This window comes from Pseudomonas sp. p50(2008) (assembly GCF_015351605.1).
In the GTDB taxonomy this organism is placed as follows: domain Bacteria; phylum Pseudomonadota; class Gammaproteobacteria; order Pseudomonadales; family Pseudomonadaceae; genus Aquipseudomonas.
The window spans coordinates 171,463-286,805 of the sequence record NZ_JACMYF010000007.1 but is presented as its reverse complement, the minus strand read 5'-3'; the positions used below and the strand labels follow the sequence as shown (position 1 = coordinate 286,805).

General features: G+C 59.3%; 94 protein-coding genes (2 of these 94 only partly in view). 52 read left to right on the top strand and 42 right to left on the bottom strand.

Annotated elements, in window-relative coordinates; genetic code table 11:
* The 13 genes from H7698_RS20975 to lpxC all read left to right on the top strand — a co-directional run.
* A protein-coding gene (locus H7698_RS20975) for a peptidoglycan D,D-transpeptidase FtsI family protein (protein WP_178114290.1) crosses the window boundary here: on the top strand, window positions 1-345 show its final stretch. It extends 1,395 nt beyond the left edge of the window; the window shows 345 of its 1,740 coding nt (coding positions 1,396-1,740); its start codon lies beyond the left edge, outside the window; the stop codon is at window positions 343-345.
* The gene (locus tag H7698_RS20970; protein ID WP_194692699.1) at window positions 345-1,808 is read left to right on the top strand and encodes a UDP-N-acetylmuramoyl-L-alanyl-D-glutamate--2,6-diaminopimelate ligase; all 1,464 of its coding nucleotides are present in this window, start codon (window positions 345-347) and stop codon (window positions 1,806-1,808) included. The genes H7698_RS20975 and H7698_RS20970 overlap by 1 nt, the downstream gene beginning before the upstream one ends.
* Window positions 1,801-3,168 (top strand): UDP-N-acetylmuramoyl-tripeptide--D-alanyl-D-alanine ligase, encoded by a 1,368-nt coding sequence (locus H7698_RS20965; RefSeq protein WP_162437233.1) that lies wholly within the window; start codon window positions 1,801-1,803, stop codon window positions 3,166-3,168. Before H7698_RS20970 ends, H7698_RS20965 begins: the two co-directional genes overlap by 8 nt.
* On the top strand, window positions 3,168-4,250 hold the full coding sequence (mraY, locus tag H7698_RS20960; RefSeq protein WP_162437234.1) for a phospho-N-acetylmuramoyl-pentapeptide-transferase: 1,083 nt from the start codon (window positions 3,168-3,170) through the stop codon (window positions 4,248-4,250). Before H7698_RS20965 ends, mraY begins: the two co-directional genes overlap by 1 nt.
* A gap of 5 nt (window positions 4,251-4,255) precedes the next feature.
* The gene (gene murD / locus H7698_RS20955) at window positions 4,256-5,602 is read left to right on the top strand and encodes a UDP-N-acetylmuramoyl-L-alanine--D-glutamate ligase (protein WP_162437235.1); all 1,347 of its coding nucleotides are present in this window, start codon (window positions 4,256-4,258) and stop codon (window positions 5,600-5,602) included.
* Entirely contained in the window at window positions 5,599-6,816 is a 1,218-nt protein-coding gene (gene ftsW, locus H7698_RS20950) for a putative lipid II flippase FtsW (protein WP_162437236.1), read from the top strand. The genes murD and ftsW overlap by 4 nt, the downstream gene beginning before the upstream one ends.
* Window positions 6,806-7,876 carry an undecaprenyldiphospho-muramoylpentapeptide beta-N-acetylglucosaminyltransferase gene (gene murG / locus H7698_RS20945; RefSeq protein WP_162437237.1) on the top strand — a complete coding sequence of 357 codons (1,071 nt, stop codon included), beginning with the start codon at window positions 6,806-6,808 and terminating at the stop codon, window positions 7,874-7,876. The genes ftsW and murG overlap by 11 nt, the downstream gene beginning before the upstream one ends.
* Window positions 7,869-9,329 (top strand): UDP-N-acetylmuramate--L-alanine ligase, encoded by a 1,461-nt coding sequence (gene murC / locus H7698_RS20940; RefSeq protein WP_162437238.1) that lies wholly within the window; start codon window positions 7,869-7,871, stop codon window positions 9,327-9,329. The genes murG and murC overlap by 8 nt, the downstream gene beginning before the upstream one ends.
* The gene (locus tag H7698_RS20935) at window positions 9,326-10,282 is read left to right on the top strand and encodes a D-alanine--D-alanine ligase (protein WP_194692698.1); all 957 of its coding nucleotides are present in this window, start codon (window positions 9,326-9,328) and stop codon (window positions 10,280-10,282) included. The genes murC and H7698_RS20935 overlap by 4 nt, the downstream gene beginning before the upstream one ends.
* A 4-nt stretch (window positions 10,283-10,286) precedes the next feature.
* The gene (locus tag H7698_RS20930) at window positions 10,287-11,156 is read left to right on the top strand and encodes a cell division protein FtsQ/DivIB (protein ID WP_162437240.1); all 870 of its coding nucleotides are present in this window, start codon (window positions 10,287-10,289) and stop codon (window positions 11,154-11,156) included.
* Between the two features lie 15 nt (window positions 11,157-11,171).
* Window positions 11,172-12,431, top strand: coding sequence for a cell division protein FtsA (gene ftsA, locus H7698_RS20925; RefSeq protein WP_059406214.1), 1,260 nt, complete (start codon window positions 11,172-11,174; stop codon window positions 12,429-12,431).
* A gap of 78 nt (window positions 12,432-12,509) precedes the next feature.
* The gene (ftsZ, locus tag H7698_RS20920) at window positions 12,510-13,703 is read left to right on the top strand and encodes a cell division protein FtsZ (RefSeq protein WP_162437241.1); all 1,194 of its coding nucleotides are present in this window, start codon (window positions 12,510-12,512) and stop codon (window positions 13,701-13,703) included.
* 112 nt (window positions 13,704-13,815) lie between these two features.
* Window positions 13,816-14,727, top strand: a complete 912-nt coding sequence (gene lpxC, locus H7698_RS20915) for a UDP-3-O-acyl-N-acetylglucosamine deacetylase (RefSeq protein ID WP_008060300.1) — start codon at window positions 13,816-13,818, stop codon at window positions 14,725-14,727.
* A 178-nt stretch (window positions 14,728-14,905) separates the two neighbouring features.
* Here the strand turns inward: lpxC and H7698_RS20910 are convergent, their stop codons facing one another.
* From H7698_RS20910 to H7698_RS20885, 6 genes are all read right to left on the bottom strand, one after another.
* Window positions 14,906-16,408, bottom strand: a complete 1,503-nt coding sequence (locus H7698_RS20910) for a sensor domain-containing diguanylate cyclase (RefSeq protein ID WP_194692697.1) — start codon at window positions 16,406-16,408, stop codon at window positions 14,906-14,908.
* Between the two features lie 257 nt (window positions 16,409-16,665).
* Window positions 16,666-16,890, bottom strand: coding sequence for a hypothetical protein (locus H7698_RS20905; protein WP_162437270.1), 225 nt, complete (start codon window positions 16,888-16,890; stop codon window positions 16,666-16,668).
* A 300-nt stretch (window positions 16,891-17,190) separates the two neighbouring features.
* Window positions 17,191-18,555, bottom strand: a complete 1,365-nt coding sequence (locus H7698_RS20900) for a heavy metal sensor histidine kinase (protein WP_194692696.1) — start codon at window positions 18,553-18,555, stop codon at window positions 17,191-17,193.
* Window positions 18,545-19,222 carry a heavy metal response regulator transcription factor gene (locus tag H7698_RS20895; protein WP_077044915.1) on the bottom strand — a complete coding sequence of 226 codons (678 nt, stop codon included), beginning with the start codon at window positions 19,220-19,222 and terminating at the stop codon, window positions 18,545-18,547. Before H7698_RS20895 ends, H7698_RS20900 begins: the two co-directional genes overlap by 11 nt.
* Window positions 19,223-19,231: 9 nt before the next feature.
* Window positions 19,232-22,345 (bottom strand): multidrug efflux RND transporter permease subunit, encoded by a 3,114-nt coding sequence (locus H7698_RS20890; RefSeq protein ID WP_194692695.1) that lies wholly within the window; start codon window positions 22,343-22,345, stop codon window positions 19,232-19,234.
* Window positions 22,342-23,502, bottom strand: a complete 1,161-nt coding sequence (locus H7698_RS20885; protein WP_194692694.1) for an efflux RND transporter periplasmic adaptor subunit — start codon at window positions 23,500-23,502, stop codon at window positions 22,342-22,344. Before H7698_RS20885 ends, H7698_RS20890 begins: the two co-directional genes overlap by 4 nt.
* Window positions 23,503-23,761: 259 nt before the next feature.
* On the opposite strand from H7698_RS20885, the gene H7698_RS20880 reads away from it, so the two are divergent.
* Both H7698_RS20880 and H7698_RS20875 read left to right on the top strand, forming a co-directional pair.
* Window positions 23,762-24,088: a type 1 fimbrial protein gene (locus H7698_RS20880; protein ID WP_194692693.1), complete on the top strand. Its 327-nt coding sequence runs from the start codon at window positions 23,762-23,764 to the stop codon at window positions 24,086-24,088.
* Between the two features lie 140 nt (window positions 24,089-24,228).
* Complete coding sequence (locus H7698_RS20875; protein ID WP_162437246.1) at window positions 24,229-24,486, top strand: hypothetical protein; 258 nt, start codon at window positions 24,229-24,231, stop codon at window positions 24,484-24,486.
* Between the two features lie 153 nt (window positions 24,487-24,639).
* On the opposite strand, the gene H7698_RS20870 is transcribed toward H7698_RS20875, so the two are convergent.
* From H7698_RS20870 to norR, 5 genes are all read right to left on the bottom strand, one after another.
* The gene (locus tag H7698_RS20870) at window positions 24,640-25,389 is read right to left on the bottom strand and encodes a YkgJ family cysteine cluster protein (RefSeq protein ID WP_162437247.1); all 750 of its coding nucleotides are present in this window, start codon (window positions 25,387-25,389) and stop codon (window positions 24,640-24,642) included.
* 145 nt (window positions 25,390-25,534) lie between these two features.
* A complete protein-coding gene (locus H7698_RS20865; protein WP_162437248.1) occupies window positions 25,535-25,861 on the bottom strand; it encodes a hypothetical protein in 327 nt (108 codons plus the stop codon).
* A gap of 57 nt (window positions 25,862-25,918) precedes the next feature.
* On the bottom strand, window positions 25,919-26,377 hold the full coding sequence (locus H7698_RS20860) for a GNAT family N-acetyltransferase (protein ID WP_194692763.1): 459 nt from the start codon (window positions 26,375-26,377) through the stop codon (window positions 25,919-25,921).
* 27 nt (window positions 26,378-26,404) lie between these two features.
* The gene (locus H7698_RS20855; protein WP_162437249.1) at window positions 26,405-27,307 is read right to left on the bottom strand and encodes a chemotaxis protein CheV; all 903 of its coding nucleotides are present in this window, start codon (window positions 27,305-27,307) and stop codon (window positions 26,405-26,407) included.
* A 285-nt stretch (window positions 27,308-27,592) separates the two neighbouring features.
* Window positions 27,593-29,143: a nitric oxide reductase transcriptional regulator NorR gene (gene norR, locus H7698_RS20850; RefSeq protein ID WP_194692692.1), complete on the bottom strand. Its 1,551-nt coding sequence runs from the start codon at window positions 29,141-29,143 to the stop codon at window positions 27,593-27,595.
* A 156-nt stretch (window positions 29,144-29,299) separates the two neighbouring features.
* Here norR and hmpA point away from each other — a divergent pair, with 156 nt between their 5' ends.
* Window positions 29,300-30,481, top strand: coding sequence for an NO-inducible flavohemoprotein (gene hmpA / locus H7698_RS20845; RefSeq protein WP_194692691.1), 1,182 nt, complete (start codon window positions 29,300-29,302; stop codon window positions 30,479-30,481).
* Between the two features lie 185 nt (window positions 30,482-30,666).
* On the opposite strand, the gene H7698_RS20840 is transcribed toward hmpA, so the two are convergent.
* The 5 genes from H7698_RS20840 to H7698_RS20820 form a co-directional block, all read right to left on the bottom strand.
* Window positions 30,667-31,293: a helix-turn-helix transcriptional regulator gene (locus tag H7698_RS20840; RefSeq protein ID WP_162437252.1), complete on the bottom strand. Its 627-nt coding sequence runs from the start codon at window positions 31,291-31,293 to the stop codon at window positions 30,667-30,669.
* Between the two features lie 89 nt (window positions 31,294-31,382).
* A complete protein-coding gene (locus H7698_RS20835) occupies window positions 31,383-32,510 on the bottom strand; it encodes an NAD(P)/FAD-dependent oxidoreductase (RefSeq protein WP_162437253.1) in 1,128 nt (375 codons plus the stop codon).
* Window positions 32,511-32,659: 149 nt separating this feature from the next.
* Window positions 32,660-33,607 (bottom strand): ornithine cyclodeaminase family protein, encoded by a 948-nt coding sequence (locus H7698_RS20830; protein ID WP_194692690.1) that lies wholly within the window; start codon window positions 33,605-33,607, stop codon window positions 32,660-32,662.
* Between the two features lie 138 nt (window positions 33,608-33,745).
* The gene (gene rhlB / locus H7698_RS20825; RefSeq protein WP_162437255.1) at window positions 33,746-35,233 is read right to left on the bottom strand and encodes an ATP-dependent RNA helicase RhlB; all 1,488 of its coding nucleotides are present in this window, start codon (window positions 35,231-35,233) and stop codon (window positions 33,746-33,748) included.
* Between the two features lie 97 nt (window positions 35,234-35,330).
* The gene (locus tag H7698_RS20820) at window positions 35,331-35,987 is read right to left on the bottom strand and encodes an alpha/beta hydrolase (RefSeq protein WP_194692689.1); all 657 of its coding nucleotides are present in this window, start codon (window positions 35,985-35,987) and stop codon (window positions 35,331-35,333) included.
* 469 nt (window positions 35,988-36,456) lie between these two features.
* Between H7698_RS20820 and H7698_RS20815 the strand changes: the two genes are divergently transcribed.
* The 9 genes from H7698_RS20815 to H7698_RS20775 all read left to right on the top strand — a co-directional run bounded on the left by H7698_RS20815 (window position 36,457) and on the right by H7698_RS20775 (window position 44,819).
* The gene (locus H7698_RS20815; protein ID WP_162437257.1) at window positions 36,457-37,488 is read left to right on the top strand and encodes an amino acid ABC transporter substrate-binding protein; all 1,032 of its coding nucleotides are present in this window, start codon (window positions 36,457-36,459) and stop codon (window positions 37,486-37,488) included.
* Between the two features lie 65 nt (window positions 37,489-37,553).
* Window positions 37,554-38,735: an amino acid ABC transporter permease gene (locus H7698_RS20810; RefSeq protein WP_194692688.1), complete on the top strand. Its 1,182-nt coding sequence runs from the start codon at window positions 37,554-37,556 to the stop codon at window positions 38,733-38,735.
* Window positions 38,736-38,745: 10 nt separating this feature from the next.
* Entirely contained in the window at window positions 38,746-39,843 is a 1,098-nt protein-coding gene (locus H7698_RS20805; protein WP_162437259.1) for an amino acid ABC transporter permease, read from the top strand.
* Window positions 39,844-39,853: 10 nt separating this feature from the next.
* Window positions 39,854-40,618 carry an amino acid ABC transporter ATP-binding protein gene (locus tag H7698_RS20800; protein ID WP_032859991.1) on the top strand — a complete coding sequence of 255 codons (765 nt, stop codon included), beginning with the start codon at window positions 39,854-39,856 and terminating at the stop codon, window positions 40,616-40,618.
* Between the two features lie 292 nt (window positions 40,619-40,910).
* A complete protein-coding gene (locus H7698_RS20795; protein ID WP_162437260.1) occupies window positions 40,911-41,570 on the top strand; it encodes a FadR/GntR family transcriptional regulator in 660 nt (219 codons plus the stop codon).
* On the top strand, window positions 41,560-42,870 hold the full coding sequence (locus H7698_RS20790; protein WP_194692687.1) for a CynX/NimT family MFS transporter: 1,311 nt from the start codon (window positions 41,560-41,562) through the stop codon (window positions 42,868-42,870). The genes H7698_RS20795 and H7698_RS20790 overlap by 11 nt, the downstream gene beginning before the upstream one ends.
* Window positions 42,871-42,971: 101 nt before the next feature.
* Entirely contained in the window at window positions 42,972-43,442 is a 471-nt protein-coding gene (locus H7698_RS20785) for a nuclear transport factor 2 family protein (RefSeq protein WP_194692686.1), read from the top strand.
* Window positions 43,443-43,482: 40 nt separating this feature from the next.
* Window positions 43,483-43,794, top strand: a complete 312-nt coding sequence (locus H7698_RS20780) for a GIY-YIG nuclease family protein (RefSeq protein WP_194692685.1) — start codon at window positions 43,483-43,485, stop codon at window positions 43,792-43,794.
* A gap of 89 nt (window positions 43,795-43,883) precedes the next feature.
* Window positions 43,884-44,819: a glutathione S-transferase family protein gene (locus H7698_RS20775; RefSeq protein WP_194692684.1), complete on the top strand. Its 936-nt coding sequence runs from the start codon at window positions 43,884-43,886 to the stop codon at window positions 44,817-44,819.
* Window positions 44,820-44,942: 123 nt separating this feature from the next.
* Here H7698_RS20775 and H7698_RS20770 read toward each other — a convergent pair whose 3' ends face one another.
* Together H7698_RS20770 and yejK are read right to left on the bottom strand one after the other, a co-directional pair.
* A complete protein-coding gene (locus tag H7698_RS20770; RefSeq protein ID WP_194692683.1) occupies window positions 44,943-45,293 on the bottom strand; it encodes a glutaredoxin family protein in 351 nt (116 codons plus the stop codon).
* Window positions 45,293-46,297, bottom strand: a complete 1,005-nt coding sequence (yejK, locus tag H7698_RS20765; protein ID WP_008147593.1) for a nucleoid-associated protein YejK — start codon at window positions 46,295-46,297, stop codon at window positions 45,293-45,295. The genes H7698_RS20770 and yejK overlap by 1 nt, the downstream gene beginning before the upstream one ends.
* Window positions 46,298-46,771: 474 nt before the next feature.
* On the opposite strand from yejK, the gene H7698_RS20760 reads away from it, so the two are divergent.
* Window positions 46,772-47,053, top strand: coding sequence for an HU family DNA-binding protein (locus H7698_RS20760; RefSeq protein ID WP_007905514.1), 282 nt, complete (start codon window positions 46,772-46,774; stop codon window positions 47,051-47,053).
* Window positions 47,054-47,258: 205 nt separating this feature from the next.
* Here H7698_RS20760 and rlmF read toward each other — a convergent pair whose 3' ends face one another.
* The 5 genes from rlmF to H7698_RS20735 all read right to left on the bottom strand — a co-directional run bounded on the left by rlmF (window position 47,259) and on the right by H7698_RS20735 (window position 53,881).
* The gene (gene rlmF, locus H7698_RS20755) at window positions 47,259-48,281 is read right to left on the bottom strand and encodes a 23S rRNA (adenine(1618)-N(6))-methyltransferase RlmF (protein WP_194692682.1); all 1,023 of its coding nucleotides are present in this window, start codon (window positions 48,279-48,281) and stop codon (window positions 47,259-47,261) included.
* A gap of 265 nt (window positions 48,282-48,546) precedes the next feature.
* Window positions 48,547-51,393 carry a valine--tRNA ligase gene (locus H7698_RS20750; RefSeq protein WP_194692681.1) on the bottom strand — a complete coding sequence of 949 codons (2,847 nt, stop codon included), beginning with the start codon at window positions 51,391-51,393 and terminating at the stop codon, window positions 48,547-48,549.
* A 128-nt stretch (window positions 51,394-51,521) separates the two neighbouring features.
* Window positions 51,522-51,896 carry a DNA polymerase III subunit chi gene (locus H7698_RS20745; protein WP_194692680.1) on the bottom strand — a complete coding sequence of 125 codons (375 nt, stop codon included), beginning with the start codon at window positions 51,894-51,896 and terminating at the stop codon, window positions 51,522-51,524.
* Window positions 51,897-51,904: 8 nt separating this feature from the next.
* Window positions 51,905-52,333 (bottom strand): DNA polymerase III subunit chi, encoded by a 429-nt coding sequence (locus H7698_RS20740; RefSeq protein WP_194692679.1) that lies wholly within the window; start codon window positions 52,331-52,333, stop codon window positions 51,905-51,907.
* 57 nt (window positions 52,334-52,390) lie between these two features.
* On the bottom strand, window positions 52,391-53,881 hold the full coding sequence (locus H7698_RS20735) for a leucyl aminopeptidase (protein ID WP_194692678.1): 1,491 nt from the start codon (window positions 53,879-53,881) through the stop codon (window positions 52,391-52,393).
* Between the two features lie 393 nt (window positions 53,882-54,274).
* Here H7698_RS20735 and lptF point away from each other — a divergent pair, with 393 nt between their 5' ends.
* The 8 genes from lptF (at window position 54,275) to pdxJ (ending at window position 62,717) form a co-directional block, all read left to right on the top strand.
* Window positions 54,275-55,393: an LPS export ABC transporter permease LptF gene (gene lptF / locus H7698_RS20730; RefSeq protein ID WP_194692677.1), complete on the top strand. Its 1,119-nt coding sequence runs from the start codon at window positions 54,275-54,277 to the stop codon at window positions 55,391-55,393.
* Window positions 55,386-56,447 (top strand): LPS export ABC transporter permease LptG, encoded by a 1,062-nt coding sequence (gene lptG, locus H7698_RS20725; protein ID WP_194692676.1) that lies wholly within the window; start codon window positions 55,386-55,388, stop codon window positions 56,445-56,447. The genes lptF and lptG overlap by 8 nt, the downstream gene beginning before the upstream one ends.
* A 171-nt stretch (window positions 56,448-56,618) precedes the next feature.
* Entirely contained in the window at window positions 56,619-58,418 is a 1,800-nt protein-coding gene (gene lepA, locus H7698_RS20720) for a translation elongation factor 4 (protein ID WP_162441056.1), read from the top strand.
* 5 nt (window positions 58,419-58,423) lie between these two features.
* Complete coding sequence (gene lepB, locus H7698_RS20715; protein ID WP_162441055.1) at window positions 58,424-59,278, top strand: signal peptidase I; 855 nt, start codon at window positions 58,424-58,426, stop codon at window positions 59,276-59,278.
* 184 nt (window positions 59,279-59,462) lie between these two features.
* Complete coding sequence (gene rnc / locus H7698_RS20710; protein ID WP_027924885.1) at window positions 59,463-60,152, top strand: ribonuclease III; 690 nt, start codon at window positions 59,463-59,465, stop codon at window positions 60,150-60,152.
* Entirely contained in the window at window positions 60,145-61,047 is a 903-nt protein-coding gene (era, locus tag H7698_RS20705; protein WP_194692675.1) for a GTPase Era, read from the top strand. The genes rnc and era overlap by 8 nt, the downstream gene beginning before the upstream one ends.
* Before the next feature lie 167 nt (window positions 61,048-61,214).
* Window positions 61,215-61,904, top strand: a complete 690-nt coding sequence (gene recO / locus H7698_RS20700; RefSeq protein WP_194692674.1) for a DNA repair protein RecO — start codon at window positions 61,215-61,217, stop codon at window positions 61,902-61,904.
* Window positions 61,905-61,970: 66 nt separating this feature from the next.
* Window positions 61,971-62,717 (top strand): pyridoxine 5'-phosphate synthase, encoded by a 747-nt coding sequence (pdxJ, locus tag H7698_RS20695; RefSeq protein WP_008151581.1) that lies wholly within the window; start codon window positions 61,971-61,973, stop codon window positions 62,715-62,717.
* 104 nt (window positions 62,718-62,821) lie between these two features.
* On the opposite strand, the gene mltF is transcribed toward pdxJ, so the two are convergent.
* A complete protein-coding gene (mltF, locus tag H7698_RS20690; RefSeq protein ID WP_162438717.1) occupies window positions 62,822-64,282 on the bottom strand; it encodes a membrane-bound lytic murein transglycosylase MltF in 1,461 nt (486 codons plus the stop codon).
* Window positions 64,283-64,556: 274 nt separating this feature from the next.
* On the opposite strand from mltF, the gene purL reads away from it, so the two are divergent.
* Together purL and H7698_RS20680 are read left to right on the top strand one after the other, a co-directional pair.
* A complete protein-coding gene (gene purL / locus H7698_RS20685) occupies window positions 64,557-68,453 on the top strand; it encodes a phosphoribosylformylglycinamidine synthase (RefSeq protein ID WP_194692673.1) in 3,897 nt (1,298 codons plus the stop codon).
* 5 nt (window positions 68,454-68,458) lie between these two features.
* Window positions 68,459-68,770, top strand: coding sequence for a Nif3-like dinuclear metal center hexameric protein (locus H7698_RS20680; protein ID WP_162438719.1), 312 nt, complete (start codon window positions 68,459-68,461; stop codon window positions 68,768-68,770).
* Window positions 68,771-68,965: 195 nt separating this feature from the next.
* On the opposite strand, the gene H7698_RS20675 is transcribed toward H7698_RS20680, so the two are convergent.
* The 3 genes from H7698_RS20675 to H7698_RS20665 are packed head-to-tail and all read right to left on the bottom strand — an operon-like array spanning window position 68,966 to window position 72,122.
* Window positions 68,966-69,787: a peptidoglycan DD-metalloendopeptidase family protein gene (locus H7698_RS20675; RefSeq protein WP_162438720.1), complete on the bottom strand. Its 822-nt coding sequence runs from the start codon at window positions 69,785-69,787 to the stop codon at window positions 68,966-68,968.
* A 3-nt stretch (window positions 69,788-69,790) separates the two neighbouring features.
* The gene (gene xseA, locus H7698_RS20670; protein ID WP_194692762.1) at window positions 69,791-71,170 is read right to left on the bottom strand and encodes an exodeoxyribonuclease VII large subunit; all 1,380 of its coding nucleotides are present in this window, start codon (window positions 71,168-71,170) and stop codon (window positions 69,791-69,793) included.
* A gap of 55 nt (window positions 71,171-71,225) precedes the next feature.
* Window positions 71,226-72,122, bottom strand: coding sequence for a LysR family transcriptional regulator (locus H7698_RS20665; protein WP_194692672.1), 897 nt, complete (start codon window positions 72,120-72,122; stop codon window positions 71,226-71,228).
* A 100-nt stretch (window positions 72,123-72,222) separates the two neighbouring features.
* On the opposite strand from H7698_RS20665, the gene H7698_RS20660 reads away from it, so the two are divergent.
* The 4 genes from H7698_RS20660 (at window position 72,223) to guaA (ending at window position 77,095) form a co-directional block, all read left to right on the top strand.
* A complete protein-coding gene (locus H7698_RS20660) occupies window positions 72,223-72,990 on the top strand; it encodes a sulfite exporter TauE/SafE family protein (RefSeq protein WP_194692671.1) in 768 nt (255 codons plus the stop codon).
* Window positions 72,991-73,180: 190 nt separating this feature from the next.
* Complete coding sequence (locus H7698_RS20655; RefSeq protein WP_162438723.1) at window positions 73,181-73,729, top strand: sugar ABC transporter ATPase; 549 nt, start codon at window positions 73,181-73,183, stop codon at window positions 73,727-73,729.
* Window positions 73,730-73,948: 219 nt separating this feature from the next.
* Window positions 73,949-75,418, top strand: coding sequence for an IMP dehydrogenase (gene guaB, locus H7698_RS20650; protein WP_162438724.1), 1,470 nt, complete (start codon window positions 73,949-73,951; stop codon window positions 75,416-75,418).
* Window positions 75,419-75,517: 99 nt separating this feature from the next.
* The gene (gene guaA, locus H7698_RS20645) at window positions 75,518-77,095 is read left to right on the top strand and encodes a glutamine-hydrolyzing GMP synthase (protein WP_162438725.1); all 1,578 of its coding nucleotides are present in this window, start codon (window positions 75,518-75,520) and stop codon (window positions 77,093-77,095) included.
* Between the two features lie 159 nt (window positions 77,096-77,254).
* Here the strand turns inward: guaA and H7698_RS20640 are convergent, their stop codons facing one another.
* Complete coding sequence (locus H7698_RS20640) at window positions 77,255-79,327, bottom strand: TerD family protein (protein WP_194692670.1); 2,073 nt, start codon at window positions 79,325-79,327, stop codon at window positions 77,255-77,257.
* Between the two features lie 510 nt (window positions 79,328-79,837).
* Here H7698_RS20640 and H7698_RS20635 point away from each other — a divergent pair.
* Both H7698_RS20635 and tadA read left to right on the top strand, forming a co-directional pair.
* Window positions 79,838-81,214, top strand: a complete 1,377-nt coding sequence (locus H7698_RS20635) for a multicopper oxidase family protein (protein ID WP_194692669.1) — start codon at window positions 79,838-79,840, stop codon at window positions 81,212-81,214.
* Complete coding sequence (gene tadA, locus H7698_RS20630; RefSeq protein ID WP_194692668.1) at window positions 81,214-81,711, top strand: tRNA adenosine(34) deaminase TadA; 498 nt, start codon at window positions 81,214-81,216, stop codon at window positions 81,709-81,711. Before H7698_RS20635 ends, tadA begins: the two co-directional genes overlap by 1 nt.
* Before the next feature lie 168 nt (window positions 81,712-81,879).
* Here tadA and cmoB read toward each other — a convergent pair whose 3' ends face one another.
* The 9 genes from cmoB to H7698_RS20585 form a co-directional block, all read right to left on the bottom strand.
* Window positions 81,880-82,836, bottom strand: a complete 957-nt coding sequence (gene cmoB / locus H7698_RS20625; RefSeq protein ID WP_194692667.1) for a tRNA 5-methoxyuridine(34)/uridine 5-oxyacetic acid(34) synthase CmoB — start codon at window positions 82,834-82,836, stop codon at window positions 81,880-81,882.
* The gene (gene cmoA, locus H7698_RS20620) at window positions 82,833-83,612 is read right to left on the bottom strand and encodes a carboxy-S-adenosyl-L-methionine synthase CmoA (RefSeq protein ID WP_178114314.1); all 780 of its coding nucleotides are present in this window, start codon (window positions 83,610-83,612) and stop codon (window positions 82,833-82,835) included. Before cmoA ends, cmoB begins: the two co-directional genes overlap by 4 nt.
* A 122-nt stretch (window positions 83,613-83,734) precedes the next feature.
* Complete coding sequence (locus H7698_RS20615) at window positions 83,735-84,370, bottom strand: lysoplasmalogenase (RefSeq protein ID WP_194692666.1); 636 nt, start codon at window positions 84,368-84,370, stop codon at window positions 83,735-83,737.
* 1 nt (window position 84,371) lies between these two features.
* The gene (locus tag H7698_RS20610) at window positions 84,372-84,764 is read right to left on the bottom strand and encodes a protease inhibitor I42 family protein (protein WP_194692665.1); all 393 of its coding nucleotides are present in this window, start codon (window positions 84,762-84,764) and stop codon (window positions 84,372-84,374) included.
* A gap of 130 nt (window positions 84,765-84,894) precedes the next feature.
* Window positions 84,895-85,347: a hypothetical protein gene (locus tag H7698_RS20605; RefSeq protein ID WP_194692664.1), complete on the bottom strand. Its 453-nt coding sequence runs from the start codon at window positions 85,345-85,347 to the stop codon at window positions 84,895-84,897.
* Window positions 85,348-85,521: 174 nt separating this feature from the next.
* Window positions 85,522-87,939, bottom strand: a complete 2,418-nt coding sequence (gene lon / locus H7698_RS20600; protein WP_194692663.1) for an endopeptidase La — start codon at window positions 87,937-87,939, stop codon at window positions 85,522-85,524.
* A gap of 202 nt (window positions 87,940-88,141) precedes the next feature.
* The gene (locus tag H7698_RS20595; protein ID WP_194692662.1) at window positions 88,142-88,441 is read right to left on the bottom strand and encodes a DUF6124 family protein; all 300 of its coding nucleotides are present in this window, start codon (window positions 88,439-88,441) and stop codon (window positions 88,142-88,144) included.
* Window positions 88,442-89,047: 606 nt separating this feature from the next.
* Complete coding sequence (locus H7698_RS20590) at window positions 89,048-91,459, bottom strand: glucose/quinate/shikimate family membrane-bound PQQ-dependent dehydrogenase (RefSeq protein ID WP_194692661.1); 2,412 nt, start codon at window positions 91,457-91,459, stop codon at window positions 89,048-89,050.
* Between the two features lie 214 nt (window positions 91,460-91,673).
* Window positions 91,674-93,056: a carbohydrate porin gene (locus H7698_RS20585; RefSeq protein ID WP_194692660.1), complete on the bottom strand. Its 1,383-nt coding sequence runs from the start codon at window positions 93,054-93,056 to the stop codon at window positions 91,674-91,676.
* Between the two features lie 372 nt (window positions 93,057-93,428).
* Here H7698_RS20585 and H7698_RS20580 point away from each other — a divergent pair, with 372 nt between their 5' ends.
* Complete coding sequence (locus H7698_RS20580) at window positions 93,429-93,659, top strand: VF530 family DNA-binding protein (protein ID WP_162438744.1); 231 nt, start codon at window positions 93,429-93,431, stop codon at window positions 93,657-93,659.
* A gap of 2 nt (window positions 93,660-93,661) precedes the next feature.
* The gene (locus tag H7698_RS20575) at window positions 93,662-94,306 is read left to right on the top strand and encodes a Pr6Pr family membrane protein (RefSeq protein WP_194692659.1); all 645 of its coding nucleotides are present in this window, start codon (window positions 93,662-93,664) and stop codon (window positions 94,304-94,306) included.
* A 365-nt stretch (window positions 94,307-94,671) separates the two neighbouring features.
* Here the strand turns inward: H7698_RS20575 and H7698_RS20570 are convergent, their stop codons facing one another.
* The gene (locus tag H7698_RS20570; protein WP_194692658.1) at window positions 94,672-95,457 is read right to left on the bottom strand and encodes a siderophore-interacting protein; all 786 of its coding nucleotides are present in this window, start codon (window positions 95,455-95,457) and stop codon (window positions 94,672-94,674) included.
* Window positions 95,454-96,029, bottom strand: coding sequence for a PadR family transcriptional regulator (locus H7698_RS20565; protein ID WP_194692657.1), 576 nt, complete (start codon window positions 96,027-96,029; stop codon window positions 95,454-95,456). Before H7698_RS20565 ends, H7698_RS20570 begins: the two co-directional genes overlap by 4 nt.
* A gap of 503 nt (window positions 96,030-96,532) precedes the next feature.
* On the opposite strand from H7698_RS20565, the gene H7698_RS20560 reads away from it, so the two are divergent.
* The 6 genes from H7698_RS20560 to H7698_RS20535 all read left to right on the top strand — a co-directional run bounded on the left by H7698_RS20560 (window position 96,533) and on the right by H7698_RS20535 (window position 103,513).
* Window positions 96,533-97,027: a CS1 type fimbrial major subunit gene (locus H7698_RS20560; RefSeq protein WP_162438748.1), complete on the top strand. Its 495-nt coding sequence runs from the start codon at window positions 96,533-96,535 to the stop codon at window positions 97,025-97,027.
* Between the two features lie 112 nt (window positions 97,028-97,139).
* On the top strand, window positions 97,140-99,665 hold the full coding sequence (locus H7698_RS20555) for a CS1-pili formation C-terminal domain-containing protein (RefSeq protein ID WP_194692656.1): 2,526 nt from the start codon (window positions 97,140-97,142) through the stop codon (window positions 99,663-99,665).
* Between the two features lie 4 nt (window positions 99,666-99,669).
* Entirely contained in the window at window positions 99,670-100,884 is a 1,215-nt protein-coding gene (locus tag H7698_RS20550; RefSeq protein WP_194692655.1) for a hypothetical protein, read from the top strand.
* A gap of 44 nt (window positions 100,885-100,928) precedes the next feature.
* Window positions 100,929-101,672 carry a molecular chaperone gene (locus tag H7698_RS20545; protein ID WP_194692654.1) on the top strand — a complete coding sequence of 248 codons (744 nt, stop codon included), beginning with the start codon at window positions 100,929-100,931 and terminating at the stop codon, window positions 101,670-101,672.
* Window positions 101,673-101,705: 33 nt separating this feature from the next.
* The gene (locus tag H7698_RS20540) at window positions 101,706-102,206 is read left to right on the top strand and encodes a CS1 type fimbrial major subunit (RefSeq protein ID WP_194692653.1); all 501 of its coding nucleotides are present in this window, start codon (window positions 101,706-101,708) and stop codon (window positions 102,204-102,206) included.
* A gap of 47 nt (window positions 102,207-102,253) precedes the next feature.
* Window positions 102,254-103,513, top strand: coding sequence for a hypothetical protein (locus H7698_RS20535; protein WP_194692652.1), 1,260 nt, complete (start codon window positions 102,254-102,256; stop codon window positions 103,511-103,513).
* 87 nt (window positions 103,514-103,600) lie between these two features.
* On the opposite strand, the gene H7698_RS20530 is transcribed toward H7698_RS20535, so the two are convergent.
* The 3 genes from H7698_RS20530 to H7698_RS20520 all read right to left on the bottom strand — a co-directional run bounded on the left by H7698_RS20530 (window position 103,601) and on the right by H7698_RS20520 (window position 112,851).
* Entirely contained in the window at window positions 103,601-108,400 is a 4,800-nt protein-coding gene (locus H7698_RS20530) for an NEL-type E3 ubiquitin ligase domain-containing protein (protein ID WP_194692651.1), read from the bottom strand.
* Window positions 108,401-108,561: 161 nt separating this feature from the next.
* The gene (locus H7698_RS20525) at window positions 108,562-111,693 is read right to left on the bottom strand and encodes a transglycosylase domain-containing protein (protein WP_194692761.1); all 3,132 of its coding nucleotides are present in this window, start codon (window positions 111,691-111,693) and stop codon (window positions 108,562-108,564) included.
* A 699-nt stretch (window positions 111,694-112,392) separates the two neighbouring features.
* Window positions 112,393-112,851 carry an REP-associated tyrosine transposase gene (locus H7698_RS20520; RefSeq protein WP_194692650.1) on the bottom strand — a complete coding sequence of 153 codons (459 nt, stop codon included), beginning with the start codon at window positions 112,849-112,851 and terminating at the stop codon, window positions 112,393-112,395.
* Between the two features lie 874 nt (window positions 112,852-113,725).
* On the opposite strand from H7698_RS20520, the gene H7698_RS20515 reads away from it, so the two are divergent.
* Window positions 113,726-115,144, top strand: coding sequence for an amino acid permease (locus tag H7698_RS20515; protein ID WP_194692649.1), 1,419 nt, complete (start codon window positions 113,726-113,728; stop codon window positions 115,142-115,144).
* Between the two features lie 176 nt (window positions 115,145-115,320).
* Window positions 115,321-115,343, top strand: partial view of a GtrA family protein gene (locus tag H7698_RS20510; RefSeq protein ID WP_194692648.1) — the start only. 352 nt of this gene lie beyond the right edge of the window; the window shows 23 of its 375 coding nt (coding positions 1-23); it begins with the start codon at window positions 115,321-115,323; its stop codon lies beyond the right edge, outside the window.

Below are 115,343 nucleotides of genomic sequence, written 5' to 3'. Positions count from 1 at the left end.
CCGCGCGGCGTGTTCCGTGCGCAGGTGCCGGCTTATCACGTGGCTGGCAAATCGGGTACCGCACGCAAAACGTCGGTCGGTACCAAAGGCTACGCCGAGAATTCCTACCGTTCGCTGTTCGCCGGCTTCGGCCCGATGAGCGATCCGCGTTACGCCATCGTGGTGGTGATCGATGAACCGACCAAAGCCGGTTATTTCGGTGGTCTGGTTTCGGCACCGGTCTTCAGCAAAGTGATGTCCGGGACCTTGCGCCTGATGAACATCACGCCTGACAACCTGCCACCGACTCAACAGGCCAATGCCACACCGGTCGTTCCGCTGAAAGCCAATGGAGGGCGCGGCTGATGTCTCTTAGTCTGAACAAGATTTTTGCCCACGCCGGTCGCGATCTGCTGATCCGGGAACTGACCCTCGACAGCCGCAACGTGCGGGCTGGCGATCTGTTCCTCGCCGTTCCTGGCGGCAAGTTCGACGGTCGCGCGCACATCGCCGACGCATTGCAGCGCGGTGCGGCGGCCGTGGCCTATGAAGTCGAAGGCGCCACAGTGCTGCCGATCACCGATGTGCCGCTGATTCCGGTCAAGGGCCTGGCGGCGCAGCTGTCGGACATCGCTGGACGTTTTTACGGTGACCCGAGTCGCCACCTGAACCTGGTTGGCGTGACCGGTACAAATGGCAAAACCAGCGTGACGCAATTGGTTGCGCAAGCGTTGGACCTGCTCGGTCAGCACTGCGGGATTGTCGGCACACTGGGTACCGGTTTCTACGGTGCGCTCGAAAGCGGCCTGCACACCACGCCGAATCCGATTGCCGTCCAGGCGACCCTTGCCGATCTGAAAAAGGCCGGTGCCAAAGCCGTCGCCATGGAAGTCTCGTCCCACGGTCTCGATCAGGGGCGAGTCACTGCGCTGGCGTTTGATGTGGCGGTGATGACCAATCTTTCCCGGGACCATCTTGATTACCACGGCACCATGCAGGCCTACGGCGAAGCCAAGGCCAAGCTGTTTGCCTGGAACGATCTTAAATGCCGGGTGGTTAACCTCGACGACGAATTCGGCCGCCAGCTGGCTGCGGAAAAACGCGAGTCGCGGCTGATTACCTACAGTCTTGAAGATGCCAGCGCTTACCTGTATTGCCGCGAAGCGCAATTCGACGACGAAGGCGTACGTGCCACGTTGGTCACGCCCCAGGGCGAACACCATTTGCGCAGCACCTTGCTCGGCCGTTTCAACCTGAGCAACGTGCTGGCAGCGGTCGGCGCATTGCTTGGTCTGGATTACGCGCTGGACGAAATCCTCAAGGTCCTGCCAAAACTTGAAGGCCCGGCCGGTCGTATGCAACGCCTCGGCGGCGGCTCTCAGCCATTGGTAGTCGTGGATTACGCCCACACGCCCGACGCGCTGGAGAAAGTACTGACGGCCCTGCGTCCACACGCCAAAGGTCGGCTGCTGTGCCTGTTCGGTTGCGGCGGTGATCGTGATCGCGGCAAGCGTCCGCTGATGGCCGAAGTGGTCGAGCGTCTGGCCGATGGCGTGCTCGTCACCGATGACAATCCGCGTACCGAAGACCCGTCGGTGATTTTCGACGACATCCGCGCCGGTTTCAGCGCTGTGGATAACGTCACATTCGTTGCCGGCCGTGGCCAGGCGATTGCTCAGCTTATCGCCGGGGCGTCAGCGGATGACGTGATTGTCCTGGCCGGAAAAGGTCACGAGGACTATCAGGAAATCAACGGCGAGCGCCACGCTTTCTCCGATCTGGTCGAGGCTGATCATGCCCTGACCGCGTGGGAGGTGGCCCATGCTTAAAGCCCTGACACTGAGCGAACTGACCGGCGCGCTGAACGCCCGCCTGGTGAATACTGATGCCACTTTCGACGGTGTCAGCATCGACAGTCGTGCGATCCAGCCAGGCCAACTGTTTATCGCCCTGACCGGCCCGCGTTTTGATGGTCATGACTACTTGAACGACGTCGCCGCAAAAGGCGCCGTTGCAGCCCTGGTCGAGCGCGAAGTTACTGACAGCACGCTTGCGCAATTGCTGGTGAAAGATACACGCCAGGCGCTTGGCCAACTGGGCGCGATGAACCGTGCCGGTTTCACGCATCAGGTTGCAGCAATCACCGGTTCCAGCGGTAAGACCACGGTCAAGGAAATGCTTGCGAGCATCCTGCGCACGCGGGGTCCGGTACTGGCGACCCGTGGGAACCTGAACAACGACCTCGGCGTTCCGTTGACCCTGCTCGAACTCGCGCCGGAACACACCGCAGCGGTCATTGAGCTGGGTGCCTCGCGACTCGGCGAAATCGCTTACACAGTGGCCATGACCAAACCTCATGTGGCCATTCTCAACAACGCCGGGACCGCCCACGTTGGCGAGTTCGGCGGGCCGGAAAAAATCGTTGAAGCCAAGGGCGAGATCATTGAAGGGCTGGATGCCGATGGCGTCGCCGTTCTTAATCTCGATGACAAGGCGTTCGGTATCTGGAAGACCCGTGCAGCCGGTCGCAAAGTGCTGACGTTCGCCTTGAGTAACCTCAGCGCTGACTTCTACGCCAGCGATCTGGACCGTGATGCTCGCGGTTGCCCGGCGTTCAATCTGCACAGTCCTGAAGGTGTGGAGCGCGTTCAATTGAACCTGCTCGGCACTCATAACGTTGCCAATGCGATGGCCGCCGCAGCTGCCGCCCATGCGCTGGGTGTCTCGCTGTTCGGCATTGCCACCGGGCTTGGCGCAGTGCAGCCGGTCAAGGGGCGCACCGTTGCGCAACTGGCCAGCAACGGCATGCGCGTCATCGATGACACCTACAACGCGAACCCCACCTCAATGTGCGCCGCCGTTGATATACTCGCCGGCTTTTCCGGCCGCACCGTCCTGGTGCTCGGGGATATCGGCGAGTTGGGCGATTGGGCAGAGCAGGGACACCGCGACGTGGGCGAGTACGCCCGTGGCAAGGTTTCCGCGCTTTACGCCGTCGGACCCATGATGGTTCACGCCGTAAACGCTTTCGGTGAACAGGCTTGTCACTTCGCCACTCAGGCTGAACTGATCAAGGCCCTGGACGCCGAGCAAGACACAAACACCACCATTTTGATCAAGGGCTCGCGTAGCGCTGCGATGGAAAACGTCGTCGCCGCTTTGTGCGGGTCCAGTCTGGAGAAACATTAATGCTGCTGCTGCTAGCGGAGTACATGCAACAGTTCTACAAAGGCTTCGCGGTCTTCCAGTACCTGACCCTGCGCGGGATTCTCGGTGTGCTGACCGCGCTGGTTTTGTCGCTGTGCTATGGCCCGTGGATGATCCGTACTTTGCAGAAGCGTCAGATCGGTCAATCCGTTCGCAACGACGGTCCGCAATCGCATCTGTCCAAATCAGGCACCCCGACCATGGGCGGCGCGCTGATCCTGTCGTCCATCGGCGTCAGCACCTTGCTCTGGGCCGACCTCAGCAACCGCTATGTCTGGACCGTGCTGCTGGTCACCTTGCTGTTTGGTGCGATTGGCTGGGTCGATGACTACCGCAAGGTGATCGAAAAGAACTCACGTGGCCTGCCAAGTCGCTGGAAATACTTCTGGCAATCGGTGTTCGGCCTGGGCGCGGCGATCTTCCTTTATATGACCGCCAGCACTCCTGTGGAAACCACGCTGATCCTGCCGATGCTCAAGGACTACAGCATTCCCCTGGGCGCGGGCTTTATCGTCCTGACCTATTTCGTGATCGTTGGCTCGAGCAACGCGGTCAACCTGACCGATGGCCTCGACGGTCTGGCGATCATGCCGACCGTGATGGTTGGCGGTGGTTTGGGGATCTTCTGCTACCTGTCCGGTAACGTGAAGTTCGCGGAATACCTGCTGATTCCTTACGTTCCGGGCGCGGGTGAGTTGATCGTGTTCTGCGGCGCATTGATCGGTGCGGGTCTCGGGTTTCTCTGGTTCAACACCTACCCGGCGCAAGTCTTCATGGGCGACGTTGGCGCACTGGCGCTGGGCGCGGCCCTGGGCACCATCGCAGTGATTGTCCGTCAGGAAATCGTCCTGTTCATCATGGGCGGCGTGTTCGTGATGGAGACCCTGTCGGTCGTCATTCAGGTTGCCTCTTTCAAGCTGACCGGGCGCCGCGTATTCCGCATGGCACCGATTCACCACCATTTTGAACTCAAGGGCTGGCCCGAGCCACGCGTGATCGTCCGTTTCTGGATCATCACCGTGATTCTGGTACTGGTCGGCCTTGCCACCCTGAAGCTGAGGTAGAACGAGTGTCTCTGATCGCTTCTGACCACTTCCGCATCGTTGTCGGCCTCGGCAAGAGCGGCATGTCCCTGGTTCGCTTCCTGGCGAACCGGGGCACGTCGTTTGCTGTCGCCGACACGCGGGAAAATCCACCGGAACTGGCCACGCTCAAGCGTGACTATCCGCACGTGGAAGTGCGTTGTGGCGAGCTGGACGTCGAATTCCTGTGCCGTGCCGACGAGCTCTACGTGAGCCCCGGCCTGGCGCTGGCGACCCCGGCCCTGCAGGCTGCCGCCGCCCGTGGCGTGAAATTGTCCGGCGACATCGAGCTGTTCGCGCGTCACGCGAAGGCGCCGATCGTTGCCATCAGTGGTTCCAACGCAAAAAGCACCGTCACCACGCTGGTCGGCGAGATGGCGGCTGCGGCCGGTAAGCGTGTTGCTGTTGGCGGTAACCTCGGCACACCAGCGCTGGATTTGCTCAGCGACGACGTCGAGCTGTACGTGATGGAACTGTCGAGCTTCCAGCTTGAGACCACTGATAACCTCGGCGCCGAAGTGGCGACCGTGCTCAACGTCAGTGAAGACCACATGGACCGCTACAGCGGCCTGCCGGCTTATCACCTGGCCAAGCACCGGATTTTCCGGGGTGCCAAACAGTTCGTGGTCAACCGCCAGGATGCCCTGAGCCGCCCACTGATGGGCGAAGGCCAGCCTTGCTGGACCTTCGGTTTGACCAAGCCTGATTTCAAGGCCTTCGGTATCCGCGAAGAAGAAGGCGAGAAGTACCTGGCCTTCGAATTCCAGAACCTGATGCCCGTGCGCGAATTGAAAATTCGTGGCGCCCATAACCAGTCCAACGCCCTCGCGGCCTTGGCGCTGGGTCATGCGGTCGGCCTGCCTTTCGACGCCATGCTCGCGAGCCTGCGCACCTTCGCTGGCCTTGAGCACCGCTGCCAGTGGGTTCGCGACTTGAATGGCGTGAGCTACTACAACGATTCCAAAGCCACCAACGTCGGGGCCGCATTGGCCGCCATCGAAGGGCTGGGCGCGGACATCGACGGCAAACTCGTGTTGATCGCCGGTGGCGACGGCAAGGGTGCCGACTTCAAGGACCTGCGTGATCCGGTGGCAGTCAATTGCCGCGCCGTGGTGTTGATGGGTCGCGACTCGGACCTGATCGGCCAGGCCATCGGCGATGCCGTGCCATTGATTCGCGTCAGCTCGCTGAACGAAGCGGTGGAGCAATGCCGCGCCATCGCCGAGCCAGGTGATGCGGTGCTGCTGTCGCCCGCCTGCGCCAGTTTCGACATGTTCAAGAACTACGAAGAGCGTGGAACGTTGTTCGCCCGCGCCGTGGAGGACTTGGCATGAGTCTGAGAAATATCATCAAGCCTTACCCGTCGCCGATCATCACCGGGCGCGGTATCGACCTGGATTTTCCGATGCTCGCCGGTTGCCTGGCATTGCTCGGCCTGGGTCTGGTCATGATTGCATCGGCGTCCACCGAAGTGGCGGCGGTGCAGTCCGGCAGCGCGCTGTATTACATGATTCGCCACCTTATTTACGTGGTGTTGGGCCTGGGTGCCTGCATCGTCACCATGATGATCCCGATCGCTACCTGGCAGCGCCTGGGCTGGCTGATGCTGATTGGTGCGTTCGGCTTGTTGGTGATGGTGATCATCCCGGGCATCGGCCGTGAAGTGAACGGTTCGATGCGCTGGATCGGGTTCAGCTTCTTCAACGTCCAGCCTTCCGAGATCGCCAAGGTGTTCGTGGTGATCTACCTCGCCGGTTACCTGGTGCGTCGCCAGAAAGAAGTGCGTGAAAGCTGGATGGGCTTCTTCAAGCCGTTCATCGTGCTGCTGCCAATGGCCGGTCTGCTCCTGATGGAGCCGGACTTCGGGGCCACCGTCGTGATGATGGGCGCTGCCGCAGCGATGCTGTTTCTCGGCGGGGTCGGGTTGTTCCGGTTCTCCCTGATGGTGGTTCTCGCCGTTGCGGCGGTGGTGTTGCTGATTCAGGTTCAGCCCTATCGTATGGCGCGTCTGACCAACTTTGCGGATCCGTGGGCTGACCAGTTCGGTGCGGGTTATCAGCTGTCCCAGGCATTGATCGCTTTCGGTCGTGGCGAGTGGTTGGGTGTCGGCCTGGGCAATAGCGTGCAGAAGCAGTTTTACCTGCCGGAAGCCCACACCGACTTCGTGTTCTCTGTTTTGGCAGAAGAGCTGGGCGCCGTGGGTTCCTTGTTCACTGTTGCGCTGTTCACCTTCGTCTGTATTCGTGGCATGTACATCGGCTACTGGGCCGAGAAAGCCAAGCAATTCTTCGCGGCTTACATCGCCTATGGCTTGTCGTTCCTGTGGATTGGTCAGTTCCTGATCAATATCGGGGTGAACGTCGGTCTGTTGCCAACCAAAGGCCTGACACTGCCGTTCCTCAGCTATGGCGGTAGTTCGTTGGTGATTTGCTGTGCCTGTCTTGGCTTGTTGCTGCGTATCGAGTGGGAGAGTCGAACCCACCTGGGCAGCGAAGAGATGGAGTTCCAGGAAAGTGACTTTGCCGAGGAGCCGACCCATGGGCGCTAACGTGCTGATCATGGCAGGCGGCACCGGCGGCCACGTGTTCCCGGCACTGGCGTGTGCGCGCGAATTCCAGGCCCGCGGTTATACCGTGCATTGGCTCGGTACTCCGCGCGGCATCGAAAACGAGCTGGTGCCGTTGGCCGGTATCGAGCTGCACCGGATCAATGCCAGCGGACTGCGTGGCAAGGGCAAATTGTCCCTGCTCAAGGCACCGTTCATGTTGCTTAAATCGGTGTGGCAGGCGCGGGCGATCATTCGTCAGCTGCAGCCCGTCTGCGTTGTTGGCTTTGGTGGCTATGTGACCGGCCCGGGTGGCGTTGCCGCCAAACTGGCTGGCGTTCCGGTGATCGTTCACGAACAGAACGCCGTGGCCGGTACCGCCAATCGGTTGCTGGTGCCGTTGGCCGCCCGAGTCTGTGAGGCATTCCCCGACACCTTTACCCTGTCGGACAGCCGCCGCACCACCGGTAACCCGGTGCGTACCGAGCTGTTCCTCGAAACACCGCGGCAGGCCCTGGCCGGTCGCAAGGCGCGTTTGCTGATCCTGGGTGGAAGCCTGGGCGCAGAACCGTTGAACAAATTGTTGCCTGAAGCCCTGTCGCAAGTTGCCGCTGACCTGCGTCCGGAAGTGTTTCATCAGGCTGGTAAAAACCACGATGAAGTGACTGCAGAGCGCTATCGCGCGGCTGGCGTCGAGGCGCAAGTGCAGCCTTTCATCAAAGACATGGCCCAAGCCTATGGCTGGGCCGACCTGGTGGTGTGCCGCGCAGGCGCGCTGACCATCAGTGAACTGGCCGCCGCCGGTCTGCCCTCGATGCTGGTGCCTCTGCCCCACGCAATCGACGATCACCAGACCCGCAACGCCGACTATTTGGCCCGTGAAGGCGCTGCCTTCCTGATGCCACAAAGAACGACCGGCGCAGCGGATCTTGCCGCGCGCCTGACAGAGGTCCTGATGCAACCACAACGACTCACCGACATGGCTCTTGCCGCACGCCGCCTGGCCAAACCCGACGCTACCCGTAACGTTGTCGATACCTGCCTGGAGGTGGCCCATGGTTGAGAATCAGAAAGCCATGCCTCAACCGGAAATGCGCCGTATCCGTCGTATCCACTTCGTCGGTATCGGCGGCGTGGGCATGTGCGGTATCGCTGAAGTGTTGTTGAACCTGGGCTACGAAGTGTCCGGTTCCGACCTGAAAGCCTCGCCGGTCACCGAACGTCTCGAATCCTTCGGTGCGCACATCTATATCGGCCACCGTGCCGAGAATGCGGCGACTGCCGATGTACTGGTCACCTCGAGTGCCGTGAACACCTCCAACCCGGAAGTCGCCACCGCGCTGGAACGTCGTATTCCCGTGGTACCGCGCGCCGAAATGCTGGCGGAGCTGATGCGCTATCGCCACGGCATTGCCGTCGCCGGTACCCATGGTAAAACCACGACCACCAGCCTGATCGCTTCGGTGTTCGCAGCCGGCGGCCTGGACCCGACATTCGTGATCGGTGGCCGACTGAATGCAGCGGGCACCAATGCACAGCTTGGCACCAGCCGTTACCTGATCGCCGAAGCCGACGAAAGCGACGCCAGTTTCCTGCACTTGCAGCCGCTGGTTGCCGTGGTCACCAACATCGACGCCGATCACATGGCGACCTACGACGGTGACTTCAACAAACTGAAGAAAACCTTCGTCGAGTTTCTCCACAACCTGCCGTTCTACGGTCTGGCGGTGGTGTGCCTGGACGATCCGGTGGTGCGTGAAATCCTGCCTCTGGTCAAGCGTCCGACCGTGACCTATGGCTTCGGCGACGATTGCGACGTGCGCGCGATCAACGTGCGTCAGCAGGGCATGCAAACCTTCTTCACCGTACTGCGCCCGGATCGTGATCCGCTGGACGTTTCGGTGAACATGCCGGGCAACCACAACGTATTGAACTCACTGGCGACCATCTGCATCGCCACTGACGAGGGTGTCAGCGATGAAGCCATCGTCCAGGGCCTGTCCGGGTTCCAGGGCGTTGGCCGTCGCTTCCAGGTCTACGGCGAACTGCCGGTCGAAGGCGGCAACGTGATGCTGGTCGATGACTACGGTCACCACCCGACCGAAGTCGCCGCGGTGATCAAGGCCGTGCGCGGTGGATGGCCGGAGCGCCGTCTGGTGATGGTCTACCAGCCGCACCGCTACAGCCGCACCCGCGACCTGTACGACGATTTCGTCAATGTACTGGCCGATGCCAACGTCCTGCTGCTGATGGAAGTCTACCCGGCCGGTGAAGAACCGATCCCGGGCGCAGACAGCCGCAAGTTGTGCAACAGCATCCGTCAACGCGGCCAGCTCGACCCGATCTACATCGAGCGTGGCGTTGATCTAGCGCCAGTGGTCAAGCCGCTGCTGCGTGCCGGCGACATCCTGCTGTGCCAAGGCGCCGGTGATATCGGTGGTCTCGCACCGAAACTGTTGAAGAGTCCGTTGTTCGCAGGTGCCGTTGCCGCACCGAGCGTGGGGAAGTTGAAATGACCGCTGCATACGCCAATCTCGTCTCCACTGTCGCGCCGAAAGACTTCGGCCGCGTTGCCGTGCTTTTTGGCGGCAAGAGTGCCGAGCGTGAGGTCTCCTTGAAGTCGGGCAACGCGGTTCTCGAAGCGCTGCAAAGCGCGGGTGTGGACGCGTTCGGTCTCGACGTAGGCGATGATCTGTTGCAGCGTCTGCTGAACGAAAAAATCGATCGCGCCTTCATCATCCTTCACGGTCGTGGCGGTGAAGACGGCAGCATGCAGGGCCTGCTGGAATGCCTGGGTATTCCCTACACCGGCAGCGGCATCCTTGCGTCGGCGCTGGCCATGGACAAGTTGCGGACCAAACAGGTCTGGCACAGTCTGGGTATTCCTACGCCGCGTCATGCGGTACTGGGTTGCGAGGCCGATTGTATTTCTGCAGCGACGGAACTGGGCTTCCCTTTGATCGTCAAACCGGCCCATGAAGGTTCAAGTATCGGCATGGCCAAAGTGACTTCCGCGTCTGAGTTGATCGACGCCTGGAAAGCGGCCAGTACCTACGATTCGCAAGTGTTGGTCGAGCAATGGATTCAAGGTCCGGAGTTCACCATCGCCACCCTGCGTGACCAGGTGTTACCTGCGATTGCCCTGGGCACGACGCACAGTTTCTACGACTACGACGCCAAGTACGTGGCTTGCGATACGCAGTACCGGATTCCGTGCGGTCTCGACGTCGACAAGGAAAAAGAATTGATGGACCTCACGGCGAAAGCCTGTGAGGCGCTGGGTATCGCCGGTTGGGGCAGGGCAGACGTGATGCAGGACGTCGACGGGCAGTTCTGGTTCCTGGAAGTCAACACCGCTCCCGGTATGACCGATCACAGCCTGGTGCCGATGGCGGCCCGTGCTGCCGGTCTGGATTTCCAGCAGTTGGTTCTGGCCATTCTGGCCGCAAGCATTGAGCCGCGAGGGTAAGACCATGCAAGGCGCACAGCTTAGACATCAGCCTCCCGCACCGCCCGGCCGCAAGCCGGTGCCGCGGGGTGCCAGCCGAATGGTGGCTAAAGAGCCGATGTCTGCGCGCCTGCCGAAAGCCAACTTTGGCTTTCTCAAAGCGTTGTTCTGGCCGGTGCTGCTGGTCGCGCTGGGCTTTGGTACCTACGAAGGCGCGCAGCGGTTGCTGCCGTACGCGGATCGACCGATCACCAAGATCGCCGTACAGGGCGACTTGAGTTACATCAGCCAGCAAGCGGTGCAGCAACGGATCGCCCCTTACGTGGCGGCGAGTTTCTTCACCATTGACCTGGCCAGCATGCGGACCGAGCTGGAACAGATGCCATGGATTGCCCACGCCGAAGTGCGCAGGGTGTGGCCGGATCAGGTCGTGATCCGCCTGGAAGAACAACTGCCGGTGGCGCGTTGGGGCGATGAGTCGCTGTTGAACAACCAGGGGCAGGCGTTTACCCCGCGTGAGCTGGCCAATTACGAACATTTGCCACAGCTGTTCGGCCCACAACGGGCGCAACAGCAAGTGATGCAGCAATACCAGGTACTGAGCCAGATGCTCCGGCCTTTGGGCTTCTCGATTGCACGCCTGGAGTTGCGTGACCGGGGCAGCTGGTTCCTGACCACTGGCGCCGGCAGCGCGGGCCCGGGAATCGAACTGTTGCTCGGACGCGGCAACCTGCTGGAAAAGATGCGCCGCTTCATTGCCATCTATGACAAGACGCTTAAAGAACAGATTACGAACATTGCGCGCATCGATCTGCGCTACGCCAACGGCCTCGCTGTTGGCTGGCGGGAACCTGTAGCGCCCACGGCAGCCCAACCCGCTGTCGCGAAGAATTAAGAAGAGGCAGGACCCATGGCAAACGTGCAAAGCGGGAAAATGATCGTCGGTCTCGATATCGGCACCTCCAAAGTGGTGGCGCTGGTCGGCGAGGTCTCGGACGACGGCACGCTGGAAATCGTCGGGATCGGTACCCACCCTTCCCGTGGCCTGAAAAAAGGCGTGGTGGTGAACATCGAGTCCACCGTGCAATCGATCCAGCGCGCAATCGAAGAAGCGCAGCTGATGGCCGGTTGCCGCATTCACTCGGCGTTCGTCGGTGTTGCAGGCAATCACATCCGCAGCCTGAACTCCCACGGCATCGTTGCGATCCGCGATCGTGAAGTCAGCTCCGCCGACCTTGAGCGCGTCCTCGACGCCGCCCAGGCCGTAGCGATCCCGGCTGACCAGCGCGTACTGCATACCCTGCCGCAGGATTACGTGATCGATAACCAGGAAGGCGTACGTGAGCCACTGGGCATGTCCGGTGTACGTCTGGAAGCCAAGGTCCACGTTGTGACCTGCGCGGTCAACGCTGCACAGAACATTGAAAAATGCGTGCGTCGCTGCGGTCTGGAAATCGACGACATCATTCTCGAGCAACTGGCTTCCGCCTATTCGGTACTGACCGATGACGAGAAAGAGCTGGGCGTTTGCCTGGTGGACATCGGTGGCGGCACCACCGACATCGCGATCTTCACCGAAGGCGCGATCCGTCACACGGCGGTCATCCCGATTGCAGGCGACCAGGTCACCAACGACATCGCCATGGCGTTGCGCACCCCGACCCAGTACGCCGAAGAGATCAAGATTCGCTACGCCTGCGCCCTGGCCAAACTGGCCGGTGCCGGTGAAACCATCAAGGTGCCAAGCGTTGGCGACCGTCCACCGCGCGAACTGTCCCGTCAGGCCCTGGCCGAAGTGGTCGAGCCGCGTTACGACGAGCTGTTCACGTTGATCCAGGCCGAGCTGCGTCGCAGCGGCTACGAAGACCTGATTCCGGCCGGCATCGTGCTGACCGGTGGTACGTCGAAAATGGAAGGCGCGGTCGAACTGGCCGAAGAAATTTTCCACATGCCGGTACGCCTGGGCGTGCCCCATGGCGTGAAGGGCCTCGATGACGTGGTCCGCAACCCGATTTACTCCACAGGCGTTGGCCTGTTGATGTACGGCCTGCAAAAGCAGTCCGACGGGATTTCGTTCTCGGGTATCAGCAGCCGCGACAGTTACAGCAATGAAGAGCCTAAACCCGCTTTGCTCGATCGCATCAAGAGCTGGGTACAAGGCAACTTCTAAGCATCAGTTTCAAGCGACATGCAGCACGGCAACAAAAGCAGTAGGCGAAAAAACTAGAGAATGTAAAGGAGAGGGAAAATGTTCGAACTCGTAGACAACATCCCCGCAAGCCCGGTCATCAAAGTTATCGGTGTTGGCGGAGGCGGCGGCAACGCTGTCAATCACATGGTCAAGAGCAACATTGAAGGCGTTGAGTTCATCTGCGCCAACACTGATGCCCAGGCGCTGAAAAGCATCGGCGCGCGGACCATCCTGCAACTGGGTACTGGCGTGACCAAAGGTCTCGGCGCTGGTGCCAACCCTGAAGTAGGTCGTCAGGCCGCTCTCGAAGACCGTGAGCGCATTGCCGAAGTCCTGCAGGGCACCAATATGGTGTTCATCACCACTGGCATGGGCGGTGGTACCGGTACCGGTGCTGCGCCGATCATTGCTGAAGTGGCCAAGGAAATGGGCATTCTCACCGTTGCGGTGGTGACGCGTCCGTTCCCGTTCGAAGGCCGCAAGCGTATGCAGATCGCCGACGAAGGTATCCGTCTGCTGTCTGAAAGCGTCGACTCGTTGATCACTATTCCCAACGAGAAGCTGCTGACCATCCTCGGTAAGGACGCCAGCCTGCTGTCGGCTTTCGCCAAGGCAGACGATGTACTGGCCGGTGCCGTTCGCGGTATCTCCGACATCATCAAGCGTCCGGGCATGATCAACGTCGACTTTGCCGACGTACGTACCGTGATGAGCGAAATGGGCATGGCAATGATGGGCACTGGCTGCGCCAGCGGTCCGAACCGTGCACGCGAGGCCACCGAAGCGGCCATCCGCAACCCGCTGCTGGAAGACGTGAACCTGCAAGGCGCACGTGGCATCCTGGTGAACATCACCGCCGGTCCTGACCTGTCCCTGGGTGAGTACTCCGACGTGGGTAGCATCATCGAAGCCTTCGCTTCCGAACACGCGATGGTCAAGGTCGGTACCGTTATCGATCCGGACATGCGTGACGAGCTGCACGTGACCGTGGTTGCCACTGGTCTGGGCGCTAAAATCGAGAAACCTGTAAAGATTATCGACAATACCGTTCACACCTCCATGGCTTCCCAGCCACAACAACAGGCGCCCGCTCGTCAGGACGCACCTGCTGTGAACTACCGTGATCTGGACCGTCCGACCGTTATGCGCAACCAGGCTCAGGCCGGTGCAGCGACTGCCGCGAAGATGAATCCGCAAGATGACCTGGACTACCTGGACATCCCGGCTTTCCTGCGTCGTCAGGCCGATTGATGGAATGTATCAGGGCTATGAAGGTGATTGGTGTTCAGCAAAGGTCTGGTCTGCTATTATCGCCAGCCTTTGTTGATACCAGTTCGCAATTTGCGCTGAAGCGGCCCAAGCCATGATTAAACAACGCACACTGAAAAATATTATCCGTGCCACAGGTGTAGGCCTGCACTCCGGGGAGAAGGTATACCTGACCCTCAAGCCCGCGCCTATCGACACCGGCATTGTGTTTTGTCGTGCTGACCTCGATCCTGTGGTGCAGATACCTGCTCGCGCAGAAAATGTTGGCGAAACCACTATGTCGACCACACTGGTTAACGGTGACGTCAAAGTGGACACGGTGGAGCACTTGCTCTCGGCCATGGCTGGCCTGGGCATCGATAACGCCTACGTCGAGCTCTCCGCGTCCGAAGTACCAATCATGGATGGTAGCGCTGGACCCTTCGTATTTCTGATTCAGTCGGCTGGCCTGGAAGAACAGGACGCTGCCAAGAAGTTCATCCGGATCCTGCGGGAAGTGACAGTGGAAGACGGCGACAAGCGCGCCACTTTCGTCCCTTTCGAAGGTTTCAAAGTGAGCTTCGAGATCGATTTTGATCACCCGGTTTTCCGTGACCGCACACAAAGTGCAAGCGTGGATTTTTCCAGCACTTCGTTCGTAAAAGAAGTCAGCCGCGCCCGTACCTTTGGTTTCATGAGTGACATCGAGTACCTGCGCAAGCACAACCTCGCACTCGGCGGCAGCGTTGAAAACGCTATTGTGGTCGACGCGGATGGTGTACTGAACGAAGACGGCCTTCGCTATGAAGACGAATTCGTGAAGCACAAGATCCTCGATGCTATTGGTGATCTCTACCTGCTGGGCAATAGCCTGATTGGTGAGTTCAAGGGCTTCAAGTCCGGACATGCATTGAACAACCAGCTGCTGCGCAAGTTGATTGAGCAGACAGATGCTTGGGAAGTCGTGACTTTCGAAGACGCCAGCACAGCACCGATCTCTTACATGCGTCCAGTTGCGGCCGTGTAAGTAAAAACCTCTCTAGTTTTTAAAGGCTGCCTTCGGGTGGCCTTTTTTTATGTCCGCGCAAAAGTGAAGCGGTGCTTGTAGCGGCCTCATCGCGGGCAAGCCCGGCTTCCACAGGCAACGCATGACCTTGTGGGTACCGGGCTTGCCCGCGATGAGGCCCTTTGTCACACCAAGGATTTCACAGCGCAGCCACCACCCGATTACGCCCGCGCTCCTTCGCCTGATACAACGCCTTGTCTGCCGCGAACAGCAATTGCTCCAGCGTGGCGTCGGTCTTGGTGGTCCAGGTACTGATACCGATACTGACAGTCATCGGCGAGTCATCGCCTTCCACCCGTGGCAATTGCTCCACCGCCGAACGGATCTGTTCGGCAATCTTCTGCGCGCCCGCGCTGTCGGTTTCCGCGAGGATCACGGAAAACTCTTCGCCGCCATATCGGGCCACCAGATCGGCGGGACGGCGCACATTGGCTGAAATCACCTTGGCTATCGTTCGCAATGCCTCGTCGCCACGCTGATGGCCGTGTCGATCGTTGAAAGCCTTGAAATGGTCGGCATCGATCATCAGCACCGACAACGGCAGGCCGGATCGCTGGGCGCGGAACCATTCATGCCGCAGGGTCAGGTCCAGAATCCTGCGATTGGCAACACCGGTCAGCGCGTCGGTGGCGGCCAACAGGGACAATTCCTGCTCGGCGTTGTGGCGCAGACGCAGCTCCCGGCACAGCAACCAGCTCAGCCATAGCAGGCCGATACACAGCACGCCTGCGGCGCCGCTGATCACCAGCGCCGTTCGTCTCCACGCCCCAAACACGTCGGTACCGGAAAGGGCGACGATCACCGTCAGCGGCAGATTACCCACCCTGGAAAAAGTGTACAGCCGCTGCTGCCCGTCAATGCTCGACACGCTGTTGAAGCTGCCACTGCCCTCGCGCAGGATGCGCATGATGTTAGGGCGATTGGCGAAACTCTTACCGATCGAATCGTGTTCCAGGTACGGCTTCTGAGCCAGCAGGATGCCTTCGTCGTTGATGATGTTCAGCGTGCTGTCGTTGCCGATGTTCAGGGTGTTGAACAGTTGGTCGAAGTAGGTCAGGCGCATCGACGCCACGGCAACACCCAGGAATTCACCGGTTGGGGAGGCGATCCGGCGGCTGAGGCTGATCCGCCATTCATTGCTGTCTTCGCAGTCGCAGCGAGGCTTGAAAGGGCGGCTGATGAACATGCCGGTGTCGCGGTTGGAAACATGGGCGAGGAAGTAGTCACGGTCCGCGAAGTTGCCAGGCTTTGGCTCGATCAGTGAAGAGTCAGCCAGTACCTCGCCATGCTTGTCCAGCAGCAGAATGTCACCTTTGAAACGCGCCGTGGTGGAACGGTCGAACAGGACCAGATGGCGAATTTGTGCAGACACCTGTTTCAAATCGTCTCGTTGCGCTGCCGCAATCAGGCCTTGCAGGGACAGGTCATAGAGTTCCACGGTGCGCAACACGTCGGCATCGATGAGTTGAGCGATGGTGGTCGCGCTGCGGGTCGCGGCTTCTTGGGCGCTGGCGTGTTCGCGAATCAGCAGGAAGGTGACGATGCTGATGATCGCGATGACGGTCAGGGAGCTGCCGAGGATCACCATGATTTCAGGTCGACGGTTCTTGCCTGAAACCTGCGGCAGGCGGCTCGTGATCATGGGAATGATGTCCGCATATACGTCCAGAACAAAAAAACCGGCACTCGTGCCGGTCCCTGATTGATTGAAGCTTAGAAGACATTAGCGGGGTAGTCGACGATCATCCTGAAGCGTTGACGCGTCTACTCAGGCACAGCGAGCCAGGGAAGTCTAAATTCGCGACGAAAAAAAGCCGCTGATAGCAGCGGCTTGAAGACAACTTTTCAAAGGGAAGAGCCGATGAAAAGTGTCGAGGGAAACAGAGCGGATTCGGTTGATCAGCTGTCTTTCTCAATCGTTTGGCGGGACTGAGCATTCGACGCTTGTGGGGTTTGCGCGGCATCTTGCGCTTTGGCCGTCATTTCGCTTTGGTACGCTTCGAACGCGGCGGCACGCTCGTTGTTGTGCGCAACGAAGGCCTGGGACTCTTCGGCAAAGGCGAGCGGGGAAAGGAACAATGAGGACAAAACGAAAGCGCTGGCAATACCCATGGTGTTGGACATCTTTAAAACCTTCTTGCTTGGCAAGTGCTGTTTGGTGGCGCAACGATAAGGGGGAATGGAGGGGGGAAAAAGAACGGATTCATGAAAGGACTGTTGCGCTTAAAGCAATAGTTGAAGAGCGGCGCCCTACCTGTAATTGGATGGACTCGCCCAAGCCGGTGGTGAGGGGATTTATCCCCGTTCGGCTGCGCAGCAGTCGTAAAGTTTTTGGGGCCGCTGCGACGTTTCGCCAAATCCCCTCACCACACCGCAACCGGACGCAGGTTTCGCCAGCTGCTACAGGGTTGTTTGGGACTTGGTTCAGACAGGCAGGTGAATCCCGAAGGTGTTGACGCCCTGATCACTGCGCACGAACACATCCCCACCATGCATCAGTGCAATCGCCTTGACGATCGCCAACCCCAACCCATGGTTGTTTCCGCTGTTGCTACGCGAGGCGTCGACCCGATAGAAACGTTCGAACAACCGCGACAGGTGCTCGCTGGCAATCGGCGATCCCGGATTGGCGACGCCGATACTCACCTGATGCGCCTCGACCTCGATCCTTACCTGAATCACCTGTCCAGGCTCAGTGTGCTGCACCGCGTTGCTCAGCAGATTGATCAGCGCCCGACGTAAATGAGCGATCTCGATCCGCACTTGCGCATCGCCACTGACCTGTACCCGAACCTGTGCATCTTCAAGGATGAAATCCAGATATTCCAACGTGGTCGCCACTTCATCCGCCAGGGAGGTTGACGTCAGTTTGGTGGCCTTGCTGCCCTGATCGGCACTGGCCAGGAATAGCATGTCGTTGATGATCGAGCGCAGTCGCTCGAGTTCTTCAAGGTTCGATTGCAGTACCTCGAAGTAATGCTCCGCCGACCGGCCGCGAGTCAGTGCCACCTGGGTCTGGCCAATCAGGTTGGTCAGTGGTGAGCGCAGTTCATGCGCCACGTCGGCGTTGAAGGATTCAAGGCGCGAGTAAGCCTGTTCGACCCGCTCCAGCGTGGAGTTGAAAGAGTTGACGAATTGATTGAGCTCCGGCGGCAGTGGCGATAACTGCAGGCGCCCGGACAACAAGGGCGGCGCCAACCGTTGCGCTTCCTGAGACAGCTTGATCAGTGGCTTGAGGCCGATCCGCGCCACCCAGTAGCCCAGCGCCGAGGCCAGCAGCACACCAATGATCGCCAGGCTGATCAATGCGATCAGCAGGTGATGTTGCGTCTGGAAAAACGTCTCGGTGTCGATTCCGATCATGAAACGCAGCGGCGGTCGCTGGTCCTTGGCCGGGAACAGACTGACCAGCACTTTCAGGGGGTAGGGTTGTTCGGGTAATTTCAAGTCGCGCATGCCCAGCGGACCTTCGGCGAACGCGCGAATCTGCGGTGTCAGGTTGCCGTATTCGTAGTGGGGGTCGCCGCTGATAATCCAGAAGCTGATGCGTTTGTCTTCTTCGCCAAGCAGCTTGAGCTTGTTATTGATCTTCACCCAATGCTCGGGCGTGCCGTAACGGCCGACGGTGGATTCGAGCACGCTGTAGCGCGCGTCCAGTTCCGCTTCCGGCAGCAGGCCCAAGCCCTTGTCGACCTGTTGATACAGCGCCCAGCCAATCAACAGGAACACCAGCAGCGCCACCAGCGTGAACATTCCGCTCAAACGCAAGGCAATCGAATTACTGGACACCACGGCTCTCCAGCACATAGCCCATGCCACGAATCGTGTGCAGGAGTTTCTCGTCGAATGGCCCGTCGAGCTTGGCGCGCAGGCGCTTGATCGCCACTTCGACAACGTTCGCATCGCTGTCGAAATTGATGTCCCAGACCATCTCCGCAATGGCGGTTTTCGAGAGGATTTCGCCTTGGCGGCGGGCCAGCACGCTGAGCAGCGAGAATTCTTTGGCCGTCAGGTCCAGGCGGGTGCCGGCGCGGGTGGCCTTGCGGCTAATCAAATCGATCCACAGGTCGGCGATGCTCACCTGCACCGGTTCATGGCCGCCGCTGCGCCGGGTCAGGGCCTGCAAACGCGCGACCAGTTCCAGGAAGGAAAACGGTTTGCCGAGGTAATCGTCGGCACCGTCGCGCAGACCTTTGATGCGGTCTTCGACACGCTCGCGGGCGGTGAGCATGATCACCGGGGTTTGCTTGCGCGCACGCAAGGCGCGCAGTACGCCGAAGCCATCGAGGCCCGGGAGCATGACGTCGAGGACGATCACCGCGTAGTCGCTTTCCAGCGCCATGTGCAAGCCCTCGACGCCATCGCGCGCGAGATCCACGGTGTAACCCTGTTCCGTCAGGCCACGGTGCAGATAATCCGCGGTTTTTTCTTCGTCTTCGATAATCAGAACGCGCATGACCCCGCCTCAGTCTGTGTTCGCCAGCCCCGGCATCGCTGCGGGTGCTGGAGTGGGTGAGCCCCGGTGGAAAACCCGCTCAAGCCACAAGTATATGACCGGAGTGGTGAACAGCGTCAGCGCCTGGCTCACCAGCAAGCCACCGACCACCGCGATACCCAATGGCTGGCGCAGCTCGGCGCCGGTGCCGTAGCCAAGCATCAGCGGCAAGGCGCCAAGCAGGGCGGCGAGCGTGGTCATGATGATCGGCCGGAATCGGGTGATACAGGCCTCATAAATCGCTTCTTCCGGCGGCAAGCCACGATTGCGTTGTGCGTCGAGGGCGAAGTCGATCATCAGGATGCCGTTCTTCTTCACGATCCCGATCAGCAGCACCAGACCGATCAGCGCCATGATCGAAAAGTCCTGGCCGCAAATCCACAGCATGATGACCGCTCCGAGCCCCGCAGAAGGCAGCGTCGAAATGATGGTCAACGGATGGACGAAGCTCTCGTACAGCACGCCGAGAATGATGTAGACCGCCAACAGGGCCGCAAGAATCAGCCATGGCTGGCTGGCCAGCGAACTCTGGAACGCCTGGGCCGCGCCCTGGAAGTTACCGCTCATGGCCGCCGGCATGCCGATCTCCGCCTTGGCCTGGTTGAGCATGATCACCGCATCGCCCAGCGCGACGCCGGGTGCCAGGTTGAACGACAGGTTGGCAGCGGGAAACATGCCGTCATGGGCGATGGACAGCGGGCCGACCGTTGGCGCATCGAATTTGGCCAGGGCCGACAGAGGCACCATTTCACCGCTCAACGGCGACCGCAGGTAGAAGTAGTTGAGGCTTTCAGCTTTGCCGCGTTGCTGGGTGTCCAGCTCCAGGATCACGTTGTACTGGTTGATCTGGGTCTGGAATTCATTGATCTGCCGTTGCCCAAAAGCGTCGTACAACGCTTCGTCTACATCGCTGGCGGTCAGCCCGAAACGCGCAGCGGCGCTGCGGTCGATACTGATGTGCGTAATGCTGCCGCCCAGTTGCAGGTCATTGGAAATGTCGCGGAATGCCGGGTTGCTGCGCAGTTTTTCCGTCAGGCGCTGGGTCCAGGTGCTGAGGGTCGCGCCATCGTTGCTCTTGAGTACGTACTGGTACTGCGCGCGACTCGGGCCCGAGCTGAGGTTGATGTCCTGCCCGGCGCGCAGGTAAAGCACGATACCCGGGACTTTCATCAGTTGTGGGCGAATCCGGTCGATGAACTGACTGGCCGAGACATCGCGGTCACCACGCTTTTTGAGGGAGATCCAGAATCGGCCATTGGCGATGGTCTGGTTGCTGCCGGAGACGCCCACCGAATGGGAAAACGCCTGAACGGCAGGATCGGCGGCGACGATTTCGGCCATCGCCAGGTGTTTTTTCACCATGTCGCCGTAGGAAATATCGGCGGCGGCTTCGGTGGTGCCGAGGACAAAACCGGTGTCCTGCACCGGGAAGAAGCCCTTGGGAATGAAGATGTAGCCTGCAACTGCCAAGCCCAGTGACAGGGCAAATACACCGATCATCAATTTCTGATGGGCCAGGGCGCGGCGCAGCAGTTTTTCGTAGCCGGCCAGCAAACGTTCGCCGAACGTCGGTTTGCTGTGGGCGTGATGCACAGGCGCACGCATGAACAGTGCAGCCAGCGTCGGTGCCAGCGTCAGCGAAACCACCACCGAAATCATGATGGTCGACGTTGCCGTCAGCGCAAACTCCTTGAACAACCGCCCGACCACGCCGCCCATGAACAGCAGCGGGATGAACGCTGCCACCAGCGAGAAACTGATGGACACCACGGTGAAGCCGATCTCGCCGGCGCCCTTGATCGCCGCCTCGCGCATACCGTCGCCGGCCTCCAGATGGCGGTGAATGTTCTCCACCACCACGATCGCGTCGTCCACCACAAACCCAACGGCCACCACGATCGCCACCAGCGTCAGGTTGTTCAGGCTGAACCCCATGATGTACATCAGGGCGAAACTGGCGATCAGCGATACCCCCAGCACCGCCGACACGATCAACGTTGCTGACCATTGGCGCAGGAACAACGCCATGACCGCCACCACCAACAGGACGGCGATCAGTAGCGTGATTTCCACTTCATGCAGGGAGGCGCGAATGGTCTGTGTGCGGTCGACCAGCACCTTGACCTGGACCGAGGCCGGCAACATGGCTTCCAGCGCCGGCAGGGCCGCCTGAATGCGGTCCACGGTCTCGACGATGTTGGCCCCCGGTTGACGGGAGATCACCAGGTTGACCCCCGGCTGATCGCCGGCCCAGGCCTGAACGTAGGCATTTTCCGAACCGTTGACCACTTTGGCCACGTCCTTGAGGTGAACTGGCGCACCGTCCTTGTAGGAAACGATGAGCTGGCTGTATTCCTCGGGATGGAACAACTGGTCATTGGTGGACAGCGTCGAGATGCTCGACTCGCCGTACAAAGCACCTTTGGCCAGGTTAAGACTGGTCTTCTGGATCGCCAGGCGAATGTCCGCGAGCGTCAGGCCGATGGCGGCGAGTTTATCGGCCGAAGCCTGCACGCGAATCGCGGGACGTTGCTGACCGGTAATGTTGATTTGGCCTACGCCGTCGATCTGACTGATCTGACGGGCGAGCAGGGTTTCCACCAGGTCGCTGAGTTCGGTGCCGGGCATCTGCGTCGAATTGACGCTCAGGATCAGCACCGGGCTGTCGGCCGGGTTGACCTTCCTCCAGGTCGGCAACGTCGGCATGTCTTTAGGCAGTTTGCCGGCGGCGGTGTTGATCGCGGCCTGAACTTCCTGCGCGGCAGTGTCGATACTTTTGTCGAGGGTGAATTGCAGGGTCAGGTTGGTCGAGCCCAAGGCGCTGCTCGAGGTCATCTGGGTCACGCCGGGGATGGCGCTGAATTGCACTTCAAGCGGGGTGGCCACCGATGAAGCCATGGTTTCCGGACTGGCGCCGGGCAACTGCGCGGCCACCTGAATTGTCGGGAACTCGGCTTCCGGCAGCGGAGCGATCGGCAAGCGCGGAAAGGCGATAACGCCGAGCAATACCAGGGCGAAGGTCAGCAGGATCGTCGCCACCGGATGATCAATGCACCAGGCGGAAACCGAGCCATGACCCTTCATGGCTTAGGCTCCGATTGAACCACCTGCGGTGGCTCGGTCAGCACCTGAACCGTCGAGCCTGGCTTGAGCCGAGACTGACCATCACTGACCAACACATCGCCCGGGTTCACGCCTTTGATGATGTCCTGGCCGCTGCCTTGATAGACCATCTGTACCTGGACGGTTTCGACCTTGTCGCCTTTGACCCGGTAAACGAAATGCTGATCGAGCCCGCGTTGTACGACGGTAGGCGGGACCACCAGCGCATCTTTATCCAGCGCTGTCTGGATTTTTACCGTCACCAACAGACCGGGCCACAGCTTCTGTCCGGCATTGTTGAATTCCGCCTTGGCGCGGATGGTCCCGGTGTTGGCGTTGATCTGGTTGTCGATGAGGGTCAGATGGCCTTCGCCCAGTAGGTTGTCGGTCTCACCGTCGGTGTCGGCGCCGATGTAGGCCTTGACCTGAGCATGCTCCGGGTCGTTGATCAGGCCTTGCAGGGTCGGCAGCATTTGCTGGGGTAGCGAGAACTCCACCGCGATCGGATCGATCTGGGTCACCGTAAACAACCCTTGGGTATCCGTCATGCGCAGGAAGTTACCTTCGTCCACGGTACGAATACCGACGCGACCGGTCACCGGGGAGCGAATCTGGGTGTAGGAAAGTTGCACCTGTGCCGCGTCGATCGATGCCTGATTACCCTGTGCCGTGGCCTTGAGCTGGTTCACCAATGCTTGTTGCTGATCGTAGGTCTGCTTGGAAACGCCATCATCGACGCTCAACAGTTTGTAGCGCTTGAGGTTTACCAGGGCCACTTGCAGCTGCGCCTGACTCTCGCCCAGTTGTGCCCGGGCCTGATCGAGGTTGGCGCGAATCGTGCGGTCATCGATGGTGGCCAGCAGGTCGCCGGCCTTGACCAACTGACCTTCCTTGACCAGCAATTTGGTGAGGACGCCGTCGATCTGCGGGCGCACGACAACGCTATGCAGCGACAGGACCGAACCAATACCGGTGACATAGCGAGGGACGTCTTTTTCGGCGACGTTGACCACCCGCACGGGGATTGCGGTGGGTGCCGCGAGTTTCGCCGTGGCCGGTTTTGTCACGTACCAGACGCCCAGCGCTAACAGCGCGATCAGAAGGGTGGCGAGCAGGACGGGTTTTTTCTGAATTCGCATGCGAGTCGGGCGCCGGGCAGAAGAGACGGAGGGACGGTCAGGTTTATACCTTCCTTATAGCCCTGTTACACCGTCAGGAAAGTGACTGCTAACTGACGGCGCTGTCAGTTTCGTGCGCGCCTGCGCGAAATATCCGCGTACAACGCGGTCCCGTGTGTGGACAGGGTTGCTAGCGACAGGAACTACGCTGACTAAAGATCTTTTCCTGCGGGCAGATACAAAAGGTGTGACCTCAAAACAATAACGGAGTGGCCTTGAAATGAAGCTGAAATTTCTATTTTCGAGTGTGCTGTTATTTATACCGCTGGCGGTGACTGCCGCGCCCAGGAATGAGTCGGGGCAGATCAGTTTTGTCGGTCAGATTGTTGAGGCCGGATGCGCGGTAGAGCAGGCCGGGGCTGTGCAATTCACCGAGTCTCGACGTCTTCAGGTTACCCCGGGGGTGAGCGTAGAGGTGAACACCTACCGAAATGCTTGTGCTCGCGGCTCGATGCCTCTTACGGCGACGTTCGAGCGCTTGAGTTCAGACGGGATCGGCGTGGTGACAACGTCTGAAAAGGGCATCGTCACCATCACCTACCTGTAGGAAGCAGCGGGCAGGGTCGAGGGGAAATTCTTTCACGGCCGACCGAAGGTGCGCGTGCGTGTGTCGGCCGTGCAGGTATACTGCCGCCTTTCGCGGCTCGCTGACCGGGCCCGACTCTATTGCATCACCCCGGAGCTTTCATGACTTCCCCGACACAACCGCCGGTTGCCGCCGCTTTGAGCGACGACCAGGCAGACCTGCCAGACAGCGTCGACTCCAGCGCAGACAGCGAAACCAAAGCCGCCATCCCGGCGTTCAAGTTTCCGTTCAAACCGGGTGACCTGGCAGCGGCCAAGAGCGCCAGCCAGCCGTGGTACAAGAACGGCGCTAAGAACGGCCACACCAAGACGCCAGGTGCCGCGCCTCCGGGTACTCGTCGTTCGATGGGCAAGCGTTAGGTTTCAGATCTTTGTTATCCGCTGTACCGCTATCGTCGGAACGCCGCCCGGAGCAAGCTTTGCTCCCACATTTAAACCGCGCCAGGCGCGGTTCGGTGTAGGAGTGAGCCTGCTCGCGATGAGGCTATCTCAGGCACAGCACCTCTGGCTGAATCAAGCCGCCCGCAACGAGATGAACGCATAGTTCGGCGTCATCTCGCGTGCCACTTCCGCCCCTGCCGCCAGCACCTGCCCGGCGACGTCTTCACCTGACAGATGAAACTGCCACTCACTGCCCCATTCCGGTAGCGTTTGCCCGATCACCTCATCAAGGGTCGTGGCAAACGCCGTCATGTCCGGCAGATAGGCAGTGAATCCGTCACCTTTGAGCGCGGTGGTGCGAATCCCCAGCAACGCGCAAATCGCATCCTTGGTTTGAATCTCGTCACGATCCGCCTGACGGGAACGATGGATCAACCCTGCCAGTTCCTGATCCACCAATTCACCCCCCACAATCAGATCCGGTCCTTTTTCCCACGACTCCGGCGGACATTCCTTCACCGCGGTGTTCAGGGGGATGTGCGGATTGATTTCCATCGGGTAGATGCGGCACACCAAGGGGCGACGTTCATAGATGCGACAAAGGTTGTCTTCGTCAAGATTCCGGCAGCGACCGGCGTTGTACGCAGCAAAGGTGATGGCGACGTACGCGTCGGACTCGCCGCTGCGAACCACCGCCGAGCGGCGTTCGGCGTGTTCGCGCTGCTGCAGGGGCAGCCCGAGGCCATTGCCCAGAAAACCTTCGACCAACACGATCACCTGGCCGCCGTCATTCGCCCACATGCGGGCTTCTTCCAGGGTCAGGGGGACATGGTGGTCGTTGCAGCATTTGCCGCAACCTACGCAGGAAAACGTCGTATTCATTGAGCGGTCAGTCGCATCCGGAAGCAGGAATCGGCGACAGAAAGCCACCGCGAAGACCTGCGTCGAAGCAAGTTATGCGCCACACATCCGTGTTGATGGCGAGAACCGGTCATGCACGGCGCGCAGCATTATCCGATCTGACCGGTCACTGCGCCTTAGTGGTTGGGCGAATGGAATCCCATTCGGTGACGTAGGCGGTTTTGGTTTTCTTGTTGTAGAGGCACAACTCGGTCCCTTGCTGGCCTTTCATGTGTTTTTGCGGGTATTGGCCTTGCAGCAGGAGGGCGGTGTAGTCGACCCGGTCATCGAACTGCGCGGACTTGCCGACGGGTTTGACGTTCTTCAGGCCGCTGGCCTTGGTGCAACTGGCGATCACGGCCTTGTCGTAGGCAGTCCAGGCGTCGGGGCTGGAAGCGTTGGCGTGGGTAGCCAGAGCCGTGAGGCAGAGAAGGGACAGAGTGCTGGCTTTCATGGTTCAGGGGTCCTTGGGCTTTTGGTGGCCAGTATGCCTGATGGGGCGATAGCGGTATCAACCCGGAACCAGTTCCCGGCGAACGACACGCATCCCGACACTTTCATACAGATGCTGCGCCCGAACGTTGTCCTCCAGCACCTTCAAATCCACAAACCCTTCGCGCCGCTGTTGAAACACGTTGAACGCATGCAGCAGTAAAGCACGTCCCAATCCCCGGCCCTGGGCTCGAGGATGCACCACCAGGTTCTTGATGTAGGCGCTGGTCCAGCACTGGGCCACGCCCACGACGCCTTGAGCATCCAGCGCAATAAAGCACAGGCTCGGATCGTACTCGGGGTCGGTTTCAAAGCGCCGTTGCCAGAGATCCAGCGCCGGTACTCGCCCGCCGCCTTGCTGATAACCCATTTCCATCAGCTGATGAACGGCCTCGGCCAGTTCAGGACGGTAGTGGGTCAACACGATGTCCTGCGGCCAGATGAAGTCAGGCACAGCCTCGGTGAGGTTGCGCCGCATCAAGAAACAGAATTGCTCAGCCAACACTCAATGACCCTGTTCTGCGACAGCCTTGGCCGCTGTGATCAGGCACTTGGTCAGGTCGGGTGAGGAAAACTTCGTCAGCACGGCATTCGCGCCCGCCAGTCGCGCCTTTTCGCTGTTCATCGCGCTGTCCAGCGACGTGTGCAGCAGCACGTAGAGGTGCGAGAAGTCAGGTGTTTCGCGAAGGGTCCGGGTAAAGGCGTAGCCGTCCATCTCGGACATTTCGATGTCGGAGACGATCAGGTTGATCTGCTGATCAGTGCCTTGCAGGTCCAGCAGGCAGTCGATGGCTTCCTTGGCGCTGCGGGCGGTATGGCATTGCAGGCCGAGGTTGCGCAGGGTGTGTACCGATTGTTGCAGCGCTGTCTGGCTGTCATCGACCACCAGAATTCGCGCGGTGCCGAGTATTTCGGCGTCTTCCATGCTGAGTTCGGTCGGGGCTGATTCGATCTGGGCCGGGGCAATGCCGTGGATGACTTTCTCGATGTCCAGCACCTGCACCAGCGTACCGTCGACTGACGTGACGCCGGTAATATACGAGCGCAGGCCGCCAGAGCCATAAGGCGGTGGGCGGATGTCAGTGGTCAGGCAGTGGACGATCTTGCTCACCGCCTGGACGTGCAGGCCCTGCTTGGAGCGACTGACGTCAGTGACGATCAGGCAACCACCGTTGGGGTCCTCAAGCGGACGTTCGCCGATGGCCCGACTCAGGTCGATCACCGACAGGGACATACCGCGCAAGGTGGCGATGCCTTTGACGTGTGGATGCGATTCCGGAAGCCTGGTCAGTGGCGGGCAGGGAATGATTTCACTGACTTTCAGCAGGTTGATTGCCATCAGCTTGCCGCTGCGCAAGGTAAACAGCAGAAGCGAAAGTGAGTCTGCGCGGGCTTTGTTGGAAGACATAAAAACCTTCTGTGGAAAAAGGTGGCAGGCGATCGCGGGATCGCCAACAGCTATCGATGCCGGGTTATCGACTCGTAAAGGGCAGGCTTTAGGTTAATTACCCGGCATCACCGACCGACGCGACCTATGTAGCAGCTGGCGAAGCCTGCGTTCGGCTGCGCAGCAGTCGTCTATATAGTCGACCCAGTGACTCAACGGGACCCGATACTCAGGTTTCACGACTGCTTCGCAGCCGAACGCAGGCTTCGCCAGCTGCTACATGAAACGTGGTGAATGGAGGGTGTGTTATTTCATGCCCAATCGCTTGGCCATCCGCCCGAGATTCGCCCGGTCCAAGCCTAGCTCACGCGCTGCGCTTGCCCAGTTGTTGTGGTGGCGCTCAAGGCAGGCGCCGATCAGTTGGCGTTGATACTGCTCGGTGGCTTCGCGCAAATCTCCCGACACCAGCGGCACCGGAGCGGCGGCGGAGGGTTGTGCGGTCACTTCAATGCTGCCGTTGGGCAGGTCCAGGTCCGCGGCACTCAAGCTGAGAATCTTCGGTCGTTCCTTGCAGTTGCCCAGCGCCTTCAAGGCACTGCGGCCAATCAAGTGTTCCAGCTCTCGCACGTTGCCAGGCCAGTCGTACGCCAGCAATGCAGCCTGGGCATCGCTGTTCAGGCGCAGGCTGTTCAAGCCCATGCGCGAGCGGTTCTGTTCGAGGAAGAAGCCGCTGAGCAACAGCACGTCGCGGCCTCGGTCGCGCAGGGCGGGCACCAGCAGCGGGTAGACACTCAGGCGGTGATAGAAATCGGCGCGGTAGCGACCGCTGCGTACCTCTTCCGCCAGGTCACGGTTGGTCGCCGCGATCAGGCGCACGTCCACCTGATGCTCCTTGTCCGACCCCAGGCGCTGCAGTTGGCCACTCTGCAGAACACGCAGCAGCTTTGCCTGCACCGTCAGGGACAACTCGCCGACTTCATCCAGAAACAGTGTGCCGCCATTGGCCAGTTCGAACTTACCGCGTCGATCATTCATCGCACCGGTGAACGCACCTCGGACATGGCCGAACAGTTCGCTTTCCACCAAGGTGTCCGGCAGTGCGGCGCAATTGAGGCTGATGATCGGTTTATCGGCGCGGGCAGACGCGGCGTGGATGGCTTGGGCGACCAGTTCCTTGCCCACCCCGGTTTCCCCGGTGATCAACACGGTCAGGTCGCTGCCGCCCACCAGGTTGATTTCTTCGACCAGGCGCTTGTGGGTCTTGCTCTGGCCGATCATTTCGCGGTTCTGCTGCCCGCTCGCCTGGCGATAAACCTCGGCGCGCTGATGCTCGTCTTCGACACGATTGGCCAGGCGCTCGATGCGTTCGGCAGCGTTGACCGTGGCGGCGGCGAGGCTGGCGAAGGCTTGCAGGGCGTCCAGTTCGATCGGTTCAAAGCGTTCCGGATCAAGGGCGTCAAGGGTCAGCAAGCCCCACGGGCGCTCGTCGATGAACAGCGGGCAGCCCATGCAATCGTGGACTTCAAGATGCTCATCCAGGCCAGCGACCAGACCGTCGTACGGATCGGGCAGTTCGCTATCGGCGGCGAACCGGGTCGGTCCGGGGCTGCTGAGCAGCGCCGCGAAACGTGGATGTTCACTGACCTTGAAACGTCGACCGAGGGTGTCGGTACTCAAGCCGTCGACTGCCAGTGGCACCAGCCATTCGCCATCAAGGCGCAACAGCGCTGCTGCATCACAGGGCAGCAGGGCGCGCATGGCTTCGAGCAAGCGCCGATAGCGCTCACCTTCCGCAAGTTCGCGGGACAGGTCAGCGACCAGTGGAAGCAATGTCGTCAGCAGGGATTTTGCAGTCATAGTGACTCCGTGTAGTCGGTACGACTATACAGAAGCCTGTGTCTAAATGACTATGATCGTTTTAACACATTGATTTATAAGGATAAATAAACTGGCACGAATACTGATAGGCATAGGGTAATCAGTTGGTAATCCACGTCGCTCAGGAGTCACCCTATGCTTAGCGTTCAAGACCGCGCAATCGTCAAATCCACCGTGCCGTTGTTGGAAAGCGGCGGCGAAACGTTGATCACTCACTTCTACCGCATGATGCTCTCCGAATACCCTGAAGTGCGCCCGCTGTTCAACCAGGCCCACCAGGCCAGCGGTGATCAACCCCGCGCACTGGCGAACGGTGTGTTGATGTACGCGCGGCACATCGATCAGCTTGACCAGTTGGGCGACCTGGTGGCCAAGATCATCAACAAGCACGTGGCCCTGCAAATCCTTCCGGAACACTACCCGATTGTAGGCACCTGCCTGCTGCGCGCGATTTCCGAAGTGCTTGGCGACGAGATTGCGACCCCCGAAGTGATGAGCGCCTGGGGTGCGGCTTATGGGCAACTGGCTGACATTCTGATCGGTGCCGAGACCGCTATCTACGACCAAAAGGAGCACGCACCCGGTGGCTGGCGCGGCGCGCGGGAATTCATCGTGGCGAGCAAAGTGGAAGAGAGCGCGGAGATCATTTCGTTCTACTTCGAGCCGGCTGACAAGGGCCCGATTCTGGCGGCAGAACCCGGCCAGTACATCGGCATGAAGCTGGTCCTCGACGGTGAAGAGATCCGTCGTAACTATTCACTGTCGGCGTTGGCCAACAATGGTCAGTACCGCATCAGCGTCAAGCGCGAACAGGGTGGTCGCGCTTCCAATCATTTGCACGATCAGCTGCATGTCGGCGCAAAGATCCAGCTGTTCCCGCCATCGGGTGAATTCACGCTGAGCGCCAGCGACAAGCCGCTGGTGCTGATCAGTGGCGGCGTCGGCATCACTCCCACACTGGCAATGCTCGAAGCGGCGTTGGCGACCGAACGGCCGGTGCATTTCATCCACTGCGCGCGCAACGGTAGCGTCCACGCGTTTCGTGACTGGATCGACGGGCTGGCTGAACGTCATCCGCAGCTGCAGCGCTTCTACTGCTATGACGAAGATGATGGTGTGAGCCCGGCGGCGCACCGCGTCGGGTTGTTGAGTCAGGAGCAGTTGGGCGAATGGTTGCCGCAGGAGCGCGACGTGGATGCCTATTTCCTGGGGCCTAAAGGCTTCATGGCAGCGATCAAGCGCCACCTCAAAGCCTTGGGCGTACCCGAGAAGCAAAGCCGCTACGAGTTCTTCGGCCCGGCTTCGGCGCTGGAGTAACCTCCGCCCTCGCCAGTCCAGACGCAACACCCCTTGTAGCCGCTGGCGAAACCTGCGTTCGAGGACGCAGTCCTCGCCAGTCCGGTCGCTGCGTTGCAACAGGTCGATCACGATTATCTTGCAGGCGAGGACTTCGTCCTCGAACGCAGGCTTCGCCAGCGGCTATACGGATCGCGGTGCAGCTCTTAGCCTTTGAGTTCCTTCAAATGCTTGTACACCGTTGCCCGGCCCATGTTCAGGACGTTGGCGACGTAGTTGGAGGCGCTTTTGCCCTTGAAGGCGCCTTCGGCGTGCAGCGCCAGCACCAGCTCGCGTTTATGGTCCCGGGTCAGCATGCTCAGGCTCAGCTGACGCTCGCGCAGCCAGGCATGCAGGAAGGTGTTGATCCGCTCCTGCCAGTCATCGCGAAACAGTGAATCCGGTTGTGGAATCAACTTGCTCGGCGACAGAAACAAATCCAGTGCCGCCTTGGCATTCTCGAACAACGAAATATTCAGATTGATGCACAGCACCGCCAGCGGTTGGCCCTCGCTGTCACGCAAAACACTGCTCAGGCTGCGAATTTTCTGACCGTCCCAGTTGAGCTTTTCGTACGGCCCAATGTTTCGCTCGCTGATGTCTTCGCTGAGCATGTCTTCCAGGGATGAGTCATCACCGATTTCCCGCTTCGACAGGTTGTTGGCGATGTAGTCGACCTTTTGCGTGCGCAGATCGTGCAGCACCACCTCGGCGTGGGGAAAGAACAGGGTGGCGATTGCATCGCTGATGGCTCGGTAGTTGTCCAGGGCCGGGTCTTTTTCGGGTGCGTTCATCAAGTAGAGCTCCAGGCCACGTCAGCGCCCGTCAAAAGGGGCGCCGGGAGTTTGCCGCAAACAGTCTGAAACGTCACTTCAGTGCCGCATCAACCGAGGCGTGCCGGGGAAAGCATCTCGGCGTTCAAGCCAAAACGCGTGAGGGATGCGGGCAGCGCTTCACCGCGCACCAAAGCGGCGCTGGCCTGGCCCATGGCGGGCGATGTCTGGATGCCGTAACCGCCTTGAGCTGCCACCCAGAACAGGCCTGGGACCAGGGGATCGAAGCCCGACAATAAATCACCGTCGCTGACAAAACTGCGCAAACCGGCCCAGGTGCGGGTCGGGCGGCGGATGGTCAGGGTGGTCGCTTCTTCGATCTGGTAGATGCCCATGGCGATGTCCAGTTCTTCGGGCTGCACGTCGTGGGGTTCCACAGGATCGGCGTTCGCCGGAGAGCCAAGGAACATACCGGCGTCGGGTTTCATGTAGAAGGATTCGTCGAGGCTGACCAGCATGGGCCAATGATGGATATCCACACCCTCAGGGCCGGCGAAAATAAAGGCCGCGCGGCGCTTCGGTTGCAGTCCCAGCGTTCTGGCGCCAGCGAGCTCACCGATCCTGTCGGCCCAGGCGCCGGCGGCGTTGATGATGATCGGGGCGCTGAAGGTTTGATTGCGGGTTTGCACCTGCCATACACCGTCGGCATCGCGGGTCAGGCTCAGGACTTCGGTATCGGTATGGACTTCGCCTTTATTGCGACGGATACCGCGCAGATACCCCTGATGCAGGGCATCGGTATCGATGTCGCTGGCGGTAGGGTCATAAATGGCCCCATGGACTTTTTCCCGACGCAGGATCGGCAGGCGCACGCAGGCTTCTTCTGCACTGAGCAGCTGCATTTGCGGCACCGTCGCTTTCGCGCTCAGGTACTGGTTTTGCAGCTCGGCAGGGTCACCGGTGAAGTCCACGGTCATCTCGCCGCGCGGCGTCAGCAGCGGGTGTTCACAGAAACCGGCGGGCGGCGCGTCGAAGAAGTCGCGACTGGCCTGGGTCAGCGCCCGCACCTGGGGCGTGCCGTAAGCGGCGGTGTACAGCGCGGCGGAACGTCCGGTCGAGTGATAGGCCGGATGGGATTCGCGTTCGAGCACGATGACCCGGGCATGCTGCGACAGCCAGAAACCGGTGGAAGCGCCGGCAATCCCGCCGCCGATGATGATGAAGTCTGCCTGGCTCATGAACGTCTCCTGATGGGGCGTAAATGCCATTGTTATATAGGAACCCTGTGGGAGCCGGGCTTGCCCGCGATTGCATCACCGCGGTGTGCCTGACAGACCGTGGCGCCTGCATCGCGGACAAGCCCGGCTCCCTCAGAGGGGCGGTGGTGTTAGTGCTGCAATTGGTAAATGGCGTTTGCCAGTGCAATGTCTTCCAGTCCCAGACCGATCGAGCGGAAAAACACGTGACGGTCGTAGTCCGGGCGCTGCACTTTTTCGCTGAGCAGATCGGGCAGGTCGCCCACGATGCTGTTGCTGTCCCAACCATGTTGCTCACCGGCGATCAGCATTTCACCGGCCGAGCCAGGGGTGCTCAGACGATAGTCACAGAACACCTGCATGTCATTGAGGCTTTGCGGCGGTACTTCGTGGGCACGGGGGGCGTTAGTGCTGATCGATGTGATCAGCGCCGGTTTGCTCAGCGTGGCCGGATCGATCACCGGGCCGGCGGACGAGGTGCAGAGCATGATCACATCGGCGTCGTGGACGGCGGCCTCGCGACTCTCGACAAGGGACAGGCGCGGATCGAGGCTTTTGAGCTGCGCCAATGCCTGTGGATCAAGCGTGCTCAAGCCTGGCGAATAGAGGGTGATGCTCTGCCAATCGCGCAGTCCCTTGACGTAATGCAGGTGCGCCTGGGCCACTTTGCCGCTGCCGATAATCGCCAGGCGTCGCGCGTTCAACGGCGCGAGCGCGTCGATGGCGACGGCGGTGGTCGCGGCGGTGCGCGCTGTCGTCAATTCTCCTGCATCGCACAGCAGCAAGGGCTGCCCAGTCTGCATCGACATCAGCAACGTCCACGCTGTGACCAATGGGCCTTGTTCGCGCACGATATAGGGCGAGGTCTTGACCCCATAGACACCGTCTTCGGCCAGTACACCCAGATAATTGATGAAGTCGCCCGCCCCTTGAGGGAACTCGACCAGCTGCTGTGCCGGTTGCACGGCCTTTCCAGCAGCCAGGTCGCGAAACAGTTTGCGCAGGATCTGCGGCACATCGACCTGTGCCAGCAGGTCTCGAGCCTGGGGTTGGGTGATCACGATAGGCGAACTGGACATGGTCGGCTCCGGGGGGCTTAAACTAAACTTATTTGTCCATTATGGACTTTTAGTTGTCTCTAGCAAGCCTCTGATAAATTCCCGGGCGAAAAAAAAGCGCAGTCCGTTTCCGGCTGCGCCTTTTTTACTCGACCCGTGTTACGGGCGCTTGCGCTCAACGGCCCGAAGCAGATGTGTCGGCGGCGTTTCACAGCTGATCTTGCGCCCCAGCAGCGTCTCGATGGACGGTAGCTGGTAGGAGTCGTCTTCACCGGCAAAACTGATGGACACGCCTTCAGCACCGGCACGACCGGTCCGACCGATACGGTGCACGTAATCGTCCGGGACTTCCGGCAACGTGAAGTTGATCACGTGGCTGATGCCGTCGATGTGGATGCCACGGCCGGCAACGTCGGTGGCGACCAGCACGCGGATCTTGCCTTCGCGGAAACCTTCCAGGGTCTTGATGCGCTTGTGCTGCGGCACATCGCCGGACAACTGCGCAGCGTTGACGCCGTCACGTACCAGGCGCTCTTCGATGCGCCGTACTTCATCCTTGCGGTTGGCGAAGACCATCACTCGCTCCCAGCCATTGTCGTTGACCAGGTTGTAGAGCAGTTTGTATTTGTCGGCGCCGGCCACTGCATAGATGTGCTGCTCGACGTTTTCGCTGGCCACGTTCTGCGACTCGATCTCGACGATCGACGGCTCGGTGGTCCATTGCTTGGCCAGGTTCATCACGTCTTCGGTGAAGGTCGCGGAGAACAGCAGCGTCTGGCGCTCGTTCTTCGGCGGAGTCTGGCGAATGATCTGACGCACTTGCGGGATGAAACCCATGTCGAGCATCCGGTCGGCTTCGTCCAGCACCATCACTTCGACCATGTCCAGGTGCACGTCGCCGCGCTGGTTGAAGTCGAGCAAGCGACCCGGCGTCGCCACGAGGATGTCGCAGTGACGGGCTTCGAGGTGCTTGAGTTGCTTGTCGAAGTCCATGCCGCCCACAAACGTCATGACGTTGAGACCGGTGTACTTGGTCAGGTCGGCCGCGTCCTTGGCGATCTGCACCACCAGTTCCCGGGTCGGCGCAATGATCAGTGCCCGCGGTTCACCCATGTAACGCTCTTTCGGCGGCGGGGTTTGCAGCAGTTGGGTAATGATCGAGATCAGGAACGCGGCGGTTTTGCCGGTGCCGGTCTGGGCACGACCGATGGCGTCTTTACCCGCAAGCGTAAAGCCCAGCACCTGTGCCTGGATCGGCGTGCAGTACGGGAAGCCCAGGTCCTGGATGGCATGCATCAGTTCAGGGGCGAGTTTGAAATCATGGAAACGGGTTTTGCCTTCCTGGGGTTCGACAACGAAGTCTTCGAGTTTCCAGGGAATGACCGGCGCTTTCGGCTTCGGTTCGCGACGGGGTTTGACAGGTTTCGGCGCTTCGCTGCGCGGCTGTTCAGAGGCAATGGCCTCGACAGGAGGAGTGGCCGGTGTGGTCATCGGCTCGTGTGTCGGTACCGCTGCGGTTGCGGTCCGGCCAGACTGATTACCGTCGGTGCGGTGGCTGGGGTTGTGAGACGGAGCGCTGGAGACTGGCGCGAGCTGCTCAGTCTCGCTTTTACCGAACATTTTCTTGAGTGCTTTGAGCACGGTCATCTCATCAATTGATTAAGGAATGTACGCCGGCCAGTGTAATGCAAGAATCGGGCGCGGCGTAGTGTGATGATTAAAGGTGCTGTTTTTCACAAGGTGTTTAACGCAAACGCTCGGCGATCCAGACACCGATATCGCGAATCTCCTCAGGTAACACTTCGTGACCCATTGGGTATTCCTGCCATGTCACGGTGACACCACGGGTCTTCAAATGCTCGTAGGCGCTGCGACCCATCGAATTTTGCACCACGTCATCGTACTGCCCGTGCAAGGACAACACCGGTGTGCGCTGCTGACTGGCCGAAAGCTCCAGTTCATCACTGAAGGTCGGCGCATAAGTGGAGAGGGCGAGTACGCCACCCAGAGGACCCTGCCATTTCAAAAAGGCGGTGTGTAACACCACGGCGCCACCCTGGGAAAAACCGGCCAGAAAAATCCGCGAGGCGTCTATTCCAGCGGCGCGCTGCACTTCGATCAAATTGATTACCCGTTGCGCCGACTCTTCCAGCTGGTCGCGGTTGATCGCGCGAGCCGGGCTCATGGCCAATATGTCGTACCAGCTCGGCATCTCGTAGCCACCATTAATGGTGACAGCGCAGGTCGGTGCCTGAGGCAAAACGAAGCGGGTGGTCAACAGGGTTTCCTGCAGGGCTTCGGCCACCGGCAGGAAGTCGTAGCGGTCGGCGCCCAGGCCGTGCAGCCAGATTACGCAGGCATCTGCGGGCTTTACGGGTTGAAGAATCAAGGGCTCGGTCATGTTCGCTCCAAATGTGTGCGTGCGCTCTCATTGAGTGCGAGGTTTGAGTGCGCGTCTGGTTGATCAGTTAAGAAGATGTCGCAAGGCTACAAGTTTTGATCTTGACCGGTCGCTGAATCGCTTTCAGGAACGGTCTGGTACGGGCTTTGCTATGGAAAAGCGAGTACGAAAAATCCCACGCCTGTCGGTAACACTATCAGGCCATTGTTCCTGGTGGGATAGCAAAAAAATCCGGTGATGGATGTTCGCCAATGGCCGCTACGGGCTTAGCGAATGTGAAAGGGCTACAGCCCGTTCGGCCGATTGGTGAGAAGTGAGTGATCCATGATGTGGATTTTCTCCTACTAGACTCATAGCTAAGGTCTTACGTCGCTTGACCCTAAAAAAAGCCAACACGGGTCAACAACGCCTCATAAGGGTGCGACTGGACTCACGCTCCGACACAACAAGAGCAAAACTGGAGGTTTGAATGAAGATGTTGAAATCCACCCTGGCCATCGTGACTGCAGCCGCAGTACTCGGTGTCAGCGGGTTCGCTCAGGCGGGTGCAACCCTGGATGGCGTACAGAAGAAAGGTTTCGTACAGTGCGGTGTGAGTGACGGCCTGCCGGGTTTTTCGGTGCCGGACTCCACTGGCAAGATCGTGGGTATCGATGCTGACTACTGCCGTGCTGTAGCGGCTGCCGTCTTCGGCGACGCAACCAAGGTCAAGTTCAGTCAGTTGAACGCCAAGGAGCGCTTCACCGCGCTGCAATCCGGCGAAATTGACATCCTGTCGCGTAACACCACCATGACCAGCTCCCGCGACTCGGGCATGGGCCTGAAATTCCCGGGCTTCATCACTTATTACGACGGCATCGGCTTCCTGGTTAACAACAAACTGGGCGTGAAAAGTGCCAAAGAGCTGGATGGCGCGACCATCTGCATCCAGGCCGGTACCACCACCGAGCTGAACGTTTCCGACTACTTCCGTGGCAACGGTCTGAAATACACCCCGATCACGTTCGACACCTCTGATGAAAGCGCCAAGTCGCTGGAATCGGGTCGTTGCGACGTGCTGACTTCCGACAAGTCCCAACTGTTCGCCCAGCGCAGCAAGCTGGCTGCGCCGAAGGACTACGTGGTTCTGCCGGAAACCATTTCCAAAGAACCTCTGGGTCCGGTCGTGCGTAACGGCGACGACGAGTGGCTGGCCATCGTGCGCTGGGTTGGCTACGCCATGCTCAACGCTGAAGAAGCCGGCATCACGTCGAAGAACGTTGAAGCTGAAGCCAAAGGCACCAAGAACCCGGACGTCGCTCGTCTGCTGGGCACCGACGGTGAATACGGCAAAGACCTGAAAGTGAAGAAAGACTGGGTCGTACAGATCGTCAAGCAAGTCGGTAACTACGGCGAAGTGTTCGAGAAAAACCTCGGCAAAAGCACGCCTCTGGAAATCGACCGCGGCTTGAACGCCCTGTGGAACAACGGCGGCATTCAATACGCACCACCAGTGCGCTGATGGTTCTATCACCCGGTGGGCCAACCACCGGGTGATGTTCTGTTCCATTACATCCGGGGCACTTCATGCAAAATTCAATCGGCGCACCAAAGCAGAGGCTCAGCCTCAGCGATCCCAAAGTGCGTGCGTGGCTGTTTCAGATCATCACCATTGTGGCGGTGGTCTCGATGGGCTGGTATCTGTTCGATAACACCCAGACCAACCTGCAACACCGGGGTATTACCTCCGGCTTCAGCTTTCTGGAGCGCAGTGCCGGTTTCGGCATCGCTCAACACCTGATCGACTACACCGAATCGGACAGCTATGCCCGGGTGTTTGTCATCGGCTTGCTCAACACACTGCTGGTGACATTCATCGGCGTGATCCTGGCGACGATCCTCGGGTTCATCGTCGGCGTGTCACGGCTGTCGAAGAACTGGATCATTGCCAAGCTGGCGACTGTTTATGTGGAAGTCTTCCGCAACATTCCGCCGCTGCTGCAAATCCTGTTCTGGTACTTCGCGGTATTCCTGACCATGCCGGGACCGCGCAACAGCCACAACTTCGGCGATACCTTCTTCGTCAGCAGCCGCGGCCTGAACATGCCGGCCGCACTGGCGGCGGACGGCTTCTGGCCGTTCGTGGTCAGTGTCGTCGTTGCCATCGTCGCCATCGTGCTGATGTGCCGCTGGGCCAACAAGCGCTTTGAGGCCACTGGCGTACCGTTCCACAAGTTCTGGACCGGGCTGGCACTGTTCCTGGTGATCCCTGCGTTGTGCGTCTTGATCTTCGGCGCACCTGTGCACTGGGAAATGCCCAAGCTGCAAGGCTTCAACTTCGTCGGTGGCTGGGTGCTGATCCCGGAATTGCTGGCGCTGACCCTGGCCCTGACCGTTTACACCGCGGCGTTCATCGCCGAGATCGTGCGCTCGGGCATCAAGTCGGTCAGCCATGGCCAGACCGAGGCGGCGCATTCCCTGGGCCTGCGCAACGGTCCGACCCTGCGCAAGGTCATCATCCCGCAAGCCCTGCGCGTGATCATTCCACCGCTGACCAGCCAATACCTGAACCTGGCGAAAAACTCTTCGCTGGCGGCCGGTATCGGTTATCCGGAAATGGTTTCGTTGTTTGCCGGCACGGTGTTGAACCAGACCGGTCAAGCCATCGAGGTGATTGCGATCACCATGAGCGTGTACCTGGCGATCAGTATCAGCATTTCCCTGCTGATGAACTGGTACAACAAGCGCATTGCGCTGATCGAGCGGTAAGGAAAAGCGCATGAGTACTCATACTTTCAAACCTGACATGCCGCCACCGAGCAAAGTCTTCGGACCGATGGCGTGGATGCGCGCGAACATGTTTTCCAGCTGGCTCAACACCCTGCTGACCCTGTTCGCGTTCTATCTGATCTATCTGGTGGTGCCGCCGATCCTGCAGTGGGCCATCCTGGACGCCAACTGGGTCGGCACGACACGCGCCGACTGCACGAAGGAGGGCGCCTGCTGGGTGTTCATCCAGCAGCGTTTTGGCCAGTTCATGTACGGCTACTACCCTCCGGAACTGCGCTGGCGCGTGGACCTGACCGTGTGGCTGGCGGTCATCGGCGTGGCGCCGTTGTTCATCTCGCGCTTCCCGCGTAAAGCGGTGTACGGGCTGAGCTTCCTGGTGCTCTACCCAATCATTTCCTGGTGCTTGCTGCATGGCGGCGTGTTCGGCCTGCCCCAAGTGGCGACCAGCCAGTGGGGCGGTCTGATGCTGACCCTGGTGATCGCGACGGTGGGTATTGCCGGTGCGTTGCCGCTGGGTATCGTCCTGGCGCTGGGTCGTCGTTCGAACATGCCGGCGATTCGTGTGGTCTGCGTGACCTTCATCGAATTCTGGCGCGGCGTGCCCTTGATCACCGTGCTGTTCATGTCCTCGGTGATGCTGCCGTTGTTCCTGCCCGAAGGCATGAACTTCGACAAACTCCTGCGAGCGCTGATCGGCGTGATCCTGTTCCAGTCGGCCTATGTGGCTGAAGTGGTGCGAGGTGGTCTGCAAGCGATTCCAAAGGGTCAGTACGAAGCGGCTGCGGCGATGGGCCTCGGGTACTGGCGCAGCATGGGCCTGGTGATTCTGCCGCAAGCCCTGAAGATGGTGATCCCAGGCATCGTCAACACCTTCATTGCGCTGTTCAAGGACACGAGCCTGGTGATCATCATCGGCCTGTTCGACTTGCTCAACAGCGTCAAGCAAGCCGCCGCCGACCCGAAATGGTTGGGCATGGCCACTGAAGGCTATGTGTTTGCAGCCCTGGTGTTCTGGATTTTCTGTTTTGGTATGTCGCGCTACTCCATGCATTTGGAACGTAAGCTCGACACTGGCCACAAGCGTTAGGAGTTCTTTTATGAGCGAAGCGATCAAACAGCCTGTGAGCCCTGAAGGCATTATTCAGATGCAGGGCGTGAACAAGTGGTACGGCCAGTTCCACGTGTTGAAAGACATCAACCTCAACGTGAAACAGGGCGAGCGTATCGTCCTGTGCGGCCCGTCGGGTTCCGGCAAGTCCACGACCATTCGTTGCCTCAATCGTCTGGAAGAACACCAGCAAGGCCGCATCGTGGTCGACGGCGTGGAGCTGACCAACGACCTCAAGCAGATCGAAACGGTACGCCGTGAAGTCGGCATGGTGTTCCAGCATTTCAACCTGTTCCCGCACCTGACCATCCTGCAGAACTGCACCCTGGCGCCGATGTGGGTGCGCAAGATGCCCAAGCGCAAGGCCGAGGAAATCGCCATGCATTACCTGGAACGCGTACGCATTCCAGAGCAGGCGCATAAATTCCCGGGGCAGCTGTCCGGCGGCCAGCAACAGCGTGTGGCGATCGCCCGCGCGCTGTGCATGAAGCCGAAAATCATGCTGTTCGACGAACCGACTTCGGCCCTCGACCCCGAGATGGTGAAAGAGGTATTGGACACGATGATCGGCCTCGCCGAAGACGGCATGACCATGCTCTGCGTTACCCACGAAATGGGTTTCGCGCGCACCGTGGCCAACCGCGTGATCTTCATGGACAAGGGTGAAATCGTTGAACAGGCTGCGCCGAATGACTTCTTCGATAATCCGCAGAATGAGCGCACCAAACTGTTCCTGAGCCAGATTCTGCATTGATCTGATTCAAGCACTAAAAATAAACCCGGACGTGTTCCGGGTTTTTTTTCGCTTACGCAAATGCAGCCCTTTGTAGCAGCTGGCGAAGCCTGCGTTGGCTCCGGGGTCGCGCTCGACTGTAGCGGTCGTTCTCTGGACGCCGCGATGTCCGCTTGAAAATCGGGGTCGCTTCGCGTCCCAACGCAGGCTTCGCCAGCTCTACAGGGTTTTGTGCGCCGTGGTTGCTCTGTCGGACAAAGCTGACTACCATGTCAGAAAATTCATCCTATGATTGGATGACAGGGCGAATAACATGTCAGAAATTTCTCCATTGGTTAAACGATCCCTGGTCGATCAGGCCCTGGATCAATTGCGCCTGCGCATCACCCAAGGTGCCTGGACCGTTGGGCAGCGCCTGCCCACCGAGCCGGAGTTATCCGCTGAGCTCGGCATCAGCCGTAATACCGTGCGTGAAGCCATGCGCGTACTGGCGTTTTCCGGGTTGATTGAAATTCGCCAGGGCGATGGCAGTTACCTGCGTGCGGTCGTCGATCCGCTGGACACCGTAAAAGCGTTGTCCCGCTGCTCCCATGAGCAGGCACGTGAGACCCGGCACATTCTCGAGGTCGAGGCCATCGGCCTCGCGGCCCTGCGCCGCACCGACGAAGACCTGGTGGCGTTGCGCGAGGCATTGGGCGTCAGCGGCAGCCATTATCACGGTGATCTCGACAGTTACATCGCGTGCGACCTGGTGTTCCACCGCCGTCTGGTCGACGCCGCGCACAACCCGACACTCAGCGAGCTTTATCGCTACTTCTCCAGCATCGTCGGCGCGCAATTGCGCCAGACGTTAAACATCACCCCACGACGCCAAGAGGTGTTCGATCTTCACATCGAGCTGCTTGATGCCGTCGAGCAACGTGACCCGGAAAGGGCCAAAGCCCTGTCCAGGCAGTTGATCAATGAACCTTGAAACCGAGAAATCCATGTCCAGCAGCAACAGCAGCATGAATGAACCCAAACGCACCGCAGAGCTCGATGAGCTGCTGATTGACGCCGAGGCCGATGACGAAGAGGTGCAGAAAAGCCGACCGATCCTGGGGCGGCCCTGGCTGTTGCTGCTGGGATTGATTCTGGTGGCGCTGAACTTGCGCCCGGCGTTGTCGAGCATGGCGCCGATGCTCAGTGAAGTGTCGAAAAGCCTTGGCTTGAGCGCCGTTCAAGCGGGTTTGCTGACCACCTTGCCAGTGCTTTGCCTCGGCCTGTTTGCGCCATTGGCACCCGTGCTGGCGCGTCGCTTCGGTGCCGAGCGGGTGGTGTTGGGTATTTTGCTGATGCTGGCGGGCGGGATCATCGTGCGCAGTTCGTTCGGTGAGATCGGTTTGTTTGCAGGCAGCGTGATGGCAGGCGCCAGTATTGGCGTGATCGGCGTATTGCTGCCGGGCATCGTCAAACGCGATTTCCCAAAGCAGGCCGGCACCATGACCGGTGTCTACACCATGGCCCTGTGCCTGGGTGCGGCCATGGCGGCAGGCGCCACCGTGCCGTTGAGCGAACATTTCGACAAGAGCTGGGCGCTGGGGCTGGGCTTCTGGGTGGTGCCGGCGTTCGTGGCGGCATTGTTCTGGTTGCCGCAAGTGGGTGGCCAGAAACACGGCGCGCACAACGTGGCGTATCGCGTTCGCGGCTTGTTGCGTGACCCGTTGGCGTGGCAGGTGACCTTGTACATGGGCCTGCAATCGTCCCTGGCGTACATCGTGTTCGGCTGGTTGCCGTCGATTCTGATCGGCCGCGGCCTGACCCCGACCCAGGCGGGTCTGGTGCTGTCGGGTTCGGTGATCGTCCAGTTGGCCAGTTCACTGGCCGCTCCATGGCTGGCCACACGCGGCAAGGACCAGCGACTGGCGATTGTCGTGGTCATGCTGCTGACCCTCAGTGGTTTGTTCGGTTGCCTGTATGCGCCGATCAATGGCCTGTGGGGCTGGGCGATCCTGTTGGGCCTGGGGCAGGGCGGTGCATTCAGCCTGGCGTTGACCCTGATCGTGCTGCGTTCGCGCGATGCGCATGTGGCGGCGAACCTGTCGAGCATGGCCCAGGGCTTCGGTTACACCCTGGCGTCCATGGGGCCGTTCGCGGTCGGTATCGTGCATGACTGGACCGGTGGCTGGAACGCGGTGGGCTGGATTTTCGGCGTGATCGGTCTCGGCGCGATCATTGCCGGTCTCGGGGCCGGTCGGACGTTGTATGTTCAGGTGGTCAGCGAAAAAGTCTGACGGCCTCGCACTGTCGGTATTCGGCACACGAATGCCGATGGTCCTGCGTGCATTTGCAGACTATCGTGCAGGCAATCTTTTCTGACGCCCGGAGTCTGCCCATGAGTGATGCCCACGCCCTGTTGATCACCCGGTTCTACCAAGCTTTCCAACGCCTAGATGCCGAGGCCATGGCCGCCTGCTACACCGACGACGTGGTGTTCAGCGATCCGGCCTTTGGCGAACTGCGCGGGCGCGACGCGGGTGACATGTGGCGCATGCTCACAACACGGGCCAAGGATTTCTCATTGACGTTCGATAACGTTCGAGCCGACGAGCGCACGGGCAGCGCTCACTGGGTCGCGACCTACCTGTTCAGCCAGACCGGCAACACCGTGATCAACGACATTCAGGCGCGCTTTGTTTTTCGCGACGGCAAGATCTGCGAGCATCACGACAGCTTCGACTTGTGGACCTGGTCCCGTCAGGCGCTGGGTTTCAAAGGGTTGCTGCTGGGTTGGACGCCGCTGGTGCGCAATGCCGTTCGCGCCCAGGCATTGAAGGGGTTGAAGGCATTCCAGGCCAGTCGCTGATAAGATCGCGGCTTGTTTCCCTTCAAGCCCTGATCGTCACGTGACCACCCTCAGCGAAAGCCCTGTCGACGCCGACACACCCGTGAGTAAAACCTGGTTCGTCTACCTCGTTCGCGCGGCCAACGGTTCGCTCTATTGCGGGATCAGCGATGATCCCGTGCGGCGTTTTGCCAAGCATCAAAGCGGCAAGGGCGCCCGGTTCTTTCTTTCCAGCCCGGCAATGGCGTTGGTCTACACCGAACGGTGCCGCGACAAGAGCGACGCATTGCGTCAGGAACGACTGATCAAAAAACTCAGGAAAAGCGCCAAGGAATGCCTGGTGGCGAGTGTCGCGCACGTGTCATCAATTTGATTGATCTGTTCTCATCACGGTAGATGGATACGCGGCTCATTGATTGCGCGCTAAGCTGCGGACTCCTTAACCGAGCGGCGGAGCCGAGCATGTCCGAGTTGATTCTGCATCATTACCCGACTTCCCCTTTCGCCGAGAAAGCCCGCCTGTTGCTGGGCTTCAAGGGCTTGTCCTGGCGCTCGGTGAAGATTTCGCCAGTGATGCCCAAACCGGATCTCACCGCGCTAACCGGTGGCTATCGCAAGACGCCGGTGTTGCAGATCGGTGCAGATATCTATTGCGACACGGCACTGATCGCCCGGCGACTGGAACAGGAAAAAGCCTTGCCGGCGTTTTTCCCCGAAGGTCAGGAAATGGTCACAGCATCGTTCGCGTCCTGGGCGGATTCGGTGGTGTTTCAACACGCGGTCAGTTTGGTGTTTCAGCCGGAATCGATCGCCGTGCGCTTTGGCAGTCTGCCGCCGGAAGCGATCAAGGCGTTCCTCGCCGATCGGGCGGGACTGTTTAGCGGTGGCAGCGCGACGCGTTTGTCCGCCGAGCAAGCGCGGCACCAGTGGCCGACGATCATGGCGCGACTGGAGCAACAGCTCGAGCGCGAGCAGGGCGACTTCCTGTTTGGCCAACCGTCGATTGCCGACTTTTCCTTGGCTCATCCGCTGTGGTTTCTCAAAGCCACGCCGGTAACGTCACCGTTGGTCGATGCTTATCCGGCGGTCAGCGCATGGTTTGGGCGGGTGATGGGCTTCGGTCATGGCGCGTCGAGCGAGATGACTTCCCAGGAAGCGCTGGAAGTGGCGCGCACTGCCACCCCGGCGGCGTTGCCGGACGATCAGTTCGACGAGCCGAACGGGTTTGAGCCAGGCCAGCAGGTGACCATCGCCGCGACCGATTACGGTGTCGATCCGGTGGCGGGGGAGTTGCTGTTTGCGGGCGCTGAAGAGCTGATTGTGCGCCGTGAGGACGAACGCGGCGGGGTGGTGCATGTGCACGTTCCGCGGTTTGGGTTTCGAATCGAGTCCTGCTGATACATGCTCCTGTGGCGAGGGGATTTATCCCCGTTGGGTTGCGAAGCGGCCCCAAAAAAAAGGGGCTGCTCCGCAGCCTAACGGGGATAAATCCCCTCGCCACGGGCAATTACCCCGAGCAAATTATTTCAGTGCCGCAAGAATCGCATCCGGGTCATACCCGCGAATCAACGTGCCATTCACATCAATGATCGGAATCCCGCCGCCGCCCAAGGCCTCGTAGTCCTTGCGCGCCACCGCGTCCTTCTCGATATCGAATTCCTTATACGCAATGCCCTTCTGATCGAGAAAACGCCGGGTCAGCTTGCAGTAGCCACACCACTCGGTGGCATAGAGCACGACATTGGCCTTGGCTTGAGTCTGCTCGGACACGACCTGAGAGGGATTGAACACCCGCTCGATCTTGCCCCAGTTCTGATAAACCACGACGACCAGCAAGATCAGCAGGCATTTTTTCAGCACGCCGCCCAGCATCAGTTGCGTCGCTTGAGCTGATCAGTGAGCTGAGTCGGCAAGCCTTTGATGATCAGCGTGCCGGCTTCTTCGTCATATTCGATCTTCGAGCCCAACAGGTGGGCTTCAAAGCTGATCGACAGCCCCTCGGCGCGCCCGGTGAAACGGCGGAACTGGTTCAGGGTGCGTTTATCCGCAGGGATTTCCGGCGAGAGGCCGTAGTCCTTGTTGCGGATGTGATCGTAAAACGCTTTAGGGCGTTCTTCGTCGATCAGCTCCGAGAGTTCTTCCAGGCCCATGGGTTCGCCCAATTTGGCCTGGCTGCTGGCGTAATCCACCAAGGTCTTGGTTTTCTCGCGAGCCGACTCTTCCGGCAAGTCTTCGCTTTCAACGAAGTCGCTGAAGGCTTTGAGCAGGGTGCGGGTTTCGCCGGGACCATCAACACCTTCCTGGCAGCCGATGAAGTCGCGGAAATACTCCGAAACCTTTTTCCCGTTCTTGCCTTTGATGAACGAAATGTATTGCTTGGACTGTTTGTTGTTCTGCCATTCCGAGACGTTGATCCGCGCTGCAAGGTGCAGTTGGCCAAGGTCCAGATGCCGGGAGGGCGTGACGTCCAGTTGATCGGTCACTGCGACGCCTTCGCTGTGGTGCAGCAGGGCGATGGCGAGGTAATCGGTCATACCCTGCTGGTAATGCGCGAAAAGCACGTGGCCGCCCACAGAGAGGTTCGATTCTTCCATCAGCTTTTGCAGATGCTCGACCGCTACCCGGCTGAAGGCGGTGAAGTCCTTGCCGCCGTCCAGGTACTCCTTCAGCCAGCCGCTGAACGGATGCGCCCCGGACTCGGCGTGGAAGAAACCCCAGGCCTTGCCTTGTTTGGCGTTATAGCTTTCGTTGAGATCGGCCAGCATGTACTCGATGGCGCTCGACTCGGCCAGTTCGGAGTCTCGAGCATGGAGAACTGCAGGGGTGCCGTCGGGTTTTTTGTCGATCAGGTGGACGATGCAATGGCGGATCGGCATGGGCTTCTCGGCTGATTGTAGAGAGGAGGGCGTGCTCCCCGAAAAAGGGCTAAGTGTACCCCAGCGTGTCCCCTGTGGGCGCTGCGGAAGGCTGCGATCTTTTGATCTTGATCTCACAAAAACAAAGTCAAAAGATCGCAGCCTTCGGCAGCTCCTGCGGGGGTATAAGGGTAATTTGGGCCTGCCGGATGGCCCTTATGCTGTTTTTTACCGGTTTAGAGCAATAAAGCTGACCAAATGGGTAGCTAGAGGCGGATATTTCCCCGTCTCTGTGCTAGTTTTGCCCCGTCTTGCGCGAAGTCACTGCGTTAAGCGTGCATTCAGCATTTGTCAGGTCGAACCAAACCCTGATTTCGGTATCTATAACCCCGATCCCGTGGTTATTGGCCGAGGGTGCCAGATCCAGAAGATCGGGCTCGATGGCTGACACTGCACTCTGCAATCCATATGAATTTGATAGGGAAGGAACACTACATGGCTCTTACTAAAGACCAACTGATCGCCGACATCGCTGAAGCTATCGACGCGCCAAAAACCACCGCGCGTAACGCTCTGGACCAACTGGGCCAAATCGTTGCCGATCAGCTGGAAAACGGCGGCGAAATCACTCTGCCAGGTATCGGCAAACTGAAAGTGACTGAGCGTCCTGCCCGCACTGGCCGTAACCCTTCGACTGGCGCTGCCATCGAAATCGCGGCCAAGAAAGTTATCAAGCTGGTTGTGGCCAAAGGCCTGACCGACGCTGTTAACAAGTAAGACGTGTAAAAAAAACCGTGCTCCGGAGTGATCCGGGCACGGTTTTTTTGTGTCTGTGATTTGGTGATTGAGCTACAACACCACTAAGTCAATGTAGGAGTGAGCCTGCTCGCGATGGCTGCGTGTCAGTTAACGATGATGTCGACTGATGCAACGCCATCGCGAGCAGGCTCACTCCTACAGTTAATCTGCGGTGGTCAGTTACTCAGCTTTTTTTAACCCAGCGCTGGCGCCACACCTGCTGTTCACTCTTGGTCTGGAACGTCCAGGCGACAAACCGGCTTTTCTTCTGCCCCTGGGACATTTCCACGACCTGGCTTTCCAGTACGCCGGCCTTTCTCAGGGCTGTCTCGATCGCCGGCAAGTTCGATGCCTTGGAGACCAAGGTGCTGAACCACAGCACTTTGTGTTGGAAATGCGCGCTCTCGGCGATCAGTTGCGTCACAAAACGCGCTTCGCCACCTTCACACCACAGTTCCGCCGACTGACCGCCGAAGTTCAGCACCGGCAGTTTGCGTTTAGGGTCGGCGCGGCCCAGGGCGCGCCATTTACGCTCGCTGCCTTTGGTTGCTTCGTCCATCGACGCGTGGAACGGCGGGTTGCACATTGTCAGGTCAAAGCGTTCGCCCGGTTCCAGCAAGCCCAGCAGAATGTGCTTGGGGTTGGACTGCTGGCGCAACTGGATGGCTTTGTTCAGCCCGTTCGATTGCACAATGGCTTTGGCTGCTGCCACGGCTGTCGGGTCGATTTCCGAACCGAGGAAGTGCCAGCGGTAGTCACTGTAACCGATCAACGGATAGACGCAGTTGGCGCCCATGCCGATATCGAGCACCTTGACCGGCGCGCCGCGTGGGATTTCGCCGTCGTTGACGCTGGCCAGCAGGTCCGCCAGGAAGTGCACATAATCGGCACGACCCGGAACAGGAGGGCACAGGTAGTCAGCCGGGATGTCCCAATGGGCAACGCCGTAGAACGACTTGAGCAATGCCCGGTTGAACACGCGCACCGCGTCCGGGCTGGCGAAGTCGATGCTTTCCTTGCCGTACGGGTTGATGATCACGAACTTCGCCAGTTCCGGCGTGGTCTTGATCAGCGCCGGGAAGTCGTAGCGACCCTGATGGCGGTTGCGCGGATGCAGGCTGGCCTTTTCACGAGGCTCCACGGCGTTGGCCGGGGTCGCGGATTCAGGCTTTTTGCGCGCAGGTTTGGGTGTGCGGGGGGCGTTCATGGGCGTTGTCGATTCGGGTATGGCTGAAAGTGGCGGGTATTGTCCCACATCCAAGCCTTGTGAACCCAATTGTGACAAACACCGCTGTCCCCTTGTAGGAGGGAGCCTGCTCGCGATGGCTGCGTGTCAGTTAACGATGATGTCGACTGATGGACCGTCATCGCGAGCAGGCTCACTCCTACAGTGGATTTTGGTGGATTAAGGGAGCGTCGGGGACAAAAAAGGGAGGCCGTTGCGGGCCTCCCTTTTTTATTGCGATTTGCCGTTACAGGCTGGCAATCCGCGCATGCTGCTCGGCCAGCTTGCCCAAAGCCTGTTCGGCTTCAGCCAGTTTGGCGCGTTCCTTCTCGATGACTTCGGCCGGGGCCTTGTCGACGAAACCAGCGTTGGACAGCTTGCCGCCTACGCGCTGAACTTCACCCTGCAGACGCAGGATTTCCTTGTCCAGGCGTGCCAGTTCGGCGTCCTTGTCGATCAGACCGGCCATCGGCACCAACACTTCCATCTCGCCTACCAGCGCGGTGGCGGACAGCGGTGCTTCTTCGCCGGCAGCCAGTACGGTGATCGATTCGAGACGAGCCAGCTTTTTCAGCAGGGCTTCGTTCTCGGTAAGACGGCGCTGATCTTCGGCGCTGACGTTTTTCAGGAACAGGTTCAGCGGCTTGCCCGGACCGATGTTCATCTCGGCGCGAATGTTGCGCGTGCCGAGCATCAGTGTCTTCAACCACTCGATGTCATCTTCGGCGCCCTGATCGATACGCGCTTCATTGGCCACTGGCCAAGGTTGCAGCATGATCGTCTTGCCTTCGATACCGGCCAGCGGTGCGATGCGCTGCCAGATTTCTTCGGTGATGAACGGCATGAACGGATGCGCCAGACGCAACGCAACTTCCAGCACACGAACCAGTGTGCGGCGGGTGCCGCGCTGGCGTTCGACCGGCGCATTTTCGTCCCATAGCACAGGCTTGGAGAGTTCGAGGTACCAGTCGCAATACTGGTTCCAGATGAACTCGTAGAGCGCTTGTGCCGCCAGGTCGAAGCGGAACTGGTCGAGCTGACGCGTTACTTCGGCTTCGGTGCGTTGCAGTTGCGAGATGATCCAGCGATCCGCCAGGGACAGCTCGTAAGCCTCGCCGTTCTGGCCGCAATCTTCGCCCTTGTCCAGCACGTAGCGCGCGGCGTTCCAGATCTTGTTGCAGAAGTTGCGATAGCCCTCGACGCGACCCATGTCGAACTTGATGTCACGACCGGTGGACGCCAGCGAGCAGAACGTGAAGCGCAGGGCATCGGTGCCGTAACTGGCGATGCCGTCGGCGAACTCGTCGCGGGTCTGCTTCTCGATCTTCTTCGCCAGTTTCGGCTGCATCATGCCGGAGGTGCGTTTCTGCACCAGATCTTCCAGCTCGATACCGTCGATGATATCCAGCGGGTCCAGGACGTTACCCTTGGACTTGGACATCTTCTGGCCCTGGCCATCACGCACCAGACCGTGCACATAAACAGTCTTGAACGGGACTTGAGGGGTGCCGTCTTCGTTCTTCACCAAGTGCATGGTGAGCATGATCATCCGGGCAACCCAGAAGAAAATGATGTCGAAACCGGTGACCAGCACGTCGGTGGAGTGGAATTTCTTCAGGAACTCGGTCTGCTCAGGCCAGCCCAGGGTGGAGAAGGTCCACAAGCCGGAGCTGAACCAGGTATCGAGAACGTCGTTGTCCTGCTGCAGCGCAACGTCCGGCCCCAGGTTGTTCTTGGCGCGTACTTCGGCTTCATCGCGGCCCACGTAAACCTTGCCCGACTCGTCGTACCAGGCCGGAATCCGGTGACCCCACCACAGCTGACGGCTGATGCACCAATCCTGGATATCGCGCATCCACGAGAAGTACATGTTTTCGTACTGTTTAGGCACGAACTGGATACGGCCGTCTTCAACAGCGGCGATCGCAGGTTCGGCCAACGGCTTGGTGGACACGTACCACTGGTCGGTCAGCCACGGCTCGATGATGGTGCCGGAGCGGTCGCCTTTCGGCACTTTCAGGGCGTGATCGTCAACACTGACCAGCAGGCCCGCTGCGTCGAATGCCGCAACAATTTGCTTGCGCGCTTCGAAACGGTCGAGGCCGGCGTATTCGGCCGGGATCTTGCCGTCGATGCTTTCGTTCAGCGTGCCATCGAGGTTGAACACCTGGCAGGCAGGCAGCACGGCCGCGTTCTTGTCGAAGATGTTCAGCAGCGGCAGGTTGTGGCGCTTGCCGACTTCGTAGTCGTTGAAATCGTGAGCCGGGGTGATTTTCACGCAGCCGGTGCCGAATTCAGGGTCGCAATAATCGTCGGCGATGATCGGGATGCGGCGGCCGACCAGCGGCAGCTCGACAAATTTGCCGATCAGGGCTTTGTAGCGTTCATCTTTCGGGTTAACCGCGACGGCGGAGTCGCCGAGCATGGTTTCCGGGCGAGTGGTCGCGACGATCAGGAAATCGTTGCCTTCAGCGGTTTTTGCGCCATCGGCCAGCGGGTATTTCAGGTTCCACAGGAAACCTTTCTCGTCGTGGTTTTCCACTTCGAGGTCGGAGATCGCCGTGTGCAACTTGGTGTCCCAGTTGACCAGGCGCTTGCCGCGATAGATCAGGCCGTCTTCGTGCAGGCGCACGAACGCTTCTTTAACGGCTTCCGAGAGACCGTCGTCCATGGTGAAGCGCTCGCGGCTCCAGTCGACGGACGAACCGAGGCGGCGGATCTGACGGCTGATGTTGCCGCCGGACTGATCCTTCCATTCCCAGATTTTCTCGAGGAATTTCTCACGGCCCAGATCATGACGGCTCTGGCCTTGGGCTTCGAGCTGACGTTCCACCAGCATTTGCGTGGCGATACCGGCGTGGTCGGTGCCCGGCTGCCACAGGGTATTGCGACCCTGCATGCGGCGAAAACGGATCAGGGCGTCCATGATCGCGTTGTTGAAACCGTGACCCATGTGCAGGCTGCCGGTGACGTTCGGCGGCGGGATCATGATGGTGTAGGACTCGCCCGCGCCTTGCGGGGCGAAGTAATTCTCTGACTCCCAGGTGTTGTACCAGGAAGCTTCAATGGCGTGCGGCTGGTAGGTCTTATCCATGCGCGGCGGGACCCTATTGGCATTTATTCAGGAAAAGCCGGCAAGTATAGCGGGGCATGGGGCGCAGGGCGAGCGGGGGCGGACTGTGGCGAGGGGATAAATCCCCTCGCCACAGAGGGGATTGAGGGTCATTCGTACTGACTGAGCAACCTTTCCATCCGCGCGGCGAGCCGGCGTTTGATTTCGGTCTCGATATGCGGAGCGAAGTCATCGATCACGTCTTGCATGATCAGCATGGCGGCGGCGCGCAGTTCGCCGTCCAGATGCAGCAGGGCGTCGGGGCCTTTGTCCGCAGCAGGTGCTGCCGGGGCGGGGGAGGGCTCGGCGGCAGGCGGCGCGGTGTCGACGGCCTCGAACAACATCGGAATCTGTTCCTGATCCTCGTCCTCGACCGTGTCGGTCAAAAGCGGGGGTTGCAGGTTGTCATCGCCGAGCAGTTGGCGGATCGACTCGAGGTCGTCCAGCAGATGCGCGGACTGTTGGTGCGTTTTTGGCGTGTCCATCGGAATACTCAGAGTCGCTGTAAACGGTGGTCTTGCAGAGGATAGCCCTGTTCGCGATAGAAGCGGAAACTCTCCCGCGCGGCCTGGCGAATCGTTGGCTCTTCTACCACCACTTCCGCCACACGGGCGAAGTGTTTGGCAAAGGCGGGCACTTTCAGGTCAAGGTTGACCAGCAGATCCTGGTGCTGACCGCAGTCGTCACCCAGTCCCAGCACGATCAAACCCTCCGGCTCGTTTTCGGCGGGCCCGTGTGGAACGAAACTTTCGCCCTTGAAGGCCCACAGGCGTGCATCAAGATCGTCGCGCTGGGCTGCATCGCTGCAATGCAGATAGATGCGGTGCCCCATGCGCCACGCTTTTTCGGTGAGCTTGCAGGCGAAATCCAGCCGCGCCGAAGGATCGGCGCTGGGCAGGATATAGAAGTCGACTTTGGTCATTGCGGTTCCTGAGCCTGTAGCGGCGTTACCGAAGCAACGCCGCTCAGGTCATCGGTTTCAGGCTTTGGCGCGATCCAGCAGGTATTGGGTCAGCAGTGGAACCGGGCGGCCAGTGGCGCCTTTGTCCTTGCCGCCGCTGGTCCAGGCAGTGCCGGCGATGTCCAGGTGCGCCCAGTTCAGGTTCTTGGTGAAGCGCGACAGGAAGCAGGCGGCAGTGATGGTGCCGGCTTTCGGGCCGCCAATGTTGGCGATGTCGGCGAACGGGCTGTCCAGCTGTTCCTGGTACTCGTCGAACAACGGCAGCTGCCAGGCGCGGTCGTCGGCGGACTGGCCGGCGCTCAACAGTTGGCCGATCAGTTCGTCGTTGTTGCCCAGCAGGCCGGAGGTGTGAGCACCCAGCGCAACGACGCAAGCGCCGGTCAGGGTCGCGATGTCGATCACGGCCTGTGGCTTGAAGCGTTCGGAGTAGGTCAGGGCATCGCACAGCACCAGACGGCCTTCGGCGTCAGTGTTGAGGATTTCCACGGTCTGGCCGCTCATGGTGGTCACGATGTCGCCAGGGCGCGCAGCGTTGCCGCTCGGCATGTTTTCGGCGCAGGCGAGGATGCACACCAGGTTGATCGGCAGTTTCAGCTCGAGCACGGCACGCAGGGTGCCGAACACACTGGCAGCGCCGCCCATGTCGTACTTCATTTCGTCCATGCCGGCGCCTGGCTTGAGGCTGATGCCGCCGGTGTCAAACGTGATGCCTTTGCCGACCAGCGCGTAAGGCTTCTCGGATTTCTTGCCACCGTTGTATTGCATGACGATCAGGCGCGGAGGCTGGGCGCTGCCCTGGCCGACGGCGTAGAACGAGCCCATGCCCAGGTCCTTGATCTTCTTCTCATCGAGGACTTCGACTTTCAGGCTTTTGAATTCCTTGCCCAGGTTCTTCGCCTGTTCGCCGAGGAACGTCGGGTGGCAGATGTTCGGTGGCAGGTTGCCCAGGTTACGGGTGAACGCCATGCCATTGGCAATCGCGGTAGCGTGGGCCACGGCGCGTTCAACTTCAGCCTGGGCTGCCTTGATGGTCACCAGGGTGACTTTCTTCAGTGCGCGAGGCTCGGCTTTCTGGCTCTTGAACTGATCGAACGTGTACTCGCCGTCCACCAGGGTTTCGGCCAGCAGACGGGTCTTGCCGTAGCTGTCGCGACCTTTGACCACCACTTCGTCCAGCGCAAGCACCGCATCAGTGCCGCCCAGACCTTTCAGGGTGTTGAGGATGCCGGCGATCATTTTACGGAACGGGCGATCGCCCAGCTCTTCGTCCTTGCCCACGCCGACCAGCAATACGCGCTCGGCTTTGAGGTTCGGCAGGCTGTGCAGCAGCAGGCTCTGGCCGACTTTGCCGGCCAGGTCGCCGCGCTTGAGGACAGCGCTGATTGCGCCGCCGCTCAATTCGTCGAGTTGCTTGGCAACGGCGCCAAGTTTGCGGCCTTCGCTGATGGCGACGACCAGAGTGGCGGTCTTCAACGTTTCTGGGTTAACGCTTTTTACAACCAGTTCCATGTCCGGGCCCCTGAATCAATGGTCAACACGCAAGCGTATGAACTTGCTTATAAATAGAAAGACGCAAGACACGACCTGCGACAAAGGCCGCAGTTTGAACCTCGCCTGCTGCGCCTGACAACCCTCGGTCTTACGATTGTGGGGGCGAGCCGGCTCGCAAGGAACCCGAGCCCGCCACGGGGTGTCAGACTTCCCGCTGCAGGTAGGCGATGATCCTCGGATCGCCGTCCGGAGCAGGCTTGCTCCTGCGCCCTGCGCGCCAATGCATTGCGCAGTGACAGGCGCGCACAATCACAGGATAATGCGCCATCTTTTCGGCGGCCCTGCCTTGCGGTCCGCCTGATATGTTTGCTTGTTTGGCCGCCTTCGCCTGACAACCCTGGAGTGTCTGGTTTGATTGTCTTTCGTTACCTATCCCGCGAAGTCCTGTTGACCCTGAGTGCCGTTAGCGCCGTGCTGCTGGTCATCATCATGAGCGGACGCTTCATCAAATACCTCGCCCAGGCGGCGGCAGGTCTTCTGGATCCGGGCTCGCTGTTTCTGATCATGGGTTTTCGACTTCCGGGTTTCCTGCAGCTCATCCTGCCCCTCGGGCTGTTTCTGGGCATCCTGCTGGCCTACGGTCGCTTGTACCTCGAAAGCGAAATGACCGTCCTGTCGGCCACCGGCATGAGCCAGCAACGCCTGTTCGCCATGACTCTGTTTCCGGCCACTCTGGTCGCCCTCGTGGTGGCGTGGTTGAGCCTGAGCCTGGCGCCACAAGGGGCCAATCAATTCCAGTTGCTGTTGAACAAGCAGGACGCCCTGACCGAGTTCGATACGCTGGAGCCCGGACGCTTCCAGGCGTTGCGTGACGGTACGCGGGTGACCTATACCGAAACGCTGACGGACGATCGTATCCATTTGGGTGGCGTGTTCATTTCGCAAAAGAACACGTCGTCGGACCAGAAGGATCGTGGTATTTCCGTGCTGGTGGCCGAAAAAGGCCGTCAGGAAATCCGCCCGGACGGCAACCGCTATCTGATTCTCGACAACGGTTACCGCTACGACGGCAGTCCGGGGCAGGCTGATTACCGTGCAATCAAATACGAAGAATATGGTGTTCTGCTGCCCAAGCCGGATGTCAGTGACGAAGTCACCGACCGGGATGCAATGCCTACCAGCAGCCTCTTTGGTAGTGAAGACATCCGTTCGCGCACCGAGCTGCAATGGCGAATCTCGCTGCCATTGCTGGTGTTCATCGTCACGCTGATGGCGGTGCCGCTGTCGCGCGTCAATCCGCGTCAGGGCCGTTTCCTCAAACTGCTGCCGGCGATTCTTCTCTACATGGCTTACCTGACCATCCTGATTGCCGCCCGTGGCGCGCTGGAAAAAGGCAAGCTTCCGATGGCTTTGGGCCTGTGGCCGGTGCACGGAATCTTCCTGGCAATTGGCCTCGTCCTGCTTTATTGGGAGCCCATGCGCTTGAAAATGGCGAGTCGCCGCAGCGCGCTGGAGGTGGCCCGTGGTTAAGCTGGATCGCTACATCGGTAGCAGCGTTTTCGTGGCCATCCTGGCGGTATTGGGGATTATTCTCGGTCTGGCGACGCTGTTCGCCTTTATCGATGAGATGGGCGACGCCAGCGATACCTATACCTTGCTGGACGTCTTGAGCTACGTCCTGCTGACGGCGCCGCGCCGTCTCTACGACATGTTGCCGATGGCGGCGCTCATCGGGTGCCTGATCGGTCTGGGTAGCCTGGCCAGTAACAGCGAACTGACGATCATGCGCGCAGCCGGCGTTTCCATCGGCCGTATCGTCTGGGCGGTCATGAAGCCGATGCTGGTATTGATGGTCGCTGGTGTGTTGATTGGCGAATACGTGGCGCCCGCCACCGAAAGCGCCGCGCAAGCCAATCGTTCATTGGCACAAGGCAGTGGGGATGCACAAAGCGCCCGGCATGGCTTGTGGCATCGCCAGGGTGACGAGTTCATCCACGTCAACTCGGTACAGCCCAATGGCTTGCTGTATGGCGTAACCCGTTACCACTTCGATAAAGAACGGCACATGCTGTCGGCGAGTTTTTCCAAGCGCGCCGAGTTCGACAAGGATCACTGGCAGCTTAGCGACGTCACCACCACGCTGTTCCATGAGAAAAGCACCGAAGTGGTCACGACACCTGTAGAGCGCTGGGAAATTGCCCTGAGCCCGCAGTTGCTGAGCACTGTGGTCATGGCGCCCGAGTCGCTGTCGATTTCCGGCTTGTGGGGTTACATCCATTACCTGGCTGACCAGGGGCTGAACAACGGCCGGTACTGGCTGGCATTTTGGGTCAAGGTGTTGCAGCCACTGGTCACCGCTGCACTGGTGCTGATGGCGATCTCCTTCATCTTCGGTCCGCTGCGTTCGGTGACCCTCGGCCAGCGTGTGTTTACTGGCGTGCTGGTGGGGTTCACCTTCCGTATCGTCCAGGATCTGCTCGGCCCTTCGAGTCTGGTGTTCGGTTTCTCGCCGCTGTTTGCAGTGCTGGTGCCCGCCAGTGTGTGCGCCCTGGCCGGGGTCTGGCTGTTGCGTCGGGCCGGTTGATTCCGGGTATTTCCCTGCTTCGCCACTCTCAAGAAACGCCCCTGCCGCAAGGTCGGGGCGTTTTTGTATGCGCCGTCTGACCTGCAAACGTGACGCTTGCGCCGTGGATCAGGTACAATTCCCGGCTATTTTTCGGCGGGCTATGCCTGCAGCCTTTTTGAGTGTTGATCCGTGAGTGATTTGAGTCATATCCGCAATTTCTCCATCATCGCCCACATTGACCATGGCAAGTCGACGCTGGCTGATCGATTCATCCAGATGTGCGGCGGCCTTGCCGAGCGCGAAATGGAAGCCCAGGTGCTGGACTCCATGGACCTGGAGCGTGAACGCGGGATCACCATCAAGGCCCATAGCGTCACCCTGTATTACACCGCTCGCGATGGCATCAAGTACCAGCTGAACTTCATTGATACCCCGGGCCACGTTGACTTCACCTATGAAGTCAGCCGGTCGCTGGCGGCCTGTGAAGGTGCGTTGCTGGTAGTCGATGCCGGTCAGGGCGTTGAGGCGCAGTCTGTTGCCAACTGCTACACGGCCATCGAGCAGGGCCTGGAAGTCATGCCGGTCCTGAACAAGATCGACCTGCCACAGGCCGATCCGGACCGCGTCAAAGAAGAAATCGAGAAAATTATCGGCATCGACGCGACGGATGCGGTCGAGTGCAGTGCCAAGACCGGTCTGGGCGTCGATGAAGTACTCGAGCGCCTGGTGCATACCATTCCTGCGCCAACCGGTAACTACGAAGATCCGCTGCAAGCGTTGATCATCGACTCCTGGTTCGACAACTATCTGGGCGTTGTTTCCCTGGTTCGCGTGCGCCATGGCCGCGTGAAGAAGGGCGACAAGATTCTGGTCAAGTCCACCGGCAAGATCCACCTGGTGGACAGCGTCGGTGTCTTCAACCCGAAACACACCGCCACCGTTGACCTGAAGGCCGGCGAAGTGGGCTTCATCATTGCCGGCATCAAGGACATTCACGGTGCACCGGTCGGTGACACCCTGACCTTGAGCTCCACGCCCGACGTCGATGTGCTGCCAGGCTTCAAACGCATTCAGCCGCAGGTCTACGCCGGCCTGTTTCCGGTCAGCTCCGACGATTTCGAAGACTTCCGCGAAGCGCTGCAAAAGCTCACGCTGAACGATTCGTCGCTGCAATACACCCCGGAAAGCTCCGACGCCCTGGGCTTCGGCTTCCGTTGCGGCTTCCTCGGCATGCTGCACATGGAAATCATCCAGGAGCGCCTGGAGCGCGAGTACGACCTGGACCTGATCACCACGGCGCCAACCGTAATTTTCGAGCTGCTGCTGAAAACCGGTGAAACGATTTACGTCGACAACCCGTCGAAGCTTCCAGACCTGTCCTCTATCGAAGACATGCGTGAACCGATCGTGCGGGCCAATATTCTTGTGCCGCAGGAGCACCTGGGCAACGTCATTACCCTGTGTATCGAAAAGCGTGGCGTGCAGCACGACATGCTGTTCCTCGGTACCCAGGTCCAGGTGACCTACGATTTGCCGATGAACGAAGTGGTCCTCGACTTCTTTGACCGTCTCAAGTCGACCAGCCGTGGCTATGCTTCGCTGGATTACCATTTCGATCGTTATCAATCGGCTAATCTGGTGAAGCTGGATGTGCTGATCAACGGTGACAAGGTCGACGCCCTGGCGCTGATCGTGCACAAGGATAACGCGCACTACAAAGGTCGCCAGTTGACCGAGAAGATGAAAGAACTGATTCCGCGTCAGATGTTCGACGTTGCGATCCAGGCCGCCATTGGCGGTCAGATCATTGCGCGTACGTCCGTCAAGGCACTCAGAAAGAACGTATTGGCCAAATGCTACGGCGGCGACGTTAGCCGTAAGCGCAAGCTGTTGGAAAAGCAGAAGGCCGGTAAAAAACGCATGAAGCAAGTCGGTAACGTGGAAATTCCACAAGAAGCCTTCCTTGCAGTGCTCAGGTTGGATAGTTAGGTCCTATGTCACTAAATTTCCCGCTGTTGCTGGTCATCGCCGTGTTCGTCTGCGGCCTGTTGGCGTTGCTCGATCTGGTTATTCTTGCGCCGCGTCGGCGTGCTGCCATTGCTTCCTATCAGGGCAGCGTCAGCCAGCCTGACGGGATGGTGGTCGAGAAACTGAACAAAGAGCCGCTGCTGGTCGAATACGGCAAATCGTTCTTCCCGGTGCTGTTCATCGTGTTGGTGCTGCGTTCGTTCCTGGTGGAACCGTTCCAGATTCCATCCGGCTCGATGAAACCGACCCTGGATGTCGGCGACTTCATTCTGGTGAGCAAGTTTTCCTACGGGATCCGCTTGCCGGTGATCGACAAGAAAATCATCGAAGTCGGTGATCCGCAGCGCGGCGATGTGATGGTCTTTCGCTACCCGAGTGATCCGAACGTCAACTACATCAAGCGTGTAGTGGGCCTGCCGGGTGATCAGATTCGTTACACCGCGGACAAGCGCCTGTTCGTCAACGGCGAGTCAGTCGCCGAGCAACTGGTGGGCTCCGAACCGGGCACGCTGGGCAGCGCCGAGCTCTACAAGGAAAAACTCGGCATCGCCGAGCACCTGATCCGCAAGGAAATGAGCCGCTACCGCGCAACGCCGGACCGTTCATGGACCGTGCCTGCCGGGCACTACTTCATGATGGGCGACAACCGCGACAATTCGAACGACAGTCGCTACTGGGATGATCCGAACATTCCCAAGGATCTGCTGGGCATGGTTCCCGACAAGAATATCGTCGGCAAGGCCTTCGCTGTCTGGATGAGCTGGCCAGAACCCAAACTCAGTCACCTGCCGAATTTCTCGCGGGTTGGCCTGATCAAGTAATCACACACGGCGCTGTTGAACACAGCGCCGAATGCATTTCTGGAACCGGCACAATCGGCCCCGGACGCATGAAAACAATGATATTCAGGATGTAATTTTTGAACACAGCGTTAATTGTCCCAAGCCCGCGCCGCACCACGGCGATGGCGGTGGAATCCAGCCACGAACTCAGCGTGGGTACACCGTGAGCGTTTCCTTAAGCCGTCTAGAGCGTCAGCTCGGCTACACCTTCAAAGACCAGGAACTGATGGTCCTGGCCCTGACTCACCGCAGCTTTGCCGGGCGTAACAACGAACGCCTGGAGTTCCTCGGTGATGCCATTCTCAACTTCGTCGCTGGCGAAGCGCTGTTCGATCGCTTCCCGCTGGCTCGCGAAGGCCAACTGTCACGCTTGCGTGCCCGCCTGGTCAAAGGCGAGACCCTGGCCGTGCTGGCCCGTGGTTTCGACCTGGGCGACTACCTGCGTCTGGGTTCCGGTGAATTGAAGAGCGGCGGTTTTCGTCGCGAATCGATTCTGGCCGATGCCCTGGAAGCGCTGATTGGTGCAATCTACCTGGATGCTGGCATGGACATGGCGCGCGAGCGCGTTCTGGCCTGGCTGGCCGGTGAGTTCGAAGGCCTGACACTGGTCGACACCAACAAAGATCCAAAAACCCGTTTGCAGGAATTTCTGCAATCGCGCGGTTGTGAGCTGCCACGTTACGAAGTGGTGGATATCCAGGGTGAGCCGCATTGCCGGACGTTCTTCGTCGAATGTGAAATCACCTTACTGAATGAAAAAAGCCGAGGTCAGGGTGTGAGTCGTCGTATTGCCGAACAGGTAGCGGCCGCCGCAGCACTGATTGCCCTGGGTGTGGAGAATGGCAATGACTGATTTAACCGCAACACGCTGTGGCTATGTTGCCATCGTCGGCCGTCCCAACGTGGGCAAGTCCACGCTGCTGAACCACATTCTGGGCCAGAAGCTGGCGATTACCTCGCGCAAGCCTCAGACCACGCGTCACAACATGCTGGGCATCAAGACCGAAGGCGCCGTGCAGGCCATCTACGTCGACACCCCCGGTATGCACAAAGGTGGCGAAAAAGCCCTCAACCGCTACATGAACAAGACCGCTTCGGCGGCGTTGAAAGACGTCGACGTGGTGATCTTCGTGGTGGATCGCACCAAGTGGACCGACGAGGACCAGATGGTCCTGGAACGCGTCCAGTACGTGACCGGCCCGCTGATCGTGGCGCTGAACAAGACCGATCGCATCGAAGACAAAGCTGAACTGATGCCGCACCTGTCGTGGTTGCAGGAACAGCTGCCGAACGCGCAGATCATGCCGATCTCGGCCCAGCACGGGCACAACCTCGAAGCGCTGGAGCGAGTGATCGCCGGTTACCTGCCGGAGAACGATCACTTCTTCCCGGAAGATCAGATCACTGACCGCAGCAGTCGCTTCCTGGCGGCTGAATTGGTGCGCGAGAAAATCATGCGCCAGATGGGCGCGGAGCTGCCGTACCAGATCACCGTGGAAATCGAAGAGTTCAAGCAGCAGGGCAAAACCCTGCACATTCATGCTTTGATCCTCGTAGAACGTGACGGTCAGAAGAAGATCATCATTGGTGACAAGGGCGAGCGCATCAAACGCATCGGCACCGAGGCGCGCAAGGACATGGAGCTGTTGTTTGACTCCAAGATCATGTTGAACCTCTGGGTCAAGGTGAAAGGCGGCTGGTCTGACGACGAGCGTGCCCTGCGTTCGCTGGGTTACGGCGACCTGTAAGACTCGGTTTTCGCTATAACGTATAACCCTGTGGGAGCGGGCTTGCCCGCGATGAGGATGTAACCTTCAGCAGAGATGTTGGCGGTGACGCCGCCATCGCGGGCAAGCCCGCTCCCACATTAGGTTTGTGTTGATTACAAGACGGCACTCCTTTCAGCGAGACACTCATGTCCTCAACCCCACCCATCGCCCAACCCGCCTTCGTACTCCACACACGCGCTTACCGCGAAAGCAGTGCACTGGTGGACTTCCTCACGCCGCAAGGTCGGCTGCGGGCGGTGTTGCGCAGTGCTCGAGGTAAGGCCGGAACATTGGCGCGACCCTTCGTGCCGCTGGAAGTGGAGTTTCGGGGGCGTGGCGAGCTGAAGAACGTCGGGCGAATGGAAAGCGCGGGTGTATCCACCTGGCTTATCGGGGAGGCACTGTTCAGTGGCCTCTATCTCAATGAACTGCTGATTCGAATGCTGCCCGCCGAAGACCCTCTTCCCGGTGTATTCGATCACTATGCCGCGACGTTGATTGCGCTGGCCGAGGGCCGTCCCCTGGAACCACTGCTGCGTTCCTTTGAGTGGCGGCTGCTGGATGATCTTGGTTATGGCTTTGCGCTGAGTACCGACATCCATGGCGAGACCATCGCGCCGGATGGGCTCTACCGTTTACAAGTGGACGCGGGGCTTGAGCGCGTGTATCTGCTGCAACCCGGTTTGTTCAACGGCACTGAGCTGCTGGCCATGGCCGAAGCCGACTGGTCCGCCCCCGGCGCGTTGTCGGCTGCCAAGCGGTTGATGCGCCAGGCCCTGGCCGTGCATCTGGGTGGTCGGCCGTTGGTGTCCCGAGAGTTGTTTCGAAAGCCCTAGGGTCAACAGACACAATCTCCCCGTGTATGCTGTGCACCGAACTTTCCCCTCTTCAGGAGCGCTTCCGTGACCACCAGCAATCGCATTCTTCTTGGCGTGAACATTGATCACGTTGCCACTCTGCGTCAGGCCCGGGGCACTCGCTATCCCGATCCGGTCAAGGCTGCGCTGGACGCGGAAGAGGCGGGCGCTGACGGGATCACCGTGCATCTGCGCGAAGACCGTCGGCACATCCAGGAGCGCGACGTACTGTTGCTCAAGGACGTTCTGCAAACCCGCATGAACTTCGAAATGGGTGTCACGGAAGAGATGATGGCGTTTGCCGAGCGCATACGTCCGGCGCACATCTGCCTGGTGCCGGAAACCCGCCAGGAATTGACCACTGAAGGTGGCCTGGACGTAGCGGGGCAGGAAGCTCGCATCAAGGCCGCAGTGGATCGCCTGGCGAAGATCGGCTGCGAGGTGTCGCTGTTCATTGATGCCGATGAGCGTCAGATCGAGGCCTCTCGTCGTGTTGGCGCGCCGGCGATCGAACTGCACACCGGTCGCTACGCGGACGCGGAGACGCCGACCGACGTGGCTGAGGAACTGAAGCGTGTAGCGGACGGCGTAGCCTTCGGTCTGGCCCAGGGTTTGATCGTCAACGCCGGTCACGGTCTGCACTACCACAACGTTGAAGCGGTCGCTGCGATCAAGGGCATCAACGAACTGAACATCGGCCACGCACTGGTGGCGCACGCGCTGTTCGTCGGCTTCAAGTCGGCGGTGTCGGAGATGAAAGCGCTGATTCTGGCTGCGGCGTTGAAAGGCTAAATCGGCGGCGCTGCCATCGCGGGCAAGCCACGCTCCCACAGGTCTGAGTCGATCTGTGGGAGCAAGGCTTGCCCGCGATGGCATCCTGGAAAGCTGCAAAGGTTTTAAAGCTGCGGCGTTTCCTGGCTCGGCTTGGTCTTGTCGATGCCCGGCACATGCAGGTTGCCCTCGGCCACTTGATCGCCTTCAAGCTGCGGCTGCGTGACCCAGGTCAGAATGTCGTAGTAGCGCCGAATGTTCGCCACAAAGTGCACAGGCTCGCCGCCTCGGGCGTAGCCGTAGCGGGTTTTGCTGTACCACTGCTTTTGGGACAGGCGCGGCAGGATCTTCTTCACGTCCAGCCATTTGTCCGGGTTCAACCCTTCCTTGGCCGTCAGTTTGCGGGCGTCATCCAGGTGACCGCTGCCAACGTTGTAGGCCGCAAGTGCAAACCAGGTGCGGTCGGGTTCCTGAATCGACTCGTCCAGCTGATCTTTCATGTAGGCCAGGTACTTGGCCCCGCCCATGATGCTTTGTTTGGGGTCAAGCCGATTGGAGACGCCCATGGCCTGCGCCGTATTCTGGGTCAGCATCATCAACCCCCGAACGCCCGTCTTGGACGTGACGGCCGGTTGCCACAGGGACTCCTGATAACCCACCGCCGCCAGCAAGCGCCAGTCGACCTTCTCTTTCTTGGCGTATGCCTTGAAGTGCTGTTCGTACTTGGGAAGCCGTTGCTGCAAATGTTGGGCGAAGGTGGTGGCGCCCATGTAGCCAAGGACATCGACGTGGCCGTAATAGCGATCCTTGAGCCGCTGCAGCGTGCCGTTCTTCTTCACTTTGTCGAGGTAACTGTTGATCTCGTTGAGCAGGCTGTTGTCTTCGCCCGCTGCCACCGCCCAGCTCTGGTTGCTGGCGTCTCCCAGGTCGAAAGCGACCCGTATGTTGGTGAAGTAGACCTGGTTCATCGCCACTTCATTGGAGTCGACCAGGGTCAGATCGATCTGGCCTTCGTCCACCATCCGCAGCAGGTCCACGACTTCAACTGCGTCGGACTCTTCGTATTCAATGGCGGGGAATTTCTTTTTCAGCTCTGCCAATTGTTCGGCGTGGGTGCTGCCCTTGAGCACCATGATCTTCTTGCCGACCAGATCGCCTGCATCGGTTGGCCGCGATTGGCCATTGCGATAGATGATCTGGGGGGTGACTTCGAGGTAAGAGTGGGAAAACCGCACTTGCTTCTTGCGTTGCTCGCTGCTGACCAGACCGGCAGCAGCCATGACAGGGCCGTTAGGTTTGCCCACCTGATTGAACAGGTCATCAAGGTTGTCGGCGGTTTCGATTTTGAGCTCGACCCCCAGATCGTCGGCGAAACGCTTCACCAGCTCATATTCGAAGCCGGTTTCACCGTTGCGATCCTGAAAGTAAGTGGCGGGACTGTTTCGGGTAACCACCCGCAGCACACCATCCTCCTTTACGCGCTCCAGTGTGTTGGGTTTATCAACACACCCGTTGAGCATCAGGAAGAGTCCGGTTGCGATCAGCCATTTGGCGTACCGCGGACGCAAAGCCGTTGGGGAAAACATCTGCGCAGTATACGCAAAGGACCACGAGCGCCATATCTCGACAGCGAAGGGCTAGTCTGCTAGAGATCGAAAAACCGCTCCAGAGCCCGCAGGAATGGGCCTGAACGCTTATTTGTGACAGCAAAAATAACCCCGCATGCACTTCGATTTAAGGTTCGAATCCCCAGCCCGACGCCCGGGTATGGCCGCCCGTACCGTTTCGGGTGATGTCGCGGGCGGTTTAGGCTAGAATGCACGGCCTCAAAGCACACCCCTTCCCGAGGCTGTCCCGAAGATGTTGATCCTGCGCGGCGCTCCTGCCCTTTCTGCCTTTCGCCACAGCAAACTCCTTGAGCAACTGAGCCAGAAAGTCCCGGCTGTCAGCGGCTTGTATGCTGAATTCGCTCACTTCGCCGAAGTTACCGGCGTCCTGACCGGCGACGAACAGCAGGTGCTTGCGCGCCTTCTGAAGTACGGCCCAAGTGTTCCTGTCCAGGAGCCGACCGGTCGTCTGTTCCTGGTGTTACCGCGTTTCGGCACTATCTCGCCGTGGTCGAGCAAGGCCAGCGACATTGCCCGCAACTGCGGCCTGGCCAAGATCCAGCGCCTTGAGCGCGGCATTGCCTTCTATGTTGCCGGCCAGTTCAGCGACACCGAAGCGCAGTTGATCTCGGACGCCTTGCACGACCGCATGACCCAGATCGTTCTCGCCAGCCTCGAACAAGCCGCCGGCCTGTTCAGCCACGCTGAGCCGAAACCGCTCACCGCGATCGATGTGTTGGGTGGCGGCCGTGCCGCGCTGGAAAAAGCCAACACCGAACTGGGCCTGGCCCTGGCTGAAGACGAGATCGACTATCTGGTCAACGCCTTCATTGGCTTGAAGCGCAACCCGCACGACATCGAACTGATGATGTTTGCCCAGGCGAACTCCGAGCACTGCCGTCACAAGATCTTCAACGCCAGTTGGGATATCGACGGTCAGAGCCAGGAAAAAAGCCTGTTCGGCATGATCAAGAACACCTACCAGATGCACAGCGAAGGCGTTCTGTCGGCTTATAAGGACAACGCGTCGGTGATCGTCGGTAACGTTGCCGGCCGCTTCTTCCCGGACCCTGAAACCCGCCAGTACGGTGCGGTGCAGGAACCGGTGCACATCCTGATGAAAGTCGAGACGCACAACCACCCGACCGCGATTGCCCCGTTCCCGGGCGCGTCCACCGGTTCCGGTGGCGAAATCCGCGACGAAGGTGCCACCGGTCGCGGCGCCAAGCCAAAGGCTGGCCTGACCGGTTTCACCGTATCCAACCTGCAAATCCCGGGCTTCGAACAGCCGTGGGAAGTGCCGTACGGCAAGCCTGAGCGCATCGTTACCGCGCTGGACATCATGATCGAAGGCCCACTGGGTGGTGCCGCGTTCAACAACGAATTCGGCCGCCCGGCACTGACCGGTTACTTCCGTACCTTCGAACAATCGATCACCACCCCGCATGGCGACGAAGTTCGTGGCTACCACAAGCCGATCATGCTGGCGGGCGGCATGGGTAACATCCGTGCCGAACACGTGCAGAAAGGCGAGATCACCGTCGGCTCCAAGCTGATCGTGCTCGGCGGCCCGGCGATGCTGATCGGTCTGGGTGGCGGTGCGGCTTCCTCCATGGCCACCGGCACCAGCTCGGCGGACCTCGACTTCGCCTCTGTACAGCGCGAAAACCCTGAGATGGAGCGCCGCTGCCAGGAAGTCATCGACCGTTGCTGGCAATTGGGTGACAAAAACCCGATCAGCTTCATCCATGATGTCGGCGCGGGTGGTCTGTCCAATGCCTTCCCGGAACTGGTCAACGACGGTAACCGTGGTGGCCGCTTCGAACTGCGCAACATTCCAAACGACGAGCCGGGCATGGCCCCGCACGAAATCTGGAGCAACGAATCCCAGGAACGTTACGTTCTGGCGGTCGGCCCGGCTGACTTCGAACGCTTCCAGGCGATCTGCGAACGCGAGCGTTGCCCGTTTGCCGTCGTCGGCGAAGCCACTGCCGAGCCGCAACTGACGGTCACCGACAGCCACTTCGGCAACAGCCCGGTGGACATGCCACTGGAAGTGCTGCTGGGCAAAGCCCCGCGCATGCACCGTTCGGCTGTACGTGAAAACGAGCTGGGCGATGATTTCGATCCGAGCACCCTGGAGATCGCAGACTGCGTCGAGCGCGTTCTGCATCACCCGGCTGTCGCCAGCAAAAGCTTCCTGATCACCATCGGTGACCGCACCATCACCGGCCTCGTGGCCCGTGATCAGATGGTCGGCCCTTGGCAGGTTCCGGTCGCCGACGTTGCCGTCACTGCCACCAGTTTCGACGTTTACACCGGTGAAGCCATGGCCATGGGCGAGCGTACTCCGCTGGCACTGCTGAATGCTCCGGCGTCCGGCCGTATGGCCATCGGTGAAACCCTGACCAACATCGCCGCTTCGCGCATCAACAAGATTTCCGACATCAAACTGTCGGCCAACTGGATGTCCGCTGCCGGTCACCCGGGTGAAGACGCACGCCTTTACGACACCGTGAAAGCGGTCGGCATGGAATTGTGCCCTGAGTTGGGCATCACCATTCCAGTGGGCAAGGACTCCATGTCCATGGCCACGCGCTGGAACGACGAAGGCGTCGACAAAACCGTGACGTCGCCGATGTCGCTGATCGTGACCGGTTTCGCGCCAGTGGCTGACATCCGTCAGACCCTGACCCCGGAACTGCGCATGGACAAGGGCACCACCGACCTGATCCTGATTGATCTGGGTCGTGGCCAGAACCGCATGGGCGCCTCGATCCTGGCCCAGGTTCACGGCAAGCTCGGTTCCCAGGCTCCAGACGTTGACGATGCCGAAGACCTCAAAGCCTTCTTCGCTGTGATCCAGGGCCTCAACGCCGACGGTCACTTGCTGGCCTACCACGACCGCTCTGACGGCGGTTTGCTGACCAGCACCGTGGAAATGGCGTTCGCCGGTCACTGCGGTCTGAGCCTGAACCTCGACGGTCTGGCAGAAACGTCCGCCGACATCGCTGCCATCCTGTTCAACGAAGAACTGGGTGCCGTGATTCAGGTTCGCCAGGACGCTACGCCAGACATCCTTGCGCAATTCAGTGCTGCCGGTCTGGGCGAGTGCGTGTCGGTGATCGGTCAGCCGATGAACAACGGCCAGATCAACATCACCTTCAACGGCGAAACCGTGTTCGAAGGTCAGCGTCGTCTGCTGCAGCGTACCTGGGCTGAAACCAGCTACCAGATTCAGCGCCTGCGTGATAACGCCGACTGCGCCGAACAAGAATTCGACGTGCTGCTGGAAGAAGACAACCCGGGCCTGAGCGTCAAGCTGAGCTTTGACGTGAACCAGGACGTTGCCGCGCCTTACATCAAGAAAGGCATTCGCCCACAGGTTGCCGTACTGCGTGAGCAGGGCGTCAACGGTCAGGTGGAAATGGCAGCCGCCTTCGACCGCGCCGGTTTCAGCGCGATCGACGTGCACATGAGCGACATTCTGGCCGGCCGTGTCGACCTGAACGAGTTCAAAGGTCTGGTCGCTTGCGGTGGTTTCTCCTACGGCGACGTACTGGGTGCCGGCGAAGGCTGGGCCAAGTCCGCGCTGTTCAACAGCCGTGCTCGCGACGCGTTCCAGGGCTTCTTCGAACGTAACGACAGCTTCACCCTCGGCGTGTGCAACGGTTGCCAGATGATGTCCAACCTGCACGAACTGATTCCGGGCAGCGAGTTCTGGCCGCACTTCGTGCGTAACCGTTCCGAGCAGTTTGAAGCGCGTGTGGCGATGGTTCAGGTTCAGGAGTCGAACTCGATCTTCCTGCAAGGCATGGCCGGTTCGCGCATGCCGATCGCCATCGCTCACGGTGAAGGTCACGCCGAATTCGCCAGCGAAGAAGCGTTGCTTGAAGCTGATCTGTCGGGTTGCGTAGCGATGCGTTTCGTCGACAACCACGGCAAGGTCACCGAGAGCTACCCGGCCAACCCGAACGGTTCGCCGCGCGGTATCACCGGGCTGACCAGCCGTGACGGTCGCGTGACCATCATGATGCCGCACCCGGAGCGCGTGTTCCGCGCCGTGCAGAACTCGTGGCGGTCGGAAGACTGGAACGAAGACGCGCCGTGGATGCGTATGTTCCGTAACGCTCGCGTGTGGGTGAACTAAGCGTCGTGTACAAGCTCGCTTTCTTCGTCCCGGCCAGTCATGTCGAGTTGGTCAAGAGCGCTGTATTCGCTGCCGGTGGCGGGCGAATCGGCGCTTACGACCACTGTTCATGGCAGGTGTTGGGCCTGGGCCAGTTTCGCCCGTTGGACGGCAGTCAGCCGTTCATTGGGCAGGGTGGCCAGGTCGAACAGGTCGAGGAGTGGAAGGTTGAGCTGGTGGTGGCGGATGAGTTGATCGTGGCCGTAGTGGCTGCGTTGAAACTCAGCCATCCCTATGAAACACCGGCTTACGAAGTGTGGCGGCTTGAGGATTTCTGATCGTCTGGACCGCTGATATGAGAAACCCGCTGAAGCGTTTTCAGCGGGTTTTTTATTGTCCGGAGTTTGATGAGTGGGTGGAGATTTAAACCGTGGGAGCTGGCCTGCCAGCGATGGCAACCTGAAAGCCGAGGGCGGGTGGATCAAGATCAAAAGCCAGATCAAAAACCGTCGCTGAATTTTGCCGAATTTGATTCAAGGCTGAAACGCCCCAATAAATATCGCCGGATCAACCCGCGCATCATTCAGGCTGATGTTCCAGTGCATGTGCGGCCCGGTTGCACGGCCGGTTGCACCGACCTTGCCGACTACACCACCCCGGGCCATTTGCTGGCCGACTTTCACGTCAATCTTCGACATGTGGCAGAACATGCTGATGAACCCTTGGCCGTGGTCGACGAATACCGTGTTGCCATTGAAGAAGTAGTTGCCGATCAGAATCACCTTGCCCGCCGCCGGCGTCTTGATCGGTGTGCCGGCAGGTACGGCGAAATCCAGGCCGGCGTGAGGATTGCGTTCTTCGCCGTTGAAGAAACGACGTACGCCGAACTTGCTCGACAGTGGGCCGTTGACCGGTTTGTCCAGCAACAGGTTGCTCGGCGTGTTCGGGCTGAAGCTGCGGTAGGCCTGGATTTGCTCGGCCAGTTCGCCCTCGATGCGTTTCAGGTTTGCCGGGTTCGGATTGACCTGCTGGGTATTTTTCAGGGTGATGTGCTGTTCCGGGTATTTCTTGTTGCCGACGATGAAGGGCAGGTTGCGGCCGCCGCTGGTGACCTGCTGCGTGCCCGGTTTGACGGTCAACGGCACGCCGACGATGGCCAGCCAGTTGTTCTGTTCCTTGACCACCAGAACCGGCTTGCCCTGGTAGCTGGCTTTCGGCGCCTGGGCGGATGCGCCCAGATCAACCACCGCCACGCCGCCCGGTACCGGCTTGTTCAGCAGGCGGGTGATGTAGCTGTCAGCGTGGGCGTTGAAGGTCAGGCACAGCAGAAACAGCGAAGCTAAGAAACGCGGCATGGATCAATCCAGTAAAGAAAGGGTGACAGGCGTCAGGTGATTATCTTCGACCCGAACGTGCAACTCGCCTTCGCCAAGCTTGGCTTTCAGGCGCTGGCCGGTGTGCGTCTGGGCGGCGTTACGAATCGCGTTGCCGCGTTCATCCAGCAGAATGCTGTAGCCGCGGCCAAGGGTCGCCAGCGGACTGACCACATGCAGTGTCTGCATCTGGCTTTGCAGCTGCAGACGCCGGCCTTTAAGGCCTTCACGCATGGCACGGGGCAGGCGTTCGGCAAGGCTGTCGAGGCGCTGGCGCAACATCGCCAGTTGCCGGCCCGGATGCTGGCCGGCAAGGCGTGTTTCCAGGCGGATCAACCGCTCGCGACGGGTATTAAGGTTGCGTTCGAACGCGCGGCGCATGCGCATGTCCAGGTCGTCCAGGCGTTGCGCTTGCTGACGCAGGCGTTCGCCGGGATGACGCAGACGACGTGACATGCCTTCCAGGCGCAGACGGTCGCGCATCAGACGATCGCGAATACGCATTACCAGACGTCGATGCAGGCTTTCGACCCGACGAACCAGATCGCTGGAATCCGGTGCCAGCAGCTCGGCGGCGGCGGACGGCGTTGGTGCGCGCACGTCGGCGACGAAGTCACTGATCGACACGTCGGTTTCATGCCCGACGGCGCTGACAATCGGCGTCACGCAGGCGTCCACGGCACGGGCTACGGCCTCTTCGTTGAAACACCAGAGGTCTTCCAGCGAACCACCGCCGCGAGCCAGGATCAACGCGTCGAAGCCGCGAGCATCGGCCAGCTTCAGCGCACGAACAATCTGCGCGGTGGCTTCGCGACCCTGCACGGCGGTTGGAATCAGCGTCAGCTGTACCTGCGGAGCACGGCGTCTGAACACGCTAATAATGTCGCGAATGACTGCGCCGGTGGGCGAACTGATGATCCCGATGCGTTGCGGGTGCGCAGGCAGCGGCACTTTGCGTTCGGCACTGAACAGACCTTCGGCGCTGAGCTTTTCCTTCAAGGCATCGAAGGCCAGGCGCAGGGCGCCATCACCGGCCGGCTCCACGGTATCGAGGATCAACTGATAGTCGCCACGCCCCTCGAACAGCGAAACCTTACCCCGAACCTTGACCGCCAGGCCGTCCTTCAGCGCCTGGCGAACCCGCGCGGCGTTCTGCCGAAACAGCGCGCAACGCACCTGGGCGCCGCTGTCCTTCAACGTGAAGTACACATGGCCGGACGCCGGACGGGCGAGGTTGGAGATTTCGCCTTCGACCCAGATGTTGCTGAACACGTCTTCAAGCAACACCCGCGCGCGGCCGTTGAGCTGGCTGACAGTCAGGACTTCACGGTCCAGGCCGAGTCTTGCAAAGGGATCTTTAATCATGGGGCGCATGATAAAGGCAATCTCCAACGGAATACACGATCCCCTGCGGCAGCTTCTACATAGGCGCGGTGAAATGTCGGATGAACTGTTCAATCAGCGCCGTCGGGCTCTGCCGGCAGGCGAGGGCCACGGTGCTCTGGCAATCCGGGTCAGCCAACGGCAGGAAGCGGATGTCGGGCGGTGCAATGTCTTGCATCGATTCCGGCAACAGGGCGATGCCGAATCCGGCCTGGATCAATTGCAGTTGCGTGGTTTTGCGCGACACCACTCTGGCGGCTTTGGGAAAGAAGCCCTGACGCATGCACAACTCAGCCGACAGGTAACTCAGCCCGCCGCGCTGGGGATGCGGGATCGAGATAAAGGCTTCGTCCTTCAGCAGGCCCAGATCGACGCCCTGTGCGTGGTTATCCACAGCCAGCCAATGCCTGGGTGGAACGGCCAGCAGCAAGCGTTCTTTATATAAAGGAATAATTTGCACCCCTTCACGTTGACGCAGCACGGGCAGGCGCAACAGCCCGACATCCAGACGGCCCTCGGCCAATTCTTCGAGTTGCGCCTCGGAAGAGAGTTTGACGATGTCCATGGACACCCCAGGCTGCTGATCCAGGTAGTCGATGATGCCACGCAGCAGGCGACCACTCATGGGAACGGTGCTGGAATGACTCAAGCGCAAAGTGCCCAGCTGGCCGTTGCCTACTTGAGTGGCCAATTCACTGGCCTTGTTCAACTCGGTCAGCAGGTTTTTTGCCCGCGGCAAGAACGCTTCGCCAGCCGCCGTCAGTCGGGGCTGGCGGGCGGTACGTTCGAATAGCGGCGTTTGCAGGCGACTTTCCATGTCCTTGATTTGCCGGCTAAGCGCCGACTGCGCCACGAACAGGCGCTCTGCTGCCGTGCTGAAACTTCCACATTCGGCGATCTCGACGAAGTACCGCAGTTGCCGGGTCGATAACACGAGGCATGCCTTTTTGAGATGAGTAAGCGACTTTTAAGATATTAGTCGCAACCCTCCTCGATAGCTAAAGTCATGACAGGTGTTCAAGGAAGGCGGGCAGATGAACGTGATTGAGTTGTTGAGCCAGTGGCCATTCGGCGCTACGGATTGGCTGGTGATCGGGCTGGGTATCGCCCTGGCGTACATCGTGTTTGGCATTGCCGGCTTCGGTACGGCGCTGGTGGCAGGGCCGATTCTGATTCTGTTCATGCCGCTGTCGAAGATCGTGCCGCTGCTGGTCTTGCTGGATTTCGTGGCGGCCTTTGGCAATTTGCTGCCTTCACGAAAGGGTGTGGCGAAACCCGAATTGCTGCGGCTGTTGCCCTGTATGGCAGTGGGGTGCACGTTGGGGGTGATCTTTCTGCTCAACCTTAAATCTGATCTGCTGCTGTTACTAATGGGTCTGTTCATCAGTGCCTATGCGGTCTATAGCTTGTGGGTCAAAAAACGGCCGGCGCAGTTGTCGGCCGGTTGGGCAGTGCGCATGGGCACGGTGGGCGGGATGTTCGGTGCGTTGTTTGGCAGTGGCGGCTTTTTATATGCGATCTATTTGAACAGTCGGCTGCCCAAGGAAGCGGCCCGCGCGACCCAAAGCGCGCTGATCAGCTGCAGCACGGTGGTGCGTTTGAGCCTGTTTGCCGTCGCAGGCGTGTATGCCGAGCTACCCTTGTTGGTACTGGCGCTGTGTCTGTTACCCGCGATGGCGTTAGGGCTATGGATCGGCCGGCGGCTGACCCTGCGATTGTCCCGCGAGGCATTCGTGCGGCTTGTGACCTGGTTGGTCCTGGCGAGTGGAATTGCCTTGATCGGGCGGTATTTGAGTACTTGACCTGTGCTTGTCAGGGATTAAGCTGCCGGCCGCAAACCCTGTAGGAGTGAGCCTGCTCCGGGCGGCGTTCCGACGATGGCGGTGGATCAGTCAATATTGATTTGCCTGATACACCGCCATCGTCGGAACGCCGCCCGGAGCAGGCTCACTCCTACAAGGGTGGATCATTCAGTATGAGCAGGCTTGCACCATGAATTCCCAAAGCATCATCGTCCCGAAAATTTCTACACTGCCGGTGCACGAACCCCGGGCGCGGGCGATCGTGCGCTGGCTGGTGCGCAAGAACATCATCAAGGAAGAACTGACCACCTGTGGCCGAACCGGCAATCGAATGGCCCATGCCATCGGCGACGGCGCTCGCGCGGTGGTGCTGCACCCGGAAGCACTGCCGTTTGGTGAACCGGTCAATGGCCTGGAGATCATCACCAAACGCTGCATTTACACCCCGGCCAAGGGTTTCCTGGAGGAGGCGGGCTGTGCCGAGTGCCGCAAGGAAATCGGCGAAGCGCTGTTCGAAAGCCTGGAAGAGTGGATGCCCGGACGTACCGACAACTTCACCTGCCCTGAATGCGGGCACGAGGACGACATCAACGGGTTTCTGTTTTTGCAGGAATGCGGGTTTTCCAACCTGGGGTTCATCTTCAACAACTGGGCCGAGGCCGGGTTCAAGCAGAGCTTTATCGACGAGTTTGCCGATTGGCTCGATCAGCCAGTCAGCTGGGTAAAAGTCGAGTTGTGAAGGGCCCGAATGGCCGGGTTATCGTCATTCTGTAGGAGCAAAGCTTGCTCGCGATGGCAGACTCGAAAACGCCATCGCGGGCAAGCCATGCTCCTACAGAGCGTGTTGTGAACCCCCCGTCGATCACTGCATCGATAATACCCAGAGTTTTACATTGAACCCGAGGGGGTGTCTGACTATAATGGCGCGCTTCCATTTTCCCGCTCGGGAGCCCCCGCGATGCTGCGTATCAGCCAAGAAGCTCTGACATTCGACGACATTCTCCTAGTGCCTGGTTATTCAGAGGTGCTTCCTAACGAAGTCAGTCTCAAGACCCGCCTAACCCGTGGCATCGAGCTGAATATTCCCCTGGTTTCTGCCGCCATGGACACCGTCACTGAAGCCCGTCTGGCAATTGCCATGGCTCAGGAAGGTGGCATCGGCATTATCCACAAGAACATGACCATCGAGCAGCAAGCTGCCGAAGTGCGCAAGGTCAAGCGTTACGAGGCCGGCGTGGTCAAGGACCCGATCACCATCGAGGCTGACGCCACGGTTCGTGAACTGTTCGAACTCACCCGCATGCACAACATCTCCGGCGTTCCGGTATTGCACAATGGCGACCTCGTCGGCATCGTGACTTCCCGTGACGTGCGTTTCGAAAATCGTCTGGAAGCTACTGTCCGCGAAGTGATGACGCCTAAAGAGCGCCTGGTCACTGTCAAGGAAGGTGCCGACAAGAACGACGTTCGCGAGCTGTTGCACAAGCACCGTATCGAACGTGTGTTGATCGTCGACGACAAATTCGCCCTCAAAGGCATGATGACCGTCAACGACATCGAAAAAGCCAAGGCTTACCCGCTGGCCAGCAAGGACGATCAAGGTCGTCTGCGCGTAGGTGCTGCAGTCGGTACCGGTAAAGACACCGGTGATCGTGTTGCTGCGCTGGTCAACGCCGGTGTTGACGTGGTGGTGGTCGACACCGCTCACGGTCACTCCAAGGGCGTGATCGACCGCGTTCGCTGGGTCAAGCAGAACTTCCCTGAAGTGCAGGTCATCGGCGGCAACATCGCCACCGGCGCTGCCGCCCTGGCCCTGGCCGAAGCGGGCGCTGACGCAGTCAAGGTCGGTATCGGCCCTGGCTCGATCTGCACCACCCGTATCGTCGCCGGTGTCGGCGTCCCGCAAATCAGTGCCATCGCTAACGTCGCTGCTGCCCTTGAAGGCACTGGCGTTCCGTTGATCGCCGACGGCGGCATCCGTTTCTCCGGTGACCTGTCCAAGGCCATCGTTGCCGGTGCTTCCTGCGTGATGATGGGCTCGATGTTCGCCGGTACTGAAGAAGCGCCAGGCGAGATCGAACTGTTCCAGGGCCGTTCGTACAAGGCTTACCGTGGCATGGGTTCACTGGGCGCCATGTCCCAGGCTCAAGGTTCCTCCGACCGCTACTTCCAGGACTCTTCGGCAGGCGCCGAGAAGCTGGTTCCGGAAGGCATTGAAGGGCGTGTTCCTTACAAGGGCACCCTGAGCGCCATCATCCATCAACTGATGGGCGGCCTGCGTTCCTCGATGGGTTACACCGGCAGTGCCGACATCGAAGAAATGCGCACCAAGCCTGAGTTCGTGCGGATCACCGGCGCTGGCATGGCCGAGTCCCATGTTCACGACGTGCAGATCACCAAAGAAGCGCCAAACTACCGCGTAGGTTGAGCCTTCCAGCAAAAAGTTAAGTAACCGGGGCTGTTTGATTCAGCCCCGAGTTGTTTCTGAATCACGACTGTTTCTGAATTATTTAGACGAGACTGAATCATGGCCCTCGACATTCACGCTCACCGCATCCTGATCCTCGATTTCGGTTCCCAGTACACCCAGCTGATTGCTCGCCGCGTGCGTGAAATCGGCGTGTATTGCGAACTGCATCCGTTCGACATGGATGAAGACGCGATTCGCGAATTCGCTCCAAAAGGCGTCATTCTCGCCGGCGGCCCGGAGTCCGTGCACGAAGCCAACAGCCCTCGCTGCCCGCAAGCGGTATTTGACCTTGGCGTACCGGTCTTCGGTATCTGCTACGGCATGCAGACCATGGCTGAACAGCTGGGTGGCAAGGTAGAAGGCTCCGAGTTGCGTGAGTTCGGTTACGCCCGTGTCGACGTCGTCGGCAAGAGCCGCCTGCTCGACGGCATCGAAGACCACATCGACGCTGACGGCCTGTTCGGCCTCGACGTGTGGATGAGCCACGGTGACAAAGTCACCAAAATGCCTCAGGACTTCCACATCCTCGCCAGCACCCCGAGCTGCCCGATTGCCGGCATGTTCGACGACGCTCGCGGCTACTACGGCGTGCAGTTCCACCCGGAAGTGACCCACACCAAACAGGGCGGTCGTATCCTGTCGCGCTTCATCCTCGACATCTGCGGCTGCGAAGCCCTGTGGACGCCTTCGAAAATTGCTGAAGACGCCATCGCCAACATTCGCGCCCAGGTCGGCACTGACAACGTACTGCTCGGCCTGTCCGGCGGCGTTGACTCCTCCGTGGTTGCGGCACTGCTGCACAAAGCCATTGGCGACCAACTGACCTGCGTCTTCGTCGACAACGGCCTGCTGCGTCTGCACGAAGGTGAGCAAGTGATGGCCATGTTCGCCGAGAACATGGGCGTCAAGGTGATCCGTGCCAACGCCGAAGATCAGTTCCTCGACAACCTGGCCGGCGAGTCCGATCCAGAGAAGAAACGCAAGATCATCGGCCGTACCTTCATCGACGTCTTCGATGCCCAGTCCAACAAACTGGACAACATCAAGTACCTCGCCCAAGGCACCATCTACCCGGACGTGATCGAGTCGGCTGGCGCCAAAAGCGGCAAGGCTCACGTCATCAAGTCGCACCACAACGTGGGTGGCCTGCCGGAAGAAATGAACCTCAAGCTGGTTGAACCCCTGCGCGAGCTGTTCAAGGACGAAGTCCGTCGTCTGGGCCTGGAACTCGGCCTGCCGTACGACATGGTCTACCGTCACCCGTTCCCGGGCCCGGGCCTTGGCGTTCGTATCCTCGGTGAAGTGAAGAAGGAATACGCCGACCTGCTGCGTCGCGCCGACCACATCTTCATCGAAGAACTGCGCAAAGCCGACTGGTACCACAAGGTCAGCCAGGCGTTCGTGGTATTCCAGCCAGTGAAATCGGTTGGCGTTGTGGGCGATGGTCGCCGTTACGCCTGGGTCGTGGCCCTGCGTGCCGTTGAAACCATCGACTTCATGACTGCGCGTTGGGCACACCTGCCTTACGAACTGCTGGAAACCGTCAGCGGCCGCATCATCAACGAAATCGAAGGCATTTCCCGCGTCACTTACGACGTGTCGAGCAAGCCGCCGGCGACGATTGAGTGGGAATGATGGGAATTCCGGCACCGACAAGCGTGTGTCGTTAGGTTCGGAGCAGGAAGGGGCTTAACTAATGCCAGTCAGTTACGCTGACTGGCATTTTTGTTTTGGGTGGAGAGCCCCGACGCAAGAGCTGCCGTTTTCAATGAGCGATAAAAGCTGGCGTAGGTATTAGAGAAACTGTGATCGAATCAAATCCGTATCGAATGGCGTTATTCCTTGATCAGGCGCAAACACCGCCTGTGCCTGTTGTGGCGAAGCCACCCGTTCGCCCCGTGCTCGAACATGTAAATCGAACAGCGTCTCCAAATCAGGCCGCGGTGTATGTACCAACGCCCGCAGCATCAACGATATCCCACTGAGGTTGTTCCCGACATTATTCCAGCGGGTTGATGAAGTGAGTCCAAGATCGGCCCAAATCATGCGCCGTTCCTGCAAGTCCATCACGAATGGCAGACAGATAACGGTGTCGGATGCTATATCGATACGGTCGAACACGGATCGAGGCTCGAATACCTCACCCGAAGCTGTGTCAGCGCGGGCCATCCAGCCTGCGAAGCACTCTGGAAGATCGCAGTACGGCTGCTCGGTGAATGAGTTAATAGACGTGACGACGTAGCGGATACCCTTCTTAACGAGAAGGTCAAGGTCGAGATCGATGAACTCCGAAGCCCCGTCGGGCGCGTCGACGATGTCTCCGCTGTGGTACCCGCCGAAACCTTTCAGGTTGTAGTACGCGACCGTTTCTATGAACACGAAGTTGACGTCGAAAAATGCGGCTGATAAGTCGATGTCCGTGCGTCCGCGACCGTTCTTCCACCACAAGAAAAGGCGAATGAAACGTGTGTCAGGCATAGGCAACCGACTGCCTCGCACCAGCGTTCGTAGCGACTTTGATGAGGCACGCTGCGCCAGCGGCACCCTGAAGTCGCGTAATGCTGGATCGATGAAACAGCGGCCTAACGGCGGCAGTGACGCAAAACGCTTTACGAGAGCGTCCTCGCAGATCCGAGCTGCACGAGCCAGCACGTCGGGGGTGAGGAGTTCGCGTCGATCCCTGATGCCATACACCTTGGCGAATGAACCTTTCGGTGTGAAGGCTCTTAGGGGAAGGGGGCGCGGAGCACGTACTTGAGCCAGCAACTGCAGCAGGACAGGTGAGGACACTTGTGTCGCAACAGCCTCGAAAGCGTTGAGAACCGACTCTGGTTCCGTCGCGCGCCGCAGGGTCGCGTCCAGCCGTCGCGCGAACTCGCCAGGACGGCTCTGTAGTATGGGTGTAAGTGTTGCTATGTGACGCTGGGCAAGCAATGTTTCGACACGTGATTCAAGTGAAGTTGACGCTTCGTTGCGACGCGCTGCCGTGATGGCGGCTAACGCTCGTGGATATTTGTCGGCGTAGTCGCCAGGATGCAGTACTTCAGCCAGGCGTTTCCAGCGCTCAGCATGTCGCATTACGTCTTCTGCAGCGTTGGGTATGTGGTCGAGTAGGCGCAACAGCAGGCGGCGCATCGAGCGCTTCATCGCTGTGAAACGTGTTGAAGCTGTCGTCAGCGACACGTCTCCTCCATTCAGCGCGACCGCAAGTCGTAGCACATCAGTCGCCGTTTCGACGTTTCGCTCCAGGAATGCATCCACCCGTGCATCGCTGGTGACATGCAGGATAAGTGCGCCGCCAAGCTGTGCACGGATCTCCCGGAACGGGACGGCCTCAGGTAGCAGACGGAACACATCGCTTTTGTAATTTCGGACAAACCAGACGACATCGGCAGTTTCCGCGTCGGAGAGCGAGGTGTGCGATGAAACCAGCGGTTCGAGCAGTGACTCGAACTCAGAGACGCTTCCCGGTTCGATAACGCGGGATATGAAGTTGCCTTCAAGCATCGCAGGCCGCAGGTGTTCAGTCGGTGGTAAACGTCGAAGCGTGAGGTAGTGAATGACGGCGTTAAAGTACAACTCTGCCTCTGAGGCCGTCAGAACTTGATCTGGAAAGTCAGGATAAAACGGCCGGTGGTGTACATGAGCGCCAGTCTCCCGCCGAAGCACTCCGACAATTTCTCGCAGCCAGTGCTTTAGTTCTGTCGCTGACAACATGCCGATTTGCTCAATCAGAGGCTCTGATAGTACGCATCGGAACGCCGCGACTTCCCGGACAGCCGACGCGACCTGAGCGCGCGTGGCACCGCCAGTGCCAATCGGTACGTGAACTTTGGTTCGGCGACGCAGGAACAGCTCCTGATTCATGCTTGATTTTCTCCTTGGCCGCCGTTGCGGACGAGCTGCAGCATCGTGTTTACAGCCGATATAAAAACGCCTGCAATAAGCAGGCGCGGTGTGGAGAGCGGAACCCCTAGGTCATAGGAGGTTTAGAAGGAAGGTGTTCCATAGCCACGGAGGCATTCTACGAAAGGTTGTTCAGGTTTGTCGGGTCTCAACGGTAACAAGCTGCTTCACCAGAAAAATAGGGGCTGATCAGCGGCAAGTCGCTCGTCCATTCTCCAGACGAGTAGTGGCGTCATTAGCTAAGTGCCTTCACGGGGTGGTGAAGTACCCATATTGTCCATCGTAGAGGTGGCATTGGGTTTTTTTTGCCACGCGCCGAATGTTCGATCAGCCCTCTTTTTGGAAAATACAGTAGACAAGCGCCACACGCTTATTCATCGAGTATTCCTTACTGTTTCTTATCTGCGGGTGTATCGTATTCGCCTTTTGCGGACCCACCAGTCCATCGCAGATGCAGAGGTAGTTGAGTTCATGTCCTTTACCCGTCGCCAAATCCTCGGTGGCCTGGCCGGTCTTGTAGTCGTTGGTGTCGGAGCGGGGGGCGCGTCGCGGTACTGGCTTGGCAAGATGGCCGACGCCAACGCGGGCCACGACTATGAGTTGATCGCCGCGCCCCTGGATGTCGAATTGGTGCCGGGCCACACAACCGAGGCCTGGGCGTTCGGTCCGTCGGCACCGGGTACCGAATTGCGGGTGCGCCAGGGCGAATGGCTGCGGGTACGATTCATCAACCACCTGCCGGTCGCGACCACCATTCACTGGCACGGCATCCGCCTGCCGCTGGAAATGGACGGCGTACCTTACGTCTCCCAGCTTCCCGTGTTGCCAGGCGAGTATTTCGACTACAAATTCCGTGTGCCCGATGCGGGCAGCTTTTGGTATCACCCCCATGTGAACAGCAGCGAAGAACTGGGGCGCGGTCTGGTCGGCCCACTGATCGTTGAAGAGCGCGATCCCACCGGATTCAAGTACGAGAAGACGTTGAGCCTCAAGAGCTGGCACGTCGATGAGGAAGGCGCGTTCGTCGCGTTCAGCATTCCTCGCGAAGCCGCGCGTGGCGGTACGGCGGGGCGTTTGTCGACCATCAACGGCGTCTCGCAGGCGGTAATCGACTTGCCGGCCGGACAGATCACCCGCGTGCGCCTGCTCAACCTCGACAACACCCTGACCTATCGCATCAACATTCCCGGTGTCGAAGCGCAGATCTACGCGCTGGACGGTAACCCCATCGAGCCGCGCCCCATGGGCAAGGAATACTGGCTCGGCCCCGGCATGCGTATCTGCCTGGCGATCAAGGCTCCGCCCGCTGGCGAAGCGTTGTCCCTGCGCAACGGCCCGGTGCGCCTGGGCACGTTCCGTTCGGTGGCCAATGCTGAAGCGCCGACTCAATGGCCGCCCGCTTTGCCCGCCAACCCCGTGGCCGAACCGGACCTGGCCAATGCCGAAAAACTCAACTTCAATTTCGAATGGGTGGGTTCGGTGTCGTTGAACGTCGACAACGGCAAACCGCCAAGCCTGTGGCAGATTAACGGCAAGGCCTGGGACATCACCGACAAGACCTGCGCCGATCGCCCGATTGCCAAGCTCGAGAAGGGCAAGAGCTACATTTTCGAATTGAAAAACATGACCCAGTACCAGCACCCGATACACCTGCACGGCATGAGCTTCAAGGTCATCGCCTCGAACCGGCACAAGGTCATTCCGTACTTCACCGACACCTACCTGCTGGGCAAGAACGAGCGGGCACAGGTGGCTTTGGTGGCGGATAACCCGGGCGTGTGGATGTTCCATTGCCATGTGATCGATCACATGGAAACCGGCCTCATGGCCGCCATCGAGGTGGCGTGATGCGTCAGATTCGTCCCGCCGCCATCATCGATCGCAGCCGTGACCGTGAATTCATGCGCGAAGCCCTGGCTCTGGCCGCACAGGGTGCCGCCCTGGGCGAAGTGCCGGTGGGGGCGGTGCTGGTGCAGGACGGTGAAATCATCGGTCGCGGCTTCAATTGCCCGATCAGTGGCCATGACCCCAGTGCCCACGCCGAGATGGTCGCCATCCGTGCGGCGGCGTTGGCCGCCAGCAACTATCGCCTGCCGGGCAGCACGCTTTATGTGACGCTCGAACCGTGCAGCATGTGCGCCGGGCTGATCGTGCATTCGCGGATTGCGCGTGTGGTGTATGGCGCCCTGGAACCCAAGGCCGGGATTGTGCAGAGTCAGGGGCAGTTTTTTACCCAAGGCTTTTTGAACCATCGGGTATTGTTTGAAGGCGGGGTGCTGGCGGAAGAGTGCGGTGCTGTGCTCAGCGAGTTCTTCAAGGCGCGTCGTGCAAAATCAACAGACTAAACACGAAACCAATGTGGGAGTGAACTGTGGCGAGGGGATTTATCCCCGTTGGACTGCGCAGCAGTCCCCTAAGCAAAAGCCTGGCGTCTGCTTCGCAGTCCAACGGGGATAAATCCCCTCGCCACAGTTCGCTCCCACAGGGGATCTTCATTGGCCGGGAGATCGAGGTTACTTACGGGCCACGATCACCGCACGCATCGGCGCCGGCAGCCCTTCGATCGTCTTGCTGTGATCATTCGGATCGAGGAAATCACTCAACGACTGGTACTTCATCCACTCTGTTCCGCGCTGTTCTTCGACGCTGGTGACGCTGACGTCCACACAACGAACATCCGTGAACCCGGCGCGGCGCAGCCATAGCATCAACGCGGGCACCGACGGCAGGAACCACACATTACGCATCTGTGCATAACGGTCTTCCGGCACCAGCACCTGCTGCTGATCGCCCTCGATCACCAGCGTTTCCAGCACCAGTTCCCCACCCTTGACCAGGCAGTCCTTCAGCGCGAGCAGATGCTCGATCGGTGAGCGGCGGTGGTAGAAAACGCCCATGGAAAACACGGTATCGAAACCTTCAAGGTTCGGTGGCAGGTCTTCAAGCGGGAACGGCAAGTGCCAGGCGTTGGGTTCGGACAGGTAACGTTGCACCGCCTGGAACTGGCAGAAGAACAGCCAGTTCGGGTCGACGCCGATCACGCTGTCGGCACCGGCACCGAGCATGCGCCACATGTAATAGCCGTTGCCGCAGCCGACATCGAGAATGCGTTTACCCTTCAGGTCCAGATGCGGCGCAACGCGCGACCACTTCCAGTCCGAACGCCATTCGGTATCGACATGCACGCCAAACAGGTCGAACGGCCCTTTGCGCCACGGCGATAACCCCATCAACGCAGTGCGCATCTGCACGCGGGTTTCATCGTCGCAGTCGGTGTCCAGCTTCAAGCCGTTGAGCAAGTCGACTTCACTGGGCTGGATCTTCGGCAGCGCATCCAGCGCGCTTTGCCAACGCTCCAGATCGCCATGACCCTTTTCCATTTTCTTGTCGAGCTGGGCTTGCAGTGTGCTGGCCCAATCGGCCAGTGGAGTACCGGCCAGACGGCGGGCGAGGGGGGACAGATCAATCATGGCAGGGCAATCAACGAGGCGAAGTTAAGACACTGGAACCACGGCACGACTTTCGAGAATCCGGCCGCCAACAAGCGCTCGCGGTGTTCTTCGAGGCTGTCGGGCTTCATGACGTTTTCGATGGCGCTGCGCTTCTGGGCGATTTCCAGTTCGCTGTAGCCGTTGGCGCGTTTGAAGGCGACATGCAGGTCGGTGAGCAGCGCGTGTTCTTCGAGGTCGTTGAAGCGCAGCTTTTCCGACAGAATCAATGCGCCGCCCGGTACCAACGATTGATGAATACGGCTGAGCAATGCCGTGCGCTGGTCCGGGGCAATGAATTGCAGGGTGAAGTTGAGCGCCACCACTGAGGCCGGCTGGAAGTCGAGGGCGAGAATGTCACCCTCGACTACCTCCACCGGCAGCAGCTCCTGGAACATCGAGTCTTGACCGTTAAGGTATTCACGGCAACGCTCGACCATGGCCGCAGAGTTATCCACAGCGATAACGCGACAGCCATCCGTGCGCACGTGACGGCGCAGGGCCTGGGTCACGGCGCCAAGAGACGAGCCCAGGTCGTAAAGCACGCTGTTGGGCTGGGCGAACTGCGCAGCCAGCACGCCGAGGTTTTCAACGATGGTCGGATAACCCGGCACCGAGCGTTTGATCATGTCCGGGAACACCCGCACCACGTCCTCATTGAAGGCGAAGTCGGGCACCTGGGCCAAAGGCTGGGCGAAAAGGCGATCGGGTTCTTTGCTCACGGCGGTTCCAGCGGTGTAGGTGGAAAAGGCCGGCATTTTAGCCAACTTGGGGCGGGGATGCGCGGGTTGTCTGACGGTGTGTTGTTGAATGACCGCGGCAACGGAATTTATTGTTGTTGATCGTCCCCACGCACCGCGTCAGAACGATCACACAGGGTTCAGCGCGGTCGCTGGCTGAACGCCGACGCCGCAATCCCCCATTGCCCCAACCAATAGCTGAGGATGATCACATAAGGCGCGGCCTCGAACGGCATGACAAAGCGACTGATCCCGATCACGCTGTCAGATAACACAAACGCCACTGCGCCCGCTGCCGCCAGCATCGCCGAGCGCTTGGACACATCGCTGCCGAGGCGGGCCAATGCGCGCCAGAGCATGGCGCTGATGGCCAGGCCATAGATGATCACTGGCACCAGCAGCGGTCCCAGTCCGTGAGAAATCAGAATCCCCAGCAGCACCGCGCCCACACCGAGTGCCAGGATCAACGGCACTACCGCCAGGCGCCGGCAGTCGCTCAAATAAGCTTTCAGATAGGCCAGATGCGCGACCAGGAAAGCTCCCAGGCCAAACACGAACAAGTCCCCAGGCCATGCCAGCAGCACATCGCCCAGCAGAGAGAACATCAATCCAAGGCTGATCCAGCGGCGATAGTCGCTGGGCGGTGCATCGTGCAGCCAGCCGAGCAAGGCCAGCACGGGCAGCGGTTTGACCAGCAAACACAGCAGCGTCGCGTGCACGCTCAGGCCATAGAGGAACGTCACGGCGCCCATCAGCGCGAGGATTAGCCAGCCCACGTCAGTTCACCGAAATCGCGCAGTCGAAGGTGTCCACCGGCAGCACTTCCGGTGCCCATGGCTGCTGAGAGGTCAGGCGCAAACGTCCGTTGCCGTTGGCGAATGCCTGGAAGCGCCAGGTCGAGATGCCGGCACTGCCGACGATCCCGGCGTCTTCCGGATTGCTGTACACCTCAGGGCTGAGCGCCCGCAATACGCCACCGGCTGAGTCCTGGATTGCCCAGCGATAACCCGTGGTCGGGTTACTCGGCAGGGTCAGGATCAGGTTTTGTCCGTTGCTCAATTTCACCGGACACTGGCTTTGTTTTTCCACGGTCACGTTCTGTTTGGGTTGCGTAGCACAAGCGGCCAGCAACAAGAGGGCGATGGGGACAAACAAGCGGGTGGGGGACATAAGGTCAGTGGCTCCGGCGTTCACGACGAACGGCGAGCATAACTGAAGATGAGACAAATTGTGACCAGAGCCGAGTGGAAGAGAATGCTAACGCGCCGGCCCTGGTCCATAAACGGTTTGGCTGTACAGATTAGGGTTTCATAGTGAATGAAAACTTGCCTTCGGATGTGAATGTCCGATTTTGTGGGTCCTTAAATACTACATTCAGTGTGCCGGAGTATTTTCCGTTTATAGCGTCAACGTACAAGTTAATGACACCCTCAACGGCCGGGTAGCGAATGGATTCCGGATACGATTCGACAAAGAGAATTTCGATCGATTTATCGGTTGATTTAAATGGGTGGATACCTGTTGTTATATTTCTCGGGAGATAAATTTCAAATTTACGTGCTTTGGGGGTGCCTGCATCGGCCGAGAAAAAAACAAACATAATCTGGGGGGATGAGCCCCAACTCACCCCTTCAGAGTTGAATGCGTCGCGATCCTGAAGGGTGGCGTTCAAGTAGTTTTGTTGGTCGCTCCGACGGACCTTAATGGTGTCATCGGTGGAAGGGGCTGCGAGATCTGGTTTTCGGGTGTCCATAAGTCTTGCTCTTTCAAGGAATGTAGAAGCCTTGAAGGTATCGTCAGTGAGAAGCCCGGGATACTGTTAGAACTGTCAGTTTTCTATTCGAATTTCCGATTAATAGCGAGCTGTTTGACGTGAAAAAAAACGGCCAGACTGCAGTCTGACCGTTTCGGTGTCGGGTCTGTCGGCTTAGAACAATATCTTCGCCACATCCGCAAAACGCTTGGCGAAATGCACCGTTATCCCTTCCTTCAGATAATCCGGCAACTCCTCGAAACTGCCACGATTCGGCTCCGGCAGGATCAATTCGAAAATCTTCTGCCGCCGCGCCGCAATCACCTTCTCGCGCACCCCGCCAATCGGCAAAACATGACCGGTCAACGTCAGCTCGCCGGTCATCGCCACGCCTTTCTTCGGCGGTTGGTTGCGGGCCAGGGACAGCAGGGCGCTGGCCATGGTCACGCCCGCGCTCGGGCCGTCTTTCGGGGTGGCGCCTTCTGGAACGTGCAGGTGGACGAAAGCTTCGTCGAAGAATTTCGGATCGCCGCCGAACGACTTCAGGTTGGAGCTGACGTAGCTGTAAGCGATTTCCGCCGACTCTTTCATCACGTCGCCCAGTTGCCCGGTGAGTTTGAAGCCACGGTTCAAGGTGTGAATCCGCGTCGCTTCGATCGGCAGGGTCGCGCCGCCCATGCTGGTCCAGGCCAGGCCCGTGATGACGCCGGTGCCTGACAGCACCTGTTCGTTGCGGAACACCGGATGGCCGAGGGAGGCTTCGAGGTCTTTCGGCCCGAGCTTGATCACTGCTTTCGGATCGTCGATCAGCTTGACCACAGCCTTGCGCACCAGTTTGCCCAGCTGTTTCTCCAGCTGGCGCACCCCGGCTTCGCGAGCGTAACCGTCGATCAACGCCTTCAGCGCGCTGTCGTTGATGCTCAGGCTGCCTTTGGACACGCCGGCTTTCTCAAGCTGCTTGGGCCACAGGTGACGTTTGGCGATGGCGATTTTTTCTTCAGTGATGTAACCCGACAGGCGAATGATTTCCATCCGGTCGAGCAACGGGCCGGGAATCGAATCCAGGGTGTTGGCGGTACAGATGAACAGCACTTTCGACAGGTCCATGCGCAAGTCGAGGTAGTGGTCGAGGAATTCGACGTTCTGTTCCGGGTCGAGGGTCTCCAGCAGCGCCGAGGCCGGATCGCCCTGGTAGCTCTGACCCATCTTGTCGATCTCGTCGAGCATGATCACCGGATTCATCACTTCAACGTCTTTCAACGCCTGCACGAGTTTGCCCGGTTGCGCGCCGATGTAGGTGCGGCGGTGCCCCTTGATCTCGGCTTCGTCGCGCATGCCGCCGAGGCTGAAGCGGTAGAACGGACGCCCCAGGGATTCAGCGATGGATTTGCCCACGCTGGTTTTACCCACACCAGGCGGGCCGACCAGCAGCACGATCGAACCGCTGATCTCGCCTTTATAGGCACCCACGGCGAGGAATTCGAGGATACGGTCCTTGATGTCGTCCAGACCGGCGTGGTGCTTGTCCAGCACCTTGCGCGCGTGTTTCAGGTCGAGCTTGTCCTCGCCATACACGCCCCACGGCACCGATGTCGCCCAGTCGAGGTAGTTGCGGGTCACCGCGTACTCGGGCGAGCCGGTCTCGAGGATCGACAGCTTGTTCATTTCCTCTTCGATACGTTTTTGCGCCTGAGCGGACAGCACCTTGCCTTCCAGACGCTGTTCGAACTGTTCGATGTCGGCGCTGCGGTCGTCCTTGGTCAGGCCCAGCTCCTGCTGGATGACCTTCAACTGTTCCTTGAGGAAAAACTCGCGCTGGTGCTCACCGATCTTGCGGTTCACTTCAGCGGAAATTTCTTTCTGCAGGCGCGCGACTTCGACTTCCTTGCGCAGCATCGGCAGGACTTTTTCCATGCGCTTGAGCATCGGCACGCAATCGAGCACTTCCTGCAACTCATTGCCTGTCGCAGACGTGAGGGCGGCGGCAAAGTCGGTCAGGGGCGACGGATCGTTGGGGCTGAAGCGATTGAGGTAGTTCTTCAGCTCTTCGCTGTACAGCGGGTTGAGCGGCAGCAGCTCCTTGATCGCGTTGATCAGCGCCATGCCGTAGGCCTTGACCTCGTCGGTCGGCTCGGTGGGCTGGTGCGGGTATTCGACTTCCACCAGGTACGGCGGGCGATGGTGCTTGAGCCAGGTGCGGATGCGCACGCGGGTCAGGCCTTGGGCAACAAACTGCAGCTTGCCGTTTTCGCGGCTGGCGTGGTGCACCTTGACCAGCGTGCCGTAGAGCGGCAGGGCCGAGGTGTCGAAGTGGCGGGGGTCTTCCTGGGGCGTGTCCATGTAGAACAGGGCCAGGGAGTGGTGATCGGATTTGCTGACCAGATCCAGTGTTTCAGCCCACGGTTCTTCGTTGACGATGACCGGCAGTACTTGCGCCGGGAAGAACGGGCGGTTGTGGATCGGGATGATGTAAACCTTGTCCGGCAGGTTCTGGCCTGGCAGGGCGAGGCCTTTGCCGGTGGAATGGTGTTCGGCGTTCTCCGGATCGGCGTATTCGCTCAGGTCTTCGGGGAGTTCTTGCTGGTCGCTCATGGGGCACCTGCGCAATGGGATATGGGTCTTAGATGGGGCAGGCGGGGGGTGGTTTCAATGGGAGGGGTTAATTCAGCGTATTCGAGTATTGCGCAAGCGTTCGATTATTCCGCAATAACGCAGCACGTCATTGTGGCGAGGGAGCTTGCTCCCTCGCCACAGGGCACAGAGCAAAGGTCACAGACACAGAGGAATGCGTCTGCTAGGGAAGATTGATTTGATCCAGCACCCGGTTCGCCGTGATCTCCGCCAGCATGATGCTGTTTGAAATACCCAGCAAAACATTGCGCGATCCACCATCAAGGTGGTCTACCAATTGATGGACCATCACATCGACCGAAGCCAGCGTCTCGACCAGATAAACCGCCAGGGTCTCGGTCGTGGCCTGCGGGTCCACTGTGAATAGGGTACTGGGCGTGCGGGGTGAGGCTTTGATGTCGGCAATCGACGGGCGGGGAGGGAGGTCGTCGGTTTCAGGGGGATTCGGGGTTGGTTTGAACATGGTGAAGCTCCAAGTAGGTAATGGAGCTGCCACTGATCACCGCGACGCAATCAAAGGTGGCAGCTGTGCGCAGGTTCGCGGACCGAGCTACTTGGCAAACCCGGCATACCCGAAGGTATCCCACGCACAGCCACCATAAGACCAGACGACGAAAATTGAAGAACCGTCGGTTCGGGGCGGGTGATTATGCACCAAGTAAGCTAATTCGGGCCGCGACGCCCGTTCGCTGAAGTCTCAGCGACTCCAAAAGCCTATCTTTCCGGCTTCCGATACAACAACCGCTAGAGTCTGTCGGAATTCTCTTTGTTACCAAAGGCATCTGTAGGACCTGAACCCGTTTTTTCAGGCCGATCGCGATCAAATGTGGGAGTGAGCCTGCTCGCGATGACTGTTTAACATTCAGCATTGAAGTCACCTGACACACCGCTTTCGCGAGCAAGCTCAGCTCCCACAGGTGGTGTCCCACAAATGGTCTTCCCCCAGATGATGTCTCACAGGGCATATCCCACAGAAGGCCAGTAGTGTGTCAGCCATTAAATTCAACAAGCCACAAAAAAAGGCGACCCCCTCGCAGGAGTCGCCTTTCCTAATAACTGCCGCTAAAACTTACTCGGACAGTTTGTACGCCATCACATAGTCACCCTGCTTGGTGCCCAGCGAGCCATGACCGCCAGCAACGACCAGCACGTATTGCTTGCCGTCCTTGCCGGTGTAGGTCATCGGTGTGGTTTGTGCGCCTGCTGGCAGACGACCTTCCCACAGCTGCTTGCCGTTTTTAACGTCATAGGCACGCAGGTACTGGTCGAGGGTGCCGCTCAGGAAGCCAACGCCACCGGCGGTCACGAAGGTCCCGCCCAGGCTTGGAACGCCCATGCTCAGCGGAATCGGAACCGGCGAGCTGTCGCGCACGGTGCCGTTCTTGTGCTTCCACAGGACTTTGGAAGTGGTCAGATCGACTGCCGCCACGTAGCCCCAAGCGGGCGCCTGGCAAGGCAAGCCCATTGGCGACAGCAGCGCTTCGAGGACTACGCCGTATGGCGCGCCTTTGTTCGGCTGCACGCCTTCGGTTTCGCTTTTACGCGGGCCTTGGGCAGCGATTTCGGCAGCGGGGATCATTTTCGATTTGAACGCCATGTAGCTCGGGTTCACGAACGCGATCTGACGCACCGGATCAACCGAGATACCGCCCCAGTCGAACACGCCGAAGTTACCTGGATAAACGATCGAACCCTGCAGCGATGGCGGCGTGAACGGGCCGTCGTAGCGCATGGATTTGAAGTCGATCCGGCAGATCAGTTGATCGAATGGCGTCACGCCCCACATGTCGCGTTCCTGCAACGGTGGCGGCATGAGGTTCAGGTCGGATTTCGGTTGGGTCGGCGAAGTGTGATCACCTGCGACGGCGCCTTGTGGAACCGGCACTTCATTGATCGGCACAATCGGCTTGCCGGTGCTGCGGTCCAGCACGTAGATGCTGCCTTGCTTGGTCGACGCGAGTACCGCTGGCTTCACGCCATCAGCGGTTTTCAGGTCCATCAGGGTTGGCTGGCCACCGACGTCCATGTCCCACAGGTCATGGTGGGTGAACTGCATGTGCCAGCGTACCTGGCCAGTGGCGATGTCCAGCGCGGTCAGGCCGGCGGCATGCAGTTCCGACTCAGGGGTACGATCACCACCGAACTGGTCCGGGGTCTGGTTGCCCATTGGCAGGTAGAGCATGCCGAGTTTTTCATCGACGGCGAACATGGACCACATGTTCGGCGAGTTGCGGGTGTAGACCTTGTCATCGGCAATCGGCGTGGTGTCGTCCGGATTGCCGCTGTCCCAGTTCCACACCAGTTTGCCGGTATGCACGTCGAACGCGCGGATCACGCCGCTTGGCTCGTCGGTGGAAACGTTGTCGGTCACGTGGCCGCCAATCACTACCAGGTCTTTGGTCACGGCCGGTGGCGAGGTGGAGTAGTAACCGCCGGCATTGAAGCCGCCGATGTTGGCGCTCAGGTCGATCTGGCCTTTATCGCCGAAGTCTTCGCACATTTTGCCGGTGTCGGCATCCAGGGCGATCAGACGGGTATCGGCGGTCGGCAGGAAGATGCGACGCGGGCAAACAGCGCTGACCGGGGCAGGGCTGGCGGTGCCGGTCGGGCTCTGCTCGGAAGCGTAAACGGCGTCATCGTGATACGACACGCCACGGCAGGTCATGTGCGCCCAACCCTTGAAGTTCGCCGCGTTTTGCGTCGAAAGCTTCGGATCGAAACGCCAGATTTCCTTGCCGGTGTCCGGGTCCAGCGCGATCACCTGGCTGTGCGGCGTGCACACGTAGAGCATGCCGTTGACTTTCAGCGGGGTGTTTTCAGCGGTGGTTTCGCCCGGATCGTTAGGGCCAGGAATGTCACCGGTGCGGTAAGTCCAGGCTGGAACCAGCTTGTGAGCATTTTCCGGGGTGATCTGCGCCAGTGGCGAGTAACGGTCGCCATGCGCGCTGCGGCCGTAGGAATTCCAGTCACCATCGGCCATGGCCGGTGCGGTGTTGGTCATGCCGTCAACGCTGTCGCGATCCAGTTGGCCCTTGATTTCACCAGGGTTGGTGAATTGGCTGGCCAGTGCAGTAACGCCCGCCAGCACAACAGCCACGCTCAGTGCGCCGGTGCCCATGGGGGCGGCGCCGGTAAGCAGCAGTGGACGACGGAACCACGGCAGCAACATGACGATGCCGAGGGCGAACAGCAGTGCCAGTCGCGGCACCAGTTGCCACCAGTCGAGGCCGACCTCCCACAATGCCCATACAGTGCTGGCGAACAGCACCAACGCGTAGAGGCCCAGTGCTGCGCGGCGGGCAGCAATCAGCAGCGCACCAGTCAGCGCCATGCCGATACCGGCCAGCAGGTAGTACAGCGAGCCGCCCAGCATGCTCAGCTTGATCCCCCCGGCCAGCATGGCCAGGCCCATTAGCAGAAGCAGAATGCCGAGCAGCGTCGGCAATAGACGGCTTCGACTCAAAGCACCATCAGTGCTCATAGTGTGGTTCTCCGTGACGTTTTAAGTAAGTCCGCGCAAGTTCACTGTAGATGACGATCCTGTGCGGGCATGGTTCATATGAAAAAGTGAAACTGTTGGCGCGGTCATTGTGGGAGCGGGCTTGCCAGCGATGGCGGTGTGTCAGTCGGCGTCAACGTTGGCTGACACGCCGCTATCGCAGGCAAGCCCGCTCCCACAGGTTTTAGGGCATGGATTAGAAAGATGAGGTGACCTTGATCCCGCCAATCAGCGCGTCATCGACCTGGTCCACGCCACCGGGATGGCGGATGTATTGCAGGTTCGGGCGCACGGTGAGCCAGTTCGTGACGTGCACGCCGTAATAGAGTTCGGCGCTGTATTCGGTGTCCTGCGGTGGCAGATAAGACGGATCGTCAAAGTCGTAGACGGCGCGAGCCTGATTGGTCGCCTCGGCGTTCTTGCGATAGGCCGGGTTGACGTGGACGCGGGCCATGGCGAAACCGATGTCGTCCTTGGCGCGTGCATTGAACAGGCCTTTGTAGACGACGCCTGCCTGGACGTAGTTGTCGATGGCATTGGTTTTCTTGTCGTGCATCGTGCCGTTGGCGAACACGCTCAAACCGCGGGAGTTGTCGCTGGCGCGGCTGGTCAGTTGTTGCTGCACACCCAGCCACACGCCGTGTTTGCTGGAGGCACTGCGGTAAGCCTCGCCACTCAAGGCAGCCGGCTGACCGTTGCTGTCCTTGTAGGCGTCGGTGGCCTTGGCGTTGCTGTAGTAGTAACCGGCGCGGTACTCGCCTGGCAGGCCATTGAGCTTGGGCGACCACACCAGTTCCACCGGCAGGATCGCACCCTGCGTGCCGCTGCCACTGAGTTTGAAACCATTACCGCGATCCAGGTTGGACGGGTTCTGCTCATAGGCACCGACCTGCGCGTACAGCTCGGGTGTCAGGTGATATTTGACCCGCATGGCCCACTGGCTGACCGGCCAGTTGTACCAGATGCCGCCGACCCAGTTACCGACCTGGGAACCGCAGAACGCCAGGTTCTGGAAGTCGCAGGGGAAGCTGTTGAAGTCTTCGCCTTCGCCGAAGCGGCCAGCCTTGATGTCGAGTTTCTGATCGAAGAATTTTTGCTGATACCACATCTGCGTCAGACGCCAGGTCTGCCCGCGGCCCCAGACTTCCTGGGCCGAGGTGAACCCACCGACGCGGGGATCGTTGATGCGGTCATTGCTGATGTTGTTGCCGCTGCGTTCGGTGATCGTCAGCTGAAACTCAGCGTCGTCCCAGCCCAGGATTTTCTGCAGGTCCAGGTGCGTGCCGAAGCCGAACTGGTCGCTGTACCGCGCCGTGCGATCGTGGTCGTAACCGCCGTGCAGGTTGCTGCCCATTTCACCGGTGTAATCGACTTTGAAGTCGTAGCCTTTTTCCGAAAGTTCGGTGCGACTGCCGTTCCAGTCACCGAGCATCCACGGTGATTCGCTATCGAAGGCCGGAGCGGCCTGGGTGCAGGTAGCAAGGCCTAATGCGGTGAAGCCGCCAATCAGGTTGAGGGCTTTTCGACTGGCAACAGACAAGCAGACAGCGCTGTCTCGCAAAGTGTGGAAATCGGGCATGGGGGGAGATTCTTGATCTTTTTCTGGGGAATGAACTGAAAACAGCAGGCGTGAAGCAGGCAGCGGAAGCGTTTCAGCGGGTGCGGGCGTAAGGATAATGTTCTGTTACAAATAGAGAAAGGGCTTTTACTGACATGCAGCGTTTCGGATTTGGTAACAGTCCACCTGCTTTCTGTCGGCGCAACGCTTTTGGGAGCAAGCCTTGCTCCCACAGGTCCATATCCATATCCAGTCCGAACCCCAAGTCCCTATCCCTATCCCTATCCAGGTTTTCACCTACATTTAGCCAAGAGCAAACTCAGCCCTTCCACCCGAAGATCCCCTCGGCTAAGGTGCGCGGCTTCCCATTCTTTCACCGCTCGAAGGCCCGGCATGACCGAACAGAACAACAACCCGCTGCACGGCGTGACGCTGGAGCAAATCCTCAATGCCCTGGTTGAGCATTACGAATGGTCGGGGCTGGCCGAGCGCATTGATATTCGCTGCTTCAAGAGCGATCCCAGCATCAAGTCGAGCCTGACCTTCCTGCGCAAAACCCCGTGGGCGCGGGAGAAAGTCGAGCGTCTGTACATCAAGTTGATGCGCACCAAGCGACCGGTCTGAACATGGTCAACCACTCTGCCGCGCGACGACGTTTTGTGGCCGTGGCGGCCATCCTCGGCTGGGCAGGTTTGAGCATTCAGCTGTACCTGATTCTCTACTCACGCTGGACGCTGGAAGCCAGTTTGCTCGGCGGGCTGATCAGCTTCTTCAGCTACTTCACGGTACTGAGCAACACGCTGGTAGCCACCGTCCTGACCTGTGAACTGACATCCCGCGACTCGGCAGCACGCCGCTGGTTTTTGCAGCCGTGGGTGAGCAGCGCGGTGGCGGTGAGTATTGCCGTGGTCGGGCTGGCGTACAGCGTGCTGCTGCGCCATCTGTGGCATCCCGAAGGCTGGCAGTTCCTGGCCGATGAGCTGATGCACGACGTCATGCCGCTGCTGTTTCTGGTCTATTGGTGGTGCTGCGTGCCCAAAGGCACGTTGCGCCTGCGGCATATCGGCCTGTGGGTGATTTATCCGCTGGTGTACTTCGCCTATTCGCTGTTTCGCGGGCATGTGCTGGCGGTTTACCCGTATCCGTTTATTGACGTGGACAAGCTCGGTTATCCACAGGTGTTGGTGAATGCGGGCGGGTTATTGGCGGGGTTTGTGGTGATTGCGCTGTTGGTTATCGGGCTGGATCGGTGGCGCGCGGGTCGAAGCTGAACACCCACTGTGGCGAGGGGACTTCTGTGTTGAGTGGACTTCTGTGGTGAGGGGACTTCTGTGGCGAGGGGACTTGTCCCCGTTGGGCTGCGAAGCAGACCCAAAATTTATGCCCCCCCCAAAAATGTCGACAGCTGTCGAAGATTTTGGGAGCGCTTCGCACTCCAACGGGGACAAGTCCCCTCGCCACAGAAGTCCCCTCCACAGAAGAGCTCTAGCCAAAGCAGAGCTCAAGCCACAGAAGAGCTCTAGCCACAGCAGAGCTCAAGCCACAACAGAGCTCAAGCCACAGCAGAGCTCAAGCCACAGCAGAGCTCTAGCCCCAGAAGACCTTTAGCCACAGGAAACCGACGAGACAAAAGCTGTCATTCGTCGTCGCTGTCATCCAGCCGCCAGTAGCCGACCGCCTTGACGAACTGCTCGTCCAGCCCGTGCTCATCCAGCAGAATCCGACGAATCTGCCGCGACACTTTGGTCTCGGTCGCTACCCACGCATACAGATTCCCGCCAGGCACCTGCAACTGCTTCACGGTCGTCAGCAAGTGGTCTTTACCACCCTCGCGCAATACCCAGATCACATCGACCTGCGCCGCGCTTTCGAGCCTTTGCTGCTCGGCGCCGTTTTCCACTTCAATAATCACCAGCACCCGACGGTTGGCCGCCAACCCCTCCAGCCGACGTGCGATGGCGGGCAGGGCGGTCTCGTCGCCGATCAGCAGGTAGCTGTCGAAAATGTCCGGCACGATCATCGAGCCCCGTGGCCCGCCGATGTGCAGGAACTGGCCGGGTTTGGCCTGTTCGGCCCACGTCGACGCAGGACCATCGCCGTGCAAGACGAAATCGATGTCCAGCTCCAGTGTGTTCAGGTCGTAGCGACGCGGCGTGTAGTCGCGCATGGCAGGCTTGGGGCCGTCGTCTTTGCCCGCACCGAGCACCAGGGTTTCCAGCGCCGCCTGTTCCGCCGCGTTTTGCGGGAACAGCAGCTTGACGTGGTCATCGGTTCCGAGACTGATGAAGCCTGCCAGTTCAGGGCCACCCAAGGTGATGCGGCGCATCCGCGGGGTCAGGTCGACCACGCGCAATACTTCCAGTTGACGACGTTTGATCTCATGCATGACGCGGTGGATGGTTTGGGTTTCTACAGCAGTCATTCGGCGTTCTCCTGGGTGGCTTGAACGGCAGGGCCGTCGACGATGGCTTTGGCGGTGTCGTTGAGCAGCGAGCTGACGCGAAGGATTTCCGCCGGACTCCATCGCCCGTGATGCAGTTGCAGCGCATGACGCAGGTTATGCACAGCCTCATGGATCTCGGCGGGACGATCATGGCCGCGCAATGAGCGTTTGCTCACGTCGATGCGCATCCGTACACCTTCCAGCGCAATCGCCTGATCCGCGAGGGACTGGCGACCGGCGTCAGTCACCCCATAGCGTTTCTTGCCGGCTTCGGCATCGCCCTGAATCAGGTCGCTTTCTTCCAGAAAAGTCAGGGTCGGATAGATCACGCCGGGGCTGGGGCTGTAGGCGCCGTCGAACATGTTTTCGATCTGGCGGATCAAGTCATAGCCGTGACACGGCTGCTCGGCTATCAGCGCCAGCAGCAGCAATTTCAAGTCTCCGGGGGCGAAAACCCGTGGGCCGCGGCCACCGCGTTCGCGGCCAGGGCGCTTCTCAAAGCCGTCGCGGCCGTCACCGTGTTCGCGGTGGGGGGAATGATGGTCTCTCATCTTTTGCGTTCTCTTCGTCGTATTTAGATACAACGTAAGATATATCTTTAGCCGAGCGCAAGATGCGGGAGGAAAAAAGCGGCCTCAAGCTGACGAGCGGTGGGTAACCCCGCTGTGCAAATTATCAAAGGGCCAGCAAGACCTTTCTCACACCCAAAATTTAACCAGAAGTTAAAGCTATTACTCTAATTGGTTTAGAGTTAGTATTCTAAAATTGTTAAAGCCCCGTGTTACATAGTTAAAGTTGCTGTATGGTTTTTTTAATGAAACTGTATGTAGGCCGTAACTTACAGTCACTGTTTGCTATTTGGGTTTTTTGTTTCTTTTTCCTTCGAGGTGTGGGGTGGTTTAACTACGCGCTCTTGGGAAGTTGCCTGCTTACTTTGATTCTTGAACAGTCGAAGATGCTCGGGCATTGAAAGGCCAGGCAAGTGGCGGACTAAAGGTCCTCTTGTTTGCAACTTTCAATGAACCGACTCCATAAAGAAAACAGGTACTTAACAATGTTCAAGAAACTCGCAATCGCTGCTCCTCTGGCTCTTCTGGCTTTGGGTTCGTCCGGTGCATTTGCTGCCGGTGAAGCGGCTCACTCGATCAGCATCGTTGCTCATGTGCCGACCAACGGTTTCTACGTGGTGCCGACTAACCCTGATCTGGTGAACAAGGATCAGGACATGAGCTTCCAGCCAAGCTCCGGCAAAATGGGGGAGGTCAATGGCTTCTTCGATTTGCGCAACAACAATGGCTCGGTCCACGCCAGCCTGGACACCACGCCAAAGCTGATCTCCGGCGCCAACTCCGCTGATCTGAAAGTCACCCTCAATAATGTCGAACTGACCACTACACCAAAACCGGTTGTGGGCGAGGCTGAGTCCGATGTCAACTTCCGTGCGGCGCTGAACATTGCACTCAAAGACGCCACCATTCCTGCACCGGGCGATTACACCGGTGTTGTCGCAATGACCTTCGACGCCGTTCCTCCGGTCGTCACTCCTTGATCGAGTCATCGATCAACAAACGCTGACTGTTCAGGTTCGCGTCACCCGAGGGGGCAAACAGCAGTGTTTGCTCCGTCGGATTTCAATGAGTTCGTAATCAGAGAAAGAGTTCATGTTCCCGATGACACCCATCGCGGCGGCGCTTGCGCTGCTGTTTTGTGCCAGTGTAGCGGCGGCTCCGGTTTCCTCTGCCGGAACGACACCGCGAAGCCTGTTGGCCCAGGCCAAAGGTCTGCCGGCGGATTTCGAAGAGCATTTCTTTGATGTCCCTCTGGCTGTTCGGGTGGAGCTCGATCAGCAGCCACTGGGGGAAGCGATGGTGGTGCTGTCTCGCGATGATCGCATTACCTTGCTCGAATTCACCGACACCAGCGAAAACCGTTTCAGCCCCGCCGAACGGGAAAAATGGGCGAGCTACCTCAAACCAGGCGTGCCACTGGGCAACTGCACCGGCACATGTCCGGATCAGGTGCTGGCGGTGCACTACAACCTGGAAAGCTCGTTGGTCTCCATCCTCACCGAAAACGCTGAGCGCGATGTGCAAGCCAAACGTTACTTCGATCAGCCTCTGGGCGGCAGTAGCGGTTTGATGGTGCGTAACCAGCTCAACCTCAACGGTGGCCAGGATCAGGATCTGGGCGGACGCTATGGCCTCGAAGCCAGCGCAAGCCTGGGCAACTGGAGCCAGACGTTCAACATGCAATTGGCCCGCCTCGGCGGTCCCGATGACAAGCTTTATCACGCGGTCCATGAGCTTTACACCCAGCGCGAACTGCAAGGCAGCTTCCTGCGCCTGGGCTATTTCACCCCCAATTCCGAAGGGCTGACCCGCCAACCGCGTACGTTTGGCACCAGCCCCGACACTGCCGTCGGCGTCATGTACGGCAGCTCCGACAGCCTGGCGATCAACAGCCCGATGCCCAGCGTCTACCCGATCTACGTCACGGCCAATCGCCAGGGATCGGTGGAGATCTATCGCGACGGTCTGCTGATCAACACCCAGTCGGTGCCCGCCGGTTTGCAGACCCTCGACACCCGGCCACTGCCGGGCGGCATCTACGAAGTGGAAGTGCGCCTGGTCGAAGACGGCCAGATCACCTCCACCACCCAGGAGTTGGTGTACAAGCCCAACAACTGGCGCAACCTCGACGATCGCTGGCGCTACAACCTGTTCGCCGGTGAAGAAAGCAAGCTGCTGAGCAACTGGGATCAACAATCCAGCGGCAGCCCCACGGCAGGCGCCTCGGTCAACTACCTGATGCACCCGCGGGTGATTCTCGGGCTGTCGGCGCGGCAGATTCGCGAAAAACTGCAGTACGGTAGTTCCATCGACTGGACCCTGGCCAACCACCTCAGCCTGTACGCCAACGTCTATCAGACGCAGGATCATGGCACCGGCCTCGATCTGCAAAGCCTCTATAACTATGGCGCCGGCAGCATCGTGGTCAGCCACAACCGCAGCTGGCTGGACACCACCAACCTCTACGAAACCCTGCCGGACGGCACGCGGATACGCCAGCGCAATGTGTTTGTCGGCGAGACCAGCAACTCATCCCTGGCGCTCAATCATCGGCTCAGCAGCAAAAGTTCGATCAATGCCCGGGTGTCCCACAGCGAAGGCAACGTCGAAGGCGTCGGTCTGGACCTGGGCTGGAACCAGCGCACCACGTTGTTCGGTAGCGATGGCAACTGGCGGCTGTCGCTGTTCGATCGGCCCGGCAGCTACAGCAGCGGCAGCGCGCGCAATCGCGGTGTCGACCTGAGCGTCAACCTGGCATTGGGCGCACCCGGCCAGCAGATCACCGGCAGCATCGGCTCGCGCACGGCGCGGGACGGCGGTCGCGACAATAACGGCTCGATCGGCTGGCGCAAGGATCTGAAGGATCACGTACTGCAAAGCGTCTCGGTCACCGCGCTCACCGACACGTATGGCGTCGGCCTTTCCAGCCTGGCGAACTTCCGCACCGACCAGATCAATGGCGATGGCTTTGTTCAGCGCTCGTCCTACAACGGCAACTTCACCGGTGGCCTGAACCTGGACAGCACCCTGGCCATCGGCGGCGAAAAAATGATGTTGACCAGCCAGTACGAGATGCGCGGCGCGGGCCTGATTGTCGATGTGGAATCGGACATCGATGACATTGCCCTGCGCGCCGACGACTACAGCGGCGGCAGCGCGGCGTTGAGGCCGGGGCGTAACTTCATCCCGATCACGGCGTATCAGAACAGCTCGGTGAGTTTCGACTTCGAGGGCAACCACGTACCGGCGGCGACCATCGAGCCGGCACGCACCCGCTATCACCTGAACAAGGGCGGGGTGGAGTATCGCAAGATCCGTGTGATGAAAACCCTGACCGTGCTCGGCCGGCTGATCGATGCCAAAGGGCAGCCGCTCAAAGGCCATCACGTGATCAACCACGCCAGCCGGGGGGTGACCGAAGTCGATGGTTTCTTCTCGATGGAAATGAACGCCGGCTCGCCGACCCTGGAAGTGCGCCAGGGCAATCAGTTGCTGTGTCAGTTCCGCCTCGACGCGAGCCGTCACCGCAGTGAAAACAATGTGCTGATGATCGGTGATCTGCGCTGCACGCCGGACACCTTGGCGGACGTCACGTTTACCGAACAGAAGGCGGGTTGATCCTATGAAAAAGTCCACGTGCTGCCTGGGGTTGTTGATGGCATTGAGCGTGCCTTCGGCGGAGGCGGCGAATCGGGAAATCAGGGCGTTGTTTCAGCCCGATCCTTCGCAACCGAACAAAAATGAATTTCTCAACAAAACACCGAACAGTGGGTATTGCGCGATCTATCCAAGCCAGTGTGCCGACAACAACATGTTCAGTATCCAACTGCCGGTTCGGTTCGACTCCAGTCGCTCGATCGCGACCGGCGAAAGCATCGGACTGAAAATGCCGGCCAACTGGCGATGGTTGACCGTCACCAATGCTGAAACGCAACAAACAGAGACCGTTGCAGTGCGCATCACCGGTGCTGGCTCCCAGTTTGTTCTGAGCGATTCGGCCGCCAACCTGGTCGGGGTAACGGACCCACTGGAAGGCCATAAAAAGCTATGGACAACCAGCAGTTGGGTCAACACGCGACCACCTTGTCAGTACAGCGGCGTGGGGGCATATGGCGACAATTTCTATCGGTTTTTCTGGAAAACACCTGTGGAGGCATTCTGTGAGAAGGTGGCTACCTACCCCATTCCCTCCATCTACTTTGACACCCTCGACATCGCCTATGAGTTACGCACGCCCAACCCCTTGGGCATGTCGAGCGGGCTTTATACCGGTGCCATTTCCTACACCGTGGGCCCCGGCGCCGATATCGATCTGGGATCGCTGATGATTCCAAACGACGGCAGCCTGACCCTGGACTTCGTCCTCGACGTACAGCACACCCTGAAAGTCGATCTGCCACCGGGCGGCAACAAGGTGGCGCTGGAACCCGAGGGCGGTTGGCAGCGCTGGATCGAAGGCGGTCGCAAGCCCACCAGGATCTACCGCGACCAACTGTTTTACCTGTCGGCGTCGTCGCGCTTCAAAGTCATGATGCTGTGCGACTCGACCGGTGGCACTGCCTGCAAGCTGGGCAGCCCCCAAGGCAATGTCACCGAGGTGGAAACATTCCTCACGCTGCCCGACGGCATTACGGGAGTCGACGGGGGGCCAGTCAAGCAGCAGCCGTTGCGGTACAACACTTGGGCCGGCCCCTTTCAACCCGGGTTCTATCTGGATCGCAAGGCCGGCTCGCTACGGTTCGAGATGCGCCGAGCTGCCATCGACTTCCTGTTGCGCCCTGGCTTTACCGACACGCTTAGCGGCGATATCACCATTATCTGGGACTCGGACGTATGACCGTTGCGGTCAGTTCTTTCACATTTTTCACAGGATTGAAAACCATGAACCGAGTGTGTTTGCTGGGGTTGCTCAGCGTGTTTTGCATGCCGGCGAACGCCGGGCCGCAGATCAATGTCGGCACCGTGTATGACTATCTGGATGCGGATAAAAGTACCTACCTGAAACGGGTATTCAACAGCGGCGACAGCACCGCTTTCGTCAAGGTCAACGTGCTGGAAATCGTCTACGACGCCGACGGCACGCCCAAGGAGGTCCCTGTCGAGACCGCCACCGACGGCGCCTCGCGCAATGGCGTGATGGCAAGCCCCGCGCGGCTGATCGTGCCGGCCCAGGGCATGCAGGGCACGCGCCTGGTGTACATGGGCGAGCGGGATCGCGAACGCTACTTCCGTGTGCGGTTCGTGCCGGTGGTGCCGGAGAAGGAAGACGAGTTCCTGGTCAGCAGCGAAGAGCGCGAGGACTACAAAAAGAACCTGTCGGCGGGGGTCAACGTGATGACCGGGTTCGGCACCGTGTTCTTCGTTCGGCCCAAGGACGCACGGTTCGAGAGCGTCATCAATGAAACCGACAATCGTTACGAGGTGCGCAATAACGGCAATACCGTGGTGATTGTCGATGAATTCAAAAGCTGTTCATTGAGCAATGAAAGCGACTGTGGCGCGACCACCAAACACCATGTCATGGCCGGCAAGGTCTTTGGCTTCGATAAGGAAAAGGGGCGCGAGTACCGGTTCAAACTGATCGAAGGCGACCGCAAAAACGACCTGAAGATTGTCAGTCGCTAGACCGGCTATTCATTGACGCAACGGGTAACGAACATGATCAAGCAATGCGCCGCCGTCGTGCTGACGGCAATGACGGTACTGACGGGCTCGTTGACATGGGCGGCCCGGGAAGAGCACACCTTCGAGGTGTCCCTGACCATCCCGAGCCGTTCGTTTTACCTGATCCCGGCTGAAGCCGACTGGATACACCGGCCACAGCGACTGCACTGGGACCATCCGACCTCGACCCTGAGCAGTGTGCGCAAGAACTTCGATGTGCGCCATGACACCAGCGCAATTGAAGCCCGCCTGGAGGCCACACCCTACCTGTCCAACGGCAGGCCGAGCGACGACATCGCGTTGCGGGTCAGTTTCAACGGTGTGGAGTTGAGCCCTGATATTGCCCCCCGGCAAGTCGTGTCGGCGGCCGACGCGGCCGCGGGCATCCGGGTGCCACTGGAAATCGAGCCGGTAAAGCCGGTCGGGGGCTATCGGCCAGGGGACTACAGCGGCAACGTCCTGTTGTTGTTCAGTGCCAGGGCGCCGGGGGAGTAGGGGATGCCGGCACCGGAGTTCAGATACCGCACCAGGGATGCAAGACAATGAGTGTGTTCAACAGAAAACGCGTCAAACGTTGCAGTCGTAGCCTGTGCATCGGCTTGCTGTCAGGACTGTTTGCAGTCGCGGCGCGGGCGGAGATACATAACATTGAAGCCACGTTTCAACCGGACCCGGCGAACCCGCACAAAAACCAGTTCAAGAATCAGACGCCCTCGGAAGGGTTTTGTCGCCAGGCGCCGGAAGCCTGCGAGTCGGCGGGGCTGTTCAGTCTGATCGCGAGTATTCCGTTTACCGCCAATGCGCCCATCAAGGCCAATCATGCCGATCCGCGTCAGGGAGGGATGGCGAAAGTCCCCTCCAGCTGGCGAGACGTCACGGTCACCCACACGTCGGGCGAAACCACGACCTTACAATTGAGAATCGCGGGCATTGGTCATGAGTTGGGTTTGCCCCTTGCCGTTCATGAGATTACTGAAGGAGGGTGGTGGGACGAATTGTGGGAAGGTGGCGCCTGGCTCTATGCACCAGCGCCCTGCCAGGGCGTGGGGATGTACACCTCTGGCTGGCATGGTTACAACAGCTTCTGGAAAGTCCCCGAAGGCGCCGGGATGTGCAGTAAAAAGGCGAAATTCGACATTCCGATGGCCATGCGTTACCTGTATTTCGTCTATGCCTACGAGTTACGCACCCCTGATCCGTTGAAAATGGGTTCGGGCGAATACACCGGCACCGTGACATACACCGTAGGCCCGGGTCAGGACTTCGACATGGGCGACGTCATGATCCCGGCAGACAATCTGTTGATCATGAACTTTCGTCTGATTGTCTCGCATACGCTCAAAGTCGACATTCCCCCGGGTGGCAACCGCGTCATCCTGGAGCCCCAAGGCGGTTGGCAATCCTGGCTGTCTGAGGGGCGTAAACCCACGCGTTTGTTCCGCGATCAGACGTTCAATATTTCCGCGTCGAGCCGCTTCAAGATGAACCTGCAATGCCAGTATGTCAGCGGCATTAACTGTGCACTGTGGGAACCGATTTCCGGTCACGCCGTGCCGCTGGAGGTTGGGGTTACTTTGCCAGGTGGATTGACGGACGGATTGGGACAAGCGGTGACTCGTCGACCCCTGCGTCGTGATGGTGTGGGTACCGAGCTGTTTCAGGCGGGTTTCTATGTAGACCAGAAACCCGGCACGCTGCATTTCGAAGTGGCCCGAGAAGCAGTGAATGAAATGCTTCATCCGGGCGTTTCCCGAAGTTACTCGGGCAATGTCACGGTCATCTGGGATTCTGAAGTGGGCTGAACAACGTGGCAGACAAACAATCAGCCCCGAGTGGATGACACTCGGGGCTGACGTAGGGGCAGTCTCTGGCGAACTGCCCAATTGCGGTCAAATGCCTGCTTTTGCCATCGCTTCACGGGTCAGTTGTCTGGCCAGAACATTCCGTGTGGCGTCCAGCTCTGATATCAGGCGCTGATACAGCGGCGCGCTCATTTCTTCTCCGGTAAACACTTCGCTTCGTGCAACCCCCAGCTGTGCTGCCAGGTCTTCGAGGGTTTTTTTGCGCAAGGCCAATTGCGTTACATCCGTTTCGCGCGCCCAGGCTTCCTGGGCTATTCGCAAGTCTTCGATCTGCTCGTGTTTCGATTCGAACAGGCGCTTTTGCGTCTCTAGCGCCTTCGGATGGTTGGCTTGCAGATGTTGCTCCCAGAACGGATTCTCGAATGAGTCAAGCATCTGGTTGATCAATCCGTCGCCTTCTTCGCCTTTAATAATCTTGTTGTAAGCGAGGTCGATCATTTTATCGTCGACGCGCGCCGTGCTCCGATGCAGCAAGCCTTCAGACTGCCAAGGCAAGTCCAGGCGTTTGGCCAATCCCGTCTCGTAGGCCAAGTGAATTTCCACGTCGTCCGGTGCGTGATAATTCGGAACTGGCGGTATGCGTTGGCTTGTTTCGCGCTGAGAGACGATCTCTTCTCTGGCTAGTTTCCCCACTTGTTCCAGGCGAGCCGTTTGTTTGGCCAGTTTGACCAGGCTTGTTTCAAGGTCCAGCGCCGACGTCGACTCCGCGCGCGCCTTGGATACCAGTATTTTTATGCCCATGTTGTTGAACAGTTGCGATCCGGCATCACCACAGGTTTCAGGCTGACGGGCCATTTCGAACAGTTCCCTGCGCAAGTCGGCGTCCAGGGCGGCGGCTTCGATCATCTGCCACACTCGCCTGGTCAGCTGTTTTCGCGATTCAGGATGCTTATAGTCCTCGCTCACTCTCTGTTTGCGGATCACTTTGAAAAAATCCTCGGAACCGTGTTCCGCCGCCAAATCGTGCCAGGACTCAACCCGATAGGTGCCGACACCGGTGGAGGCGCTGTACATTTGCGAGTCGTCCGGTAACGACCGCCAGTAGCTGATTTCATCAGTCGCAACCCGGTCATAGGTTTGTTCGAAAGCCAGGCCTACCGATTCGCGATAGCTTCCCAGGCGACTTCGATCGGCGATGGACAGATTTTTGGTATCGAGACGTGTTCGAGCCACGATCAATGCATGATCAGATCCCGGCACGACTTCGGGCAGGTTTGTAATCGGACTGCCTCGCAGGTCCAGATGAAATCCGCGGGGACGGGATTTTGCGTTAACCCCATCCTTGAACAGGTGTTCCGGCCAAGCGTCCAGCCCGGTCGTACTCAGGCTCAGTACTTTCAGCCTGGGCATGCGCCCGACATCCAACGGTTGCACCAAAGGATTGCCGTCAAGCCTCAGGGTTTGCAGGCGTGTGAGGTCTCTCAACTGGCCGGCGGATTCGGCAGTCAACTTGATGCGGTTGTTTGACAGGCGCAAGGTTTCGAGCAGACGCATCTTGCCGATGCCAGTCGGCAGTTCGGTCAGGCCGCTGTAGCGGGCGCTCAAATGACGAATCTGCGGGAAGTCGCTCAACAGGCCATCGCTGCCAGGGGAAAACCGGACGTTGTCCATGTTCAGCACAGTCACTTGGTCGAGGTATTTGTTGATACCGGGTTGCTCACGCAGGTCCTTCCACCAGCGATCGAGGTTGGGACCGGGAAGGTCGGTGGACAAATCCAGTGTATAGCCGCCATCCGGGTGGACGCTGCGCTCGCCGAATGCCTCGCTTTTGCGTTGGAAGCATTCAAGAAGCCGGTCATGCAAGTGACGTCCGCCATTGTCCATAAAGTCGCGAAAGTTGTTGGTGGGCACCACTACATCCGAGCTATCCATGGAGGGATGTTGATCTTGACGCCACTTTTGCAGCGTACTGCGTAATGCCTCCCATTCCTCGCTGAGCCGGTCAATGCCCAGCTCCGGATCACCCTTGGCGCGCAAGGCCTCAACGAACGTAGTCGCCTCCTGCTCGCTCAATGTCGGATACAGGTTCCTGACCCGTTTCTGCGGGGTTGTCGGTTCGAAAAACCAGGGCCATCCGCGTACCAGCTTCTCGGTTTCGACAGAGGCCACCGGGCGAATGGGTGGTTCTGCCATCACGGTTCGGCGCTCGGCCGCTGGCGCGGATTTCTCCATTATCCACAGTTTTAACTGGCTTCCCTGACCTCGTTGATATCCCAGTGCCGCACGCCGATCGTCAGGCAGGGCGCGCAGGATCGATTCGTAGAAGTTGCTGGTGCCGTAAAGTGTTGTGTTCGCGCCGTCGCGCACTTCGTATTTACCTTGCTCATCCCTGATCAGCCGCCGAACCGTCGAAGCCTCTTCCGGGCCGATGCTGCTGCGCAGCGTTTCACCATCGGTGCCGTCCAGCACTTCCAGACGCAAATCGCCGAAGATGTCCTTATTGAACTGGAGCGTGTTGAGCGCCAGTTTCTCTGTACCCGGAGTCATCATGTCGTCGCGATAAAATCCCGCATAGGCGCGCGCATTGGCGGCTTCGAAATTCACTTCGCGGGCCAGGGATTTGATTCTGAGCGGCAGTCGATTCTCATCGGTCATTCGCTGCAGTTCGGCCGGCCTGGCGTTAGCCAGGAGTGTTTCGGTGAGGGTGAGGGGCATGTCCGGGAACGTTTGCCGAAGCAAGCCGACGTGCGCATTGGCTGACTCTTCACTGGCCTCGTACAGCTCTGCGCCTATGTCGCTTTGACGTGCCTGGGCTTCGTCATACGCATTGAAGCGCTTGATACTGTCCGTCAGTATCGGCGACGGTGCAGCCTGCTCGATATGCATGCGGCGCAACACAGGTTGCTCCGTGCCGCTGCTGATGCGGATCTGTTGCAGCTGCGTGGACGAAAAACGATCGACGCGGTGTCCCAGACGGCGCATCAGGGTTTCACCTCGCCAATCCCCCGGATTTTCTGCCTCATGCACCCAGGCACCGTGGCCGTTATGTTCCAGTTTGGGTGAATAGGCATTGGGGCGAGTGGGATGCTTGATGCGGTGCGTGTTGGAGCTCGTCTCGTTCGAGGCCTTCTCGACGACATACACCTTGCCTTCCAGCGGCAGGATGTAGTGGTTGGCGTTTTGATGCAGGCCGATCTCGTTGGGTTTCGAATTAACGGGCAATGTGAAGTCCGAGCGTTCGTAGGGCAGCAGATCGGGATGCCACAGCGTCTCTCTGCCATCGGGCAGCTTGACCCGTTTCATTCCATCGACCAGCGGCGACAGTTTGAGCTTGAACGCGCTGCCTATTTGCGCACCTGCAACGAAGGCTGTCAGCTGGATGACATCCGTCACCACGCTGATCACATGCTCGGCCGCTTCAAGGCCGAGGCCTTCCGCCAGATCGACGAGCCCTTCGATGACGTCACTGGTCAGCTGATAAACGGTGTAGGCCATCATCATCTCGCCCACTCCCGGCACGAACGGCGTGGCGATCAACAGCGCAACATTGAAGATGTCGGACACGATTTTTTTGAAATTATCCCACCAGGCCCAACGCGCTTTGCTGTCGGTGTCATCAGTGGACACAGCGATTTCCCGTGCGTCGTTGAGGACTTTGTTGAGTTTTTGCTGGTAGGTGTGTGTCCAGAAATCCCGGGTAAGCGGCAGGTGCTGGAATTGCAGGCGCGGGCGAGTCACCGATTCCTCACGCCACGTTGGGCGCTGATCCGTTGCATCCTCTTTTTGATGCCATTTGACGCTGGAAAGACGTTGGTCGAGGTCTGCAAAAAAGTGCCCGCGTTGCTGTTGATCCACGAACTGGCTGAAGAATTGTCGGTAGGTCTGCTTCGATGATGCGCCGATCTTGTTTTCGCGCAGTTGGCGCGTCAGCTCGGACATGAAGGCGTCTGTTGATTCATATTCCTTGAGCGGGTGATCCGGGTCATGGGGCACATAGGCGATGAGCCGTCGAATGCCTCTGCTGTCCTTGATGGCAGGAATCAGCAGGACAATACCGGTCAGACGGGTCTCCATCATCGAGAGGTCGCAGCACAGCATTTGTCTGCCGTTAAGCAGGAGTTGAGGTGCCTCCTTTGTCAGGTCCAGCACCAGTTTGTAAACGTCGTACTGGATATCCCCGGTGGTTAACGCCAGTTGCGCGGCGACGGCGAGTGCGTCTTTCTGGCTGTTGGTGACCTTGAGTTTCATCACGGCTTCGGCCATGGGGTCACCGGGCAGCAGAACGCTTTCGAGGTGCGCTTTGTACCGCGCGCCGATGTCCAGTTCCCGGCACAGCGCCTGAAACTGTCCGACGGTCATTTTGTGTCTTATCGGCAGAACATCGAAGTGTCCGCGTTGGTCGGGTTTGCTGATGAATTCCGAGCCCGTATCGACCGTTTCGTTTTTTGCGAAGTTGTGCAGCGCTGCATCCAGCAGCGAAACGGTTCGCGTGGTGACACCGTTCGAGAGATTGATCGTGTACCACGGCAGGTTTTTGGGAAGGTACAGGCGCAAGTACGTCGTCTTGACGTCATCGGTGATGCCGTATTTTTCCTTGAGTTTTGCCTGAAGCAGGGGCGCAGCAAAGGAATGAACGTCCTGCAGTTGTTCGAACAGTTTGTCGACCTGGTTCTGAGAACTCCAGGCTTTGAGGTTGGCGGCTTTGAGCGAGTCGTGAAGAGCGCTGGGTACCGTGCGGTACCACGGCTCCATGTTCAGGGCTGTGGCACTCAGTGCCTTGGCTCTGCCGACGGTGGCGGTTTTGAACGGGTCACTGAGGGTGTTCTCGATGAACGTGTAGTGCCGGCCTTTGTCGGTGGTTTGGGCAGGCGAGGGGGCGTCAGACATGGCAATCATCCTTGATCGTTTTAAGAAGGATCAGCCTATCTGTCGGGGCTCAAAAAAAAAGCCTGAATACCTGCGCTAAACCGGGGTTTGGTGCGGGCAAACCTTTGAATAATCGAATCTGAAAAATAACGGAATACCACCTGCTATTGGACAATACCGGGTCACGAAGTCGGATGGGCTGCCGCCACGGACGAACCCTCCACGGGGTGGCATTGCGAAGCACTGCCCGGTTGCAGATACGGCGTCAAAATCGGCGCCATGCCTTTGAGCACCTGCACCGGCAACGCCGAGGTGAACTTGAAGGCTTCGGCAGTACGTCCCGGCACAAACGCGGTCAAGGTGCCGAAGTGGGTGTCGCCGATGTAGAACACGAAAGTCGCGGTGCGGTTGATCGATTTCGAGCTGAGAATCCGCCCGCCCGAGCCGACGGCTTCAATACGGTTATCCCCGGTCCCGGTCTTGCCGCCCATCGCCAACGGTTTGCCATCGGGCGTGATGAAACTGCCGGAGACGCGTTTGGCGGTACCGGCATCCACCACCTGCGACAAGGCCTCGCGCATGGCTGTCGCCACTTCGGAAGGCATCACCCGTTTGCCGACGTCCGGGTCATTGATCAGCCTGGTTTCATAGGGCGTGTTCGCGGCGAAGTGCAGGGTGTCGATGCGCAAGGTCGGCATCCGTACACCGTCGTTGAGGATGGTGCCGATCAACTCGGCCAGCGCGGCCGGGCGGTCGCCGGAGCTGCCGATGGCGGTGGCCAGCGACGGCACGAGGTGGTCGAACGGATAGCCGACTTTCTGCCAGCGCTGATGAATGTCGAGGAACGCCTCGATTTCCAGCATGGTGCGAATGCGGCTGTCGCGGGCGCCTTTGTGACGGCTCTTGAACAGCCAGCTGTAGACTTCCTGACGCTCGAACTGGCTGGCTTTGACGATCTGGCTCCACTTGGCATCCGGGTTGTTCAGCAGGTAGCCCATCAGCCATAGATCCAGTGGGTGAACCTTGGCAATGAAGCCCTGGTCCGGCAGGTCATAGGCGCCGGGTCTGTAGTTCTCATAGAGTCGCTCAAGGCGTTCATCGGTCAGTTTCTCGGTGAGCTTGGCACCTTTGAGGTGTGCGCGAACAAAGGCGTTGAAGCTTTCCTGACTGGCTTGTGGCAGCAGGTAACGATGCACTGCAGCCATGCGAATCGGGGTCGGGCGAATGCTGTCGAGGAAGGTCTCCAGTCGCGCCTGGGTGTCTTTGTTTTTGTACTTTTTCCAGAACTTCAGCAGAAACGACGTGCCTTCGCGGTCGGCGAACGAGGCGAGGTATTCCTGGCGTCTCGGGTCGCGATCATCCTTGAGTAATTCGGCACTGTTGTTTGGGCCGGAGTAGGTGGCATAGCGCACCAGGTCGCGCATCAGGCGAATGAACGGCAAGTTGATCGACTCGCGCAGGGCGTCACGCAGAGTGGGTAGTCGGCCGTTGTCCTCTTTGCGAAAGTTGTTAAACGTGTGCAGCCCGCCGCCAGTGAAAAACGCCTCGCCCGGGCTGGCGGAGTATTTACGATCCAGTGCGGCGCCGAGCATGGTTTGCAAATTGCGGTCTTTATTCTGGATCAAATAGTCGATGGCCCAGCGGCTCAGACGGTCCTGGTCCGGTACATCGAGTTTCTTGAGTTCCGGTACGGTCATTGCGCCGTATTTATCGTGCAGCTCGGCGATGATTTGCAGGTAAGTGGTCATCACGCGCATTTTGGCCGTGGAGCCGAGTTCCAGTTTGCTGCCTTCGTTGATGTCGAACGGTTGGTCGGTGCTGTCGGTTTGTACCCGCACCCGCGAACCGTCGGGGGTCAGTTCGAATAAGGTGAAGCTGTAACGTACCTGGGTGGTGCTGGTGGGGGTCAGCAGGCGCTCGCCCATCAAGCCGATCTGCGCGGCAAAGACCGGGTCGGCGAGGTGCTTGAGGTATTCGGTGGCCCGGGTTTGCAGATCGCCTTGCAGGGTGCTGGTGGCGGACAGGTCCAAACGGTCGAGATCGTACAGGGGACGATTGAGCAGGCCGCCCAGGCGACTGCGCGCCACGCTGATGCCCTTGTTGGTTTCGATCGGCTGGATAGTGGGCTGCGTCGCCCAATCGCGATAGGTCACTTTGCTGGCCAGCGCGGCGGCCGACAGTGGTGCGTCGATCACATTATTCAGCGCGAGCAGGCGGATGTGGCTGTCGGTAAGGTTGGCCAGCTCATCGTGACCCTTGGTCAGGTAATGGGAAGGGCGCCTCTGGGCGATCATGAGCGACAGCATTTCGCGCAAGGCCAGGCCCTTTGCCGCCATGGTTTTCGGGTCCGTTGCCGTGCTGGCGAGGGTTTCGTTGGCCGTGTTGAAGTCGGCGCCGTACCAGACGCGTAACCCTTCCGCCATGCCATGCACTTCGCCATGGCCCGGAACGGCTGACAGGGGCACGCTGTTGAGGTAGTCACGCACCACATTCTGCCGCGCCACGAGGGTGTCCGGTCCCGCCTGATAGGCGCGGACGGTGGCGGAAATCATCTGCCGGATCTTTTCCGCCCCCGACACCGTCAGGCCGTCGGGCGAGTGCCGGTACTTCTCCAATTGCGTGGCCAGGGTACTGCCACCGGCCGACTGCCCAGGCATGTGCAGCAATTTTGCCACTTGAGACCACGCCGCCATGCCGAACCGTGGCCAATCCACGGCAGGGTTGGCCAGGGGCTGGCGGGGGTCGAGCAGGAAGCGGTTTTCGATAAACAGCAGACTGTTCACTACCACCGGTGGTATTGCCTCGAAGCTGGAATAGAGCTGCTGCGGGTATTTGTATTGATACAGCGGTGACCCACGGCAATCGGTGATCGACAGTCCCGCCTGGATTTTTTCCGCATAGGGCACGAAGAAGCCTTTGCCGCTGTAGTCCATCAACGCTTGGGAAAATCGGGTTTGCGATTGCACCACGTAATCGCGCTTGATCAGGCGCGGCAGAAAGTCGCTCAGCGAGCTGTAGCCCAAGCGCAAATCAAACGGACCGGCGCCGGGGTAGCGAATCGCATCGCTGGGGCCGGGTTGCAGGTCGTAATTGAGGGTGGCGGCAAACTTGCTGACTTCCCTGGACTGGAATTTTGACGTGCGCATTTCCTTGGCAGCAGCGAGCCCAAGGACGATGGCGATAATCAATACCAACAACCAAAAGGCCTTCCACCCATGCTTGGTGCCACGGGGTTTTTCAGGTGGCGGCGCATCATCCACAGCTTCAGTCTGGACCACGGTTTTACTCGAATCGGTTTGCCATAACGCGCCCATAGTCGACTGATCCATTCACGCAGATTGATCGGACTTGTCTGAAGCTTAGTCGGTGGTTGGCGATGGTGAAAAAATTGTGAATACAGAAATATCGATTTCCGATCGTCAAGTACCTGTGAAAAGGCGTTTTTGTGGTAACGGGATACAGGTGTCCAAGGGATTCAGGTGGTGGGGGATTCATGTGGTGGGGGATTCATGTGGTGAGGGATTCATGTGGTGAGGGGATTCATGTGGTGAGGGGATTCATGTGGTGAGGGGATTCATGTGGTGGGGGGATTCATGTGGTGAGGGGATTCATGTGGTGGGGGATTCATGTGGTGAGGGGATTCATGTGGTGGGGGATTCAAGTGGTGGGGGATTCAAGTGGTGAGGGGATTCATGTGGTGGGGGATTCAAGTGGTGGGGGATTCAAGTGGTGAGGGATTCAAGTGGTGAGGGGATTCATGTGATGGGGGATTCATGTGGTGAGGGGATTCATGTGGTGGGGGATTCATGTGGTGAGGGGATTTATCCCCGTTGGAGTGCGAAGCGCTCCCCTGGCGTCCTTTCAGCCACATCGGATCCACAGGGTCTACGGCTGCTGCGCAACCGAACGGGGATAAATCCCCTCGCCACATAAAATCTCTGTGTCATTAAGTCTTCCGTCCAACAAATCCCCTCACCACAGTGATTTCGACAGTCATTGAAGGAAGGTGACAGTTACAACCAGCAGGCATCCCAGAGCGGGTAATCGCCGATTTTGTCCACGAGCCCTGCTCTCAAGGGGTTGGCAACGATATAACGAGCGAACGGCAGAAGTTCTTCGCCATCACGAATGGCTCGATCGTGATAGCCGGTTTGCCACAAAGTGCCACGTCGACCGATGGTTTTGTTCACTGCCTGTGCGCATCGAGCTTTGGTAGCACCCATGACATTCCCTAACTTGTCGTCTTGCAGTTGCATCAGCCAATGAAAGTGATCAGGCATCACCACCCAAGCGATTGAATTCACCCGTCCGGAGTCGTGAGCCCGTCGCATTTCTGCGACAAGCAGGCGGCCCAAGCGCCAATCCGAAAATAGTGGTTGGCGATTGTGGATAACTGCGGTGATGAGATAAGCGCGACCGATTTCGGAATATCTGCCGAAGCGCAGGCGATGAGAATTTGGTTGAGTCGGCAATCCATTGCTTCCTTGTGATCTCAAGTGATGCGTTGAGGCTAGTACGCAGTGGTCTATAGCGACGCTGAGACTATTGAGTGAAATTTCCGATTCTTGCGAAGAATTTGGTGATGTAAGAGTTTTTTTGATTAGGGGGGGCAGAAGTCTTTGTGGCTAGGGGATTTTGTGGTGAGGGGATTTTGTGGCTAGGGGATTTTGTGGTGAGGGGATTTTGTGGCTAGGGATTTTGTGGTTAGAAGATCTTGTGGTTAGGGGATCTTGTGGTGAGGGGGTTTTGTGGTGAGGGGATTTATCCCCGTTGGAGTGCGAAGCGCTCCCCTTGCGTCCTTTCAGTTACATCGGATTCACAGGGTTTACGGCTGCTGCGCAACCGAACGGGGATAAATCCCCTCGCCACAAGATACCCTTCACTACATAGATCCCCTTCACTACATAGATCCCCTTCACCACATAGATCCCCTTTACCACATAGATCCCCTTCCGAAGTCGTTCATGTATCTCAATAGAGGCAGGCTCTGAAAGGGCTGGGCTAGACGCCTCGAGCGATAAATAAGACCTTGGTAGGGACATGACGATGCACCAATGCTGTGCAATACTCCGCGCCGTTTTAGCAGTGAAAAATCCTACATTAGCCAGGTAATGCCCCTCCGCTAACTGGGCTTTTGCCGAGAGTTCTTGCTGAATGTTGTGGTTTATAGAGTGAAAAAACCTGTAAGAAGCTTTTTATACTGCACGCCCCGCTGATCTTGGAGGTTTTGTCCTACAAGACGGTGCTGCCCACGAAGCAGGACCGGTTTCATGGAAGCAATGGTTTACCAGCCAGCGCTTCGATACTCGGTGGTCATATCCAATAACAAGACGAGGTTGTACCCCTATGCCAGTCGGCAATCATCTGCCCCAAGGCGAGACCGCTCAGGGCGGCCCGCTTAAACGCGAACTCGGCGAACGGCATATTCGTTTGATGGCGCTGGGTGCCTGTATCGGTGTTGGTCTGTTTCTCGGTTCGGCCAAGGCCATCGAAATGGCTGGCCCGGCCATCATGCTGTCCTACATCATCGGCGGTCTGGCGATCCTGGTGATCATGCGCGCCCTCGGCGAGATGGCCGTGCATAACCCGGTCGCCGGCTCGTTCAGCCGTTACGCACAAGACTACCTCGGCCCCTTGGCGGGCTTCCTCACCGGCTGGAACTACTGGTTCCTGTGGCTGGTGACCTGCGTCGCAGAAATCACCGCGGTGGCGGTGTACATGGGCGTCTGGTTCCCCGAAGTACCCCGCTGGATCTGGGCGCTGTCCGCGTTGATCAGCATGGGCACCATCAACCTGATCGCCGTGAAAGCGTTCGGTGAGTTCGAGTTCTGGTTCGCCCTGATCAAGATCGTCACCATCATTGCGATGGTCATCGGCGGTATCGGCGTAATCGCGTTCGGCTTCGGCAACGACGGCGTGGCGCTGGGGATTTCCAATCTCTGGGCCCACGGCGGCTTCATGCCCAATGGCGTGCAAGGCGTGTTGATGTCTCTGCAGATGGTGATGTTTGCCTACCTGGGCGTCGAAATGATCGGCCTGACTGCCGGCGAAGCTAAAAACCCGCAAAAAACCATCCCCAACGCGATCGGCTCGGTGTTCTGGCGGATCTTGCTGTTCTACGTCGGCGCGCTGTTCGTGATCCTGTCGATCTACCCGTGGAACGAAATCGGCACTCAGGGCAGTCCGTTCGTGATGACGTTCGAACGTCTGGGCATCAAGACCGCGGCCGGCATCATCAACTTCGTGGTGATCACTGCAGCGTTGTCCTCGTGCAACGGCGGCATCTTCAGCACCGGGCGCATGCTTTATAGCCTGGCGCAAAATGGTCAGGCCCCGGCAGCGTTCGCCACGACCTCCAGCAATGGAGTGCCGCGTCGTGCGTTGCTGCTGTCGATTGGCGCCCTGCTGCTGGGCGTGCTGCTGAACTACCTGGTGCCTGAGAAGGTGTTCATCTGGGTGACAGCCATTGCGACCTTCGGCGCGATCTGGACCTGGGTGATGATCCTGCTGTCCCAGCTCAAGTTCCGAAGAGGCCTGAGCGCCAGCGAACGTGCAGGCCTCAAGTACAAGATGTGGCTGTTCCCGGTCAGCTCGTACCTGGCGCTGGCGTTCCTGGTGCTGGTGGTCGGCCTGATGGCGTATTTCCCGGACACCCGTGTGGCGCTCTATGTCGGCCCGGCGTTCCTGGCGCTGCTGACCGTGTTGTTCTACGTGTTCAAGCTGCAACCGACCAACGCTTCGCAAGGTGCGGCGCGTTCGGCTTAGTAAGTCGTTCGTATGAAATGCAAAAGCCCCGGTCCTGATGGCCGGGGCTTTTGCGTTTTTGATCTTCCATTCTCTGCCGCTCGTCTGAAAGGCAGCCTGACCTGCGATTTATGACAGCAGACACGCTCAAATAAACAGGATCCGAGGGGTGACGCGTTCAACAACGGGTGAGCCGCATGAGACGCTTGTGGAGAGGGTT

What these genes read in the sequence shown, in the direction of transcription:
- guaA (WP_162438725.1), top strand. Translation starts at nt 75,518, where the DNA reads ATGGCCCTCGACATTCACGCTCACCGCATCCTGATCCTCGATTTCGGT.
- H7698_RS20910 (WP_194692697.1), bottom strand. Translation starts at nt 16,408, where the DNA reads ATGATCACGAGCCGCCTGCCGCAGGTTTCAGGCAAGAACCGTCGACCT.
- H7698_RS20835 (WP_162437253.1), bottom strand. Translation starts at nt 32,510, where the DNA reads ATGAGCCAGGCAGACTTCATCATCATCGGCGGCGGGATTGCCGGCGCT.
- H7698_RS20640 (WP_194692670.1), bottom strand. Translation starts at nt 79,327, where the DNA reads ATGAATCAGGAGCTGTTCCTGCGTCGCCGAACCAAAGTTCACGTACCG.
- H7698_RS20590 (WP_194692661.1), bottom strand. Translation starts at nt 91,459, where the DNA reads ATGAGCACTGATGGTGCTTTGAGTCGAAGCCGTCTATTGCCGACGCTG.
- H7698_RS20515 (WP_194692649.1), top strand. Translation starts at nt 113,726, where the DNA reads ATGCCAGTCGGCAATCATCTGCCCCAAGGCGAGACCGCTCAGGGCGGC.
- H7698_RS20585 (WP_194692660.1), bottom strand. Translation starts at nt 93,056, where the DNA reads ATGCCCGATTTCCACACTTTGCGAGACAGCGCTGTCTGCTTGTCTGTT.
- H7698_RS20635 (WP_194692669.1), top strand. Translation starts at nt 79,838, where the DNA reads ATGTCCTTTACCCGTCGCCAAATCCTCGGTGGCCTGGCCGGTCTTGTA.
- H7698_RS20935 (WP_194692698.1), top strand. Translation starts at nt 9,326, where the DNA reads ATGACCGCTGCATACGCCAATCTCGTCTCCACTGTCGCGCCGAAAGAC.
- H7698_RS20795 (WP_162437260.1), top strand. Translation starts at nt 40,911, where the DNA reads ATGTCAGAAATTTCTCCATTGGTTAAACGATCCCTGGTCGATCAGGCC.
- ftsA (WP_059406214.1), top strand. Translation starts at nt 11,172, where the DNA reads ATGGCAAACGTGCAAAGCGGGAAAATGATCGTCGGTCTCGATATCGGC.
- H7698_RS20875 (WP_162437246.1), top strand. Translation starts at nt 24,229, where the DNA reads ATGACTTCCCCGACACAACCGCCGGTTGCCGCCGCTTTGAGCGACGAC.
- H7698_RS20530 (WP_194692651.1), bottom strand. Translation starts at nt 108,400, where the DNA reads ATGTCTGACGCCCCCTCGCCTGCCCAAACCACCGACAAAGGCCGGCAC.
- H7698_RS20880 (WP_194692693.1), top strand. Translation starts at nt 23,762, where the DNA reads ATGAAGCTGAAATTTCTATTTTCGAGTGTGCTGTTATTTATACCGCTG.
- H7698_RS20550 (WP_194692655.1), top strand. Translation starts at nt 99,670, where the DNA reads ATGAAAAAGTCCACGTGCTGCCTGGGGTTGTTGATGGCATTGAGCGTG.
- murG (WP_162437237.1), top strand. Translation starts at nt 6,806, where the DNA reads ATGGGCGCTAACGTGCTGATCATGGCAGGCGGCACCGGCGGCCACGTG.
- H7698_RS20560 (WP_162438748.1), top strand. Translation starts at nt 96,533, where the DNA reads ATGTTCAAGAAACTCGCAATCGCTGCTCCTCTGGCTCTTCTGGCTTTG.
- H7698_RS20655 (WP_162438723.1), top strand. Translation starts at nt 73,181, where the DNA reads ATGAATTCCCAAAGCATCATCGTCCCGAAAATTTCTACACTGCCGGTG.
- H7698_RS20970 (WP_194692699.1), top strand. Translation starts at nt 345, where the DNA reads ATGTCTCTTAGTCTGAACAAGATTTTTGCCCACGCCGGTCGCGATCTG.
- lepB (WP_162441055.1), top strand. Translation starts at nt 58,424, where the DNA reads ATGTCACTAAATTTCCCGCTGTTGCTGGTCATCGCCGTGTTCGTCTGC.
- H7698_RS20735 (WP_194692678.1), bottom strand. Translation starts at nt 53,881, where the DNA reads ATGGAACTGGTTGTAAAAAGCGTTAACCCAGAAACGTTGAAGACCGCC.
- norR (WP_194692692.1), bottom strand. Translation starts at nt 29,143, where the DNA reads ATGACTGCAAAATCCCTGCTGACGACATTGCTTCCACTGGTCGCTGAC.
- H7698_RS20575 (WP_194692659.1), top strand. Translation starts at nt 93,662, where the DNA reads ATGGTCAACCACTCTGCCGCGCGACGACGTTTTGTGGCCGTGGCGGCC.
- H7698_RS20555 (WP_194692656.1), top strand. Translation starts at nt 97,140, where the DNA reads ATGTTCCCGATGACACCCATCGCGGCGGCGCTTGCGCTGCTGTTTTGT.
- H7698_RS20580 (WP_162438744.1), top strand. Translation starts at nt 93,429, where the DNA reads ATGACCGAACAGAACAACAACCCGCTGCACGGCGTGACGCTGGAGCAA.
- era (WP_194692675.1), top strand. Translation starts at nt 60,145, where the DNA reads ATGACTGATTTAACCGCAACACGCTGTGGCTATGTTGCCATCGTCGGC.
- H7698_RS20740 (WP_194692679.1), bottom strand. Translation starts at nt 52,333, where the DNA reads ATGACCAAAGTCGACTTCTATATCCTGCCCAGCGCCGATCCTTCGGCG.
- mltF (WP_162438717.1), bottom strand. Translation starts at nt 64,282, where the DNA reads ATGTTTTCCCCAACGGCTTTGCGTCCGCGGTACGCCAAATGGCTGATC.
- H7698_RS20800 (WP_032859991.1), top strand. Translation starts at nt 39,854, where the DNA reads ATGAGCGAAGCGATCAAACAGCCTGTGAGCCCTGAAGGCATTATTCAG.
- H7698_RS20775 (WP_194692684.1), top strand. Translation starts at nt 43,884, where the DNA reads ATGTCCGAGTTGATTCTGCATCATTACCCGACTTCCCCTTTCGCCGAG.
- tadA (WP_194692668.1), top strand. Translation starts at nt 81,214, where the DNA reads ATGCGTCAGATTCGTCCCGCCGCCATCATCGATCGCAGCCGTGACCGT.
- H7698_RS20745 (WP_194692680.1), bottom strand. Translation starts at nt 51,896, where the DNA reads ATGGACACGCCAAAAACGCACCAACAGTCCGCGCATCTGCTGGACGAC.
- H7698_RS20675 (WP_162438720.1), bottom strand. Translation starts at nt 69,787, where the DNA reads ATGCCGCGTTTCTTAGCTTCGCTGTTTCTGCTGTGCCTGACCTTCAAC.
- lpxC (WP_008060300.1), top strand. Translation starts at nt 13,816, where the DNA reads ATGATTAAACAACGCACACTGAAAAATATTATCCGTGCCACAGGTGTA.
- H7698_RS20885 (WP_194692694.1), bottom strand. Translation starts at nt 23,502, where the DNA reads ATGCGAATTCAGAAAAAACCCGTCCTGCTCGCCACCCTTCTGATCGCG.
- H7698_RS20785 (WP_194692686.1), top strand. Translation starts at nt 42,972, where the DNA reads ATGAGTGATGCCCACGCCCTGTTGATCACCCGGTTCTACCAAGCTTTC.
- recO (WP_194692674.1), top strand. Translation starts at nt 61,215, where the DNA reads ATGTCCTCAACCCCACCCATCGCCCAACCCGCCTTCGTACTCCACACA.
- H7698_RS20905 (WP_162437270.1), bottom strand. Translation starts at nt 16,890, where the DNA reads ATGTCCAACACCATGGGTATTGCCAGCGCTTTCGTTTTGTCCTCATTG.
- H7698_RS20855 (WP_162437249.1), bottom strand. Translation starts at nt 27,307, where the DNA reads ATGTCTTCCAACAAAGCCCGCGCAGACTCACTTTCGCTTCTGCTGTTT.
- H7698_RS20890 (WP_194692695.1), bottom strand. Translation starts at nt 22,345, where the DNA reads ATGAAGGGTCATGGCTCGGTTTCCGCCTGGTGCATTGATCATCCGGTG.
- murC (WP_162437238.1), top strand. Translation starts at nt 7,869, where the DNA reads ATGGTTGAGAATCAGAAAGCCATGCCTCAACCGGAAATGCGCCGTATC.
- rhlB (WP_162437255.1), bottom strand. Translation starts at nt 35,233, where the DNA reads ATGACCGTGCTCAAAGCACTCAAGAAAATGTTCGGTAAAAGCGAGACT.
- hmpA (WP_194692691.1), top strand. Translation starts at nt 29,300, where the DNA reads ATGCTTAGCGTTCAAGACCGCGCAATCGTCAAATCCACCGTGCCGTTG.
- ftsW (WP_162437236.1), top strand. Translation starts at nt 5,599, where the DNA reads ATGAGTCTGAGAAATATCATCAAGCCTTACCCGTCGCCGATCATCACC.
- H7698_RS20870 (WP_162437247.1), bottom strand. Translation starts at nt 25,389, where the DNA reads ATGAATACGACGTTTTCCTGCGTAGGTTGCGGCAAATGCTGCAACGAC.
- purL (WP_194692673.1), top strand. Translation starts at nt 64,557, where the DNA reads ATGTTGATCCTGCGCGGCGCTCCTGCCCTTTCTGCCTTTCGCCACAGC.
- H7698_RS20805 (WP_162437259.1), top strand. Translation starts at nt 38,746, where the DNA reads ATGAGTACTCATACTTTCAAACCTGACATGCCGCCACCGAGCAAAGTC.
- cmoA (WP_178114314.1), bottom strand. Translation starts at nt 83,612, where the DNA reads ATGCCGGCCTTTTCCACCTACACCGCTGGAACCGCCGTGAGCAAAGAA.
- H7698_RS20610 (WP_194692665.1), bottom strand. Translation starts at nt 84,764, where the DNA reads ATGTCCCCCACCCGCTTGTTTGTCCCCATCGCCCTCTTGTTGCTGGCC.
- H7698_RS20815 (WP_162437257.1), top strand. Translation starts at nt 36,457, where the DNA reads ATGAAGATGTTGAAATCCACCCTGGCCATCGTGACTGCAGCCGCAGTA.
- H7698_RS20750 (WP_194692681.1), bottom strand. Translation starts at nt 51,393, where the DNA reads ATGGATAAGACCTACCAGCCGCACGCCATTGAAGCTTCCTGGTACAAC.
- ftsZ (WP_162437241.1), top strand. Translation starts at nt 12,510, where the DNA reads ATGTTCGAACTCGTAGACAACATCCCCGCAAGCCCGGTCATCAAAGTT.
- H7698_RS20540 (WP_194692653.1), top strand. Translation starts at nt 101,706, where the DNA reads ATGATCAAGCAATGCGCCGCCGTCGTGCTGACGGCAATGACGGTACTG.
- guaB (WP_162438724.1), top strand. Translation starts at nt 73,949, where the DNA reads ATGCTGCGTATCAGCCAAGAAGCTCTGACATTCGACGACATTCTCCTA.
- xseA (WP_194692762.1), bottom strand. Translation starts at nt 71,170, where the DNA reads ATGATTAAAGATCCCTTTGCAAGACTCGGCCTGGACCGTGAAGTCCTG.
- yejK (WP_008147593.1), bottom strand. Translation starts at nt 46,297, where the DNA reads ATGCCGATCCGCCATTGCATCGTCCACCTGATCGACAAAAAACCCGAC.
- H7698_RS20790 (WP_194692687.1), top strand. Translation starts at nt 41,560, where the DNA reads ATGAACCTTGAAACCGAGAAATCCATGTCCAGCAGCAACAGCAGCATG.
- rlmF (WP_194692682.1), bottom strand. Translation starts at nt 48,281, where the DNA reads ATGAACGCCCCCCGCACACCCAAACCTGCGCGCAAAAAGCCTGAATCC.
- H7698_RS20965 (WP_162437233.1), top strand. Translation starts at nt 1,801, where the DNA reads ATGCTTAAAGCCCTGACACTGAGCGAACTGACCGGCGCGCTGAACGCC.
- H7698_RS20570 (WP_194692658.1), bottom strand. Translation starts at nt 95,457, where the DNA reads ATGACTGCTGTAGAAACCCAAACCATCCACCGCGTCATGCATGAGATC.
- H7698_RS20830 (WP_194692690.1), bottom strand. Translation starts at nt 33,607, where the DNA reads ATGTCCAGTTCGCCTATCGTGATCACCCAACCCCAGGCTCGAGACCTG.
- H7698_RS20930 (WP_162437240.1), top strand. Translation starts at nt 10,287, where the DNA reads ATGCAAGGCGCACAGCTTAGACATCAGCCTCCCGCACCGCCCGGCCGC.
- H7698_RS20865 (WP_162437248.1), bottom strand. Translation starts at nt 25,861, where the DNA reads ATGAAAGCCAGCACTCTGTCCCTTCTCTGCCTCACGGCTCTGGCTACC.
- H7698_RS20820 (WP_194692689.1), bottom strand. Translation starts at nt 35,987, where the DNA reads ATGACCGAGCCCTTGATTCTTCAACCCGTAAAGCCCGCAGATGCCTGC.
- H7698_RS20605 (WP_194692664.1), bottom strand. Translation starts at nt 85,347, where the DNA reads ATGGACACCCGAAAACCAGATCTCGCAGCCCCTTCCACCGATGACACC.
- H7698_RS20660 (WP_194692671.1), top strand. Translation starts at nt 72,223, where the DNA reads ATGAACGTGATTGAGTTGTTGAGCCAGTGGCCATTCGGCGCTACGGAT.
- H7698_RS20840 (WP_162437252.1), bottom strand. Translation starts at nt 31,293, where the DNA reads ATGAACGCACCCGAAAAAGACCCGGCCCTGGACAACTACCGAGCCATC.
- H7698_RS20565 (WP_194692657.1), bottom strand. Translation starts at nt 96,029, where the DNA reads ATGAGAGACCATCATTCCCCCCACCGCGAACACGGTGACGGCCGCGAC.
- H7698_RS20760 (WP_007905514.1), top strand. Translation starts at nt 46,772, where the DNA reads ATGGCTCTTACTAAAGACCAACTGATCGCCGACATCGCTGAAGCTATC.
- H7698_RS20595 (WP_194692662.1), bottom strand. Translation starts at nt 88,441, where the DNA reads ATGTTCAAACCAACCCCGAATCCCCCTGAAACCGACGACCTCCCTCCC.
- H7698_RS20810 (WP_194692688.1), top strand. Translation starts at nt 37,554, where the DNA reads ATGCAAAATTCAATCGGCGCACCAAAGCAGAGGCTCAGCCTCAGCGAT.
- H7698_RS20545 (WP_194692654.1), top strand. Translation starts at nt 100,929, where the DNA reads ATGAACCGAGTGTGTTTGCTGGGGTTGCTCAGCGTGTTTTGCATGCCG.
- cmoB (WP_194692667.1), bottom strand. Translation starts at nt 82,836, where the DNA reads ATGATTGATCTGTCCCCCCTCGCCCGCCGTCTGGCCGGTACTCCACTG.
- H7698_RS20860 (WP_194692763.1), bottom strand. Translation starts at nt 26,377, where the DNA reads ATGCGGCGCAACCTCACCGAGGCTGTGCCTGACTTCATCTGGCCGCAG.
- H7698_RS20770 (WP_194692683.1), bottom strand. Translation starts at nt 45,293, where the DNA reads ATGCTGGGCGGCGTGCTGAAAAAATGCCTGCTGATCTTGCTGGTCGTC.
- mraY (WP_162437234.1), top strand. Translation starts at nt 3,168, where the DNA reads ATGCTGCTGCTGCTAGCGGAGTACATGCAACAGTTCTACAAAGGCTTC.
- lon (WP_194692663.1), bottom strand. Translation starts at nt 87,939, where the DNA reads ATGAGCGACCAGCAAGAACTCCCCGAAGACCTGAGCGAATACGCCGAT.
- H7698_RS20525 (WP_194692761.1), bottom strand. Translation starts at nt 111,693, where the DNA reads ATGGGCGCGTTATGGCAAACCGATTCGAGTAAAACCGTGGTCCAGACT.
- H7698_RS20895 (WP_077044915.1), bottom strand. Translation starts at nt 19,222, where the DNA reads ATGCGCGTTCTGATTATCGAAGACGAAGAAAAAACCGCGGATTATCTG.
- H7698_RS20535 (WP_194692652.1), top strand. Translation starts at nt 102,254, where the DNA reads ATGAGTGTGTTCAACAGAAAACGCGTCAAACGTTGCAGTCGTAGCCTG.